Here is a 112,544-nt window from a genome sequence, read left to right on the forward strand (position 1 = left end):
CTACGGCACCTCCGGCAGCGCCTCGTACGTGATCAGCGCCCCCGACTTCACCGCCCGCAACCTCACCTTCGAGAACGCCTACGACGAGGCCGCGAACGGCAACAGCCAGGCCGTCGCGGTCAGGACGACGGGCGACCGGCAGGTGTACGACAACGTCAGGTTCCTCGGCAACCAGGACACCGTGTACGCCAACACCTCCTCGGCGACCACCACGGCCCGGCAGTACTTCCACAACTGCTACGTCGAGGGCGACGTCGACTTCATCTTCGGCCGCGCCACCGCCGTGTTCGACCGCTGCGTGATCAAGGCCCTGAACCGGGGCAGCACGGACAACAACGGCTACGTCACCGCCGCCAGCACCGAGCTGGGCAACCCGTACGGCTTCCTGATCCACCGCAGCCACCTGACCAGCGACGCGCCCGCCCGCACCTACCACCTGGGCCGCCCCTGGCCGGCCGGCGGGTCGGCCACGGCGCGCGGCCAGGTGCTGGTCCGCGAGTCCTGGCTGGGCCAGCAGTTCAAGGACGCCCCCTGGACCGACATGTCGGGCCTGAGCTGGCGCGACGCCCGCCTGTCCGAATACCGCAACCACGGCCCGGGCGCCACCGTCGGCGACGACCGCCCGCAGCTCACCACCGAGCAGGCCAGGGCGTTCACGCCGGAGAGGTATCTTGCGGGCACGGACGGCTGGAACCCGATGCGCCGCCCCACCCCCGCCCCCAGGAACGAGCCGGGCCGCGAGGTGCTGCCGCGCGACGACGGCTGGGCGGCGGCCACCACGGGCACCACGGGCGGCTCGGCCGCCCGCCCCGAGGACGTCCACGTCGTGCGGACCCGGGCCGAGCTGCTGGCCGCGCTGGGCGACCCCGCCGACAACACCCCGAGGATCGTCTACGTCAAGGGCGCCGTCGACGCCGACACCGACGCCTCGGGCGCCCCGCTGACCTGCGACGACTACGCCGTGAACGGCTACAGCCTGCCCGCCTACCTGGCGGCGTACGACCCGGCCGTCTGGGGCCGGGACACCGTCCCGTCAGGCCCGCTGGAGGAGGCCCGCAAGGCGTCGTACGCCAGGATGGCCGAGCACGTCACGATCACCGTCGGCTCCAACGTCACGCTGATCGGCGTGGGCCGGGACGCCGCGCTGAAGAGCTTCGGCGTGCGCGTCAGCAACGCCGACAACGTCATCGTGCGCAACCTCACCATCACCGACACCTCCGACTGCTTCCCCCAGTGGGACCCGACCGACGGCGCCGAGGGCAACTGGAACGCCTCCTTCGACAACGTCGAGGTCTCCGGCTCCACCCACGTCTGGCTGGACCACAACACGCTCAACGACGGCGACAACCCGGACTCCGGCCAGCCGCTCCACTTCGGCCGCCCCTTCCAGGTGCACGACGGCCTGCTCGACGTCGTACGCGGCTCGAACTACGTCACCCTCTCCTGGAACCACCTCAGCGGCCACGACAAGGTGACCCTGATCGGCAACACGGACAACCCGGCCAGGTACGGCGAGGAGGACAAGCTCAAGGTCACGCTGCACCACAACCACTTCGAGGCGCTCGGCCAGCGCACCCCCCGGGTGCGCTTCGGCCAGGTGCACGTCTACAACAACTACTACGAGGGCGGCCCCGGGGACGGCTACAGCATCGGCGTGGGCTTCGGCTCCAAGGTCTACGCCGAGGCCAACGCGTTCGACGGCATCGCGGCGGAGAAGGTGCTGACGGTGTTCAACGGCACGGCGATCACCGCGAAGGACAACCTGGTGGACGGCGCGCCGGCCGACGTGGTGGCCGCGTACAACGCCGCCAACGGCACCTCGCTCGGCACCGACGCCGGCTGGACGCCGGCCCTGGTCGGCCGGAGACACCCGCCCCAGGCCCTGCGGTACGTGGTCCCGGCCGGCGCCGGCCGCCTGCGCTGAAAGCCCAGATGCCCGCTCGCCCGCGCCGGGCCCGAGGGCGGCCCTCTCCCTCCGGGGCCGCCCTCACCCTGGGAGTAGCGCGACCACCCTCGGCCCTCCTACCAGCCCCGATCCTGGCCTAGCCTCGGAAGCATGGAGACGGACAACCTGCTCGGGCAGTTCCTGCGAGCCCGCCGCGAACTGCTCCGGCCGGAGGACGTCGGCCTGCCGGCCGGCGCCCGCCGCCGCGTGGCGGGCCTGCGCCGCGAGGAGGTCGCCCAGCTCGCCGGCGTGAGCACCGACTACTACGTACGGCTGGAGCAGGGCCGCGAGCGGCACCCGTCGGCCCAGGTGGTCGACGCGCTCGCCCGCGTGCTGGAGCTGGAGGAGGACGCGGTCGCGTACCTGCACCGGCTGGCCCGCGCGGCCACCGGCAGGCGGCGCCCGGCCGGTGGCAGGGCGGGCCGCCGCGAGCAGGTCAGCCCCAACCTGCTGCGCATGATGGCGTCCTGGCCGCACACCCCGGCCGTAGTCCTGGGCCGCCGCCTGACCGTGCTGGCGGCCAACACGCTCGGCGAGGCGCTGTTCGCCGGGCACGCCCACAGCGGGGACCTGGTGCGGCTGGTGTTCCTCGACCCGGACGCCCGCGAGTTCTATCCCGACTGGGACCGGGTGGCGGTCAACACCGTCGCCGGGCTGCGCGCGGCGGCCGGCGTCGACCACGACGACCCGCAGCTCATCGAGGTGGTCGGGGAGCTGTCGATCAAGAGCCGTGCCTTCCGCGAGCTGTGGGCGCGGCACGACATCCGCCAGAAGACCCACGAGACCAAGCGGTTCCGCCACCCGCTGGTGGGCGAGCTGACGCTGCACTACGAGTCGCTGACCGTGAACAGCGCGCCGGGCCAGCAGCTCGTCGTCTACCAGGCCGACCCGGGCAGCCCGTCGGAGGAGGCGCTGTCCCTGCTGGGCAGCCTCGTCACCGAGCCCGGCCCGCGCCGCCCGCCGAGCCCCGCCGCACCCGACCCGCGCCGCCCGCCGGGGCCCGCCGCGACCAGGCGGCCACCGCAGGAGTCCTGACCCCCGCGTTCCCGCGGGCCGGCGACCCCGCCGGCGCGCCATCCCGCCATGCCCTGTAACCGCAGGGTAATGACATGACCGTCTGGCTGCCCGACCGGCCGGGCACGCGCAAGACCGCGTCCGAAACCTGGCGCGAGCCCACGCTCGGCGCCGACCATCCCGTAACTGAGGAGACAGCATGAGCAAGGTCGTATTGATCACGGGTGCGAGCAGCGGCATCGGCGAGGCCACCGCGCTGCGGCTGGCCGCGGAGGGGCACCGGGTCGTGCTCGGCGCCCGCCGGGAGGACCGGCTCGCGGCCACCGCGAAGGCGATCGAGGCCGCCGGCGGCCAGGCCGACGTGCGCCGCCTCGACGTGACCGACCGCGCGGACGTCGTCGCCTTCGCCGACGCCGCGGCCGAGCGGCACGGCCGGATCGACGTGATCGTGAACAACGCCGGGGTGATGCCGCTGTCCCGGCTGGACGCGCTGCTCGTCGAGGAGTGGGACCGGATGATCGACGTGAACGTGCGCGGCCTGCTGTACGGGATCGCCGCCGCGCTGCCGCACTTCCAGCGGCAGGGCGAGGGCCACTTCGTGACCGTCGCCTCCATCGGGGCCCACCAGGTGGTGCCGACGGGTGCCGTCTACTGCGCCACGAAGTACGCCGCCTGGGCGATCACCGAGGGGCTGCGCCAGGAGCTCGACCCGAGCATCCGCGTCACCACCGTCTCCCCCGGCGTCGTGGAGTCCGAGCTGGCCGAGTCGATCAGCGACGCGGGAGCGCGCGAGGCGATGCGGACGTACCGGGCGGAGTCCATCCCGGCCGACACCATCGCCGGCGCCATCTCGTACGCGATCGGGCAGCCGGCCGGCGTGGACGTCAACGAGCTCGTCATCCGCCCGGCCCGGCAGCGCTGAGCCGCCTCAGCCGAGCGGGCCGCCGTTGTGCAGGCCCTCGCCCTCGGGTTCGAGCGCGTACGCGATGCCCGCGTCGATGTCGCTGTCGAACCCCGTCCGGTACGCCACCTGGTAGGCGTTGTCGCCGAGCACGTCGCGGGCCTGCGCCTCGCACGCCTGCCTGGCGGCCACCCACGCGGGGACACTGGCCTGCGCCTGGCCGTGGGTGCTCCAGATCCGCTGCGCCAGCCCGAGCAGCCGGGCCGCGCGCTGGGCCCGCCCGGCCGCGCCGGCCGCCAGGGCCAGCAGGTCCACGGTCAGGCCGATGCCGAAGCTGTCGTGCAGCCGCCGCTTGGTCCGCAGGGCCGCCTGCCCGTGGGCGACGGCCGCGTCCAGCCGGCCGCCGGCCAGCTCGGCCTGGCCGCGCAGGAGGTCGCCGTGGGAGCGCATCGACTGCTCGCCGCGCTGGTCGCACAGCGAGCGCAGGTCCTCCAGCACGGCGATGGCGTCGTCGATCCGGTCGCTCACGGTGAGGGCGTGCGCCCGGCACAGCAGCGCCAGCAGGTTGGCGATGGTGAGCGGCTCGTCGCTCCACCGGGTGCGGTAGGCGGTCTCCGACTCGTCCATCGCCTGGAGCAGGTCGCCTCGGATGACCCCGGCAGACGACCTGAGCGCCCGGACGCACATGGCCGCGTAGGCGTCGTCCTCCTCGGCGGCGAGCTCGCACTGCGCGGCCCTGATCTCGGCGCCGTCCGCGTCACCCTGGGTGGCCGCCAGCAGGCCGTCGGCCCACAGGGCCTGCACGAGCGCCGGGCTGGGCCGGGTGTCCAGGTCGAGGGCCTGCTGCAGGTAGTGGCGGCCCTCCTTGGCGTAGCCGCAGCCGTACCAGAAGAAGGCCAGCGTCCCGGCCAGCTCCAGCGCCGGGAGGCCGTCCTTCGCGGCGAGCGCGACGTCGAGGGCGGCACGCAGGTTGTCGTGCTCGCCGATCATGCGGTCGTACCAGGAGATCTGGCCGGGGCCGAGCCAGCCGGTGGCGCCGCGGGTGGCCAGCGACAGGTAGTGCTCGCGGTGGCGCTGCTTGAAGCGCTCCTCCTCACCGAGGGTGCGCAGCCAGCCGGCGCCGTATTCGCGCAGCGTGTCCAGCATCCGGTAGCGCTCTCCCGCGCCGGTCGGCAGCCAGGTCAGGATCGACTCGTCGGCCAGCGCGTCGAGCAGCAGCCCGATGTCGGCCTCCGGCAGCCGCTCGTCGGCGCACACCCGGCGCACGGCCTCGGCGTCGAAGTCGCCCGCGAACACCGACAGGCGCGCCCACAGCAGCCGCTCGGCGGGCTCGCACAGCTCGTGGCTCCATCCGATGGCGGTGCGCAGGGCCTGGTGCCACGGCGGGCCGGTCTCGTGCGCCGCGGCGGGGTCGTCGCCGAGCGCGGCGAACCGGTCGTCGAGCCGGTCGGCCAGGTGCCCGACGGGCAGCTCGCGCAGGCGGGCCGCGGCCAGCTCGATGGCCAGCGGGATGCCCTCCAGCCGCCGGCACAGGCGTACGACGGCCTCCTGGTCCTCGCCGGCGAGGTCGAAGCCGGGCACGGTCTCGGCGGCGCGCACGGCCAGCAGCTCCACCGCGTCGCCACCGGCCAGGGCCGCCGCGCCGCCGAGGGGCGGGACCGGCAGCGGCTCGACGACGAGCACCCGCTCCCCGGGCACCTCCAGGGGGCGGCGGCTGGTGGCCAGCACGCGCAGGCCGGGCACGGCTTCCAGCAGCGTCCCCACCGTCCTGGCGCAGGAGCCGACCAGGTGCTCGCAGGTGTCGAGGACGAGCAGGACCTCGCGGCCGAACAGGTGCTCGGCCAGCACCTCGACCATGGGACGGGTGGTCTGGTCGGTGAGCCGGAGCGACTCGGCGATCGCGTGCGGCAGCAGGGTGCCGTCGTCCAGCGGGGACAACTCCACCAGCCAGGCCCCGCCGCCGAACTCGGCCCGCAGGTCGGCGGCGGCACGCAACGCGAGGCGGGACTTGCCGACGCCGCCCACGCCGGTGAGGGTCACCAGGCGCGAGCGCCGGCAGGCCCGGCGGACCTGGTCGAGCTCCGTGCGGCGCCCGATCAGGCTCGTCAGTTCCGCGGGGAGGTTACCCGCCTGCCACTTTCCTGCCATCGTGATCGCCACCCATCGGATGAAGTTGTGACTGAAGCTTGCCTGATTTTCCGGCACTCCGTCACTACAAGTGAGAAACTGGCTACTCCTTCGCAAGGAGCCAGGCACTCGTGAGGGGGCGCACCCGTTGACCCGGGCACGCCCCCTCACGGTGATGTCAGGGCCCGTAGGCCTTGGCCTCCAGCAGCCCGACGGAGCTGGTGCCGTTCCCGGTGAGCAGCACGCGCAGGCGGGTGGTGGCGGTGGCGGTGAAGGTGACGGTGTTGTAGGCGTTCTTGGTCAGCGTGTACGCCGAGGCGCCGGGCACGTCCACGTACGCGCTGCCGTTCCAGTACTGCAACTTCCACGACGCCGGCATGTCGATGCCCTGCTCGTCGTCGAAGAAGTACACCTCGGCCCGGTTCAGGTTGCGCGCCGAGGACCAGGTCAGGTCCACCCACTGCTGCCCGGTCTCGGGCCAGCAGCCCCAGCGCGGGTTGACCGTGTCGTTGGAGGAGGGCGGGTCGATGCCGTCGTTGACCGCCGCGACGCTCTCCCAGGAGGAGGTGTACGACGCCGCCGCCGTGGCCGACGTGGCCAGGTTGGACGGCGGCTGCACGCCGCCCCGGTTGTGGACCTTGATCTCGGTGAGCCCGGTCCTGGCCCCGGAGGCGGCCGTGGCCAGCACCCGCACGCGCTGGGCGGTGACGGCGGGGAACTGCACCACGTTGTAGTTGCCCCGTGGCGCGGCCGGGGACTTGGCCTGGGACGGCACGCTGACCCAGGCGGTGCCGTTGTGGTATTGGACGTCGTAGGACGCCGGTGCCCGGTAGGTCGTGCCGGCCGGGCGGCTGTCCTTGAAGTGCAGCCGGACCTCGTTGAAGGTGCGGGCGGCGCCGAAGTTGAGCTCGTACCAGTCCTGCCCGGCGGTGGTGCCGCCCCAGAACGGCTCGTTGATCGGGTAGCCGTCCACGGCGCCCGCGGTGGAGCTGCCGGAGGCGGTGGTGGAGGCCGTGGCGGTGGCGCCGGCGGCCAGGTTGGTGAGGTTGGCGGTCAGGTCCACGCCGGCCTTGGCCAGCAGGTCGACCATGCGGGCGCTGGTGTGGCTCACCTGCGCGGGCGACTGGAGGCCGGGGACGGCGGCGTTGTGCGTGACGGTGCCGCCGGTGGTCACCGCGCCGGTGGCCGGGTCCCAGGTGAACGGCACCAGCGTCGACACCGTGGCGGCGCGGCTGCCGTTGACGTAGATCGAGTAGCCCTCGGGCACGCCGGGGTAGCGGACGACGCCGTCGGCCGGGTCGTCCCAGACGATGGTCAGGTCGGCGTTGCGGTAGCGCAGGTTGTTGACGGTGAAGTGGGTCCAGCCGATGTTGATCGGCGAGAGCTCCACCTTGGCGTCGTTGCGCGGCCGCAGCCCGGCGACGTCCTCGATGACGGTCCAGTTGCCGCTGCCCAGGATGTTGTGGTGGATCCAGGAGCGGTAGGCGATCGAGGAGCCGTTCCAGTCGGCCCAGAACTCGTTGGCGTCCGGCCACTGGGTGTTGCCGTTGACGTACTGGGCCCAGGCGTTCCAGTAGAGCAGCTTCTTGTACCAGGTGGCGTCGATCCACTCGTTGGGGTAGTTCCGCAGCACCGAGGAGAGCAGGCGGAACTGCACGGTGGAGTTGATCGTGGAGAAGTTGTTGCTGCCGGTGCCGGAGGCCGCCTTGTCGGCCTGGTTGGCGGTGTAGAAGGGGAAGATCGGATACTGCGCCGGGTCGTCGAAGAGGCGCAGGGCCTGCTTGTAGGTGGCGGTGTTGGGGATGGCGCCGACGGCGAACGGGTAATAGTTGTTGATCTCCTTCCACGGCACCCATTCGTTGGTGGACTTCAGCCGGTGCTCGAAGAGCTGCCTGCCCGGGTTCCACAGCACGCTGACGATGGCGTTCTGGATCTGGGTGGCGAGCGTGCGCATCTCGGTGGCCTTGGCGGTGTTGCCGATGGCCTCGTACGCCTGGGCGGCGGCCAGCGCGCCGCTGTACTGGTAGGCGGCCTCGGCGCGGTCCATCCGGCCGGGCTTCCAGTGGAAGGAGACGGCGTCGGCGTCGTTGCCGGTCAGGGCGCCCCAGTCGTACTCGATGAGCTTGTTGTTGTCGGTGTCGTAGAAGGCGAGCTGCCCCTTGACGTCCTGCTCGGCGTAGCGGGCCAGGTTGGCGGCGATGCCGGGCTGGCCGCCGTGGATCTGGTAGCTCTTCCAGGCTGCCTCGCCGATGTACTGGGTGTAGCTGTTCGACCAGTTCTCCGGGTCGCCGGGGTTGTCGACGAAGCGCCCGTTCTTGGAGGTCTGGCCGACGCTGAGCCAGTCGCCGTAGGAGTAGATCGGGTTGCGCAGGTATTTAAGGTCGTCGATGTGCATGGGCTGGGTCAGCGCGATCGCGTTGTTGTAGCCCAGCACGCCCTCGATCGAGGTGGGGAACTGGAAGGTCTGCCCGGGGATGTCGGCGTCAAGGTGGTTGAAGCGCATCAGCCACCAGCGGTAGTAGATGTTCTTCTTGATGCCGGGCTCGGGCACGTCGATGTAGGGCACGTTCTCCGCCCACCAGCGGTTGTACGCGCGGACGTGGGTGGCGAACGCGGTGGCGGCCGAGTAGCCGGCGTAGGCGTCGTACTCGGTGCGGGAGGCCGCGATCTCGTTGGTGACGAAGCCCATGACGACCTTGACCGTCACCGTGGCCCCGGCGGCGATCGTGACCGAGCGGTTGAGGCCGCCGCTGGAGACCGTGAAGCCGTCGCCGGTGAGCCTGGGGTAGATCGTGGTCAGGTTGTTGTAGGCGTTCACCTGGCCGGTCAGCTCGCTGCCGCTGCCGCTCGTGGCGTACGGGGAGGTGGCCCTGAGCTGCAGCGTCGTCGAGGCGGAGCCGCCGTTGGTGAGGGCCAGGTTGGCCACGGCGACGTTGTTCTCGGTGATGAACTTCGTCTGGTTGACCGTGATCGAGCCGCTGGTGTGCCGGCTCTTCCAGTGGCTGGGCGCCTGCCAGCGGGAGCTCACCTGCTCGGTGAACGTGCCGGGCGTGACCGCGACGGTGAAGGCGTTGTTGTTGCTGATGCTCTCCCAGTACGCCGCCTGCCCGGCGAACCCGAGCGTGCCCGGCGTGTGGGTCTTCATGAACAGCGCCCGGCCGCGCGACATGAGCCACGTGCCCGCCGGGTCGTTGCCCGGCCGGGCCAGCAGCCGGTCCATCCAGAAGTCGGTGCCCGAGCTCTCCGCGTCGTAGATGGCCTGCATCATGTTGCCGGTCGTGTACGACCCCGGCGGCGCGGGCACGGCCGGGCCGCCGAAGGTCGGGTAGCCGATCGTCTGGTCGGCGTGGGCCGGGGCGCCGGCCACGACCAGGCTCGCGATCAGCAGCAGGACGGTCAGAACGCGCCTCATGAGAAGGCCCTCCATTCGAGCACGCCGGTCGAGTAGCCGGATCGGGAGGTGATGTTCAGCCGCAGCCGGGTCGTGCTGACGGGGCTGAACGTCGTGGTGTTGAAGGTGCCGGCGGCCACGCCGCAGCCCGACGCGCCGGGCACGTTGACGTAGGCGCTGCCGTTCCAGTACTGGACCTGGCACGAGGCCGGCAGGTCGATGCCCAGGTCGTCGTCGAACCAGTAGACCTCTGACCTGGAGACGGTCTGGGCCGTGGGCCAGCGGTACTCGAGCCACTCGGTGCCCTGGTGGTTCCAGTTGCCGTAGGCGCCGTGGCTGTGGTCGGCCGAGTTCGCCGGGGTGTAGCCGTCGTTGATCGCGCCGAGGGTCTCCCAGGGCGAGACGTAGGAGGTGGAGGGGGTGGCCGTGGCCGCCAGGTTGCCGGGGTTGGTGGGGCCGCCGGTCTGCACGACCTTCTGCATGGTGCCGTCGGCGTTGAAGGAGAGCTTGTCGATGGTCACCGAGCGGCGGAAGTTGCCCCCGCCCGGGCTGGAGGCGTTGTGGTAGACCATGTACCACTGGCCCTTGAACTCGATGATCGCCGGATGGTTCGTGGTCGAGGTCACCTGGTCGAGCACGACCCCGCGGTGCGTCCACGGGCCCAGCGGGTTGCTCGCGGTGGCGTAGCGGACACACGCGTAGCCGGGGGCCGAGCAGGCCGAGTCGTTGGCGGCGTACGCGAGGTAGTAGACGCCGTTGCGCTTGAACATCCAGGGGGCCTCCCAGAAGTTCGAGACGCCGCTCGGGGTGATGACCGAGCCGTTGATCGAGGTCATGTTGGCGTTCAGGCGGGCGGCGCGCAGGCCGTAGTAGGAGCCCCAGTACATGTAGACCTGGCCGTCGTCGTCGGTGAAGACGGTCGGGTCGATGTTGAGTGGGGAGGAGTTGGGCGTGCTGTCGCTGATCAGCGGGCCGCCGATGGCGTCGGTGAACGGGCCGGTGGGGCTGTTGCCGACGGCCACGCCGATGTTCATCCAGCCGGGGCCGTTGCCGTTGACGGAGGTGTACCAGTAGTAGCGGCCGTCGGCTCCGCGCTCGACCTCGCTGGCCCAGGCGTCGGCGCCGGCCCACGAGAAGTTCGAGATCGCGAGCTTGGCGCCCTGGTCGGTGAACGTGGTGGCGTCGGTGGAGGAGAAGACGTGCCAGTCCCGCATGACGAAGTTGGTGCCGCCCGTGGGGGCCTCGTCGTGGCCGGTGTAGAGGTACAGGGTGTCTCCCACGACCAGAGCGGCCGGGTCGGCCGTGTAGATCGCGGTGGTGATCGGCGCGCCCGCGAGCGCGGGCCGCACGTCACCGAGGAGGAGCAGGAGTGCCGCGGCGAGGGCCGCCGCCCATCGTCGTCTCATGAGTGTGCCCCTTGGGAATGTGAGCGCTAACAACGTGGACTCGGGCTTACCTAAAAGGTTTTCGGGAAAGTAGAACGCCAACCAGGGCCTGTCAATCGGCCACTGCAACCAGCTGCATAGCGGTTCACCTGGGCAGATCTCCTCGCATGGCCGCTGATCAGCTAGCGAGCGCTTGGTTACATTTTCGTATCGACCGAAAAGGCTTTCGGGGCTGATCGGCTCGAGGCTTTAGCCGCGCATGCCGCCAGTTGGCGGGATTCCGACCAACCGGTGCAGATAATCGCCTTCTGGAACCGGCGAAGCGGGCGATGGACACCGATGAACGGCCCTCACGAACTCGAACACCTGATGACCGGCCTGCTGGAGGCCAGCCATCAGGTCACCCTCGAACAGCTGCCCGACGTGGTGGCCAGGTTCGCCCCCGGGGCGGGGATGGAGGAGGTGGTCATCTACCTCACCGATCTGCAGCAGAACACGCTGCGGCGGCTGGTGGCGCCGGGCACGCCGCCCCGGCCCGGCGACCCGCCGGACGAGCTGCGGGTCGACTCCACGTACGGCGGGCGCGCCTTCCAGGAGGTGCGCATCCTGTACACGCCCCGCGACGCCGAGACCGGCTGCTGGTGGGTGCCCCTGATGAACGGCACCGAGCGCCTCGGCGTGCTGCGCGTCCACGCCGCCTGCCGGAAGGCGGAGAGCGAGACCGCCATCCGCCGGTTCGCCGCGCTGCTGGCGCTGATCGTGGTCAGCCGGCGCCCCTACAGCGACTGCTACCCCCGCCTCGTGCGCACGCGCCCCATGAACGTGGCCGCCGAGATGCTCTGGCACCTGATGCCGCCGCTGACCTTCGCCAACACCGAGGTGACGATCAGCGGCGTGCTGGAGCCCGCGTACGAGATCGGCGGGGACGCCTTCGACTACGCCATGGCCGAGCACGTCGTGCACCTGGCGATCTTCGACGCCATGGGACACGACCTGGCCGCCGGGCTGGCGGCCAACCTGGCGCTGACGGCCTGCCGCAACCACCGCCGCCAGGGCCTGGACCTGGCCGTCAACAGCGAGGCGATCGAGACGCTGCTGCTGGCCGAGTTCGGCGACAGCGCGCGGTTCCTGACCGCCATCATGGCCGACTTCGACCTGCGCACCGGAGTGCTGTCCTGGGTCAACCGCGGCCACCACCCGCCGGTGCTGATCCGCGGCGGGCGCTGGGTGACCACGCTGGAGTGCCCGCCCGCCCATCCGCTGGGTATCGGGCTGGACCTGCCGGTCACCACGTGCCGCGAGCAGCTCGAACCCGGCGACCGCCTGCTGCTCTACACCGACGGCATCATCGAGGCCGGCGGCCACGAGGGCAAGGAGTTCGGCATCGCCCGGTTCGTGGACTTCATCATCCGCCACTGCGCCGCCCGGCTGCCCGTCCCCGAGACGCTGCGCCGGCTGATCAAGGACGTGCTGGCCTACCACGACGGAAAGCTGCAGGACGACGCGACCGTGCTGCTCTTCGAGTGGCACGGGCCGCGCCTCCGTGGAAAGTGCCCCGGCTCGTGAGAGGTTCGGGAGGAGCATCCTGACCTCGAAGGAAACTCCAGTGGGACACGATCACGAAGGCCAGCGGGTCAGCCGGCGGCGGCTGATCGCCGGCATCAGCTCGCTCGGGCTCGGCAGCCTCATCGCCTCCTCAGGACCGGGGGTCAGGGCCACCGCCCTGGCGGACTCCCGCTTCGCCGGGGCCCGCACGTGCGCGCTGACGCCGACCGCGACGCAGGGCCCCTTCTACTTCGACGCCGACAAGATCCGCAGCGACATCCGCGAGGACCGGCCGGGCACCCGGCTGCGCCTGGCCATCAAGGTCCAGGACACCGAGTCGTGCGAGCCGGTGAACGACGCGGTGGTGGAGATCTGGCACTGCGACGCGGCCGGGCTCTACTCGGGCGCGGAGAAGGAGTCGAAGAACGACGTCGGCGCTCCGCCGAGCCTCGATGACATCGCCTCGGACGGCAAGTCCGACATGGCCGACATGAAGCCCACCGACGGCAAGCGGTACCTGCGCGGCGCGCAGGTCACCAACGCCGAGGGCATCGTCGAGTTCACCACGATCTGGCCGGGCTGGTACCCGGGCCGGACGGTCCACATCCACGTCATGGTGCACGTGAGCGAGCGGCGGGTGCTGAGCACGCAGCTCATGTTCGACGAGCGGCTCAACGCCGAGGTCCTGTCGAAGCCGCCGTACACGCGGCGGGAGGGCAGGCGCGAGACGTTCAACTCCGGTGACGTCCTCTTCCGGGACGGCATGCTGCTGAAGGTCACCGAGGAGGACGACGGCTATCTCGGCACCATCGTCCTGGCCACCGACTCCGACAAGGACGGCGGCTAGACCCTGCGCACGACGTGCAGCAGATACTCCTTCCGGTTGAGCGGGTTGTGGTCGGTACGCGGGCGCCGCGGGACCGGGCCGCGCACGGGCCGGTAGCGGTCGAAGTCGCACTCCAGCACGCCCTCGCCGCGGGTCAGCGAAGGGAGCTGCTGCTCCAGCTCGTGCACCCGGGCCGCCGGGATCTCCCCCTCCACCAGCGACGAGAGCTGCGTACGCGGGATCGCGCCGAGCCGGGCCAGCACGGGCAGCACCGGGCCCAGCGTGTCGGGCGGCAGCTCCAGCCGGAAGCGGTGCATCGGCTCGTACACCGTGGTCCCGGCCCGTTTCAGCGCACTCATCAGCACCAGCGGGACCAGGTTGCGGAAGTCGCCCGCGGTGCTCGACATGCTCTTGTCGAAGACGCCGCCGGAGTGGCTCTGCCGGGCCCAGTAGCCGGAGTGCGTCAGCGTGACCAGGCAGTCCACCACCTCCCAGCCGTGCAGGCCCTGCCGCAGCGTCTCGCGTACCGTCTCCTCGATCGTCTTCATGAACGCGTACGGCAGCGACCCCAGCTCCACCTCCAGCCCGAACGCGACCCCGCTGCCGATCGCGCCCGGCTCGACGCGCAGGCCCACGGTGGCGAGGAACGGGTTCGGGGCCTTGGCGATCAGCTCGAACGCGGCGCCGGTGCCGGCGGGCCGCTCGACGCAGATCGTGGTGGTCTCGCGGAAGGTGACGTCGAGGCCGAAGTCGTTCATGAGCGTGGCCTGGACGACCTCCTTCTGCACCTCGCCGTAGAGCGAGACGGACACCTCCTGCCGCAGGTCGTCCTGGCGCAGGCCGATGAGCGGGTCCTGCTCGGCGAGCTGGGCCAGCGCGAGGTGCAGCGCGCCCCTGTCGGCGGGGCGGCCGGGGACGACGACCGTCTCCAGGGTCGGCGGCGCGAAGTGGCCCCGCCCGCCGTGCTTGCCCGGCCGGCCGATGGCGTCGCCGATCCGGACGTCGGCCAGCCCCCAGAGGCGGGCGATCCTGCCCGCGGCCACCTCCGGCCGGCGCACCGCCGTGCCGCCGTCGAACACGCTGATCGCGGTGACCTTCCCCGCCCGCCCCTCGCCGAAGCTCAGCCGGTCGCGGGTGCGCAGCGTGCCGCCGAACATCCGCGCGTACGCCACCTTCTCCCCCGCCGGGCCGCGCTCGACCTTGAAGACGGTCCCCGACAGCGGCCCCGCGGGATCGCCCTGGGCGGCGGGCAGCAGCTCCCGGATGCCCGCCATCAGCGCGTCCACGCCGGCGCCGGTGATGGCCGAGCCGAAGAACACCGGGTGCGCCAGCCCCTGCCCGGTCTGGGTCACGAGCTCGGCGCGCAGCCGGGCGTAGGAGAGCGACCCCTCGTCCGCCACGTACGCGGCCAGCAGCGCGTCGGCCTGCTCGGTGAGCACGTCGGCCAGGCTCGCGGCGAAGGCGGGCCCGTCGTCGAAGGGCGCGAAGGCCGCATCGCCGGAGCCCAGGCCGGTGGCGGCTCCCATGGCGACGACGGCCGGGGAGAGCTTGGCGGCGAGCTCGCCCAGCACGCCGTCGTACCGGGCGCCGCGCCGGTCGATCTTGTTGACGAAGACGAGCGTGGGGATGCCGAGGCGGCGCAGCGTACGCATGAGCACGCGGGTCTGCGCCTGCACGCCCTCCACGGCGGAGACGACCAGGACGGCGCCGTCGAGCACGTTCAGGACCCGCTCCACCTCCGCGATGAAGTCGGGGTGGCCCGGCGTGTCGATCAGGTTGACCGTGGTGTCGCCGATGGCGAAGGAGACGACCGCGGACTTGATCGTGATGCCGCGCTGGCGCTCCAGGGCCAAGGAGTCGGTCTGGGTGTTTCCGTCATCGACGCTGCCGACCTCGTCGATGGCACCGGCGGCGTGGAGCAGCCGCTCGGTCAGGCTGGTCTTACCGGCGTCCACATGGGCCAGGATTCCCAAGTTGAGCATTCGCACCGAACGTCATGTCCTCTGGGTCGACGACTCCTTCTGTCTCGGGGGACATGAACGTTGCTCGCATTGCCTGCTCCTCGCGATCGACCGGCCGGGGGTCCAGGACACCAGAGCGGGTCTGCATGGGGCAACGGATTTACGCCTCGCTAAGGTGGGCACCGTTCACGATGAGAGGAAGATCAGGTGGACGGTAGAGGTGGGCTCGTCATCCCCGAAGTGGTCGAGAGCCCGACCCGCAAGGCGGCGCCGTCCGGCGGCCTGACGCGGTGGCTGCTGCGGCACCAGGTGCAGCCGGTCGGCCCCGAGACCGCCGAGGGGCACGCCAAGCCGCAGGCCTGGTGGAAGGTCATGTGCCTGACCGGCGTCGACTACTTCTCCACCCTGGCCTACCTGCCCGCCATCGCCGCGCTGGCCGCCGGGGCGCTGTCGCCGCTGGCCACGCTGCTCATCGTGGCGCTGACGCTGCTGGGCATGCTGCCGATGTACCGGCGGGTGGCCAAGGAGAGCCCGCACGGGCAGGGGTCGGTGGCGATGCTGGAGCGGCTGCTGCCGTTCTGGCAGGGCAAGCTCTTCGTGCTGGTACTGCTGGGGTTCGTGGCCACGTCGTGGATCATCACGATCACGCTGTCGGCGGCCGACGCGTCGGTGCACGTCGTGGAGAACCCGTTCTTCCCGAGTTTCCTGCACGGCCACGAGGTCGCGCTGACCGTGGCGCTGCTGCTCGTGCTCGGCGGGGTGTTCCTGCTCGGCTTCACCGAGGCGGTCGGCGTGGCCATCCCGCTGGTGGCGCTCTTCCTGGGCCTGAACGCCGTGGTCGTCGTCGTGGGGATCACCGAGGTGCTGGCCTCCCCCGACGCGCTGTCGCGCTGGACCGACGCGCTGACCAGCGGGGGCGGCGGCCTGGGCGGGGTCATCGGGCCGGCGGTGCTGGCCTTCCCGCTGCTGGTGCTGGGCCTGTCGGGGTTCGAGACGGGCGTCAGCATGATGCCGCTGGTCGAGGCCAAGGGCGAGACCGCCGAGGCGCGGCTGAGCTCGCGCATCGGCAACACCCGCAAGCTGCTGACCGTCGCCGCGCTCATCATGAGCGTCTACCTCATCGCCACCAGCTTCGTGACGACCGTGCTCATCCCGGCCGAGGAGTTCCGGCCCGGCGGGGCGGCCAACGGCAGGGCGCTGGCGTACCTGGCCCACGAGCGGATGGGCGAGATGTTCGGCACGGTGTACGACATCAGCACCATCCTCATCCTGTGGTTCGCCGGCGCCTCCGCCATGGCCGGGCTGATCAACATCGTGCCGCGCTACCTGCCCTCCTACGGCATGGCACCCGACTGGGGCCGGGCCGTGCGGCCCGTGGTGCTGGTCTACACGGGCATCTGCGTGGCGCTCACGATCGCGTTCGACGCCGACGTGGACGCCCAGGCGGGCGCGTACGCCACCGGCATCCTGGCCATGATGGTCTCCGGCGCGGTCGCGGTGACGATCTCCGCCGTCCGCCGCCGGCAGCGCAGGGCCGTCGCCGGGTTCACCGTGCTGACCCTCGTCCTGCTGTACGCGCTGGTGGAGAACATCCGGGAGAAGCCCGACGGCATCGCCATCTCCGCGCTGTTCATCCTGGGCATCATCGTCATCTCGCTGGTCTCGCGCGTCTCCCGTACGACCGAGCTGCGGGCCGACCGGATCGAGTTCGACGAGGCGGCCCGGCGGCTCGTGACCGAGTCGATCGCCTTCGACGGGCAGCTCAACATCATCGCCAACCGGCGCGGCTCCGGCGACAAGGCCGAGTACGACGCCAAGGAGGCCGAGCAGCGCGGCATGAACCCGGTCCCGGGCCGGGCGGACGTGCTGTTCCTGGAGATCGACGTCATCGACCCGTCCACCTTCAGCGACGTGCTGCGGGTGCACGGGGTGGAGGTGGCGGGACACCGCGTGCTGCGGGCGGAGAGCCCGGCCGCGCCGAACGCCATCGCCGCCATCCTGCTCGCCCTGCGCGACGCGACCGGCGTGCGGCCCCACTGCTACTTCGAGTGGGCGGAGGGGGCGCCGCTGATGCACCTGCTGCGCTATCTCATCCTGGGGCGGGGTGACACGGCTCCGGTCGTACGGGAGATCATCCGGGCCGGCGAGCCCGATCGGGCGCGGCGGCCGGGCATCCACGTCGGCGGTTAGAGCGCGTCCAGTGCGGCCCGGTCCTCGCCCGTCAGGACGAGGTCGGCGGCGGCGACGTTCTCCTCCAGGTGGGCGAGCGAGGTGGTGCCGGGGATGGCGAGCACGGCCGGGGAGCGGCCCAGCAGCCAGGCCAGCGCCACCTGCGCGCGCGTGGCGCCGTGCCGGGCGCTCACCTCGTCGAGCGTGCGCTCCTGCGCGGCCGACGGCGCCATGCCGGGCGGCAGCTGCGAGGTGTCCAGGCCCGGCCTGAGCAGCCCGGCGGCCAGCGGGAAGTAGGGCACGAACGCCACGCCCTGCTCCTCGCAGGCCCGCAGCACGTCCTCGCCGCCCCGGTCGAGCAGGTGGTAGCGGTTCTGCACGGCGACCACGGGCGCGATCTCGCGGGCCTCCTTGAGCTGCTCGACGGTGACCCCGCTGAGCCCCAGGTGCCGGATGAGCCCGCGCTCGCGCAGCCCGGCCAGCGTGGCGAACGACTCCGCGAACGGCGTCTCGTCCGGGTGGAGCAGGCCGTCGCCACCCACCCGCAGGTAGACCAGGTCGAGCCGGGCCCGGCCGAGGCGGGCGAGGTTCTCCTCCACCTGCTCGCGCAGCTCGGCGGGCTTGGCGGCGGCGTTGAAGGAGCGCCACTCGTCCCTGGCGACGCCGACCTTGGTGGCGATGACGAGATCGTCGGGGTAGGGGTGCAGGGCCTGCCTGATCAGGTCGTTCGCCACGTGAGGGCCGTACGCGTCGCTGGTGTCGATGTGGGTGACGCCCAGCTCGACGGCCCGGCGGAGCACCGCCAGGGCGTTGTCCGGGTCGGCCGGCGGGCCCCACACCTGGGGGCCCGGCAGCTGCATCGCGCCGTAGCCGAGCCTGCCGACGGCAAGGTCGCCGGCGAGTCGGAGCATGGTCATGTGAATCCCCTTCGTCAGGTGCGGGTGGCGAGGCGGGCACGTACGGAGTCGACGGTGACGCCGCCACCGGGATCGCGCTGGAGCTTGCCGCGTACGGTCAGGTCGTGGACGCCCTGGCGGGTGATGCCGAGCACGGCCGCCGCCACCGGGAACGGCACCGCCGACGCGGCGGGATGGCCGGCCCGGCGGAAGACGGCCCGCCCGAACGGAGTGGCCCACCAGGCGACCGGCGGATCGAACGCCGCGTCGCCCGGGCAGAGCGCGCTCACCAGGCGGATCGCGGTGTACGCGGCCGCCCGGTCGTCCTCGCCGAGCAACGTCCGCGCCCACTCCTCCGCCTGCTGCCCGAGCCGCTCGTGCAGCTCCTCACCCGCTCCGAACAGGATGTCGAGCGGGTCGAGCAGCCGGGCGGCGACGATGCGCTTCAGATCCTCGGCAAGATCCGCGTGCGTCTGTGTCCTGGTCTCCATGGCGTCCCTCCAGCTCACTGCTGCTTGACGTCAATCATCAAGTACTTGCTCTTTATCGTCAAGTAGCCGTCACAGACTTCCACGTGTACTATTTGGACAAATGCCCAAGTCATTTGCCCAAGAGGTATCCATGGCACCGAAGTCCGCGGACCGCGGCAAGGCCACCCGCCGGCAGCTGCTCGACGCGGCCGTCGCCCTCGTGCCCGAGGTCGGCTGGGGTGGCGTCACGACCAGGCTCGTCGCCGAGCGGGCCGGGGTGGCGCCCGGCGTCGTGCACTACCACTTCGCCTCGGTCACGGACCTGCTGGTGGCGGCCGGGCTCGGCTTCACCGGGAGCCTGCTCGACTCGATGGCCGCGGAGCTGTCCGGGCAGCCGGGCATCGGCGAGGGGGTGGACTGGCTGCTGGGCGAGCTGTCGCGCTACAGCGGCACGGACCCGGCCTCGCTGGTGGTGGTGGAGATGTTCCTGGCCGCCACCCGGCTGCCGGACCTGCGCGGGCGGCTCGGCGACCAGATCGGCCGGTTCCGCTCCGCCGTGGCGTCCTGGCTGGCCGAGCGCGGCTACCAGGGCGACGCGGTCGCGGCGGCCGCGATGCTGGCGGCCTCGATCGACGGGATCATGATGCACCGCGCCCTCGACCCGGGCCTCGACCCCGCCTCCCTGGCCGCCCCCCTGCGCGCCATGTTCGGCCTGGGCCCGGCCGAGCCCGCGCCGCCCTCGGCGCCACCGGCGGAGGACATCAGGAGGAGGAGAGAATCATGAAGGCTCTGATCTGCGGCGCCGGCATCGCCGGGCTGACGCTGGCCTGGCATCTCGAGCGGGCCGGCTGGGAGGTGGAGCTGGTGGAGCGGGCGCCGGCGTTCCGCGACGGCGGCTACATGATCGACTTCTACGGTCCCGGCCACGAGGTGGCCGAGCGGATGGGGCTGCGGTCCCGGCTGCTACGGTCCCGCTACCCGGTCAACGAGCTCAGCTACGTCGACCGCGACGGAAGGCAGACCAGCCGCCTGTCCCTGACCACCGGCATGGAAGGGGTGATCAGCCTGCTCCGCGCCGACCTGGCGCGGGCCGTCGCCGAGGACGTACGCGCCCCGACCACGTACGGCACCACCGTCGAGGCCGCCGAACAGGACACCGCCGGGGTGTCGGTCCGGCTCACCGACGGCACCACCCGCCGGGTCGACCTGCTCGTGGGCGCGGACGGCGCCCGCTCCCGGGTGCGCGATCTGGCGTTCGGCGACGTGACGCCGCGCTACCTCGGTCACCAGGTGGCGGCGTACATCCTGGCGGACGCGGAGCTGAGCCGCCGCGTCGGCACCCGCTACCAGATGCTCACCGAGCCCGGCCTGATGGCCGGCGCGTACGCCCTGCGCGACGACCGCCTCGCCCTGCTGTTCCTGCGCCGCGAGCCCGACCCGGCCCTGCCCGCCGACCCCGCGGCCGACCTGCGCCGCCACTTCGGCGGGCGCGGCTGGATCCTGCCCGAGGTGCTGGCGCGCTGCCCCGGCCCGCCCGAGCTCTACCACGACCTGGTGACGCAGGTGGAGATGGAGCGCTGGCACCGGGGCCGGATCGTGCTGGTGGGCGACGCGTGCCAGGCGGTGTCGCTGTTCGCCGGCCACGGGGCGTCCATGGCCATGGCCGGGGCGTGGGTGCTGGCCGACGAGCTCTCCGCGGGCGGCGACCTGCCCGGCGCCCTGGCCCGCTACCAGGGGCGGATGGCGCCGGCGATCGCCGAGGTGCAGCAGTTCGGGCGGCGCTTCGTACGGTGGATGGCCCCCTCCAACCGCTGGCGCATCGTCGCCCGCGACCTCATCTTCCGGCTGGCCGCCCTGCCCGGTGGCGGCCGCCTGTTCGTCAACTCGCTCAGCCCGGGCGGCCACCACCTCATCAGCCCTCGACGCGCTTCCCCAACGCCTCGTTGAGGCGGTTACGCCGCAGGCTCCTGGTCATCTGGTCGCCGGCCGTCCGGGTCCTGCTCGCCGTCCCTGCGGTCCAGTGCCGCGACGGCGTTCCTGAACCGGGCGCAGCGTGCCTCCAGCTCGCGTTCGTCTTCGAGAATCCACTGTTCGATCATGGTCATCAGAGTGATCACACACCGGCCGGCGGGAGGGCCGACTTGGCGCAGACTTTTCACGCCAGCAACTCGACCGTGCCCCGCTCGCCGTCCACCCTGATCCGGTCGCCGTCGCGCAGCCGCATGGTGGCGTTGCCGGTGCCGACCACGGCGGGGATGCCCAGCTCGCGGGCCACGATCGAGGCGTGCGACAGGGGCGCGCCCATGTCGGTCACCACGGCGGCCGCGCGCGGGAACATCGGCGTCCAGCCCACGTTCGTCAGCGTCGTCACGAGGATCTCGCCGGGCTTGAGCCGATCGCCGTCCTCGGGCCCCGAGATGACCCGGGCGATGCCCTCCACCACGCCGGGCGCGCCGGGGAAGCCGGTCACGGTCTCGCTCACCGGCACGGAGGCGCCGCGCGCGTCATAGACGTCGGCCCGCCGCGCGGGGTCGGCCGCCCAGCGCACAGGGTCGAAGTGGCCCACGATCAGCACCGGGTAGGGCGGCAGGGCGGCGTACCGCTCGTAGGTGGCGCGCCGGGCCGGCACCCGCTCCAGCACGGACCGGTCGCCGCGCAGCAGGGCGAGCAGCTCGTCCAGGTAGAGGGAGAACACGTCGTCGCCGATCCCGGTCAGCTCCCCCGCGCGTACGGTGAAGGCCCGCAGCACCCAGAACGCCCGCATGTTCTCCGACCGCGCGGACTCCCGGTCGCGCACGACCGCGTTCCAGCGCTGGACCCGGGCCCGCATCTTGGCCTCCTTGCCCGGGTAACGCTGCGCGAAGCGGGCCCAGGCCCGCTCCCTGGCCTCGCGCTGCCGCTCCAGCAGCGCCTCGGTGTCGTCCTTCATGCCGCGCAGGCCCTCGATCAGGGCCTCGATCCGCGCGGGGTCCTCGCCGGGCCGGGGGATCGACACCTCGAACTCGTGGGGGCCGCGATGCCCGTACGTGCGGGCGAACTCGTCCCTGGTGATCTCCCCGCGCACCAGCCTGGACAGGCCCATCACCGGCCCCATGCTGGCCAGCTCGCCGTCGATGTTGACGCCGGTGAGCATGGCCTCGGCGTCCACCTCGCCCATCATCTTGCGCAGCCGGTCACGCGTGTAGACCAGCGTGGAGCCGCCCTGGCGCCCGGCGGCCTCCAGCATGCGGCAGGAGGTGACCATGTGCGGGCGGATCTCCCGCTCCCAGAGGCCGGCCAGCTCGGGGCCCGATCCGGTGGCGGCCACGCGCTCGCGCAGCTCCTCGCACCGCTGCTGGGAGGTGGCCAGGAAGGCGGGCATGGCCTTGAGGTTCGCCCGCACGCGGCGCTGGAGGTGCACGGCCATGGGCAGCACGCGCTTCATGATGCCCCAGCGCGACACCCGTACCATCGGCACGTCCAGGCTGGCCGGCACCTTGCCGAAGACCTGCTCGACCGCGCCGAGCCGGCCGCTCATGCCCAGGGCGCGGGCGACGGAGTGGACGACGCTCAGGTTCATGTAGAAGCGGCCGCCGATGTTGCCCACCAGGTCGAAGCCCGGCAGCGCCGAGGAGGACATGGCCTCCCTGATGAACAGGCGCACGAACGACCACGTGATCGGCGTCATCACGTCGGGGATGGCCTCGCCCAGGTTGCCGGCGGTCCACAGGTAGTCGCCCTTGAGGCTGTCGTTCCACTCCTCCAGCGGCGCCTTGAGCCCGGTGATCGGGCGGGCCTGCACGATGGCGAACGTGCCGCCGCGCCGGGTCCACTCCACGTCCATCGGGGTGCCGTACAGGTCCTGGATGCGCGCGCCGAGCCCGGCCAGCTCCAGTGCCTGGGCGTCGTCGAGCACGGGCGCGCCGCGCAGCTCCTCGGGGACCGGGCGCTCCTCGGTGCCCGCGGCGGTGCGCACGGTCATGACCTTCTTGTCGCCGGTGCGCGACTCGGTGACCGCGCCACCGGTCACGACGATCGCGTCCGGGGTGACCTGCCCGCCGACGACCGCCTCGCCGAGCCCCCAGGAGGCGTTGATGACGGTGGCGTCGCGGGCGCCGGTGACCGGGTCGGCGGTGAACATGACGCCGGCCGCGTCGGCGTCCACCAGCTCCTGGACCACCACGGCCAGCGCCACGTCCTCGTGCGGCACGCCGTTCTGGTCGCGGTAGGCGATCGCGCGCGCGTTCCACAACGAGGCCCAGCAGCGCCTCACCGCGTCGAGCAGGGCGTCGCCGCGGATGTTGAGGTAGGTGTCCTGCTGCCCGGCGAACGACATGCCGGGCAGGTCCTCGGCGGTGGCGGAGGAGCGTACGGCCACGGGCACGTCGTCGCCGAGCCCCTCGTACGCCCGCAGGATCTCCGCGGCGATCTCGCCCGGCATGTCATGGGCGGCGAACAGCGCCGGGATCGCCCCGGGATCGGCGGCGGCCGCCCGCAGGATCTCCTCCCGGAACCCGGCCACGAACGCCCGGTACGCCTCCGTCGTGACGTGGAAGCCACCGGGAACGGGCAGCCCGGCCCTGGTCAGCCGGGCCAGGGACGCACCCTTGCCGCCGGCGGTGGCGAGGTCGGCCGCGGCGTCGTCGAGAGGAAGAACGGCCCTCATTTGCCCTCCAACGAGAGCGCCAGCTTCCGCTGGGCGATCTCCACTGTGGTGTCGAGAAAGTCGAGAGTCGCCCGCGCGACGGCCTCGGCGTCGGCGGCGGGCAGCGGGCGGCCGGTGCTCAGGGTCCGCTCGATGGTGACGGCCACCAGCTCCGCGATCCGGTCGTCGGACGGCTTGGCTCCCGAGGGCAGGCCGTCCGGCAGGAACAGGTACCCGTAGACGATCGAGCTGACCACCATCAGGTAGTCGTCCGGATCGTCCCGCACCGCGCCGTGCTTGACCAGCTCGGCCACGTACGTGTCGAAGGACTCGCCGAGCTGGAACTGGCTCGTGCTCTCCTTCTTGCGGCGGCTGAGCTTGCCGAGGATCTCGGAGTCCGCGGACAGCACGGCCCGGAGCAGGGGCCGCCCCAGCAGCGCCCGGGCGTATTCCCCGAACAGCTCGCTCAGCGTGGCGGGCTCGCGCTCGCGCACCGCGGCCATCATGAGCACCCGCTCGCGGCGCAGCAGCGCGGCGAACATCTCGTCGCGCGTCTTCCAGTGCAGGTAGATGGTGCCCTTGGCGACGCCGGCCCGTCTGGCCACGTCGTCGATCGTGGTCTTGTCGTAGCCCCAGCGCAGCACCAGCTCGGCGACGGCGTCGAGGATCCGGTGCGCCCGCTCGAGCTGGCGCGCCGGATCCTGCGGCGGGCGTCCTGCCCTGGCCATAGTCCCACCCCATTTGTTTGACTGGATGAGACTATTTGGTCATTTAATTAATGGCAAGTTCACCGGAGCTTGCCCAGCAACGCCTCCGCCTCGGGAGCGAACGAGGGGTCCGCGGTCTCGACGGCCGTGACCAGCAGGCGGCGGGCCAGCTCCAGGTCGCCGCGCTCGTACCGGATCTCGCCGAGCCGGCAGGCGGCCTCGGCCACCAGCTCCGGCTGCTCGCTCAGCCCCAGCGTCAGCTCGTAGTAGCGCAGCGCCCCGTCGCGGTCCCCCAGCCAGTAGCAGAGCTCGCCGAGGTGCGCCGCCGCCATCCCCGACTCGGAGTCGCCCGCGTCGATGACCCGCTGGTACCAGGTGAGCGCCTCCGGGTAGTCCCGCCGCCGCTTGGCCAGCGCGCCCAGGTACATCGCGGCCAGCGCGCCGGCATGCCCCGCGCCCTCCTCGACGGCCCGGCGGTACCACCCGCTCGCCCGCTCCTCGTCCTCGTCGTGGTACGTCTGCCCGATCGCGATCATGGCCCGGACCGCGAGGTCGTCGTCACCCGCGTCCAGCACCCGCAGGTAGACCTGCCGCCCTTCCTCCACCTCGCCCGCGCCCACCAGCGCCTGCGCGAACACGCTCAGCGCGGTCGGCTCCCCGCTCCCGGCCGCCGCCCGCAGCGTGCGCAGCGACGCCTCGGTGTCGCCCTGGCGGCCCTGCAGCATGCCGAGCAGGCTGCCGAAGACGCCCTGCACGGGGCTGTCGGCGTCCCCGGCCTGCCGCTCCGCCAGGTTGTAGAAGGCCTCGGAGTCGCCCTCGGCGTCGAGCAGCGACAGCAGCCTGCCGCCGACCACGAACCGTACGTCGGCGTTCTCGTGCTCGTTCAGCCGCTCGTAGATCGCGCGGGCCTGCGCCGTCTCGCCCAGGCTCTCCAGCCGCTCGGCCACCCGCAGGTCGGTGAACGGGCCGGGACCGGCCAGCTCGTGGTAGCGCCGCACGGCCGCCGGGTCCTCGCACAGGTCGCCCAGCTCCCGGGCCTGCTCGGCGGCCCGCGGGCCCATCAGCTCCAGCACCTCGACGGCCACGTCGTGCTCGCCGCGCCGGCACGCCTGGTAGGCGAGGGCTTCGAGGTTGCTCAGAGCGGTTCGCGCGAGGTCGGTGCCGGTGCCGGCCGCCGCGGCGAACGCCCGGGCGGCGCCGAGCTGGTCGCCCTCCTCGTGCAGCCAGACGCCGAGCTGTACGCCGCCCCTGGCCACGCCGTCGCGGTCGCCGGACTCGACGGCCAGCCGCACCTCCCGACCGGCCTCCTCCGTGTCGCCCCGCTCCCGCAGGGCCCTGGCCAGGTCCACCCGCATGCTGGGCGTGGTGCCGGGGAAGCCGGTGTCGACGCCCCGGCCGTACAGCAGGGCCGCCTGCTCCAGGTCGCCCCTGGCCTTGCAGGCGTCGCCCCACGTCCAGTACGCCATGGCCACGGTCTCGGGGTCGCCGGTCGCCGCGGCGCGCTCGGCCTCCGCCGCCACGGCGTCGTGGTCCTCCTCCTGGAGCAGGTGGACCAGCAGGCGGCGGACGCATTCGAGGTCGCCGGCCGCGGCGCCCCCGGCCAGCACCCGCCGTACCCCGGCGGTGTCGCCGCGCTCCGCCAGAAGCTCGGCGGCGAGGGCCGCGGTGGCGGGCAGGGCGGCGGTGGCCGCCTCGATCGCGCCGTCGAGGTCGCCGCGGCGGTGGCGTACGACGGCGAGGTAGTGCCAGGCCGTCCCGGCCGTCCCCGGCACCTCGGTGGCGGGGAGGAGACACAGCTCGGCGCGGGAGTGGTCGCCCTCGTTGGACAGGACCGCGCCCAGCTCGACCCGGGCCTCGGCCGCGATCCCGGGCTCGCCCAGCTCGGCGACGATCCGGAGGAGCGGCTCGGCCGCGCCGCCCTCCAGCTGCCGCGCCCTGACCACCACCTCCCGCAACGCCCGCTCCCTGTCCTCGGGCGCGGATGCGGATGCGGGTGCGGATGCGGGTGCGGATGCGGGTGCGGACAGGGCGCGGCGCAGGCCCGGCAGGTCGTCGGCGTCGAGGGCGAGCAGCACGGCGGCCACCAGCGCCGACCCCGTGCGCCCGGTCAGCGCGGCCAGCGCGCCCTCCCGGTCGCCCTCCGCCGCCAGCACCCAGGGCAGCTCCTCCTCGGTGGCCCGGCCGAGCAGGTGGCGGGCCACGGCGGAGGAGTGCGCGTCGCCCTCCCCCGCCGCGGCCCGTTCCAGCGCGAAGCGGGCGGCCTCGGCGTCACCGGCCACCGTCAGGCATCGTCCCGCGGCCAGCATGGTCTCCGGCTCCGAGGCGGGATCGATGGCCGCCGCCCGCTCGAACGCCGCCTTCGCCGCCTCCAGCTCCCCGGTCCCGGCCAGCAGCGTGCCGAGCAGGCGCTCGGACTCCCCCGTCACCGCGGGCGGCGCCGCCGTCATGGCCGCGAGCGCGCCCTCGGTGTCACCGTGCTCGTGCAGCCAACCGGCAAGCCGCAACGTCACCTCGTCCGCCCCGAACGTCGCGGAGGCGGCCAGCCACTCCCGGGCCTCCTCGGCCCGCCCGCAGGCGACCAGCGACTCGCCGAGCATCGTCAGCAGCTCGTCATCGGCGTCCGGCACTCGGGCGAGCACCTCGGAGTTCTCCGGGGAGCGCGCCTGAGAGTGCGTCTGGGAGAGCGCCCGGGAGAGCACCTCCACCGCCTCGGCATGCTCCCCGAGCTCGCGCAGGATCTGGCCGGCGGAGCGGAGCGCCACGCCGTTCAGGTGGCCGTCCTCCCCCAGCGCCCCAATGAACGCCGCCACGGCCCCGCGCCGGTCGCCCGCGTCACCGCGCAGGGCACCGAGGAAACAGCCGGCCCGCTGCCGGTCCTCCGGCCGCCCGGCCGCGGCGACCAGCGAGAGCGCCGCGTCGGCGGCGGCCGTCTCGCGGGTGCGCTGCCAGGCGTGCGCGCACTCCATGGCCAGCGCGACGGCCATCGCGTACGCGTCCCCCTCGGGCAACGCCCGCGCCGCCGCCGCGAAGTCCCGGTCGAGCAGCAGCCTGCCGAACGCCCCGACCTCGTCGTCGGCCAGGGCGAACGTGGCCCGCGCGCCCTCCATGTCGTCGAGCCTGACCCTGGTGAACCCCAGCGGCAGCGCGGCCCGCGCCCGCTCCCCCTCGGCGATCAGCCGCTCGTGCAGGCGGCACGCCGCCAGCAGGTCGCCCTGCCTCTCGTACAGCGCCACCAGGTCCGCGGCGGCCTCGATCCGCAGCCCCTTGTGCCCGGTCCCGAGCACCGACTCGTACGCGGCCCGCGCCTCCCCCGGCGCGCTCTCCGCGACGAGCCCGCCCAGCAGGTACGCCACCCACGGCGCCAGCGCCGGATGCCCGTCCGCGCTGGCCCGGCGCAGCAGCTCGACCGCCTCGTCCGTGCCCGTCAGCACGTCCCTGCAGATCACCGCCGTGTACGACAGCGCCAGCGGATCCCCGGACTCCGCGGCCGTGCGGAACATCCCGGCCGCGTCCGACAGGTCGTACCCGATCGAGGCCAGCACCTGCGCGAACACGGCGGTGCCGATGGCCGAGACGGCCGGGTCGGGGTGGTCCATGGCATCGCGGTACCGGAGCAGGCCCTCCTCCCTGCCCAGCCGCTGGTGGTCGAGCATCGCGCCCAGCACGGGGTGCGGCTCCGCGCCCGACTCGCGCAGCAGGTGCAGCAGGAAGGCCGCGTTGAACCCCTGGAGCACGTCGTCGCCCTCGGCCACGTACGCCAGCAGCTCGTCGGCCTGCTCCCGGTCCCCCTCGCCCAGCTCCAGCTCCGCCAGCGCCACCATGGCGCGCGGCGACTGCTCGGCGGCCCCGGAGTCGGCGGCCCGGCGCAGCAGCCGCCTGGCCTCGGCCAGCTCTCCGGCCCTCAGGCGGGCCAGGCCGTCGTCGGTGTCCTGGAGCGCCTGCTCCTCGACGGGGTCGGCCAGCGGCTGCTGCCTGGCGGCGTGCTCCAGGAGCAGCGCGGCCTTGAACGCGGCGTCGGGATCCTCGTGCCGGGACGCCAGCGCGGCCAGCTCCATGATCTCGTCGTGGACCTCGGGGTGCTGTTCGAGGAGCAGGCCGAGCAGGGTGACGCAGACGGAGGCCCACTCGTCCTCGCCCGCCTCCAGCACGGCGCGCAGCGCGGCCAGCGCCGCGGCGGTCTCGCCGGCCTCGGTGTGCATCTGGGCCAGGCATGCCTGGGCCTGCACGACGTACTCGCGCTGGCCGCTGGCGATCACCCGGCGGAAGATCGCCTTGGTCTCCTCCTCGTCGCCGAGCTGCGCGGTCACCTTGGCCAGCTCGACGAGCGAGGGCAGCCGGATGTCGGGCCTGGGGTCCTCGGCGGCCACCCGGTAGGCGGCGGCGGACTCGGCGTACTCGCCCAGGTCCACCAGCACCGCGCCGAGCAGCTTGTGCGCCAGGGCGTGGTGGTCGGGGTGGCCGACGGCGATCGCGTGCTCGCACATCTCGCGGGCCGAGCCGAACTCCTCGGCCTCGGCGTACATCTGGTAGAGCCGGAACGCCGACTGCGCCACCACCTCCGGGTCCCCGCAGGTCAGCAGCTCCCGGAAGTCGTCCTCGTCCTGCGCCGCGTCGTACAGGTCACGCGCCGAGGCCGGGTCCTGGTGGAACTCGGGCAGCTCCAGCCGCGCGGCCAGCTCGGCCACGGCGGGGCTGTTACACCTGCGGGCCCGCTCCAGCGCCGCCTGAGCGCCCGGCGCGTCCCCCATCTGCGTGAACACCAGCACCAGCGCCGTGTCCGCGAGCGCGGCCACCTCGAAGTCGGCCCCGTCGGAGGCGATCATCAGCACCCGGTGCGCCGCCGCCCACTCCTCGGCGTTGACCAGCATCATCCCCATGGCGATGGCCGAGCGCTGGCCGAACACCGGGTCACCCGACTGGATCACCGATCTGTGCGCCGCCTCGGCGCCGTCCAGGTCCCCCTGCTCCTGGAGTAACCCGGCCAGCAGGTGGGACGCTTCCGGGTCTCCCGTGGCCGCGATCTGCCTGAACAGCGCCGCGGCCTCATCGAGATCTCCCGCTTTCCAATGGTTCATGGCCGCGTCGAGCTGTTCTGACGCCATCGCTCACTCCAAGGTCATCCAACAATGTGAAAAAGCTACACATGTGTCACTCTCGTCACACCGCATTCCGAGATCTCCTGTCCTCCCGCCGGGAACTACGGGAGCGCCGTAGCGTAGTGGTCATGGCGAAGGCGTTCTGGATCGATCAGGAGTTCGACAGGGACCGTGACGGGCGCTATGCCGTACACGTGCGCAAGAACCTGGACGAGTTCGAATGGGGCGACATCGCACCCGTACGCTTCGCCTGCACGGCCTGGCGCCTGGCCACGCCGCCGTCACTGACCCCCGGCTACGTCCGGTGGGACCGGCGCATCCTGGAGGCGACCTGCCACCGCAACACCTGGGACGGCACGCTCTACGCGCGCATCCGGGTCGTCTCGCCGCTGCCGGAGGAGCTGCGGCGCTCGCGGACGTGGTGGCGCGACCGCGGCTGGCTGGGCTGGCAGGAGACCTTCGGCCAGTACGTCGATCCGACCCAGCAGGACCTGGCCCGGATCCCGTTCCTGCGGGCCACCCTGCTCGTCGAGGCGCCGGTCCCGCTCGACGACCTGCCCCCGGAGCCGGAGGGCCCGCACGAGGAGGTCGAGCAGAGCGCCCACCGGGCGGTGACGGTCCTGGCCCGCGAGCTCAACGCCCTCGTCTCGCCCGTCCTCGACCAACTCACCTGACTCCCTCCCCACCCGAGCCCCCGAGCACCTGACCGCCCGAGCCCCCGAGCCCCTGAGCACCCGACCGCCGTTCCCCTCCGCTGGATCCGGCCGCCCATCTCCTTCCCGAAGGACCCCGGCCGAAGTGCGGCGGGAAAGGGCCGGGCGGCGGGCGACGCGCTACGCGCCGGTCGCCCCGTCGATCAACTCCCGCAGGATGTCCAGGTGCCCGTTGTGCCGGGAGGTCTCCTCGGTCATGTGCCCGATCACCCACCTGAGCGTCAGATGGCCCTCGCGGCTGTCGACCCCCTTCGACCGCTCATCCAGGGAAACCCCCTCGATCAGCCCCCGCACCTTCTGACACTGCGCCTCGTACTCGGCGACGACCTCCGCCAGCGGCCTCCCCAACGCCACCGTGAACTCGGCATCCGGATCCTCGTCGGTCCACGGCCCCCGGTCCTCACCACCGAGGAACATCACCTCGAACCAGTAGTGCTCGTTCCACCGCAGGTGGTTCACCAGCCCCGAGATGGTCATCAGCGGTGACGTCGCCAGCGGCGCCCGCCTGGCGTCCTCGTCGCTCAACCCCTTGCACTTCTCCACCACCGTGGCCCGCGCGTAGTCGTGAAAAGTGAGCAGTGTGGCGCGCTCGTCCCATGTGTCGGGAGTGTCAGTCCTATCCATCGCACCAGCATGCCTGATCCTTCCGTGGGTAGCAGAGGTCCATGAGAACGCCGCTCGTCGTGCTGGTGACGGCCCTGGTCGTCAGCGCTTGCGCCGTGGACACGGCCTCGCCCGCGCGGGCGGCCGAGCGTTTCCACGCCGCCCTCTCCGCCCATCAGGAGGAGGCCGCGTGCGGGATGCTCGCCCGCAAGACCGCCGACAAGCTGCCCGACCCCGGCCAGACCTGCGCGGACGCGCTCCGGGAGCTGCGGCTCGGCCCGGGCGGGCGGGTCACGGAGGTGAGCGTGTGGGGCCAGGAGGCGCAGGTACGGCTGGCCGGCGACACGCTCTTCCTGCACCGCTTCACCGACGGCTGGCGGGTCAAGGCCGCGGGGTGCGAGCCGGTTCGCGACCTCCCGTACGACTGCGAGGTGGATGACTGATGCGCGTGATGTTCACGCTGACCATGCTGGTGATCGTGGTCGGCCTGGCGGGGTTCTACACGCTGGGGTGGTCGAAGCTGTGAGGTGGCTCAAGGAGAACTCCCTGGCGCTGGCCTTCCTGATCATGTTCCTGCTGGCCGTGGGCGGGCAGGCGGTGGCCGGGATGATGGAGTACAACGACCGGCAGCTGGCCGAGGGGGCCGAGCCCGTCTCACTCCTGCAGTACGTGGCCTCCTCCGCGTACGCGGTGAACGTGGCGGAGAACTGGCAGTCGGAGTACCTGCAGTTCTTCCTGTTCATCATGCTCACCGTCTGGCTCGTCCAGAAGGGCTCACCGGAGTCCAAGCAGCCGCACATGGCCGGGGCGGAGTCGGACAAGGACCAGCAGATCGGCCGCTACGCCGGCGACCACTCCCCGCGCTGGGCCAGGGCCAGGGGGTTCAGGCTGTGGCTGTTCAGCAACTCGCTCGGGCTGGTGATGGGGACCATCTTCCTGCTGTCGTGGCTGGCGCAGTCGGTGGCGGGGCAGGCGGCGTACAACGCCGAGCGGCTCGGTGACCTGCGCGACCCGGTCTCGTGGGGTTCGTACGTCACCTCGCCCGAGTTCTGGGACCGCAGCCTGCAGAACTGGCAGTCGGAGCTGCTGGCCGTGCTGTCGATGGTGGTGCTGTCGATCTATCTGCGCCAGCGGGGCTCACCGGAGTCGAAACCGGTCGGGGCGGCTCACACGGCGACCGGGGTGGAGGGCTGACCGGTGACCACGGCGACGACGCGGGTGCCGGGCGCGAAGGCTCCCTGCCGGGCGAGGTCGACGATCCCGTAGAGCATCTTCGCCACGTAGACCGGCTCGACCCGATATTTCGCGATAAATCCGTCCAAGGCGGGGGTCGACCTGGCGTACCCGCCGAAGTGATAGTCCAGGTTGATCGACCAGTTCGACCACGTACGCCGGTACGCCTCCCTCTGCAACCTGGCCACCTCCCCCTCCAGGAACCCACCCCCCTTCAGCACCGCGAACCCGAGCGCCCGCTTCCCCTCCGGCAGCCCCGCCGAGATCCCCGCCAGCGTCCCCCCGGTCCCGACCGGACAGCAGATGACGTCGTACGGGTCCGCGTCGATCTCTCCCGGCAGCTCCGCGCAGCCCCGCACGGCCGCCGCGTTGCTCCCGCCCTCCGGCAGGATCGTCACGTCCTCACCCCAGCGCGCCCGCAGCCCGGCCAGCACCTCCTCGGTGTGCTTGCGCCGGTAGGAGGCCCGGTCGAGGTAGGTGATCGTCATGCCGCAGGCCACCGCGCGGGCCAGCATCGGGTTCAGCGGCAGGTGCTCCTCGCCCCTGATGACCCCGATGGTCTCGATCCCGTGCCGCGCCCCGGCCTCGGCCACCGCCCTGATGTGATTGGAGTAGGCGCCGCCGAAGGTCAGCAGCCGGGAATGGCCCAGGTTGTACTTGAGCTTGCGCGGTTTGTTGTCGTCGTTCTTCAGGAACACCCGGACCTGACCGAGCCCTGGAACCAGGAGCTCCTCCATGGCGCTAGTCTACGGTCGGGCCTTTGTTGAGGAGTGTTCGATTATGCGCGTTGTTGAAGCTTTTCGTGCCGCCTTCGGCGCGTCCCCCCAGACCGTCTGGCATGCGCCGGGCCGGGTCAACCTGATCGGTGAGCACACCGACTACAACGACGGCTTCGTGCTCCCGTTCGCGGTGCCGTGGGGCGTGACGGCGGCCCTCACGCCGCGCACCGACGGGACCGTCCGCCTGCTGTCCCTCCAGTCCTCCTCCGGCGAGCCGGTCACCATGGCCACCCACGAGGAGTCCAAGGGCTGGACCCGCTACGTGGTCGGCGTCCTCGAGATGCTCGGCGACCGCGTCTCGGGCGCCGACATCGCGATCGACGGCGACGTCCCGCAGGGCGCCGGGCTGAGCTCCAGCGCGGCCCTGGAGGTGTCCGTCGCCTCGGCCCTCAACGACGTGCACGACCTGGGCATGACGCCCATGGAGCTCGCCCTGCTCAGCCAGAAGGCGGAGAACGACTTCGTCGGCATGCCCTGCGGCATCATGGACCAGGCCGCCTCGGCGCTGTCCAAGGAGGGGCACGCGCTCTTCCTCGACTGCCGCTCGCTCGGCTCCCGCAACATCCCGCTCGACCTGGCCGCCCACGGCCTGAGCATGCTCATCATCGACACGCAGGTGCACCACGAGCACGCGGGCGGCGAATACGCCAAGCGCCGCGCCGAGTGCGAGTCGGCGGCCCGCAAGCTCGGCGTCGCCGCCCTGCGCGACGTCACGGACCTGGCGGGCGCGCTGGCGCAGCTCAAGGGCGACGAGCGCAAGCGCACGGAGCACGTCGTCACGGAGAACCACCGCGTGGAGGCCCTCGTCGGCCTGCTGCGCGCGGGTGCCGTCACGGAGATCGGCGCCCTGCTCAACGCCTCCCACCTGTCACTGAGGGACCTGTACGAGGTGTCGTCGCCCGAGCTGGACGTGGCCGTGGAGGCGTCGATCAGGGGCGGGGCGCGCGGCGCGCGGATGACGGGCGGCGGGTTCGGCGGCTCGGCGATCGCGCTGGTGCCGGTGGAGCGCCTGGACAGCGTCCAGGAGTCGGTCTCCGCCGCGTACGCCGAGCGCGGCTTCCAGGCCCCCCGCTTCCTCCCGGCCACCCCGGCCCCCGGCGCCCGCCGCCTGGCCTGACCCGCACGTGCCGGGCCGGAGGAGTCACCTCCGGCCGGCGCGAGGTCAGAGGGGCGGGAAGTTCGGCGGGCGGCGCTCCAGGAAGCTGGCGACGCCCTCCGCGAAGTCCGGCCGCCCGAACGAGGCGATCATCTCCTGGGTGGCCGTCTTGGCCGACTCCTCCAGCGTGGCGTCCCAGTCGTGCCACACCTGCCGCTTGATCACCGCCATCGAGGCCGGCGAGCTGTGCAACGCAACGTCCCGGGCGTACTCGCGCACCTCGTCGAGCAGCCGCTCTCCCGGCACCGCCCGGTTGGCCAGCCCCAGCTCGTACGCCTCCCGCCCGGTGAACACCCGCCCCGACAGCAGGATGTCCATCGCCCGCTGCTGCCCCATGACGCGCGGCAGCACCCAGGAGAGCCCGTACTCGGCGACCAGCCCCCGGCGCGGGAACGCCGTCGTCCACTTGGCCTCCTCGGCCGTGAAGACGAGGTCACAGACGAGCGCGTGCACCATGCCGAGCCCCGCGCAGGCCCCGTTGACGGCCGCGATGATCGGCTTGCGGATCGTCGTGGGGAAGGTGTTGGGGCGCGGATCGGGCACCTCGTCGTACGAACCGCCCTGGATGGCGGTCAGCGTCTTGAAGTCGGCCCCGGAGCAGAACCCCTTGCCCGCGCCGGTGACCACCACGACGCGCACCCTCGGATCCTGCTCGGCCTCCGCCAGCAGGTCGAAGTAGCGCCGTCCCATGGCATCGGTCCAGGCATTGAGCGTGTCGGGCCGGTTGAAGGTCAGGGTGAGCACACCCTGGTCGTCGAGCGTCGAGAGCACGAGTTCCGCCATGCCCTAACAGAAGCATGTTCTAGGCAGGGAAGGCAAGGATACGGTGATCGGGTGAATCGAGATCTGGTGTGGGACGGGTGCCACAACGTACGCGATCTGGGCGGCCTGCCGGCCGGGGACGGGCGGCGTACGCGCTGGGGGGCGGTGGTGCGCTCCGACACGCCCGACCGGCTCACCCCTGCCGGATGGGCGGCGGCAGCGGCCCACGGCGTACGCACGATCATCGACCTGCGCACCCCCGGCGAGCACCACGCCGCCCCCGGCCACCGGCCGCCCGGCATGACCGTCGTCAGCGTGCCCCTGGACCGCCCCGACGATCCCGGCCGCGAGATGTACGGGACCCCGCTCTACCTGCGCCCGTTCCTGGAACGCTGGCCGGACCGCTGCGCCCGCGCCCTGCGCGCCATCGCGCAGGCGCCGCCCGGCGGGGTGCTGGTGCACTGCGTGGCGGGCCGCGACCGTACCGGCCTGATCGCCATCCTGCTGCTCACGCTGGCCGGCGTCGCGCCGTCCACCATCCTCGCCGACTACGAGCGCTCGGCCGCCCGCCTGCGCACGCTCTACGCCCTGCTCGGCCAGCCCGACAACGCCCTCCGCGTCGAATCCCGCCTGACCACCGCCGGAACCACCACCTCCGAGGTCGTCCTGGCCCTGCTGTCAACCCTGGACATCGAAACCACCCTGACCGCCGCCGGCCTGACCCCCTCCGACCTCACCACCCTCCGCACCCGCCTCACCACCCCCGCCCCCTGACCACCCCCCCCCACCCAGCAGCCCACCTGATCGCTCTCCCCGCGCTGCCGCCAGCCACCCCAGGGGGACCTTGGAGGCGGAGGCGGCTCAGCACCAGCCCGGTCCACCGCCCTACCCACGCACCTGATCATCCCTGCCCGCACGGCCGCCGGCCGCCTCAACGGGCCCCACCAAACCAGGAGCGGCTTCCCCGGGACGGGACGGAACGGGACGGGACGGTCAGCGGTGGTGGACGAAGGCGGGGGTGAGGACGCGGGTGTCGTAGTAGCGGTGGAAGACAGGCGTGGCGCCACCCGACAGCGGCGGCACGATCCACGACCAGTCGGCCGGGCAGACCCGCCCCGCCTTCTCCTCCCGCTCCAGGTGCGTCAGAAAGCGACGCGACTCCGTGTGGTGATCGGTCATCGTCACCCCCGCCAGCTCGAACGAGTGCAGCACCGCCACGTTCAGCTCCACCAGCGCGTGGTCCCGCCACAGGGACCGCTCGGTGGAGGTGTTCAGCCCGAGCCGCTCCGCCACCACCTTGAGCTGGTCGTACCGATCCTCGTCGGCCAGGTTGCGGGCGCCGATCTCGGTGCCCATGTACCAGCCGTTGAAGGGCGCGCAGGGATAGCAGATGCCGCCGATCTCCAGGCACATGTCCGAGATGGCCGGTACGGCGTGCCAGCGCAGCCCCAGCTCCGCGAACCACGAATAGTCGGGGTGCACCAGCGGCACCTCCAGCACGGCGTCTCCAGGCAGGTTGCACAGGAGCGGGTCGCCGAGCGGCGGCTGGATGACGAGCGGCAGCACGTCGAACCGGCCGCCCCGGCCGCGCCACCCCAGGGCGGAGGCGGTCTCCGTGAGCGCCACGTTGCGCGGATCGCCCACGACGCCGTCGGGGGTGCGGTACCCGGCGTAGCGGATGAGCTGGTCGTTCATGATCCAGGGACCGCGCAGGGCGGGGGTGTCGGGGGGCAGGACGGTGATGACAGGCCTGATCTTGCCGCTGCCCGTGGCCTCGCGCAGGTGGGCCACGCATTCGAGGGCCACCCCCTCGGCCGAGCCCACCTCCCGGCGGTCGCGCACCTTCAGCGAGCGCCAGTACAACCGCCCGATGCACCGGTTGCTGTTGCGCCAGGCCACCCTGGCCCCGAACTCCAGCTCCTCGTACGTGTGCGTGTAGGTCCCGTAACGGGCCACGTCCCTGGCGATGTCGCGCAGGCGGGCGTACAGGCCTCCGGCGGAAGGGTTCTCGGCGTGGAAGAGTTTGATGAAGCGCTCCGCCTCGCGGAGGTCGGTGGTGCGCTCGATCACCGCCTGGGCGGCGAGCGCGTCGAAGGGACGAAGGGACCTGATCCAGGTAGGCACGCGGCAACCAGCACTTCTCCGTCACGGATCGTCCCGCCGATTCCGGGTCGGCGACACGTCCTGGTGGTGGCGCCCTCTCCTCGCCACCGTCACGACTTCCCGCGGCTCCGGCCACGCGAGCGACCGGAGCTCCCATTTTTCCGTGCCCCGGCCTGTCTTGTCCCGCGAATCGAAAAACGTGTGATCATCACATTACATAGCGTGAAATGGCGGACGCCCCCGAGATTCCCGGAGACGCCCGCCCCGGAAAGGTCACCTCTTGACGACGTCGTCCCACACGCAGGTGAGGTGGATGACGCGCTTGTGGTGCCAGCGCTTGCCCGCCACCTTGCCCCGCACCTTCGCCGGCAGCTCTCCGGCTGGAACGCTGATCGCCAGCCGGTCGGCGGGCACGACCATGACGCCGTCCTCGACGACGGTCTCGGCGAGCTCGGGCTCGATGAACTGTTCGTCGACGAGCTCGGCGACCTTGGCCTTGGAGAACCTCACGGCCTCGCCGTCACTCGTCCAGCACGTGAGCCTGCCGCTGTACAGCACCGGCTTGTCCGGCTTGTGAACCTTGACCTTCTCGCCGTGCCCGCCGTGCACCCTGACCGGCCCGTCGTCCGCCAGCGCTGACCCGGCCATACCGCCCAGCCCGAGCACGACCGCCGTGGCGACGATCGCGAGGCGTCGCTTCACCATTGGGATCTCCTCCCCGAGACGATTTCGACGCTCCCGAGAGTGCCGCGCCGCGCCTGAACCGAGCCTTAAGACAGCCGAAGAGATCTTCAGGTTGGAACGGCTCCCATCCGGCCTCTTCACCGATCACGGCCCGAGCACACCGTCCACCGGCCGGCCATGGACCCGGGCCTCGGGAACGCCGACCAGGCCGGGCAGTGGCTCCCGGAACGCCTCAGGCCCCACCCCTTGAGCAGGGAATGGGGCCTGAACGGTGCTCCACTCGGACGAATCTGGCGGTAGCGCAGGCTACGCCGGTTCAGCGCTCAGCAGCTCTTGGTCTTCTGGTACGGCTTCCGGTCCTGGGTCGCCACGATGGACTCGTAGACCTTTCGTCCCGAAGTGATCCGGCGGCAGTTCGAGTCACGGGCCCACGACCACGCCACCTTGACGCTCACGGAATCCTTGCAGTTGTTGGTAACCCTGGCGGTGGTCTTGACCATCACCTCGTTGAGGCTGTTCCGCTTGCCCGTGTACTCCCTGTACACGTAGGTGTCGACGCAGGACGGGACACCGGCAGCCTGGGTGGAGCCGGTTGCCTGGGCGATACCGGCAGCCTGGGCCGGGGCGGCGAACCCGGTCGCCAGGGCGGCGCCCACGAGGGCCACGCTCAGAAGACGCATTGGACGCATGGGAAGTCTCCAGTTCCTGTGGTGCAGAGATAGGTGCTGTTGTTCTTCGGACGGCCACGGGTCTGGTCCCACCGCTCTCCCTGTCCAGGAAGCCGCTCGACCCGCCGTCTGGCAAAGGACGTTAGAGAAGGCGGGTATAGCAGCGGTATGTTCCCATCGGCCGGGACCCCGCCTGCCGCGCAAGCTTCTCCGGGGAGCCGTGGACCCGAGGGGAAACCCCCGTCCATCTCGGCCACGGATGCGATCGGATCGGCGGAGACACCGGCACCAGGAAGTCGCCTCGGGCGCTCGCCCTGCCGGCCCTCACGGTCGCGGAGCGCAAGCGGCACCGACCCGCCAGAACGCTCAAGGCTGGTGGCCGGTGGGACATGCGGGTTCTGCGCGCGATCACCAGGTCTGCGGAGCTGAGTTCGCCGGCGGCCATCGGGCTCTCCGCGGTATCGGCTCTCATGCCGACCTCAACACCGACCAGGCCGGGCAGGAGCCCCGTTCGACCCCCGGAACGACTCAGGCCCCCTGTCCTTGATTTAGGAAGGGGGCCTGAGCTCTGTCGTCTTCAGCTCTGCCGAAGCTCCCGCGATAGGACTCGAACCTATAACCTGCCGGTTAACAGCCGGCTGCTCTGCCGTTGAGCTACGCGGGATTGAGTTGTTTGCCCACTTCGCCGGGGCCGTCGGGCCCCTTCGCTGTGCGCAGGAATAGATTAGCGCACTCCGGGAGTGCGTGTCGCATCGCGAGCGGGGTAGGCCCGGAGACAGCGGAGGTGGAAAATGCGTTATCGGATGACATTCGCTGTTGGTCTGGCCATCGGCTACGTGCTGGGCAGCCGGGCCGGCCGCGAACGGTATGAACAGATCAAGCGGACGGCCCAGCGCGTCGCCGACAACCCCCGGGTGCAGGAAGTGGCCGGGGTGGTCGGGGCGCAGGCGTCGAAGTTCGCCGGGATGGCCAGGACGAAGATGGGGGACACGCTGCAGCAGCGGATCCCGTTCCTCCACTCCGACGGGCACCAGCCCGAGACCGGCACCGGCTGGCCCGACGAGGACGCCGTGGACCAGAAGGCCCGCGAGAGCGGCATCCCCTACTGACGACGGGGCATGGGCGTGCGGAGGCCGAAGTCGCGTTCGACAAGTAACGTGCGCAGGCCGGAAGAGTCACACGCCCATGCTGCGCCGCACGCCCTCCAGGGCCTGCTCGGCCTGCGCGCGCAGGCCGGGGTCCTCGGGGTCGAGCCCGTCGTCGAAGACGAACGTCCACCCGAGCATCTCGCCGCCCGGCCGGCGCCGGGCCACCAGCCGCACCCCGCCCCTTCCGGGCAGGCTGACGTGCTTGTTCACCACGATCGTGGAGTTGACGCGCTCCCGCACGGTCTCGGGCAACATGCGCGGCTCGGAGATCCGCTCGAAGTGCCGGACGCCGTCCATGGTCAGCACGCGCACCCCCTCCTCGTCCCACGACGCCTTGTCGATGTGCTCGTACGGCACCCGCGTCCCGTCCGACAGGTGGAGCGCGAGGTTCGTGGCCACCACGAAACCGTCATTCGCCGCGGCGAAGGTCAGCACCCGCTCCCCCTGCTCGATGGTCAGGGACTTGCGCACGTCGGCGGGCAGGCGGTGGAAAAGGCTCATTCCACCACCGTATCGGCGAGCAGGTCGAGGGTGAGCGCCGCGCTCCACGAGAAGTCCCGGCAGCCGCGCCCGCTGCCGTCGAAGGGGTCGAAGCACTCGCGGAAACCGGCCTGCCGGACCAGCCGCAGGGTGCCGTTGGTGAGCTGCTGGCCGAGCTGGTCGAGCGAGTGCACGGCGGCGGCCCTGCGCAGCAGCCAGTTGGTGTTCACCCAGGAGGGGCCGCGCCAGTAGCGCGTACGGTCGAACTGGGCGGCGCGGATCTCGCAGCTCGGCACGGGATAGCCGGTGGCCCCCATGAACCTGGCCGACTCCAGCACCTCCACGGCGGCGTGCAGGCGGTCGGTGGGCAGCCCCGGGTCCAGCAGCGGCCCGAACGCGCCGACGGTGCACACCCGGATGAGCCGCCCCGCGCGCAGGTCCCTGGCGTAGAAGCAGCCGTCCCACAGGCGGTCGAGGAGGGCCTGCCGGATGCGCTCGGCGTGCTCGGCGATGGGCACGGGATCGGCGCCGGCCAGCGGCGCCAGCTCCGCCAGGGCCAGGCAGGAGGCCAGCCAGATCCCGTTGAACATGGGGTCCTCGATGGCGAACGGGTGCTCGTCGCGCAGGTATTCGGGGCTGTAGCCGGCGTCGCGGTAGCGCATGGCCAGCCAGACGTAGCGGTCGTGGTCGCTGTCGGGGTGGCGCTCCTCCATCTCGACGTTGCGGTAGCCGTACCGGATGACCGGCAGCGCGTTCAGCGGCTCGTCCCAGGCCGGGCTGTCGTCCATGCCCGACTCCCAGGGATGCACGATCGCGGCCAGTCCGGCGCCGCCCAGGTCGCGGGCCGAGGCGAGGTAGGCGTGCTGGGCGGCCAGCGCCGGGTACGCCTCCCTGACGAACGCGGCGTCGCCGGTGTGCCGGTAGAGCCACCACAGCGCCAGCGCGTGCAGCGGCGGCGCGGTGAGCCCGGATGTGAGCACGTGCGGCGCGGCGGCGTGCTCCTGCGATCGCCACACGGAGGGCCCCGGGAAGTACGCCTCGCGCGTGTGGAAGACGATGTGCGGCACCATCCCGGTCGCCCACTGCCCGCGCAGCAGGCTGAGCAGCTCGTCGCGGGCCCGGTCCGGCCGGTGCCTGGCCAGGCCGATGACGACGAACGCGGAGTCCCAGCTCCATTGGTGCGGATAGAGACCTGGTGCGGGCACGGTGCCAGTGCCTGTCCAGTTCGCCTCGAGCACGGCCAGCGCCTCACGCCCGAGCGCGGCATCGTCAACCGCCGGCCGCGCCTCCATCACCCAACTATGACTGGGGATGCCTCAGGAAGCTATGTCCTCTTGGCCCACTTCGACAGGAGCATGCCGCCCAGCGCCACGGCGCCGATGATGAGACCCCACTTGAGCAGCGTGAGGGCGAAGCCCACGAGGGGGCCGAGGAGTACGAGCGCGGCGACGACGGCCGCGATGATCAGAAGTATGCGTCCCATGCCTGCAACGCTAAGAGATCGTTAAGCCGTTTGCAGGCGAGGCGGGGTTGAATCAGGGACAAGTCAGGGGAACCCCCGAGCCAAAGGAACTAAAGCCCTCAGACCCGCCGTTGAGGCGGTATAACGGGGGCATCGGGGGGCCTCTTCACGGGGAGCGTGATGAGCCTGGGACCACCAATGAGCAGGGAAGGCGCGGAGCATGCGCTGCGCGCTCGAGCCGACGAACGCGATCGCATCTCCGGCGACCTGCTCGATCTCGAATCCCACACGACCTACCAGTTGTTGAAGGGAGCCTCCTTACGCGGGGCGACCGAACGGCGCTGGGCCGCGGCGCAGGAGTCCCTGGCCGGGCTGTGGTCGCTGTACGACGCCTACCGCGCGGTGCTGCGCGACGCCGAGCAGGTCAGGGCGGCCCGCACCCGGATGGGCGCCGACCAGCTCGCCCGGCTCACCGAGCTGCTGGTGGGCACGTCCGTGGTGGTGCGGGCGGCCACCAAGCCGGTCGAGCAGCGCTCGCTGATCCCCCAGGCCGACCAGCGGCTGACGCTCGACGAGACCGTGGCCCGGATGGACGCCGCCTTCCGCGAGGTCACGGCGACGCTCAACGACATCGACGCGGTGTGGAACGCCGTGCTGCCCCGCCTCGACGGCACCGACGCCGACCTGCGCCGGATCCGTGAGCTGGAGCGCGAGCTGGGCGAGGCCGCCGACCTGGGCGGCCAGGAGGCGGAGCTGAAGCGGCTGCGCGCGACGGTGGTCGAGGACCCGCTCGGCGCGGCCGTCGAGCAGGACCTCGACCGGCTGGCCCGCCTGCTGGCCGGCGCCCGCGCGGAGGCCGAGCTGGCGGTGGTGGTCAAGGGCGAGTACGCCAGGCGCCGCGAGGACCTGGTGGCCGCGCTGGACCGGGTGCGCGCGGCCGAGAGCGAGGCCAGGCTGGCCCACGGCGCGGTCGTGGTCAAGATCGCCCTGCCGCCCCAGGCCCAGCCGCGCAGCCGGGTCGACGCGCTGGCCGCCGGGCTGGACGCGCTCGACGCCTCGGCCGACGCCTGGGTGCTGCGGGCCAAGCGGCTGTCGGCGCTGGAGGGCGAGGCCCGCCAGGCGGCCGAGCAGGCCCAGGCCATCGCGAAGGCGCTGTACGGGCTGGTCGGCCGCCGTGACGAGCTGCGCGGGCGGCTCGGCGCCTGCCAGGTGATGGCGGTACGCAAGGGCCTGGCCGAGGACCCGGCCACATCGGAGCTGTACGAACGGGCGCGCGTGCTGTTGTGGAGCGCGCCCTGCGATCTGACGACGGCGGCCGCGGCCGTCGAGAACTACCAGCGCGCGATCCACGGAGGTAAGCGATGACCCGCTGCGCGCAGCCGGGCTGCACCGGGACGATCGAGGACGGCTACTGCGACCTCTGCGGCCACGCCGAGGTCTCACCACCCGTGCCCGCCCAGGTCCCCGCCCAGACGTCCACCCAGGCGTCCGGCCCGTCCTCGGAGCCCTTCCGGACCCAACCGGCGGGCAGGTCGATGAGCTCCCCGGCGAGCAGCGGCAGGTCGCGGGCGGGTGTGCTGGCCACCATCGCCGACCTGCCGTCGGTGCCCTACCGCGACCCGTCCACCGCCGTGATGGCCAACCCCGAGGTGCCCGAGGAGAAGAGGTACTGCGCCAACCCGGCGTGCGGGCAGCCGGTGGGGCGCTCCCGCGAAGGGCGGCCGGGGCTGACGGACGGGTTCTGCCCGCACTGCCGTACCCAGTTCTCCTTCACCCCCAAGCTGGGCAAGGACGACCTGGTGGCGGGCCAGTACCGGGTGCTGGGCTGCCTGGCGCACGGCGGTCTCGGCTGGATCTACCTGGCCTCCGACGAGAACCTCGACGGCCGGTGGGTGGTGCTCAAGGGCCTGCTCAACACCATGGACGCCGAGGCGCTGGCGGCGGCGGAGGCCGAGCGGAAGTTCCTGACCACGGTCGACCACCCCAACATCGTCAAGATCTTCAACTTCCAGCGCTCGGCCGGGCTCGGCTACATCGTCATGGAGTACGTCGGCGGCCAGTCGCTGCACGAGCTGCGCCGTCAGGGCCCGCTGCCGCTGCGCGAGGTCCTGCTGTACGGCCGGGAGATCCTCCAGGCGTTCGGCTACCTGCACGAGAACGGCCTGGTCTACTGCGACCTCAAGCCGGCGAACGTGATCAGGGTCGGCAGGCGGCTCAAGCTCATCGACCTGGGGGCCGTACAGCCTTTCGGCTCGCCGGTGGGCTCGTCGTGGGTCACGACCGGCTACCACGCGCCCGAGCTGAGCAGCCAGCCGTCGTCGGTGGCCTCCGACCTCTACACCGTGGCCAGGACGCTGGCGGTGCTGGCGACCTCGGGGTTCAGCCCGGCGTCGGGCGGGAAGGCCAACCCGCTGCCGGTGGACTGCGGGCACCCGTCGTTCACCCGGCTGCTGCGCAAGGCGACCGCGGCGAACCCGGCCGACAGGTTCCAGAGCGCGTGGGAGATGGAGGAGCAGCTCATCGGCGTGCTGCGCGAGGTCAGCGCGCTGGAGGACGGGGTGCCGTACCCGGCGCTCTCGACGCTGTTCGGACCGGAGCGCGGGGCGGTCGGGACCGCGCTGTCGGAGGACGGCGGCCAGGTGTTCGGGCCGCTCGACCCGGTGGCGGTGGCGGCCGCGCTGCCGGTGCCGCTGGTGGATCCGGCCGACCCGGCCGCCGGCTCGCTGGCCGGGCTGCTCGGCCGCGACGGCAGGGGGCTGATCGACCAGCTCGCCGCGCTGCCGCAGACTCCCGAGACGAAGCTGATGCGGGTCAGGCTGCTGGCCGAGGCGGGCGCGGCGGAGACGCCGGCCGCGCTGAACGAGCTGGACGGGGTGCTGCCGGGCGACTGGCGGGTCACCTGGTACCGCGGGGTGCACGCGCTGGCCACCGGGCAGGCTGACCAGGCGGTGTCGATGTTCGACGCCTGCCTGTCGCAGGTGCCCGGCGAGGCTGCGCCCAAGCTGGCGCTGGCGTTCGCGCTGGAATGCGCGGGCAAGCCGGCGACCTCCTGGTACGAGCTCGTCTGGCGCACCGACCGCTCCTACGTCAGCGCGGCGTTCGGGCTGGCCAGGCTGGGCCGGATGAGCGTGCTGGACGAGGTGCCCGCCTCGTCGGTCTACCGGGTGGCGGCGCAGGTGGCGCTGGCGGCCTCGGTGGCGCGGCGGCCCGACCCGGCCACGGCGACCCCCGACGACCTGATCCGCGCGGTCGACCGCGTGACCGGCCAGGGCGACCTCGACGCGCGCCGCCGCGACCTGCTCATCGCCGAGCTGCTGGAGTCGGCGGTGACGCACATCGGCGGGAGCCCGGTGCGGGCGAACCTGACGGTGGCCGGGGTGCCGTTCACCGAGCCGGCCCTGCGCCGGCGGCTGGAGGGCATCTACCGGAAGCTGGCCTCCGGCGCGCATTCACGCCAGGAGCGCCACGCGCTCATCGACCAGGCGAACGCCGTACGACCGAGGACGTGGTTGTGATGGACGGCCAGGACCTCACCCCCCGGGCGGCCTGCCCCGTGTGCGAGGCGCCCGTGCTGGCGGGCGACGTCTACTGCGAGGCGTGCGGCCACACCCTGGGCGCCCCGGCGTGCGCCTCCTGCGGCGCGGCGGCCGTCGACGCGGAGGGCTACTGCGAGCGGTGCGGCGCGCGCCAGCCCACCGGCCGGGACCATGCCGAGACGGTGCTGCCCGGCGGCGCGGCGGCGGTGACCGACAAGGGCCTGCGGCGCAGCCGCAACGAGGACGCGATGGCGTTGGTCGATGCGGACGGCTCGGTCGTGACCGTGGTGTGCGACGGCGTGGGCAGCTCGCCCAGGGCCGACGAGGCGTCCGCGGTGGCCGTCGAGACCGCGGTCGCGGCACTGGCCAGGGGGGTGCCGCAGCAGGAGGCGTTCGAGCTGGCGGGCCGGGCCGTGGCCAAGCTGGCGACCTCGGTGGACGACGCCCCGGCCTGCACGTACGTCTCCGCCGTGGTCGGCCGGGACGGCCGGGTCACGCTCGGCTGGGCCGGCGACACGCGTGCGTACCTGCTGCCCGGCGGCACCCTGCTGACCGAGGACGACGTGGTGGAGACCGGCGAGATCACCGCCTGGCTGGGCGCCGACGCCGGCGACGTCGGCCTGCACGTGCGCACCCTCGACCCGCAGGGCGCCGGGCTGCTGCTCGTCTGCAGCGACGGCCTGTGGCGCTATCTGGACGGCTACGCCTTCCCCGCCTCCGGCACCCCCATCGAGATGGCCCGCGAGATGCTGCGCCACGCGCTGGACTCCGGCGGCCAGGACAACGTGACGATTGCTTTGATCCCCCTAGGAGAGTCGCATGGGTGACCAGCCCGCTTTCACGCTGAACATCGACCAGAACAAGTACCTCCCCCTTGACGGCCGCGAGGTGCACGCGATCCTCACCGTCGGCTCGACCGGCGGCGCGACCGTCCAGGCGGCCCCCGCGGAGGCGGCCGAGGTGATCATCATTGACACGTCGGGCTCGATGAGCGGCAGCAAGATCCGCGAGGCCAGGCAGGCGGCCGCGACCGCCGTGCAGACCCTGCGCGACGGCGTCCACTTCGCGGTGATCGCCGGCACGGAGTCGGCCAGGGTCGTCTACCCCGGCGGCCATGCCAACCTGGTCAAGGCGAGCCCGGCCACCAGGGCCGAGGCCGAGCGGGCCATCAGCCGGCTGAGCGCGCACGGCGGCACCGCCATGGGCGAGTGGATCAAGCTGGCGGGCCACCTGCTGACCGCGCATCCCTCGGCGATCAGGCACGCGCTGCTCATGACCGACGGCCAGAACAACGAGCGCCCCGAGGTGTTCGCCTCGGTGCTGTCGGGGTGGAACGGCAAGTTCGTGGCCGACTGCCTGGGCGTCGGCGACGACTGGGTGCCGGCCGAGCTACGGAAGGTGGCCGAGGCGATGCTCGGCACGTTCGACTTCGTCCGTAACCAGGGGGATCTGCCGGAGTTCTTCCGCCGGCTCACGCAGACGTCGATGAGCAAGACCGTGGCCGAGCTGTCGCTGCGGGTGTGGGTGCCGCAGACCGCGACGCTGAAGTTCGTCAAGCAGGTCTCCCCCACGCTGCTCGACCTGACCGGCAAGCGTACCGACGTCAACCCGCTGACCGGCGACTACCCGACCGGGTCCTGGGGCGCGGAGGAGCGCGAATACCACGTCTGCGTGGAGGTGCCGCCGGGGCAGGTCGGGCAGGAGATCCGGGCCGGGTGGGTCAAGCTCGTACGCCCCGACACCCAGGAGGTCGTGGCCAGCGGCAACGTGCTGGCCCAGTGGACCGACGACCTGGCGGCGTCCACCCGCATCAACGGGAAGGTCGCCCACTACACCGGCCAGGCCGAGCTGCACGAGCTGATCCAGGACGGGCTCAGCGCCCGGGCCATGGGCGACGTCGACACCGCGACCGCCCGCCTGGCCAAGGCGCGGCGGATCGCCGCCGACTCGGGGCGCGAGGACACCGCCCGGTTGCTGGAGAAGGTGGTGGAGGTGGATCCGGCCACCGGCACGGCCCGGCTGCGCCGGAACGTGGACAAGGCCGACGAGATCGAGCTCGACACCGGCTCCGTGCGGACGAGCCGGTTGCGCAAGGAAGGAAGCTGATGGCGACCTGCCCGCAGGGGCATCCGTCGGGCGCCGACGACTACTGCGATGTCTGCGGCACCCAGATGGCCGGGACGCCCCAGCCCCACCCCCAGCCCTCGTCCCAGCCCCAGCCCCAGCCCCAGGCCCAGGCACAGGCCCACGCTCAGCCGCAGGCGGGCGCCGAGAGCTGCCCGATCTGCCAGACGCCGCGCGCCGGGCAGTTCTGCGAGGTGTGCGGCCACGACTACAGCGGCGCCGCCCCCGTCCAGATCCCCGTGACGGGCGCCCGGTGGGAGGCGGTCACCGCGGCCGACCGTACGTACTACGAGAAGGTCATCGCCGAGGGCGGGCCGGACGCCGACGCGGTGGCCTTCCCGCCGTACTGCCCGGAGCGGTCGTTCGCGCTGCACGGCGAGCAGGTGCGCATCGGGCGGCGCAGCCGGGCCAGGAACCTGGCGCCGGAGATCGACCTGACCGGGCCGCCGGAGGACCCGGGCGTCTCGCACCTGCACGCCGTGCTGCTGTCCCAGCCGGACGGCTCGTGGCTGGTGGTGGACCCCGGCTCGTCCAACGGCACCCAGGTGAACGGCCGGCCCCTCAAGGTGAACGTGCCCGTCCGGGTCGGCCCCGGCGACCGCATCCACCTGGGCGCGTGGACCGTCATCACCATCAGGGAGGGCACCCCGTGACCGTGGTGCAGACCCGGCCCGCCCCCGTGGCGGTGCGCCGGAGCGTGCCCGGCAGGATCCGCGTCATCTCCGGCGTCACGGTCGCCTCGCTGGCCCTGCTCTTCGCCGCGCTCGCCGTGGGCAGCGCGAGCGCCCGCGACGGGCTGCGGGTCATCGGCCGCGACGCCGGCCCGCAGGTGGTCGCCACCGCCGGGCTCTACCTCGCGCTGAGCGACATGGACGCGCAGGTGGCCAACGTGCTCGTGATGGGCCAGGCCTACCCGGAGCAACGCCGGGCCGCGCTCGCCCAGTACGCGGCGCAGCGGCGCGAGGCCAACCGGGCGCTGCTGAAGGCGTTCGAGCTGTCGGGCGACAACCAGGCGGAGCGCACGACCGTGCAGTCCGTGCTCGACGGGCTCGGCGAGTACGAGCGGCTGGCCGGGCAGGCGCTGCTGCTGGACGAGCGGTCGGGGCATGCGCCCGGGCCGCCGCCGCAGGAGGTGGTGCGGACCTACCGGCAGGCCACCGACCTGATGCGGCTGGTGCTGCTGCCGCAGGCGTACAACCTGACCCTGGAGAGCGGCACGATCGTGCGCGCCACCTACGACGAGAAGGCGGTGATCGTACCGCTCGTCCGGGTCGCGGTGCTGCTGGCCGGGCTGCTCGCCCTGGGGTGCCTGATCTGGCTGCAGGTCTTCCTGGCGCGGCGCTTCCGCCGGGTGTTCGGGCCCGCGCTGCTGGTCGCCACGGTGACGACCGCGGTGGCGCTGTTCTTCGGGCTGACCGTGCTCGCACAGGACGAGGACGCCCTGCGTACGGCCAAGGCGGCCGGGTTCGACTCGGTGCTGACCCTGGCCAAGGCCCGGGCGATCAGCAACAGCATGCAGGGCGACCAGAGCCGTTACCTGCTGGACAAGGAGCGGGCCGACACCTACGAGCACACGTTCCTGGACAAGTCGATGTCGGTCATCTACTACGACGCGGGCAACCTGCGGACCTACCACGAGGCGGTGGCCAAGGGGTCGAAGGACTTCCTCGGCATGCTGGGGCCGGAGATCGTCGGCAGGCAGGGAGAGGCGGTGTTCCAGGCGTACCGGGACTTCCAGAACGCCGACACCGCCTTCCGCGAGCTCGCCACGAGCGGCCGGACCGGCGAGGCGGTCGAGGCGCGGCTCAAGACGGTCACGACGGCGTTCGCCTCCTACGACCGGGCGCTGGTGGCGCTGGCGGACACGCACCAGAACGTGTTCCGGCGGGCGATCGAGACCGGCGAGGGCGCGCTGGACAACCTGTGGCGGCTGCTCCCCTACGCCATCGGCGCGATCGGGGTGCTGGTGATCGCCGGGGTGTGGCCACGACTCAAGGAGTACCGGTGAAGCGGGTGCTGGCGGTGGTGCTGGCCCTGGCCGCGATGGCGGTCACGGGCTGCGGGATGGGCGGGGACGAGTCGATCCTCGACAAGGACCGGCTCGTCATCGGGGTCCGCTCCGACCTGCCCTCGGTCGGGTTCCGCAAGTCCGACGGCACGTTCGAGGGCTTCGACGTGGACGTGGCCCGCTACGTCGCGGACAAGCTCGGCAAGGAGGCGACGTTCCTGGGCGTGCTGGCCGCCGACCGGGAGAAGGTGCTCGGCAACGGGCGGGCCGACCTGGTGGTGGCCACGTTCACGATCGACCAGGAACGCAAGCGGAGGGTGTTGTTCGCCGGGCCGTACCACATCTCCTACCAGGACATCCTGACCCGGCCCGGCGAGACGATCGCGAACGTGCGCGACCTCGAGGGCCGCAGGATCTGCGAGGTCAAGGGCTCGAACGCGGCCCAGCGGGTCGTGGCGGAGCGGGGGGTGGCGGCGCAGGTCGTGCCGTTCCCCGACTACAAGCAGTGCCTGGCGGCGCTGAAGGGCCGCCAGGTGGACGCGGTCACCACCAACGACGTCATCCTGGCCGGCCTGGCCGAGCAGGACGGCTCGGGGCTGCGGCTGGCCAACGCGCAGTTCAACGAGCAGCGCAGCGGGATCGGGATGGCCAGGGGCGACGTGCCCGGGTGCGAGGCGGTGAACCGGGCGATCACCGACATGTACCAGGACGGGACGGCGGAGAAGCTGCTGCGCAAGTGGTTCACCAGGTCGGGGCTGAAGTTCACCACGATCGCGGTGCCGCAGTTCGAGGGCTGCTCCTGAGAACGACGCCGACCCGGGCGGCTAGGTGCCACCCGGGCCGGCGTCCACGTGCTTCGCGGGGTCAGTCCAGGTAGTCCCGCAACATCTGCGCGCGCGTCGGGTGGCGGAGCTTGGCCAGCGTCTTCGACTCGATCTGGCGGATGCGCTCCCGCGTGACGCCGAACTCCCTGCCCACCTCCTCCAGCGTGCGCGGATGCCCGTCGGCCAGGCCGAAGCGGAGCTGGATGATGCGCTGCTCGCGGTCGGACAGCGTGGCGAGGATGTCGTCGAGCTGGTCCTGCAGCATGATGAAGGCCGCGGCCTCCATGGGCACGACAGCGTCGGCATCCTCGATGAAGTCTCCGAGGTCGGAGTCCTCCTCGCCGATCGGCGACTGCAGCGACACGGGCTCCTGGGCGATGCGCTGGATCTCCACCACGCGATCGACAGGGAGATCCATCTCCTTGGCGATCTCCTCGGGGATCGGCTCGCGGCCGAGGTCCTGGTGGAGCTGGCGCTGCACCCTGACGAGCTTGTTGATGGTCTCCACCATGTGCACCGGGATGCGGATCGTACGAGCCTGGTCGGCGATCGCCCGGGTGATCGCCTGTCTGATCCACCAGGTGGCGTAGGTGGAGAACTTGTAGCCCTTCGTGTAGTCGAACTTCTCGACCGCCCGGATGAGCCCGAGGTTGCCCTCCTGGATCAGGTCCAGGAACAACATTCCGCGGCCCACGTACCGCTTGGCGATCGACACCACGAGCCTGAGGTTGGCTTCGATGAGCCGCTGTTTGGCTCGGGTGCCCTGCCAGACGAGCTCCCTGAACTCCGGGAAGGCCAGACGCGAGACCCCGTTGGCCAGCTTGTCCTCGGCGAACAGGCCGGCTTCGATCGACTTGGCGAGCTCCACCTCCTCCTCGGCGGTCAGCAGTGGCACACGGCCGATCTCCCGCAGATAAATACGGACAAGATCGCTGGTCGGCGCCCGCTTGCCTACGTCTTCCTCATCGGCGCGGGTGGACTCCTCGTCGCCCTGGGGCTCGAGGACCTCCACGCCGTTCTCGGCGAGCATCCGCACGACGCGTTCCAGCGCGTCGGACGGCAACTCTGATCGGTCAAGCGCGGCTGCGACGTCATCGACGGTTACGCTTCCGCGCTCCCTTCCCTTCGCGACGAGGTCCGCCACCTGATCTACCGATGGCGGCCCGCTTGGCAGCACCGATGCACCCACGGGAGACAGTCTGCAGTATTGGTTCCATCAAATGGCAGACCCATTTTTGTCACCGAAGGTAAGACGATCGTCCTTACCGAATTGAGATCGCTATAAGGTTTAGCCCGAGTTTGATCAGGAAAGTAAAGTCAATTACGCGGTCTGGATTCACGCGCCCGGCGACGCTCTCAGGTCGGACGCAACTCTTTCGCTGCCCGGATGGCGTTGTCCTCCCGCTTTGTCGCATGTTGGACCGCACCAAATTTCCTGGTCAACCACCCTGGTTTGCCGCTTGCGATCGCCGCCGAACTGTTACCAACGGGCGGCGGGATGCACCCCGCGGGCGGGGTGCCGCGCTCCGCCACGTCGCGGCCCACGCGCTCACCGTGACCGGGCGCGGGGCCGATGTGCCGGGGGCAGGCGCCGCCCTCGCCCCGGCGGGAGGTCAGCTTCCGGCGGCGCGGTCGCGCAGGACCCGGCGCTGCTGCTCCAGCGCCACCAGCTCCCCGAACAGCTTGTTGTACTCCTGCTGCTCCTCCACCGGATTCAGCCGCTGGATCCGCGACTTCACCTGCGCGATGGCCCGATCCACCGCGATGGCCTCGATGGCCGCCAGCATCGCCCCGGCATAGCGCTCCTCGGCGTGGGCGTCGGCCTGGATCGGCTCCACCGCGAACCGGGTCACCAGCCCCCGCGCCCCCTCCTCGTGCGCGTGCTCCAGCAGCCGGTCCACCCACTCGCGCCCGCCGTGCCCGGCCGCCGTGAGGCCGCCGGCCGCGGTGATCACCTTGTGCAGGGCGACGTGGTCGGGAGCCGTGAAGGCCTGCGGGTCGAGCGCGTCGAAGCGGGGCCCGAGCAGAGCCGGGCGCTGCACGGCCAGTTTGAGCAGCTCACCCTCCACGCGCACGCTCGGGTCGAGCGGCGCCGCCTGGGGGGCGCGCTGGCGGCGGCCCTGCTGGGCGCCGGACACCTCGGAGATGCGCTGCATGACGAACCGCTCGTCCATGAACCCCAGCCACCGGTCCAGGTCGATGGCGTAGCGCTTACGCAGCCCCACGTCCTTGATCCCGGCCACGATCGGCGCGGCGGCGTCGAGGGCGGCGATCTTGCCTTCGTTGCTGCGCAGGTCGTAGCGGGAGATCGTGCTCCTGATCGCGAACTGGAACAGCGGCTCCCGGCTCGCGATCAGATCCCGCACGGCCGCGTCGCCCTGCTTGATGCGCAGATCGCACGGGTCGAGCCCGTCGCTCTGCACCGCCACGTAGGTCTGCGTGACGAACTTCTGCTCGTCGGCGAACGCCCGCAGCGCCGCCTTCTGCCCCGCCGCGTCGCCGTCGAAGGTGAAGATGACCTCCCCCCGGAACTCGGCCTGGTCGAGCAGGAACCGCCGCAGGATCTTGATGTGCTCCTCGCCGAACGAGGTGCCGCAGGTGGCCACGGCGGTCGGCACCCCGGCGAGATGGCAGGCCATCACGTCGGTGTATCCCTCGACGATCACCGCCTGCGCCCGCTTGGAGATCTCCCGTTTCGCAAGATCAATGCCATAAAGCACCTGGCTCTTCTTGTAAAGCGGCGAGTCAGGCGTATTCAGATATTTCGGGCCATCATCGGAATCAAGCAACTTCCGTGCACCAAAGCCGATCACATCGCCCGTAGCATCCCGGATAGGCCAGATCAGCCGCCCCCGGAACCGGTCGATCGGCCCCCGCCGCCCCTCCTTGACCAGCCCGCCCTTCACCAGTTCGTCGGCGCTGAAGCCGCGCCCCAGGAGATGGCGGCTGAGCGCCTCCCACTCGGCGGGCGCGTAGCCGACCCCGAACATCTCCGCGTCGGCCCGCTCGAACCCGCGCTCCGACAGGAACCGCCGCCCGGGCGCCGCGTCGGGCGCCATCAGCTTGTCGGCGTAGAACTCGGCCGCCACCCGGTGCGCCTCGATCAGCCTGGCCCGCTCGCCGTGGTCGCGCCTGGGAACGTAGCCGCCCTGCTCGTACTGGAGTTGGATCCCGGCCCGCTGCGCCAGCCGCTCGACGGCCTCGCCGAACGACAGGTGCTCGATCTTCTCGACGAACGTGATCACGTCGCCGCCTTCGGAACAGCCGAAGCAGAAGAACATCCCGCGCTCGGGGGTGACGTTGAACGACGGGCTCTTCTCGTCGTGGAACGGGCACAACCCCTTGAGGTTGCCGCCTCCGGCGTTGCGCAACTGGATGTGCTCGCCGATCACGTCGGCGATGGGTGAACGCTCGCGTACGAGCGCGATGTCGACATCACGGATCCGGCCAGCCACGCCGGTGAGTCTATTCGGCCCCACCGACGGTTCCCGCCTCCTCGGGTGTCCCCGGCATGGGAAGCGGGGAGGAAGGCGAGGGTTACCTCTGGGCTGCTAAAGGGGGAAAGCGGTTATGCGAGGTCCGCCGGTCGGCTACAAAGGTAAAGGTTGTCGGTGGAAACGGTGACACGGGTGGAGATCATGCGATCGGGGCATATCGGACGATGGGCGGCCGTCACGGGCGCCGTGCTGCTGACCGCTGCCTGCACCCAGACGACAGGACTGGCGGGGGTCAGCGCCGGCTCGCCCACCACGGCCCCGATCACGGGCACCCCGGCGGTCACCGCCACGATCCCCAGCCCGACCCCCGAGCACCAGGCGGCCGAGCAGCCGCCCGCGGGCGAGGACCCGGTCAAGGTGCCGCCGCCGAAGCTGTCGAAACACACCTACACGTTCCCCGTGAAGGACTGCAAGACGACCTACCAGCGCAAGCTGCTCGTGCTGCCCAAGACGACGATCTGGGCCGGTCAGGGGTGCGCGTTCGTGGCGCCCGTCGACGGGGTCGTGGACGAGGTGAACCTGCAGAACCGGTGGAGCCCCGCCACGGACGCGGGGGCCGACCGCGAGGGCAGGTTCGTCACCATCATCGGTGACGACGGCGTCCGCTACCTCGGCGGCCACCTCGACTCGGTGGCCGACGGCATCAGGCCGGGCGTCCGGGTCAAGGGGGGCCAGCTGCTCGGCCGGGTGGGCACGACGGGCAACGCCCGCGACACCGGGCCGAACCTCTACTTCGCGATCTCGTGGAAGACCGGCCCGGCCTTCTGGTGGGTACGCCGGGGCATGGTCAAGCCGTGGGACTACCTCGACGCCTGGCAGAAGGGCAACCGTACGCTCTCCCCCAGGGAGGAGACGCTGGAGCTGCGCGGCAAGCTCGGCGAGACACCGAGGTGCACGGTGCAGTGCACGTCGAAGAAGGTGCCGCAGGCCAGCAAGACCCCGCGGCCCCAGACCACCAAGAAGCAGGACGACGACGGTGTCGTCACCGTCACCCCGTCGATAGCTCCTTTTGGTCAACGATGACGCCCGACTTGATGAGCTCCTGGATCTCGTCGACGACGTCCCAGACGTTGACGTTCATGCCGGCGACCACCCGGCCGCCGCGCAGCCAGTAGGCGATGAACTCCAGGCTCTCGGGGTCACCCCGGTAGACGATCTCGTCGTGGCCCTCGATGTCGCCGGAGAACTCCATGCCCAGGTCGTACTGGTCGGTGAAGAAGTACGGGAGCATGTCGTGGGCCACGTCCTGGCCGAGCATGGACCTGGCGGCGACCGGGCCGCCGTGCAGGGCGTTGGCCCAGTGCTCCACCCGGATGCGGCGGTCGTACGACGGGTGGAAGAACTCCGCGACGTCGCCCGCCGCGAACACGTCGGGGTGCGAGGTGCGCAGGGCGGCGTCCGTGAGGATGCCCTGGCCGACGTCGAGCCCGGCGTCGCGGGCGAGCCAGACCTCCGGCGCGGCGCCGATGCCGACCACGACGAGGTCGGCGGTCAGCCGCTCGCCGGAGCTGAGCCGCACGCCGGTCTCGGTGATCTCCGCGGCGGCCGTGCCGAAGCGCAGCTCCACGCCCTTGCTCGCGTGCAGGCGGGCGAACAGGCCGCCCAGCTCGGGGCCGAGCGCCCGGTTGAGCGCCGTGGGCTCGGGCTCGACGACGGTGACCTCGCAGCCGGCCGTACGCGCCGCCGCGGCCGTCTCCAGCCCGATCCAGGACGCGCCGACGACGAGCACCGAGGAGCCCTCGGTGAAGCGGGCCTTGAGCGCCTCGCTGTCCTCGACGGTACGCAGGTAGTACGCGGGCCCGGGCAGGCGTCTGGGCACCGCGCCGGTCGCGACGAGCAACTTGTCGTACGGCTGGCGCGACCCGTCCCCGAGCCGGACCAGGTGATGATCTAGCTCGATCCGCGTGACCCGCAGGCCGAGCCGCAGATCCACGCCGTTGTCCGCGTACCAGTCGGGGGCGTGGACGAAGATGCCGTCCCGCTCGCTCCTGCCCTGGAGATAGTCCTTGGACAGGGGAGGTCTCTCGTAGGGCCGTTCGGTCTCCGCGCCGATGAGCACGATCTCTCCGTCGAAGCCCTCCTCGCGCAGCGTCTGCGCTGCCTTGGCTCCGGCCAGCCCGGCTCCGACGATCACAAATGTGGCCATGGGCGCAGTATCCGCCCACTGAGGTCGTCGGGAAAGCCGGTTGTGTCAGGCGACCTGGCTCGTTGACGAACCTTTGGTCAGCGGGAGAGCCTCCGGTGCCAGGCCACCGCCGAGGTGTCGGTGAGCGAGGCGATCTGGTCGATCACCACGCGTACGCGGGCGGCGTCGTCCCTGGCCTCCAGGAAGGCCGGCCGGAAGGCGGGCTCCAGCGTGCCGGGGGCGCCGAGGGTGATCAGGGAGGCCAGCTCGGTGATGAGGTCGCGCTGCCTGGCCTGGTTGGCGTTGTGGTCCTTGGTGGTCATGACGTAGTGGGCGGTGACGCCCTTGAGCAGCGCGCACTCCAGCCTGGTGGCGTGCGGGACGACCAGGTCGGCGCGGTGGCGGGAGCCGTACACCTCCTTGGTGGCGGTCTGCGCGGACTGGCAGAAGCGGCCGATGAGGCCGCTGGTGAGCGCCTTGAGGCCGGCCAGGTCGGCGAGCGTGGCCTCGAAGCGGCGGGGCCAGAGCGGGTCGGCGATCAGCTTGGCGAAGACCTCCTCCAGCTCGTTCGGGTCGGCGCCGGGGGCGTACCAGGTGCGGGTGATCTCGCACACCTGGGTGCGCTCGACGGGCGACTGGAGCGCCTCCGGGGTGACGTGGCCGGAGTGCAGGGCGTCCTCGAGGTCGTGTACGGAGTAGGCGACGTCGTCGGCCCAGTCCATGATCTGCGCCTCGAAGCTCACCCGTCCTTCCGGCGCCCCTTCCCTGATCCACTCGAACACCGGCAGGTCGTCGTCGTACACGCCGAACTTGGCCGCCTTGTCGCACGTCCACGGGTACTTGATGGAGGCGTCGAGCGCGGCGCGCGTCAGGTTGAGGCCCGCGCTGCGGCCGTCCTCGGTGAGCACCTTGGCCTCGAGCCGGGTGAGCAGGCGCAGGCTCTGCGCGTTGCCCTCGAAGCCGCCGCACGACGACGACAGCGCGTTGAGCGCCACCTCCCCGTTGTGCCCGAACGGCGGATGCCCCAGGTCGTGGGCCAGGCAGGCGGTCTCCACCAGGTCGGGGTCGACACCGAGGGTGGCGCCCATCTCACGGCCCACCTGGGCGCATTCGAGAGAGTGGGTCAGCCGGGTGCGGGGGATGTGCTGGCCGCCGCCGAGCGTCTCTCCGGGGCCCACGACCTGCGTCTTCGCCGCCAGTCTGCGGAGTGCGGCGCTGTGCAGGACACGGGCGCGGTCGCGTTCGAACGCGGCGCGTTCCGGATTGCCGGGAAGTTCCGGAACCCAACGCTCTTGGTCATGCTCGTCGTAATACGGCATCTGTGAAGTGATTTTATCCAGTTTCATGTCTCCGCTAGTGTCAAGCCTCGCGAGAACCCCTTCCCCGGGAGCCCTCCCCCATGACGACAGCGTTCCGAGCAGTGCTGGCTTTTACCCTGCTCGCCGGCTTCTACGTGCTGGTCGGCCTCATCCTGGCCACCGCGATCTTCATCGACGTCATGCTCCTCGTCGACTTCCACGCCAACACGATCAAGTTCGCCATCGTGCTCACGCTGGCGGCTGGCGCGCTGGTCCGGGCCCTGATCATGGTCAGCCGCCGCCGGAACGGCGAGCAGCCCGGCGTGCCGGTCGGGCGCGAGCACGAGCCGGTGCTGTGGCAGACGGTCGAGGAGCTCGCCCACCGCGTGCGCACGGCCCCGCCGGACGAGATCCGCCTGGTCGCGGAGGTGAACGCGGCCGTGTCGGAGGACACGCGGTGGCTGGGGCTGAGGGCGACGCGGCGGCGGATGTTCATCGGGCTGCCGCTGCTGCAGACGCTCACGGTGGACGAGATGCGCGCGGTGCTCGGGCACGAGCTGGGGCACTACAGCGGCGCGCACACCCGCCTGGGGGCGCCGGTCTACCGGGGCCGCGTCTCGCTCATCGCCACCGTCCGGAGCCTGGGCAACCACCCGTTCATCCAGCGCCTGTTCACCTGGTACGCCAAGCTCTACCTCCGGGTCTCGCAGGCCGTCTCCCGCAAGCAGGAGCTGGAGGCCGACCAGCTCGCCGTCGCGATCGGCGGCCGGCAGGCCATGGCCGGCGCCCTGCGCAAGATCCACTCCACCGCGGTGGGCTGGGACCTGTACGTCAACAACTACCTGGCCTTGACGGGCGCGGGCGGGACCAGGCCGGCGGCGGTGTTCGGGGGCTTCCACGCGCTCATGAGCGACCCCGACCGCCAGGCCGAGCTCGCCAGGCTGAGCGAGCAGCCGGAGGAGGTCTCCCCGTACGACTCCCACCCGAGCCTGCTCGAGCGCCTCACGGCGATCGAGCACCTGCCGGAGCCGCAGCACGTGCCGGACCCGCGCTCGGCCCTGACGCTGCTGCTCGACGCGAACGTGGCCGTGCAGGCGGTCGAGCAGTCGATGTGGTCGCCGGAGGCGCTGGCGACGCTGCGGCCGGTGCCGTGGGAGGAGCTGATCGCGCACGGCATGTACGCCGGCCGCAACGCCGACGCCCTGCACGACCTGGCGGTGGCCGGGCAGCAGGTGATGGGGGCCTCGCGGCCGTACCTGGACGCGGCGTTCGAGGCCATCGCACGGGGGCGCCAGGCCGAGCTGGAGGCGCAGCTGCTGGAGCACGGCTGGAGCCCGTCGGAGACGCTGCTGGCCGGGGTGCTGGGGCAGGCGCTGGAGGCGGTGCTCATCCAGCTCGGCGAGGCCAGGTGGACGCTGTCCTGGTCGGGGCCGGCGCGGCTGCTGTTCGACGACGGGGAGGAGGTGGCGCTGTCGGAGTACGCGGCCCAGGTGGCGGCCAACCCGGCGGCGGTGGGCGGGCTGCGGCGATGGCTGGGCGACCACGGGATGCGCCACGACTACGTCCCGATCGAGCAGGCCGCCCCCGCGGCGGTGCCCGCGCTGCAGGCCGGCCCGGCGGTGGCACACTAGGCAAGCGCGCGTCCCAGGGCGGCAGGGGCGCAGTGGGGGGCGAGCGCGCGTCCCAGGGCGGCGGTGGCGCACTAGGCGAGGGCGCGTTCGAGGTCGGCGCGGTGCTGGGTGACCCAGTCGTGGGCGGCCCGGACCTGCGCGACCACGCCGTCCGCGCGCAGCCTGACCGCGTGCGGCAGGCCGGCCGCCGCGTCGGCCTCGATGCCGCGCCGGCACCGGTCCTGCCACCACAGGACCGTCTCCACCACCTCGCCCCGCTCCGCCAGGCCGTAGGCGTCGCAGATCACCCGCACCCTCCGGGCCGCCGCGCCCGGCTCCGCGCCGGGCCGCAGGGCGGCGTACTGCCAGCAGACGTGCGCCACGTCGTGGATCCGCCGCCCCGGGCCCGCGATGTCCCAGTCGATGAACGCGACCGGGCGCAGCCCTGACCCTTCGTCCCGGTAGACGGTGTTCTTCGGGGAGAGGTCGTTGTGGCAGACGACCTCTCCGTCGCCGGCCGGCGGCGTGCCGGCGGTCAGGTCGTGGAACTCGCGCACCAGCTCGGCGACCCGCGCCAGGCTCTCGTCGGAGGCGACGGCGTCCGGCTGGACCTCCTCCCAGGCCACGTGGCCGTCCACGTAGCTCAGGATCTCCCGCCCCCGCTCGTCGGAGCCGAGGAAGCGCGGCGCGCCCGGCCAGCCCGCCCGCTCGAACAGGCCGAGCAGGTCATGCACGAACGCGGCCCGTCGCGCGGGCGGGCGGCGGACGGTGTCACCGACGCGGACGACGGCGTTCACGAACCCGCCGGGGAGGTGCGTTTCGGTCATGTGCACCAGCTTGCCCGATCCGCGAGGCCCCCTGATGACGCAATGTTCACGGAAAGTGACTCTATGACATCCGAGCCGAACGGGCATCCGAGTTCGCGCACGGCGAGCGAGCTCCAACGGGTTTTCCCGAGCGCCTTGCCAGGCTGCGATCGGTGGCCATACGGTCACCCTTAGCATTCGCCCGCATAAAGGAGGCGCTGTGAGCAGGCATGACGGCGGAACCCGGCGAGGCTCAGCGATGCTGCCGCACATCGCCTGGCGGCTCGAGTCGATGATCGCGGGAATCGCCGAGCGCCGCCAGCCCGCCACCGGCGCGATCGCGCAGGCGCTGCGGAAGGTGCCCCGCCACTGGTTCGTGCCCTCTCTCGGCCTGGCGCTCGACGACGACGGCGACGCCGTGCCGATCGACCGCGACACCGATCCGCCCGGCTGGTGGGACGCCGTCTACTCCGGGATGCCCATCGCCACCCCGCTGCACCAGGGCGCCGGCGGCGCCGCGTACAGGTGCGTGAACCCCGCCCCCAGCGCCGTCGTCGACCTGCTCGAACGCCTCGACCTCCGCCCCGGGCAGCGGGTGCTCGAAGTGGGGACGGGCAGCGGGTGGATCACCGCGCTGCTCTGCCGGCTGGCGGGCGAGTCGGGGAGCGTGACGTCGATCGAGGAGGACACCGGGGTGGCGGAGGCGGCCGGCCGGAACCTGGCCGCCGCCGGGATCCGCCCGCACCTGGTCGTCGGCGACTGCTCGCGCGGATGCCCGGAGCGCGGGCCGTACGACCGGGTGCTCGCGCTGTCCACCGTGCCGGACCGCTGGGTGGAGCAGACCCGGCCCGGGGCGGTGATCGTCGGCGGGTGCGACGGGGCCGCGCGGCTCGTCGTGACGGCGGGCAACATGGATGGCCACCTCAGGTGAGGAACACCTACTTCCAGCTGCGTGGGAGGTCGGAGCGAATCCGGTAAGTCCTCTTACCGCAAAGGCGACGGACGTGGTCCGCGACGAGCGGGCCGTCCCGGACGGCACGGGTCTCATCGGCGGCCGGTGAGGCGGGGTCCGGCGCGTGCAGGCCGGGGCGGCGCGGGACGCGGTGGTCGCGGTGGGCCTGTCGGGCGCCTCCGTTCGCCGCGCACGCCTGGATCGAGGCCGAGGGCCCCCGATCGCGAGCCACCGGCCCGGTATGGGCCCACCAGCACCGAGATTAGTGTGGACTCCCTGATTATCGAGGGCCTACGCCCGTTCCCCCGGGCTCGTCCGCTGCCAGGTCTTGACTTAATTCACATGGACTCCATGATTAGTCGCAAGTGATCCGCCGGCTTGCCTAGGAGCCCCATGCCCAAGCTCGCACGCAGCCTCACCCTCCTCCTCTTCCTGTGCGCGTCGGTCCTCGTCGCGCCGTCAGCCGCACTGGCCGCCATCACCGGCCAGTCGGCCACCAACACGGCCACCACCGTGACGTACCAGTTCGGCTACACCGGCAGCCCCGCCTACGCACGCACCTACATCGACACCGACCGCAACCCCGCGACCGGCTTCGCCCAGGGCGGCGTGGGCGCCGACTACTTACTGGAGAACGCCTCCCTCTACCGCCACAACGGCGGCGGCTGGAGCTGGACGCTCGTGGGCGCGGCCACGTACTCCGCCTCCGGCGGGACGGCCAGGTGGACGATCCCCCGGGCGGACATCGGCGAGAGCACCACGCCGAACGACGCCGACCTCGTCTTCCAGGTCGAGTCGCCGCTGGAGACCTCCGCCAAGTACACGCATGTTTACAGTGGGGGCGGCGGTGGCGGCACCGTGACGTACACGTCCACCAACGCCGACTTCGCCAACCCCGAGCGCGGCCTCTACCACCACACCGGCGACTGCGACAAGAACGACTTCGCCCTCGCCACCCTCCAGGGCTACCGCACCAGCCAGAACATCTCGCTGGTCATGTGCGTGTTCTACCTCGCCGAGTTCAGGACCACCCCGATCAGCCAGGCCGCGCTGGACCAGCTGCGGCAGCAGCTCGACACCGTACGGGCGGCGGGGCTGAAGATGGTCCTGCGCTTCGCGTACACCACCTCCACGGACGGCGCCGACGCGGCCAAGGACCGGGTGCTCGCCCACCTCGACCAGCTCGCGCCGTACCTGAGCGCCAACAGGGACGTCATCTACCTCATGCAGGCCGGGTTCATCGGGGCCTGGGGCGAGTGGTACTACACCCAGAACTTCGGCAACGCCGGCACGGTGACCGCGACGGACTGGGCCAACCGGAAGGCCGTGGTCGACAAGCTGCTCAGCGTCCTGCCCTCCACGCGGATGGTGCAGCTGCGCACGCCGAAGTTCAAGCGCACGATGTACTCCACCAGCCCCGTGACCTCCGGCCAGGCCCACAACGGCTCGGCCCTGGCGCGGCTCGGGCACCACAACGACTGCTTCCTGGCCAGCCCCGACGACTACGGCACCTACGAGAACACCGCCGTCGAGTATCCCTACCTGGCCTCCGACACCGCGTACGTCGCCATGGGCGGCGAGACCTGCAACCCCAACCCGCCCCGCTCCGACTGCCCGACGGCCAAGGACGAGCTGTCCCGCTTCCACTACTCCTACCTGAACACCGACTACCACACCGGCGTGCTCGGCTCCTGGAGCACCGGCGGCTGCCTGGCCGAGATCACCCGCAGCCTCGGCTACCGGTTCGCCCTGCAGAGCGGCACGTACCCGGCCACGGCCTCCCGGGGCGGCGGCCTGCCGGTCAGCATCACCCTCAAGAACGACGGGTACGCCTCCCCCTTCAACCCGCGCGGCCTGGAGCTGGTGCTGCGCAACACCGCCACCTCGGCGGTCCACCGCTTCCCGCTCACCGCCGACCCGCGCAAGTGGGCGGCGGGCGCCACCAGCACCATCACGCAGACGGTCACCCTGCCCGCGTCGATGGCCGCCGGCACCTACGCGCTGTTCCTCAACCTGCCCGACCCGCAGCTCTCGTCCCGGCCCGAATACTCCATCCGGCTCGCCAACCAGGGCACCTGGGAGGCCGCCACCGGCCTGAACAACCTCCTGCACACCGTGACCGTGAGCTGACCCGCTCCGGCCCGGTACATCCCCGGTGACCGGCCCCGCCCGCGCATCCCGGGCGGGGCCGCACCACCGGGCCGCTCACGCCTGGGCGGTGGGTCGTATGACCGGGGTCGCTCACGCCTGCGCGGTGGGCCGCACGACGACCTCACTCACGTCCACCTCGGCCGGCTGCTCGATCGCGTACGCGATGGCGCGGGCGACGGCGTCGGGCGAGATGGCGAACGTGTCCCGGGAGACGGCGAGCTCGGCTCGCACCTCCGGGTTCGGCACCCCGTCGATGAACTCCGTACGGATGAAGCCCGGCGACACGATCGTCACCCGCAGCTTGTCGCCGGCCTCCTGCCGCAGCCCCTCGGAGATGACCCGGACGGCCGTCTTCGTCCCGGCATAGACGACCTGATTCGGGACGATCCGGAGCCCCGCCGTGGACGCCACGTTGACGAAGTGCCCGAACCCCTGGCCGCGGAACACCGGCAGCGCGGCCGCGATCCCGTACAGGACGCCCTTGAGGTTGACGTCGATCATCTCGTCCCAGTCATCGACGCGCAGGTCGTCGAGCGGCGAGATCGGCCCGATCCCGGCGTTGCTCACGAGCACGTCGAGCCGGCCGTACCGCTCGCGGGCCAGCCCGACGAGCGCGGCCAGGTCCTCGCGCCGCTTGACGTCCGTACGCACGCAGACGGCCTCGCCGCCCGCCTTCTCGACCCGGCGGACCAGCTCCTCCAGCCGTTCCACCCGGCGCGCCCCGAGCACCAGCCGGGCACCCCGCTCGGCCAGCAGCAGCGCCGTGGCCTCGCCGATCCCGCTGCTCGCGCCCGTGATCGCGACGACCTTGCCGTCGATTCCCATGGTGAGATCCTCTTTCGCATAGACTGAAGAAGCGGAGGCGCCGCCGCTTAGCTTCCACCATAAATGGGCGCGCCTCCACTTAGCAACCGAGGGAGAGACCGGTTGATGACCGAGGAGATGCAGTGACGCCCGAGGAGACGCAGTGAGCGGGGAAGACGCAGTGAGCGGGGAGAGCGAGCGGCCACTGCGCGCTGACGCGCGGCGCAACCGGGACAAGATCCTCACCGCCGCGGTCCGCGTGTTCGCGGAAGAGGGCCTGAACGCCCATCTGGAGCGCATCGCCAAGGAGGCGGGGGTGGGCACCGGCACCCTCTACCGCAACTTCCCCACCCGCGAGCTCCTCATCGAGGCCGCCTACCGCAACGAGCTGGCCCGGCTGTGCGAGGCCGCCCCCGACCTGCTGGCCGCGCTGCCGCCGCAGGAGGCGCTGCGCGCGTGGATGGGCCGCTTCATCGACTACGCCTCGGCCAAGCTGGGCATGGCGGAGGCCCTGCGGGCCGTCGTCGAGTCGGGCGTCAACCCGTACGCGCAGAGCCGGGAGATGCTGCTGTCCACCCTGAAGCTCCTGCTGGACGCCGGGGTGGCGGCCGGGGTGATCCGGTCGGACCTCGGACCGGACGACCTGTACGCCGCCCTGGCCGGCGTCGCACTGTCCACGGGCCGGCCGGAGCAGCGGAAACAGGCCGAACGCCTCCTCGACCTCACGATGGACGGCCTGACCACCATCCGACCGTGAGATAAATGGCTGGACGGCGGGCGCCGGCCATCAGGATGATCGGGTGCGTGCACATCGAGTTCCCGAGATTCTCGGCCCGCGACGACACCGAGGCGCTGGTGGATTTCCTGACCGGCGAGGAATGGCCCTTCCACGCGAGCGTCCAGGAGGCGGAGGCGATCAGGCGCCGGGCCGCCGAGGGGCTCTACGACGACGGGGAGAGCCGGACTTTCTGGCTGCTCGCGAACGGGGAGCGGGCCGGGCTGGTGCGCCTGCAGGACCTCACCGACGACACGCCCATGTTCGACCTGCGGGTACGGAAGGCGTGGCGGGGGCAAGGGCTCGGGACGGCGGCGGTCGCCTGGCTGACCTCCTACCTCTTCAGGGAGTTCCCCGAGGTCACGCGCATCGAGGGGAACACCCGGCAGGACAACCACGCCATGCGGACCGTGTTCCGGCGGAGCGGCTATGTGAAGGAGTCGCACTATCGCGAGGCCTGGCCGAGCCCGGACGGGAAACGGTACGACTCGATCGGCTACGCGATCCTGCGCCGGGACTGGCTCTCCGGCACGGTCACCCCCGCCGACTGGAACGACGAGCCTCCGCTTTCCTGAGCCCTTCGCGATCGGCTTTCCGCGCTCCCACTCGCCATGACTCTTTCGAGAGTCGCTGGTCAGAACCCGGTCGTTCCGGGCCGGGGCGGCGGTCTACGCTGATCACATGGCCCACGCGAAGACGTCCTTCGTCTGCCTGCCCTGCCGGTCCTCGTACAAGCAGCCCTACCCGGCCGGCCCCCGCCACCGGGACCGGCGATGCCCGCGCTGCGCCGAGCCGCTGATCCACGTCGGCTCCGCCTTCGCCGCCCCGCCTCGGCGGGACGCGGCGGCCTGGCGCGTGCTCACTCCCCTGCTGCACGCGGGCGTCCGCTTCCACAAGAGCTGCTGCGGCGGCCCCGGCTACCGCCCGCGCACGCTCGGCGAAGTGCGGGCGCGAATGGCCTACGCCCGCAGGACCGGCGAGCCGTTCGCCAAGGTCCTGGTGCGCCACGACCTGCCCTGACCGGGCCTCGCCTCCGGCACCTCTGCACTTGGTCCCTGATCAGACAGTGAGCCAACGCGGCATGAGGGGCACTATGCGACCGGCAAACATCCTGCGGACGGCGGCGACCGTCGGACCCGCGAGCCTTGCGGCGCCGTTCGTCGGAACGACGGGCACGTCCGGCTTGACTGTGGACGGTCAGGCACTTCTCCAAGGGGCGGCCAGCCTGAGCCAGGCCGGCCACCATGAGATTCTCAGTAAGACGGCCATGTGAAGGTCGATGACGGGCGATCAGGTGAGGGGAACGGCGCCCTTTCCGGCGAGGGTTTCAGCTGAGGCCGTGGGATTCGCCGTCGAGCGCCTTCCTGGCTGCTGCCGGGGTCATCGGCTCAGCCCGGTGGCGGCCGGAGCGTGGACGCCGGCCCGAACAGGCGGTCCAGGTAGTAGTCGATGATCGCGGCGGCGGCCTCGTGGCTGCGCTGCCGGCTGAGGACGCTGGAGGTCAGGCCGTTGGCGAGAGCCAGAAGGGCAACAACTTCGGTACGCGGGTCACGATCGGAGTCGATCTCCCCGGCCTGCTGCGCGGCGGCAAGCCGTGCGGTGAGAAAGTTCTCCAGTGCGTTGGGTAGCGTCAGCCCGGCCGCAGCGAGCGCCGGATCGGTGAGGGCAGCGGTGTAGTAGGCGGTCCAAGCCAGCGAGTCCAGGCGGCTCTGCTCGTCGGAGGGACGAATAGCGCCGGTCGTATCCTAACATCGGGGTTTGGCGAATTGCGGCTTTCGACCACGCCGTGCGCATGGATATCCGTCTGGACGGATCGCAGCCGACCTGAAGCTTCAGATGATCGCTTACACCGGCCATGGGCGTGGAACGGTCCGCCACCGGACCGGTCAGGAATGGAGAAGCAAGGCCAGGGTGCCGCCGCCTAACGTTGGCGACATGGCCGTCGCTCTCCCCTGACGCCAGATCACCGACCAGGGCCGGCGTTCCCGTCGGGTCGCCGCTGACGGCGCGACCCAGCCGTGTGGCCGGCCGGGAACCGGCGTCCGGTACGGCAGGGGCCAGGCGCGGTACGCGGTCGTGCGAGCGCCTCCCGACGGCGTTCGGTGTCGCGAGACGGATGGACTCACCGGAGGTAACCCATGGCCCAGAACCAGCAGGCAAGCAGTCCCGCAGGACGCAAGCCCGGTACGCCCGGGGCGTTCTCACGGTGGATGCAGAACAGAGCGAACGCCCGCATGAACCGCAAGATCCGCCGCGGCAACGGCACGTTCATGGGCATGAACGTGCTGATCCTCAACACGGTGGGCCGCCGGAGCGGGCAGCCGCGGGAAACGCCCGTGGCGTGGTTCGCCGACGGCGAGGACTCCTGGCTGATCGTCGCATCGGGCGGCGGAAGCCGGCACCCGGACTGGCACGCCAACCTCATGGCGCACCCCGACCGGACCTCGATCGAACTGCCCGGCCGCGAGGCCATGCCGGTGACGCCGCACCGGCTCGACGGCGCCGACCGCGAGGAAGCCTGGCAGCTCATCGCCGCCGCCCAGCCCCGCATCGCGAAGTACCAGAGCAAGTCCGAGCGTCAATACCCGGTGATCCGGCTCACCCCGCGGTGACCGCACCCCATTGACCGCCATCTTGGCCCGGCTATTCCGAAATCCGCACCGCCCCCACGACCTTCTCGATTACCCAGGGAGACGAATTGCTCCGTGTCTTCTCGTCGGTACGGGTTCTCTTGTTCAGGCTTTGACGGCCGACATCGCCTGAAGATCCCGGGAACAACTACCTCTCGGTGTCACGCTGACTGCCCGTAAAGATGGACCTGCTGGTGCCGGTAGGTGATGTCGTGTAGATGCCGGTGACCGATGCGTTCGGCGACCGAGATGGAGCGTTCGTTTCCGGGCAGGATGAGGGAGATCACTTCGCCGGCTCCGAGTTCCTCGAAACAGTACTGGAGCGCGGCCCGCGCGGCCTCCGTGGCATAACCCTTGCCCCAGTGCTTACGCGCCAGGCACCAGCCGACGCCCAGCCCGGGGAATCCGTACGGCTGCCAAGGTCCGGCGCGGCCGACGAACTCGCCGGTTGCCTTCTCCACCAGCGCCCAGTGTGAGTAGCCACGGATCTCCCGGTGGCCGATGAAGGTGGCCAGGCTCCGCCAGGCATCCGCCGGCGCGGTGCCAACCGACTCTGCGAGCCCTCCGGCTACCTCGGGGTCGGACAGCATGGCTGCGTAGTCGTCGAAGTCCGCTCCGGTGAGAGGGCGCATGATGAGGCGTTCGGTTTCCAGGCGGGTCATGGGTGCCAGTTTGCCGGGGGATGCCGTGGTGGGGGTGTCAATGGTGATCATTGGTGCTGGGTGTGCGGCTTGGCTGTGCCCACGGTTGAGGCTCTCGGGCAGGCGGGCTGTTTGATCGTGCTTGGCGCACGATCCGACCGCTCCCGGGGCTCATGGCGGAGCCGCGAGGCCCGGAGCGGACGGAGCCCGAGCGAAGCGAGGTCCACTCGGGGCGGGCATAGGCGGCCCAGCCGGTAACCACCCCACGGGTGGGGACCGGCGAGCGTAGCGAGCGGGCCTTCCCGGGCGGGCATAGGCGGCCCAGCCGGTAACCACCCCACGGGTGGGGACTGGCGAGCGTAGCGAGCGGGCTTTTCCGGGCGGGCGTAGGGGGCCAAGCCGGTAACCAGCCCACGTGTGGGGGCATGAAGAAACGCCCGAGCCGAAGGCGAGGACCGCGCAGTTGCGGGGTCGAAGGGGCGGAGCCCCTGGGAGGCAGGGCCCGAGCCATCGCAAGGCGCGCAGCGCCCCCGATGCGAGGTCCTCGCAGTTGGGGCCGGACCCCAGAGGGGCCCGGAGGGTCTCCTAGCGGGTGTCGGAGTCGGTCTCGGCGAGGGCGGCTCGGCCGGCTTCCAGGCGGGCCACCGGGATGCGGAACGGCGAGCAGGACACGTAGTCCAGGCCCACCTCGTGGCAGAAGTGGACCGAGTCCGGGTCGCCGCCGTGTTCGCCGCAGATCCCCAGGTGCAGGTCGGGTCGGGCCGCGCGGCCCTCGGCCACCGCGATCTCCATCAGGCGGCCGACGCCCTCCCGGTCCAGGGTCTCGAAGGGGGAGACGCCGAAGATGCCCAGGTCGAGGTAGCGGGAGAAGAAGGCGGCTTCCACGTCGTCCCGCGAGAAGCCCCAGGCCATCTGGGTCATGTCGTTGGTGCCGAAGGAGAAGAACTCGGCGGCCTCCGCGATCTGGCCTGCCGTCAGGGCTGCTCTGGGGACTTCGATCATGGTGCCGATCAGGGCCTCGACGCCCACGTCCGCGAGGATCTTGACGGCCTCCTCGCGTACCGCCTCCAGCTCCTGTACGGCCGCCACCAGCGGGATCATGATCTCCGCCTTCGAGCCGGGAACCTTCTTGGCCGCCTGGGCGATGGCCCGCACCTGCATGGTGAACAGGCCGGGGATCACCAGGCCGAGGCGTACGCCGCGCAGGCCCAGCATCGGGTTCTGCTCGTGCAGGCGCTTGACCGCCGTCAGGAGCTTGTGGTCCTTCTCCGTGGCCTCGTCCTTGGCGGCCTTGATCGACAAATCCACGATGTCGGGGAGGAACTCGTGCAGGGGCGGGTCGATCAGGCGGATGGTGACGGGGTCGCCGTTCATGGCCTGGAAGATGCCGGTGAAGTCGGACTTCTGCAGGGGCTCCAGGGCGTCCAGGGCGGCCTGGCGGTCCTCGTCCGTCGCGGCCAGGACCAGGTCCTCCACGAGCTGGCGGCGCTCGCCCAGGAACATGTGCTCCGTACGGCACAGGCCGATCCCCTCCGCCCCGAAGCGGCGGGCCCGGGCGGCGTCCTCCGGGGTGTCCGCGTTGGCCCGTACGCCGAGCCTGCGGGCCCCGTCCGCGTGCCGCATGACGCGGTCGACCGCGCGTACGAGCTCGTCGTCCGGCTCGGCGCCCTCGAAGTACTCGACCACGGCCGAGTCCACGACCGCGACCTCGCCGAGGAAGACCTCGCCGGTCGTCCCGTCGATGGAGATGACGTCCCCTTCGGAGACCACGACGTCGCCGGGGGCGATGAAGCGCTGCTCGGCCGTCCTGACCTCCAGTTCCTCGGCCCCGCACACGCATGTCTTGCCCATCCCGCGGGCCACCACGGCGGCGTGCGAGGTCTTGCCGCCGCGGCTGGTCAGGATGCCCTTGGCGGCGATCATGCCGGCCAGGTCGTCGGGGTTGGTCTCGCGGCGGACGAGGATGACGTCCTCGCCCTGCTCCGAAAGCTCCACGGCCCGTTCGGAGGAGAAGACGGCCTTGCCCACGGCGGCGCCGGGCGAGGCGTTCATGCCCTTGGCGATCTTCTTCTTGGGCGCTCCGCCGTCGAAGCGGGGGAACATGAGCTGGGCGAGCTGGTCGCCGGTGACCCGGGTGACGGCCTCGTCCATGGTGATCAGGCCCTGGTCCACGAGCTGGGTGGCGATGCTGAAGGCGGCCGCCGCCGTGCGCTTGCCGACCCGCGTCTGCAACATCCACAGCTTGCCGCGCTCGATCGTGAACTCGATGTCGCACAGGTCCCGGTAGTGGTTCTCCAGGGTCCGCATGATCCCGAGCAGCTCGTCGTACGAGTCCTTGTCGAGGCGCTCCAGGTCTTCCAGGGGGATGGTGTTGCGGATGCCCGCCACCACGTCCTCGCCCTGGGCGTTCTGCAGGTAGTCGCCGTAGATGCCCTGCCGGCCGGAGCCGGGGTCGCGGGTGAAGGCCACGCCGGTGCCGGAGTCGTCGCCGTAGTTGCCGAAGACCATGGCCATGATGTTCACGGCGGTGCCGAGGTCGGCGGGGATGCGTTCCTGGCGGCGGTAGAGGATGGCGCGCGGGGCGTTCCAGGAGTCGAAGACGGCCATGACGGCCAGGCGCATCTGCTCGCGCGGGTCGGCCGGGAAGTCCTTGCCGGTCTGCTCGCGGACGATCCCCTTGTACGTCTCCACGAGCCCCTGCAGCTCGCCCGTGTCCAGGTCGGTGTCCTGGCGCTTGCCCTTGAGCGCGTCGAGCGCCCGCTCGAAGAGGTCGCCGTCGATGCCGAGGACGGTCTTGCCGAACATCTGGATGAGCCTGCGGTAGGAGTCCCAGGCGAAGCGCTCGTTGCCGCCCGCCTGCTTGGCCAGGCCGTGCACGGACTCGTCGTTGAGCCCGATGTTGAGGACGGTCTCCATCATGCCCGGCATGGAGAACTTCGCCCCGGAGCGCACGCTCACGAGCAGCGGGTCGTCGGCCTGGCCGAGACTCCTGCCGATCTGCGACTCCAACGCCTCCAGATGCCCGGCGACCTCCTGGTCCAATCCGTCCGGTACGGAGCCTTCCGCCAGGTAGTGGCGGCACGCCTCGGTGGTGATCGTGAATCCAGGGGGAACGGGCAGCCCGAGGTTGGTCATTTCGGCGAGGTTCGCACCCTTACCGCCGAGAAGATCTTTGAGATTCCTGTTGCCCTCGGTGAAGTCGTAAACGTACTTGGCCACCACAGCTCCAATCCAACGCCTCTGTCCCGGACTCTACCGGTGAAATTGATGATGAAACTGCACTCCTCGCTTAGGTAGCTGTTTGTACTGGTAAACCTCACTCCAGAGGTCTAATCCAATTATACGACCGGGAGATGAAAAATTGGATTAGACCAATTGGTTTACACCAATTCTTGAGAAAGGCGGGCAGGGGGTGCAGAATCGGATCACACCCCCATCAGGAGGCCCCCATGGCCACTCCTACCCAGCCCAAGCGGCGGGCTCGGATAGTCGCCGGTTCCGCGAAGACGGCCCGCGATTCGGCGATCTACCTCGACGAGCGGCTGCCGTTCGGGCGCTGGCTGCGACCACAGCTGCGCAAGCTGTTCCCGAGCCACTGGTCGTTCCTGCTGGGCGAGCTGGCGCTCTACTCGTTCGTGCTGCTGGTGCTCACCGGGACGTTCCTGACGCTGTTCTACAAACCGAACCCCGACGTGGCCTACACGTCGGTCGTGGAGATCAGCCTGGAGGTGCGCGGCGGGCTCCTGATGCGGCAGCTGCACCACTGGTCGGCGACCGTGTTCGTGCTGGCGATCGTGGCCCACATGTGCCGGGTGTTCTTCACCGGGGCGTTCCGGAAGCCGCGCGAGCTGACGTGGATGCTGGGGGTGCTGCTGTTCGGGCTGGCGTTGTTCGAGTCGTTCCTGGGCGTCTCGCTGACCGGTGACCAGCTCGCGATGACGGGGCTGCGGCAGGGCCAGGGGTTGCTGCTGTCGGTGCCGCTGGTGGGGACGTACCTGTCGGCGTTCGTGTTCGACGGCGCGTTCCCCGGCCAGGTCATCCCGCGCCTGTTCGTCACGCACGTGCTGCTCGTGCCCGGCATCCTGCTGGCGGTGGTGCCGCTGCACGCGCTCATCCTCACGTGGCGGCAGAAGCACACCGAGCGCCGCGCCACCGCCGCCGACGAGCGCAAGGTCACCGGCGGGCCGTTCTTCCCGTACTTCGCGGTCAAGAACGGGGCCACGGCGCTGTTCACGATCGGGTTCATCGCGCTGCTGGCCACGCTGGTGAAGGTCAACCCGGTGTGGGAGCACGGGGCGTACCGGCAGGAGGCGCACCCGCCGTCGGCGCAGCCGTTCTGGTACGCGGGGGTGCTGGACGGCGCGCAGCGGATCGTGCCGGGGTGGGAGATCCCGGTCGGCGGGTACGTGCTGCAGGTCGGGCTCTGGATCCCGCCGCTGGTCCTGCTGGCCTTCTTCGGCGTGCTGCTGTTCTATCCGTTCATCGAGCGCCGCTACACCGGCGACGGCGACCACCACCACCTGCTGGACCGGCCCTCGCAGGCCCCCGTGCGCACGGCGCTGGGCGTGGCGGTCATCACGTTCTTCACCACGTTGTGGGCGGGGATGTGGGTGTCGGCGGCTCCGCCCGCGATGCACTCGGCCCCCGGGCTGCCGCCGCCCCCGCCGGCGCCGGCCGCGCTGCTGACCGTCCCGCAGGACACCTACGAGCTGGTCATCGCCGGGCTGCGGGTCGCCGTGTTCGTGCTGCCGGTGCTGGCCTTCCTCATCACCCGCGCGGTCTGCCGCAGGCGGTCAGCCTAGGGGGTTGTCCTCGGGCGGCGTGCCGGGCACGCCGTCGCGGGGCGGCAGCCAGAGCACGAACGTCGCCCCCTGGCCGAGCCGCGAGAACACCGCCACCCGGCCCCCGTGGGACTCCACGATCTGGCGGACGATGGCCAGGCCCAGGCCCGTGTGGCGGTCGCGGCGGCTGGACTCGCCGCGCCAGAAGCGGTCGAACACGCGGGCCTGGTCGGAGTCGTCCAGGCCGGGCCCGTCGTCGCGGACCGCGACCCACAGCCAGCCCTCCCAGCGGCCCGCCGCGACCCGGATCGTGCCGCCCGGCGGCGAGAGGCGGACGGCGTTGGAGAGCAGGTTCGCCACCGAGCGGCGCAGGGCGTCGGCGTCGCCGGTCATCTCCAGCCCGGCGCCCAGGTCACGGGTGATCGTCACCTGGCGGGCGGCGGCCGGGGTGGCGTACTCCTCGCACGCCTCCCCCACCACCCTGGCCAGGTCGAGGTCGGTGTCGGCGAACGCGGTGCCCTGCCGCCTGGCCGTGGCCAGCAGGTCCTCCACGAGCCTGGTCATGCGGGTGGTCGCGCGGTCCACGATGGCCACGGCCCTGGTGCGCTCCTCCTCGCTGGCGTCGGGGGCGGCCAGGACGGCGTCCACGTTGGCCCGGATGATGGTCAGCGGGCTGCGCAGCTCGTGCGAGGCGTCGTCGATGAGCTGGCGCTGCGCGCTGAACGCCTCCTCCAGGCGGTCCAGCATGGTGTCGATCGTGTCGGCCAGGTCCTTCAGCTCGTCGCGCGGGCCGGCCAGCTTGATGCGCCGCTTCAGGTCCGTGGCCTGGATCTCCTCCGTCGTACGGGTGATCGACCGGACCGGCCGCAGCACCCGGCCCGACAGCACCCAGCCGATGCCCAGGCTGGCGACGTACAGGCCGGCCAGGGTGAGCAGGGAGTAGTTGCGCAGCGTGGCCATCGTCTCGACGTTGACCGCGTTCTCCACCTCCTCCACGAAGACCACCTCGCGCTTGCCCAGGTACTGGTTGCCGCTGTAGGTCTTCGCGAACTCGGTGGTGACCGGGCGCTGGTCGGTGGTCTTGGAGACGGCGAAGTAGATGCCCCCGAGCACGAGCGTGGCCAGCACGAACAGCAGGCCCGAGTAGAGCACGGTGATCCGGAAGCGGATGGTGTGGATCACGTCGGCTCCTTGAGCCGGTAGCCCCGGCTGATCACGGTCTCGATCAGGCCGTCCTCCTGCAGCTTGCGGCGCAGGTTGCCGACCGTGACGCGTACGGTGCTGGTGAACGGGTCGGTGTGCTCGTCCCACACGTGTTCGAGCAGTTCCTCGGCGGACACGACGTGGCCGGGCCTGGTCATGAGGTAGTGCAGCACGCCGTACTCCTTGGGGGTCAGCGCCAGCGACCGGCCGTCGAGCGACACCTCCAGCCTGGCCGTGTCGATCCGCAGACCGCCCACTTCCAGCACCGAGGTGCCGCCTCCGGCCTCCCTGCGCAGGAGCGCCCGCACCCGGGCCAGCAGCTCGGGGAAGGCGAACGGCTTGACCAGGTAGTCGTCGGCGCCCTCGTCGAGGCCGCGGACGCGGTCGTCCAGCCGGTCGCGGGCGGTGACCATGATGATCCGCACTCCCTGCCCCGTCGAGCGCACGGTCCGGCAGAGCTGGAAGCCGTCGCCGCCGGGCAGGTTCAGGTCGAGCAGGACCAGGTCGTAGGTGTTGACCTGCAACTTCTCGTGCGCGGAGGGCGCGTCGTAGGCCGTGTCCACGGCGTAGCCGGCCCGGACGAGGCCCACGCGCAGCGCGTCGACCAGATCCTCCTCGTCCTCAACCACAAGCAGTCGCATGCCCTGCACCCTAATTTCGGATGATTCGTTCTGCGATGGGGGCCGCCCGGTCGATGGGGATGGCGAAGCCGATGCCGATGTTCCCACCTCCGCGGGAGGCCGCTATCGCGGTGTTCACCCCCACGACCTCGCCCCGGGCGTTCACCAGCGGGCCGCCCGAGTTGCCGGGGTTGATGGAGGCGTCGGTCTGCACGGCCGTGCGGCCGGAGCCGCCCAGGCGTACCTCCCGGTCCAGCGCGCTGACGATGCCGGCGGTGACCGTGCCCGACAGGCCCAGCGGCGAGCCGATGGCGAGCACCTGGTCCCCCACGGACAGGTCCGAGGACCTGCCCAGCGTGGCGGGCGTCAGCTCCCTGGGGTAGTCCACCTCCAGCACGGCCAGGTCCTCGTCGTCGTCCACGCCGATCACGGCGGCCGACAGCCGGCTGCCGTCGCCGGTCACGACGGTCACCTGGCTGTTGCCGCTGACCACGTGGGCGTTGGTGAGGATGTGGCCGCGACCGTCCAGGACGAAGCCGGAGCCGCCCGAGCGGCGCGTCTCCACGGAGACGACGCTGGGCAGCACGCGGGCCGCCGTGGCGCTCAGCCCGGACAGGCTGGTGGACGGCGCGGCGGCCACCCTCGGCAGGGCCGTGGGGGGGGCCGGCTCGGACCCTTCGAGGAGCCGGGCCCCCCCCACGCCCGCCGCCGCCCCGGTGAGCGCCGCGACGAGCGCGGCGGTCACCAGGAGACGCGCCTTGGGCGGCGACGCGGGGGAAGGTCTCGCCGCGCTCCCGGCGGCCGGCGGCAGGGTCAGGGGCGGTACGCCTCCCGGGGCCTCCGGGTGGGCCCCGAGCGGCACCGTGCGGAACTCCGGCCCACGGGGGCTGCCCAGGCCCATCATGGGAGCCTCGAGAACCACAGCATCGACGTCATCGCCGCGATCAGCGCGAAGACCAGCCCCGCTCCCACGAACCACTGCCAGACCTCCTGCTGCTCGGTGCGGTAGCCGACCGACGTGCCGATGTCCTCGTAGACCGCCTGCAGCTCGTCGCCGCTGGCCGCCTCGTAGAACCCGCCGCCGGCCGCCTCGGCCAGGCCGCGCAGCGCGGGCCCGTCCACCGGCACCGGGACCTCCCGGCCGGACAGGCTGATGGTGCCGTCCGGGGTGCCGTAGGCGATGGTGGTGACCGGGATGCCGCGGTTCGACGCCTCCGCCGCCGCGTCGCTCAGCGTGCGGCCGGTGGTGTTGGAGCCGTCCGACAGCAGCACGATGTGCGCGGGCGGCGCCTCCTCCTCGGAGTCGAGGGAGGCGACGGCCTCCAGCGAGGAGTAGACGGCCTCGCCGATGGCCGTGCCCGAGGCGGTGCTGAGCCGGTCGAGCGCGGTCAGCACCGTCTGGCGGTCCAGCGTGGGCGGCACGGCGACCGAGGCCGCCGACGAGAACGACACCAGGCCCAGGTTGAACCGCTCGGGCAGCCCCTGGACGAACTGCCTGGCCGCCTGCTTGGCCGCCTCGAACCGGTTCGGCGCGACGTCGGTGGCGCCCATGGACGCCGACACGTCGAACGCCACCATGATCGTCGCCCGATCCCTCGGCACCTGCACCTCGGCCGTCGGCCGGGCGAAGCCCACCACGAGCAGCGCGAACATGAGCAGCAGCGCCGCCGCGGGCACGTGCCTGCGCCAGCCCGGCCGCCGGGGCGCCACCTTGTCGAGCAGGTCGAGGTTGGTGAAGCGGACGGCGTAGGCGGTCCTGCTGCGCAGCGCCATGACCACGTACATCAGGGCGATCAGGGCCACGGGGACGAGCAGCAGCAGCCAGAGGGGTGCGATGAGCGTCATGCGGCGTCACCTCCTCCCCCGGGCACGCCGCCCGGCCGGGCCGGGCCGGCGGCCAGCATGGCCAGGCGGCGCTGGCCCATGACGTGTTTGACCAGGTCACGCACCCAGTCCCGGTCGGTACGCAGCCGCAGGTGGGTGGCCCCGGCCCGGCGCAGCGCCTGCGCCACGGCGTCGCGCTGCACGGCCGCCGCCTCGGCGTACCTGCGGCGCAGCCGCGCGTTGCCCGTGGCGACCTCGCGCCGCCGGCCCGTCTCCGGGTCGATCAGCGTGAGGATCCCCACGTCGGGCAGGGTCAGCTCGCGCGGGTCGAGCACCTCCACCGCCAGCAGCTGGTGCCGGGCGGTGAGCCGGCGCAGCGGCAGCTCCCAGGTCTCCGGGGCGTCCAGGAAGTCGGACACGACGACGACCAGGCCGCGGCGCCGTACCACCCGGCCGAGCTGGTCGGCCGCCACGCCTATCAGCGGCTCGGCCACCCCCGGCGAGGTGCGCGGCAGCGCGAACGCCGCCTGCAGCAGCGCCATCAGGTGCGGCCGGCCCGTCCGGGCGGGCAGCGTCCGGACGCCGCCGCCGTGCAGCAGGTGGGTGCCGATCCGGTTGCCGGTCCGCTGGGTGAGGAAGCCGACCGCGGCCAGGGCGGACAGTGCCAGCTCCCGCTTCTCCATCGCCGCGGTGCCGAAGTCCATGCTGGCGGTGGCGTCGAGCAGCGCCCAGATCTCCAGCTCCCGGTCGGCGACCAGGTCCCGGATGTGCGGCTCGTTCGTGCGGGCGGTGACGTTCCAGTCCATCCGCCGTACGTCGTCGCCCGGCTGGTACGGCCGGGACTCCGCCGGTTCGCTGCCGGGACCCGGTACCAGGCCGAGGTGTTCGCCCTGGAGCAGTCCATCCAGCCTCCTGGTGATCGTCAGCTCGAGCCGGCGCAGCGCCGGCTCTGCCATCAGGTACGGCTTCATGCCACGGCGTCCTGCTGCTGGGGCGCGATGACCGGCATCGGCACGGCCGCCAGCACGCGGTCCACGATCTGCCGGGGCATGACCCCGTCGGCCAGCGCGTCGAAGGAGAGCACCAGCCGGTGGGCCATGACGTCGTGCGCCAGGTCCCGTACGTCCTCGGGCAGCACGTAGTCGCGCCCCCGCATGAGCGCCAGCGCCCGGCCGGCCGCGAGCAGGCCGAGCGTGGCCCTGGGGCTGGCCCCGAACGCCAGCAGCCGGCGCACGTCCTGCACCCCGAACCGGTCGGGGTCGCGGGTGGCGTAGACCAGGCGGACGGCGTACTCGGCGACGGCGTGGTGCACGAAGACCTCCTCGGTCCGGCGCTGCAACGCGACGACCTGCGCCGGGCCGAGGATGCTCTGGGGCGTGGGCGGGTTCACGCTCATGCGGTAAACGATCGCCAGCTCCTCCGATTCGCTGGGATAGTCCACGTCGATCTTCATCAGGAAGCGGTCGCGCTGCGCCTCGGGCAGGTGGTAGACGCCCTCCGACTCGATCGGGTTCTGGGTGGCCAGCACCAGGAACGGCGTGGGCACCTCGTGGGTGACGCCGCCGATGCTGACCTGGTGCTCGGCCATGATCTCCAGCAGGGCGGACTGCACCTTCGCGGGCGCCCGGTTGATCTCGTCGGCGAGCAGCAGGTTGACCATGACCGGCCCGAGCTCGATGTCGAACGACTCGGTCGACGGCCGGTAGATCCGGGTGCCGATGATGTCGGCGGGCACCAGGTCGGGCGTGAACTGGATGCGGGCGAACGTCCCCCCGACCACCGTGGCCATGGTCTCGGCGGCCAGCGTCTTGGCGATGCCGGGGACGCCTTCGAGCAGGCAGTGCCCCTTGGCGAGCACCGCCACGAGCAGCCGCTCGACCATGTGGTCCTGCCCGACGATCACCCGCTTGACCTCGAACAGGGCCCTTTCGAGCAGTGCCGGATCGGTCATGGCTGCACGCTGCCGTGGTAGCAGTCGTCCACGACCACGCGCAGTTCCAGAGCGCTCGGCTCCGGATCGGCGAACGCCGCGCTGCCCGTCATGAGGACCGCGCCGGCGGCGAGCAACACAAGAGCGAAACGTGATGTACGCATTGATTCCTCGTCCCTCGTATCGGCTTAGGACGAATGTCATCAAGAGACCGCGAAAACCCGCGTAACCGCCGCCTTTACACGATTTTTCGGTCGACGGGGTTAGACCTCCGACATGACGCCCATCCAGCGCTATCTCGCAGAAGAGGTCGCCCACGACCATGTGGACGGCCTGATCCCCCGCCGCGAAGCGCTGCGGCGGCTCGCGCTGCTCGGCCTGGGCCTGCCCGCGGCCACGGCGCTCCTCACCGCCTGCGGCGCACCCCCGGAGCCCGCGGCCCCGACCACCGCCGCGCCCTCCGCTCCCCCGCCCAGCCCCTCGCCTACGGGCAGCCCGGCCGGGCCCTCGCCGCTGCCGACGGAGGCGATCACGTTCGCCGGGCCCGAGGGCACGACGCTGCAGGCCGCCTGGGCCGCCGCCGAGGACCCCAAGGGCGCGGTGCTGGTGATCCACGAGAACCGCGGCCTCACCGACCACATCCGCTCGGTCGCCGGCCGCCTGGCCGCCAGCGGCTACTCCGCCCTCGCCCTCGACCTGCTGTCCCGCGAGGGCGGGACGGCCACGTTCACCGACACCGCGGCGGCCACGGCCAAGCTCGGGGAGATCACGGACGAGCGGTTCGTGGCCGACATGAAGGCGGCGGTGGGCGAGCTGGCCGAGCGCGCCGACGGGGCGAAGCTCGGCATGACGGGCTTCTGCTTCGGCGGCGGCATGACCTGGCTGCTGCTGTCCTCCGCCGAGCCACGCCTGGCCGCCGCCGTGCCCTTCTACGGGCCGCTGCCGGAGAACGCCGACATGACCGGGACGAAGGCCGCCGTGCTCGGGGTGTACGCCGAGCAGGACGACCGGGTGAACGCCACCAAGGACGCCGCCGAGGCCGCCCTGACCAAGGCGGGCCTGACGCACGAGCTGGTGACCTTCCCCGGGGTGGGGCACGCGTTCTTCAACGACACCGGGCAGCGGTACAACGCGCCCGCGGCGGCGCAGGCGTACGAACGCGTCCTGGACTGGTTCGGCCGCCACCTCGCCTGAGCCCGCGCGAACGGAAGGACGGCCACCCCCGCGGCGGAGGTGGCCGTCCCGGTCGGCGGTCAGCCGATCAGATACCTCAGCATCTTCCGCAGTGCCGCGCTCCGCTGGGCGTCACTGCCCAGCTGCTCCAGCCCGAAGCCCAGCAGCACCGTGTCCCTGGTGGTCACGGCCGCCGTCTTGTCGGCCTGGGCCCGGACGAAGTCGCCGCCGCCCGTCGGGCTGCCCGCCGGCGGACCGGGGATGGCCCACGGCCCGAGCCCGGCCTCGAAGCCCTCGGCGTTCAGCGTGCCGCCGGTCGTGGTGACCCGGGTGTCGTCCACGAACGCGCCGACCCCGCCGGTGCTCGGGTCGGTCACGTAGCTGATCGACACCTCCACCTGCTGCCCCGCGTACGCGGACAGGTCGAAGGCCACCTGCTGCCAGCCGCCCGAGTTCTCGGTGAACCGGTTCCACGAGCCCGTGGTGCCGGTCGGCGTGCAGGGGTTGCCCGGGGTCAGGTAGTGCCGCAGCCACGGGTGCTCCTCCAGGTAGAACCCGGCCTCGCACTCCGTCGGGACGCCGCTGTCCGTGCCGCCGTTCAGGTCGGGCAGCGTGGTCCAGTTGTCCTGGCCGGCCGTGTGAGCCTCGACGATGACGTTGTCGTAGCCGGGCTCGGTGTCGAAGGACAGCTGGAACGCCAGTCGCGGCTGCTGCGCCGCCATCACGGAGCCCAGGTCGATCGTCCTGGTCAGCCGCATGTAGGAGTCGTCGGCGTGCGCGCCCCTGACGTACCACTGGCCCTCGATCGGGTCGAACGGCCCGGGGGTGCCGAGCTGGTAGTCGGCCGCCGGCGTGCCGGTGAACCTGGGGAAGTCCGTGCCCATGGGGAGCAGGACCCCGGCCTCGTCCAGGGGGTTGTCCGCCGTGGCGGGTCCGCCGAACGTGCCGCTCACCCCGGCCAGCGGACCGGTGCCGGTGAAGCCGCCGGGGTCGGCCCTCGGGATGCGCCCGCCGACGCCCATGTAGTACTGGGTGAAGTCGTCGGCCAGCAGCAGGCACTCGTCGAACAGGCCCTGGACGGTGGTGACCACGCAGTCGCCGTCCGGGTTGCCGTCGATGCCGTAGTAGATGCCGCCGACGATGGTGTCGAGAATGCCGTAGTACGCGGCCGTCTCGCCCGTGTAGAGGAGCTTTCCTCCCTCGTTGAGGTAGTCGCGGATGGAGATCGTCAGGTCCTGCTGCGACCGCTTGACGTCGGCGTCGGGCAGGTTGCCGAGCGGGGTCACCGTGACCACGTCCTGCTGGTCCATGGACAGCCGGTTGTCGCCCAGCTCCCAGACGACGCCCTTGAAGTGGGACAGCACGCCGAGGTGGTGCGGCACTCCCTGGGCGTCCACGTCCCACGTCTCGGAGGCGTACCCGGCGGCCTGGATGGCCTGCCGGTAGGTGGCGGCGTACTTGGGCGCGGTCACCGAGGCCGGGTAGTCCGGGTTGAAGCCGGTGTAGTCCTCGTTGGCGAGCACCAGCACCTTGGCCGCGGAGTCCTTGGCCAGCGTGTAGGTGAAGTGCGGGCTGGAGACGACGCCGGTGCCGGGCTTGAGGCCCTGGAACCAGACCTCGACCCTGTCACCCGGTTTCGCGCCGCTGACCGTGCCCCGGTACTCGGCGAAGTACAGGTCGTTCTCGTCGCCGTACCGCTCGCCGCCGTTCCACTCGCTCAGCGGCCTGATCTGCGCCGGGCCGCCGTTGATCCGGTAGCGCAGCACCTTGCCGAGCAGCGACCGGCGGGCAGTGACCGCCACCGGCTGCGGGTCGCCGTACGAGACGGTGAAGGAGTCGGGCACGAAGTCGGGCACCGTGCGCCCGACCACGGAGACCGGCCGGTCCGGCGTGTGCACGGTCTTGGCGGCGGCGACGGCCAGGGGGATGTTCATCTCGAACTCCTCCCGGATCAGCCGCTCGTCGTCGGGGAAGGTGAAGCCGAGCCCTCCGGCGCAGCCCTCGACCGTCCACTCGTCGTCGGGGTACTTCTGGGCCGCCGCCTCGCACGTGGACATCTCCGGCGTGATCGACATGATCTTCCGGAGGTTCGTCATGTGCCCGTCGGTCTCGCCGTTGGTGGTGTAGAGCTCGGCGCCGATGTCCGGGTCGTACGTCGGGACTGCGGGGGTGGCGTCGTCGCCCAGCATGGCCTCGAAGACGAGGTCGTCCGGCGACGGGGTGGCCTGCTGCCAGCCGATCCCGTACAGGAGCAGCATGGCCGCGGAGTGGTAGTTCAGCAGGTACTTGAACTGCACCCGCTTGGTCAGGTTGTCCAGCGCCACGGTCTCCGGCTCGGACTGGGCCGCCGCGCCGCGGTAGGTCTGGCTGGACAGGAGGCTGGAGGAGCCCTCGTCGTCGTAGCGCCACTTGTAGGCGAAGTTGCGGTTGAGGTCCACGCCGTCGGCGCTGGTGATCTGCCCGTCGCCGTCGTTGTCGCGCAGGTTCTTGCGCCACAGGCGGTTGTCGGGGGTGAAGGTGTGGTCGTAGCCGTCGGGGTTGGCGACCGGCAGGAACCACAGCTCGGTGGTGTTGACCAGCTTGGTCAGCTGGGCGTCGGTCCCGTAGCCGCTGAGGAAGTGGTGCAGCAGCCGCCGCACCATCTCGGGGGTGATCCACTCGCGGGCGTGCTGGGCGGCCAGGTACAGCATGGCCGGGCGCCGGCCGTCGGACAGGCTGCGGGCGTCCTTGGTCACCTTGATCGCGGTGATGGGCGTGCCGTTGAGGCTGTTGCCCAGGTTGACGACCTTGGCGATGCCGGGCTTGGCGTTCGCCGCGGCGATGATCTCCTCGCGGATCCCGCCGGCGCCCGCGTACCGCTTGAAGACACCGTCGCCCTGCGCCGCGACCCGGGCGGCCGCTCGCTGGGCCTGAAGGGTGATGCCCTGCTCGGCGAGCGTGTCGGCGAGCGCGGAGGCGAGGATCACCTCGACGGTGACCTTGCCGTCCGCCCGCTTGACGATGCGCATCTCGTCGCGGTCGACTCCGGCGGCGACGAGCCTGGCCATCTGGTCCGCGGTGAGCTCGCCGGTATAGACGAAGACCCCGTCGGGCCCGGCCACGGGCTTCGGCACCGCCGAGGCGGGCGGGATCGTGAATGAGCCGAGTAACAGGAACGTGCAGGCGAACATGATTAACGTGCGCTTCATCGCGCCTCCGAGAAATCAGCCCCCGAATACCGCTAGGGATGCCCGCAATGTCCGCGTATGCCGGAGCCTTGTCAATCACGACGACCGCATCCGGCCACATTTCAACGACCCAACGCGAACGGGCCGCCCACCGTGGTCACGGCGAGCGGCCCGTCCGGGGCGTCGAGCGGAGATCAGTCGTTGAGGTGCTGGCGGAGGTAGGACTCCACGCCCTCGATGGCGATGCGCTCCTGGCGCATCGAGTCGCGCTCGCGGATCGTCACCGCCTGGTCCTCGAGCGTGTCGAAGTCGACCGTGATGCAGAACGGCGTGCCGATCTCGTCCTGGCGGCGGTAGCGGCGGCCGATCGCGCCCGCGTCGTCGAACTCGACGTTCCACCGGCGGCGGAGCTGGGCGGCCAGGTCGCGGGCCTTCGGCGACAGGTCGGCGTTGCGCGAGAGCGGCAGCACCGCGGCCTTGACCGGCGCGAGCCGGTGGTCGAGCCGCATGACCGTGCGCTTCTCCATGACGCCCTTGGCGTTGGGCGCCTCGTCCTCGCTGTAGGCGTCGAGCAGGAACGTCAGCGTGGCGCGGTCGACACCGGCCGCCGGCTCGATGACGTAGGGGACGTAGCGCTCCCCGGTGTCCTGCTCGAAGAAGCTGAGGTCGACGCCGGACGCCTTGGAGTGGGACGACAGGTCGAAGTCGGTGCGGTTGGCGATGCCCTCCAGCTCACCCCACTCGGAGCCGACGAAGTTGAAGCGGTATTCGACGTCGACGGTGCGCTTGGAGTAGTGGGACAGCTTGTCCTTGGGGTGCTCGTAGAGCCGCAGGTTGTCCTTGTTGATGCCCAGATCGGAATACCAGCGGAAGCGCTCGTCGATCCAGTATTGGTGCCACTCCTCGTCCGTGCCCGGCTTGACGAAGAACTCCATCTCCATCTGCTCGAACTCGCGGGTGCGGAAGATGAAGTTGCCCGGGGTGATCTCGTTGCGGAACGACTTGCCGACCTGGCCGATGCCGAACGGGATCTTCCTGCGGGCCGACTGCTGCACGTTGAGGTAGTTGATGAAGATGCCCTGCGCGGTCTCGGGACGCAGGTAGGCCAGGCCCGACTCGTCCTCGACCGGGCCGAGGTAGGTCTTCAGCAGGCCGCTGAACTGCCGGGGCTCGGTGAAGGTGCCCTTGTTGCCGCAGTTGGGGCAGGTGATGTCGGCCAGGCCGTTTTCGGGCTGCTTGGCGTTCTTCTCCTCGTACGCCTCGATCAGGTGATCGGCGCGGAAGCGCTTGTGGCAGGACAGGCACTCGGTCAGCGGGTCGGTGAAGGTCTCGACGTGGCCGCTGGCGCGCCACACCTCGGGCGCCAGGATGACGCAGGAGTCGAGGCCCACGACGTCGTCGCGCGACTGGACCATCGACAGCCACCACTGCCGCTTGACGTTGTTCTTCAGCTCGACGCCCAGAGGACCGTAGTCCCACGACGCGCGCAGTCCGCCGTAGATCTCGCTCGACGGGTAGACGAGCCCGCGGCGTTTGGCGAGGCTGACGATGGTGTCCATGACGTCGGTGCGTCGTGCCATTTTGGTTGGTTCTCTTTCCGGCTGGAGGTCGGCGAGTGAAATTGGTGAGATCCCAGCTTAGGGGACGGCCGCCCGCTCTCGCGCGCGAGTAATGCTACGCCTCGTCCCGCGTGTAGACGTCCTCGAACGCACTGGGCTCATTGACCATCAGGATCATCAGGGGATACATCACCATCCGGGCGGAGGAGAGCGCTCTTCGGTAGAAGCCGGCACCCTCCCACTCCGTGACCAGCGCCCACAGGTTGGGCTCGTCGACCGAGCGGGCCAGCCGGCCCCGCTGGTAGCCGGGCTGGGTCGCGAACGTGTCGAGTATCGTGTGGCCCTGCTTGACGAAGTCTTGGGACTGGGACTCTGGAACGGTGTATCGGATCACGGCGAGCACCCGACCAGCCTAGAGGCGATCACCGCACGTGAGGTGCGAACTCCCGTAGGCTCTGTGCCGTGGCCCCCAACAACAAGCGCGGCGGCAAGCGCCCGCTGCCCCAGGGCGAGCAGTTCTTCACGCCGGGCGCGACCGGCCTGCGCAAGGCGGTCGAGGAGCGCAGCGCGGTGCCGATGACGTTCCTGTTCACGCAGGTGCCCCGGTGGCTGGCGCCCGCGGTGCTGGTGATCCTGCTGCTGGCGGGGTTCGCCGTGGCCAACCCGCTGGGTGGCGTGGCGGTGCTGCCGGTGATCGCGTTCATCGGGTGGCTGGCCTACCTGTCGTGGCCGTCCCTGGGAGCGGGCGCGAAGCTGCTGCGGGTCGCCATGCTGACCTTCCTGGTGCTCCTCGTGGCGACCCGCTTCGGGGCCTTCTGAGCCCACCCCTCCTCACCTGCGCGGTGGTCGGGAGCGGGCCGCACGGCTCTCCTCCCCTCGGAGGACCTCACCGGATCGCGGCGGGGAAGGGAGGAGAAGGACGGGTCAGGCGTGGTGACGCGCGGAACCGGGGTTCGGGGCGGTCAGGGCAGCAGCGTGTAGCTCGGGAAGTTGCCGGGCAGGCGTTCGGGCTCCTGGCCGGTGGTGGTGGCGCGGACGAGCAGCTCGCCGCCGACGAACGCGCCGCGCCACGACGCGCCCAGCCCGCCGAAGAGCTCCTCGCGGTCCCCGCGCGAGCGCGGCCTGTTGTGGCCCACCTTGAACGCCCGCACCTCGGGCGCCAGCCGGTGGAAGGTCTCCTCCTCGTCGCAGGACAGGGTCGCCACCAGGGCGCCGTTGCTGGCGTTCATGGCGGCCAGCAGCTCCGCCTCCGTGTCCACCAGCACGATCGTGTCCACCGGGCCGAACGGCTCGGCGTGGTGGAGGGGTGAGGAGGGCGGCGGGTTGAGGAGCGCGGTCGGGGCGAAGTACGCGGAAATATCCTGACCGGGCAGGAAATGTCCGGTGTCGAGGGACGCCCGGTGGACCGGCACGCCGCCCCTGGCCACGGCCTCGTCCACCTGGTCGGCCAGTTCCTTGGCCTTCGAGGCGTTGATCAGCGGGCCGAAGTCCAGCTCCGGCAGCGGGTCGTCCGGGTCCGCCACCGCCAGCGGGTGACCGAAGCGCAACGAGCCGACGGCTTCCAGGTAGGTCGCCAGGAACTCGTGGAACAGCGAGCGCTGCACGACGAAGCGCGGGTAGGCGGTGCAGCGCTGCTTGGCGTAGTCGAACGACGCACGGATCTGCCGGGCGAGCAGGTCCCAGTCCCCGTACTCCCACACGCCCCAGCAGTTGAGCCCCTCCTGCTCCAGCACGTGCCGGCGCCCGAGGTCGGCCACCGACGTCGCGACCTTCGCCCCGGCGCCCCGGCCGCCCACGAACGACACGCAGCCCAGCGACCGGCCGGCCACCAGCACCGGCGACAGCTCCGCCCCTCCCCCGCTGACCAGCGTGAACGGCAACCCTTCGCGGACCGCCAGCGCGCAGGCCAGGGTCAGGCAGGACAGCCCGCCGTCGGTGGGCGTCTTGGCGATCACCGCGTTGCCCGCCAGCGCCTGCACGAGCATGGCGTGCATGAGCACGCTCATCGGATAGTTCCAGCTCGCGATGTTGCTGACCGGGCCGGGCAGGGGCGTGCGCCCGGCCACCATGCGGTCGATCTCCTGGACGTACCAGCGCACGCCGTCCAGGCAGCGGTCCACGTCGGCGCAGGCCGTCTTCCACGGCTTGCCGATCTCCCAGACCAGCAGCAGGGCCAGCAGGTCCCGGTGGGCGGCCATGGACTCCACGGCCGCCGACACCATGGCCTTGCGCTCGGCCAGGGGCAGGTAGCGCCAGCGGTTGTGCTCCTCCACCGCGCCCGCCAGCGCCCGGCCGGCGCCGGCCCGGTCGAGCCGGGGCGGCCCCGCGATGGCGGTGCCGTCCAGCGGCGAGAAGCCGGGCACCGGACGCCCGTCGCGGTGCCAGATGCCGCCCCAGTGGTTCAGCACCCGGTCTTCGTGGAAGGCTTCGGGGGCCGCCGAGCAGCACTGCTCGTAGGCGTCCCGCCAGGACGTGCCCGGCTTGAGCCGCATGTCCATCCTCCTCAGTCCGACCAGTCGGCGGTGATGAGCTCGGGCAGCGGCTCGAACTCCTTGATCGATTCCAGCGAGGGCCCCATGGCGGCGTTCGCCTCGCGCTCCACCATCACCTCGACCAGCACCGGCAGCCGCTCGCGCGCCGCCTCGGCGCTCGCCCAGGCCAGCGCGTCGCGGATGTCGCCGGGCACCTCCACCCGGCGCGCCGGGCAGCCGAACGCCTCCATGGCCTTGACATGGTCGATGCCGCCCTCCCCGTAGTGCAGGTCGACGGCGTAGTTCATGCCGTACGGGAGCTCCGCCTGCCTGATGAGGCCCAGGTACTCGTTGTTGATCATGACGATGACGAACGGCACCCGGTACTGCGCCGCCACCGCCACCTCCTCCATCAGGAACTGGAAGGAGTAGTCGCCGACCACCGCCACGACCTGCCGCTCGGGATGGGCGAGCTTGACGCCCATGGCCGCCGGCACCTCCCAGCCCAGCGGCCCGGCCTGGCCGCAGACCAGGTAGCGGCGCGGCAGGTACGTCGTCTGGAACTGACCGGACCAGATCTGGTAGAGCCCGATGGCGGTGACGAACGTGGTGTCCCTGGGGAAATACTCGTTGATCTCCCTGAACACCCTGGGCGGCTTGATCGGCACGTCGTCGAAGTCGTCCCGGCGCACCAGGGTGCTGCGCAGCTCGCCGACCTTGCGCACCCACTTGCCCGGCTCGCGCGGCCCGCCCCGGCGGCGCGCCTCGTCGCGTAGCTCGGCGAGCACCGGCCGGGCGTGCCCGACGACCCCGAGGTCGGGCTCGAAGACCCGGCCGAGCTGCATGGGGTCGATGTCCACGTGCACGAACTTGCGCCCCCGGCGGTAGACGTCGAGGTCGCCGGTGTGCCGGTCGCCGAACCTGGCCCCCACGGCCAGCACCAGGTCGCTCTCCAGGAACGCGGCGTTGCCCCACCGCGTCTGCGTCTGGATCCCGGCCATCCCGGCGAACAGCGGGTGGTCCTCGGGGAAGGCGCCCTTGCCCATGAGCGTCACCTGCACCGGCACCTGGAGGTGCTCGGCCAGCGCGCGCAGCTCGTCGTACGCCTCCCCGATGATGACGCCGCCGCCGGCCAGGATGATCGGCCGCCTGGCCTCCTCCAGCAGGTCCATGGCCGCGCCCACGACCTTGGGCAGCGGCTTCGGCACCTCGACGGGCAGCGGCGCGTCCAGGTCGCGGTCGTACAGGCAGGTGCCGCGCTGGACGTCGACCGGCAGGTCGATGAGCACCGGACCCGGCCGCCCCGAGCGGGCGATCCGGAACGCCTCCCTGAACACCCACGGCGCCTGGGCGGGCTCCTTGAGCTGCACCGCCCACTTGGTCACCGGCTTGGCGATCTCCACGATGTCGACCGCCTGGAACGCCTCCTGGTGCAGCTTGGAGCTCACGGCCTGGCCGGTGACGCAGATCATCGGGATCGAGTCGGCCAGCGCGGTGTAGAGGCCGGTGATCATGTTCGTGCCGGCCGGGCCGGAGGTGCCGATGCAGACGCCGACGTTCCCGGTCACCCGGGCCCAGCCGTCGGCCGCGTGGGTGCCGCCCTCCTCGTGGCGCACGGTGATGTGCCGGATCGAGCTGTGCTGGAGCGCGGCGTAGAGCGGCAGGATGGCCGCGCCGGGGATGCCGAAGACCGTGTCCACGCCCTCCGACTCCAGCACCGCGACCACGGCCTCCATGCAAGGCACTCTTTTCATGCGTTCAGCCTTTCGATCACCTTCAGCAGGGCGGAGTGGTCGAGCGAGCCGTGGCCCTGCGCCCGGGCCGCGGCCACGAGCTGGGCGACCTGCCCGGTGAGCGGCAGGCTGACGCCGGCCTCGCGGGCGGCGGAGACGGCGATGCCCATGTCCTTGTGGTGCAGGTCGATGCGGAACCCGGGGGCGAACTCCCGCTTGACCATGGTGTGCCGCTTGAGCTCCAGGATCCGGGAGCCCGCCAGGCCGCCGGCGAGCACGTCGAGCCCGGCCACCGGGTCCACGCCCGACGCCTCCAGCAGCACGATCGCCTCCGACACCAGCCCGTAGATGCCGCCGACGACGAGCTGGTTGGCCGCCTTGACGGTCTGTCCGGAGCCCGCGGGGCCGACGTGCACGACGGTCGTGCCGAGCCGGCCGAGTACGGGTGCCGCCGCCTCGACGTCCTCGGCCGCCCCGCCCACCATGATCGACAGGGTGCCGTCGATCGCGCCGCGCTCGCCGCCGCTGACGGGGGCGTCCAGGGCGCGTACGCCGACGGCCGCCGCCTGCCGGGCCACCCAGCGGGAGGTCTCGGGCTTGATGGTGCTCATGTCGATGTAGAGCAGGTTCGGCTTGCCGTACTCGATGACGAGCGGCGCCACCTCCTCCACCTGCGGCGAGTCCGGCAGCATCGTGATGACGACGTCCGCGCCGGCGACCGCGTCCACCACGCTCGGGGCGCCCTTGCCGCCCAGTCCGGCGAGCTGCTCGACCCGCGCGGCGCTCACGTCATATCCGGTCACGACATGTCCGGACTTGAGGAGATTGGCCGCCATCGGGCTGCCCATGATCCCCAAGCCGACGAACCCGATGTTCATCCCTGCCTCCAGTCGAACGCGCCCGGCCCCTCGTGCCGGTACTCCAGGCCGACGTGGCCGCGGTAGCCCGCCGCCTCCAGCCGCGCGAAGATCTCGGGGTACGGCATCCGCCCGCTCCCCGGCCCGCCCCTCCCGGGGTCGTCGGCGACCTGCACGTGCCCGAAGCGGGCCGTGTGCCGGTCGATGAGCGCGAGGACGTCCTCGCCCATCCGGTGCAGGTGGTACAGGTCGGCCAGGAAGGCCACGTTGTCCCGCTCCACCTGGTCGATCAGCTCGAACGCCGCCCCCGCCGACGTGATCGGATATTTCGGGTTCTCGTGGGAGTTGAGGGCTTCGACCACCACGGTCGCGCCGATGCCGGCCGCCGCGTCGGCCGCCCTGCGCAGGTTCGCCACGGCCAGGTCCCGGACGGTGCCGGGGCCGTTGCCGTACAGGGCGTTGAGCACCGTGCAGCCCAGCTCGCCCGCCAGCCGCACCGCGGGCTCGATGTTGGCCTGGAACCGGGCCGAGCCGTCCGGCCTGGCCAGCAGGCCGCGCTCGCCCGCCGCCATGTCGCCGGCGTCGAAGTTGAGCCCGACCAGGCGCACCCCGGCCTCCTCGATGGCCTGCCGCAGGTCCGCGAGCTGCGCGCTCGTGGGCTCCGGCGTGTCGAACGGCCACCACAGCTCGACGGCGTCGAACCCGGCCTTCGCCGCCGCGGCCGGGCGCTCCAGCAGCGGCAGGTCGGTCAGCAGAATGGACAGGTTGACGTCGAATTTCACCGCGTCAGCTCCGAACGCATGAGGCGGGCCGTCTCCGAGGGAGTGCGCCCGACGCGGACCCCGACCGCCTCCAGGGCCTCCTTCTTGGCCTGGGCGGTCCCGGACGAGCCGGACACGATCGCGCCCGCGTGCCCCATCGTCTTGCCCTCCGGCGCGGTGAACCCGGCCACGTACGCGACCACGGGCTTGGTGACGTTCGCGGCGATGTAGGCCGCGGCCCGCTCCTCCGCGTCGCCGCCGATCTCGCCGATCATCACGATGGCGTCGGTGCCCGGGTCGTCCTGGAAGGCCCGCAGGCAGTCGATGTGCGTGGTCCCGACGACGGGGTCGCCGCCGATGCCGACGGCGGTGGAGAAGCCGAGGTCGCGCAGCTCGTACATGAGCTGGTACGTCAGCGTCCCCGACTTCGAGACCAGCCCGATGCGCCCGGCCGAGGTGATGTCGGCGGGGATGATCCCGGCCGAGGACTGGCCGGGGCTGATCAGGCCGGGGCAGTTCGGGCCGATGATCCGGGTCCGGCCGTTCGCCAGGGCGCGGAAGCGTACGGCGTCGTGCACGGGGACGCCCTCGGTGATCACCACGCACAGCGGCACCCCGGCCTCGACGGCCTCCTCCACCGCCGAGGCGGTGAACCGCGGCGGCACGAAGATCACCGACACGTCGGCCCCGGTCCCGGACACCGCGTCGGCCACCGAGCCGAACACCGGCACCGAGCGCTCCCCGAAGTCCACCGACCGGCCGCCCTTGCCGGGCGTCACCCCGGCCACGACGTCGGTCCCGGCGGCGAGCATGCGGGCCGTGTGCCGGGTGCCCTCCGCGCCCGTCATGCCCTGGACGAGAACCCGGCTGTCCTTGGTCAGAAAGATCGCCATTTACGCACCTGCCGCGAGTCTGGCCGCCATCTCGGCGGCGCCGTCCATGGTGGAGACCTGGCGGACCGCCGGGTGCCTGGCGTCGCTGAGGATGCGCCGGCCCACCTCGGCGTTGTTGCCGTCCAGCCGCACGACGATGGGCCTGCCGTGGCCCCGCTCGCCGAGGAGTTCGAGTGCCGTGACGATGCCGTTCGCCACCGCGTCGCAGGCCGTGATGCCGCCGAAGACGTTGACCAGCACCGACCGTACGTCGGGGTCGGCCAGGATGATCTCCAGCCCGTCGGCCATGACCTGGGCGGAGGCCCCGCCGCCGATGTCCAGGAAGTTGGCGGGGTCGGCGCCGGCCCCCGCGACCACGTCGAGCGTGCTCATGACCAGCCCCGCGCCGTTGCCGATCACGCCGACCTTGCCGTCCAGCTTGACGTAGTTCAAACCCTTGGCCCTGGCCCTGGCCTCCAGGCTCTCGGACCGTTCCCCGTAGTCCTCCCAGGAGTGGCGGAAGGCGGAGTTGTCGTCGAGGGTCACCTTGCCGTCGAGCGCCATGATCCGCTGGTCGGTGGTGCAGATCAGCGGGTTCACCTCGACCAGCAGGGCGTCCTCCGCGACCAGCACCTTCCACAGTCGCTCCAGCACCTCGGCCGCCTGCTCGGGCAGCCCGGCCTTGGCGGCCAGCAGCCGGGCGGTGTCGGCGTCCACGCCCGCCACGGGGTCGATCGGCAGTTTCACGAGGGCGTCGGGGTCGGTGGCCGCGAGCTCCTCGATCTCCATGCCGCCCTGGGCCGACACCATCGCCAGGAACCCACCCTCGGCCCGGTCCACCAGGAAGGCCGCGTAGTACTCCTCGAACGGCACCGTCGCGGCCTCCACCAGCACGCGGTGCGCGATGTGCCCCTTGATGTCCATCCCGATGACGCGATCGGCCTCCGCCTCGGCCGCGACCGGTCCCGCCGCCGGTCTGATCCCGCCTGCCTTGCCCCGTCCACCGGTCTTCACCTGGGCCTTGATGACTACGGGCGCGTTCAGCTCGGCCGCGATCGCGCGGGCCTCGGCCGGCGTGGCCGCGACCCCGCCTGCGGGAACCGGGATCCCGTGACGCCCGAAGAGCTCCTTCGCCTGGTACTCGTACAGGTCCATTCGAGCCTCCTTTGTAGACGGTATACCGTATGGAGTATCCTTCGTAAAGGGTCTCGACAGCGGACTGTCTTCTGGATATTCCATACAGTATGGAGAATGCAGTTAAGGATTGGCGCGGGCGCTCGTACCGTCCCGGCCCCGTTCCCGCAGACCGCACCCGGATGTTCTGGCTGGCCCTGGCCGCGATGGCGGCGATCGGCCCGCTCCAGTACGGCTACGCCGCGCTGCTCGCCAAGGAGGCGGCCGGCCTGACACTGCTCGCCGTCTGGATCGCCTGCCAGGCCGCGGGCGCCCTGCCCGCCCTCCACCTCGTCCGCCGCGGGCGGCTGACCGTGCGCGCCTGCCTGGCCGCCGGCGCCGCGCTGAGCGGCCTCGGCCTCGCCACGGCGGCCCTCGCCGGTCCCGCCCTCGCGGCGACCGCCCTCACCGGCCCCGGCCTGGCCGCGCTCGCCGGCTACGCGCTGCTCGGCGGGCTGGGGGCGGGGCTGGTCTACGGGGTGTGCGGCGAGGTCGTCGCCTCCTGGTATCCGGAACGGCCCGCCGCCCGGGTCGGGCTGATCACCGGCGCCTTCGGGTACGGCGCGGTGCCCCTGCTGGTCTGGACCGGGATCGCCCCGGGCGCCACGACCGCCGCCTTCCTGGTCGCCGCCGTCCTGGCGGTGGCCGTCATCGGCACGGCGGCCCGGTGGCTGCGCCTGCCCCCGGCCCTGTGGTGGCCCGGCGACGTGGACCCGCGCACGCACGCCCTGGACGCGGCCCGGCTGCGGACGAGCCCGGAGGCGGTCAAGCAGTTCGGGCTCGCCCAGGCCATGCGCACGCGCACGCTGCCGGCACTCGCCCTGCTGCTGACCTGCGCGGGCGCCGTGTCGGTCTTCGACGTGATCGTGGTGGCGGGCACGGGGACGTGGGGCGCGCTGGCCCTGCTGGTGGCGCTGAACGGGGCCGGCCGGTCGGTGGCCATGCGGGCGGCGGAGCTGTTCGGCCGCAGGCGGGTGCTGGCCACCGTCTTCGGCGCGCTCGCCCTGGGGCAGATCCTGCTGGCCGTGGCCGTCCAGAACGCCGGCGCGCTCGCCCGGACGGCTCCCGGCACGGCGGCCGGGGACGCCCTGGCGGCGGCGGGCGGGAGCGCGCTGGGGGCCTCCGCGCAAGGAGCGGTGGTCGGGAGTGCGCTGCTGTGGCTGGGGGTCGTCGCGGCCGGGCTGGGCGGGGGCGCGTTCTACCCCCTGCTCGCCAGCCTCGTACGCGAGCTCTTCGGCACCGAGCGGGCCACCGAAATCCACGCGGTCGTCTACAGCGCCAAGGCCGTCGCCGGAGTGGTCGCCGTCGCCCTGGCCCTCACGGCCCTGACCGCGCCCGGCGCCGCCCTCCTCGCGGCCGCCGCGCTGGCGGCCCTGCCCGCCCTGGCCACCCCGCGCCTGCGCATCCCCGGCCTGCCCGCCACCATCCCCCTATGACGCCCCCTATGACGCCTGCGACCAGGCGACGCGCTGTGATGAGACTCACGGGCGTGGCTAACCCCTACACGGTATGCTGTAGGCAGTCGACCAAAAACTTTAACGCACTCCTGGAGACGTGACCATGCTGGTGTCGGATCAGGCCGGTCAGGCGGCGGCCGCCAAGATTCCCCGCCCTGCCACGCTCAGGGAGAGCGTGATCGAGGCTATCCAAGAGCTCATCGTCTCCGGTCAGCTCAAGCCCGGCCAGCACCTCGTGGAGAGCGAGCTGGCCGAGCTGCTCGGGGTCTCCCGGCAGCCGGTCCGCGAGGCGCTGCAGCAGCTCAGCGGCGAGGGCTGGGTCGACCTCCACCCGGGGCAGGGCGCGTTCGTGCACGTCCCGACGCTGGAGGAGGCCGACCAGCTGCTCGCCGTCCGCACGCTGCTGGAGACCGAGTCCGCCCGGCTCGCCGCGCAGCACGCGGGCGAGGACGGCGTGAAGCGGCTGCGCGCCCTGTGCGCCCGCGGGATCGCCTCGGTGCAGTCCGACGACGTCGACGGCGCCGTGGCGACCAACTCGGAGCTGCACGCCCTGGTGACCGCCCTGTCGGGCAACAGGGTCCTGGCCGAGCTGGCCGCCCAGGTGGCCAGGCGGGTGCGGTGGTACCACACGCCGGTGGCCCGCCAGCGCGGCATGGCCTCGTGGGACGAGCACACGTCGCTGATCGACGCCATCGAGGCCGGCGACGAGCGGCGGGCGGCGAAGATCATGCGGGAGCACACCGAGCACACCCGTGCCTCCTACATGGAGCAGCGGGAGAGCGAGCCGGTGGAGCCGGCGCCCAAGCCCGTCCGCCGGCGCCGCCCCCGCCAGCTGGGTTGACCTGGCGTTCACAGAAGACCACATGCTCCGAAACACCTCGGGTAGAGGCTGGGAGCAGTACGGATTGGAGGTGCATGACAATGAAGGCGTTCATCCGCTTTCTCCTTGGTGATCCCATGGGCCAGGCAGCAGACGGCCGAGCCATCGGGATCGGCCTGAGCGCAGCGCTCAGAAAGCACTACTCCGCCGATGAGGTGGACAGCTACCTGCGCCGCTGGAGCGCGGAGCACGACGTGCGCAAGAGCCCTCGCCACTGAGCCAGGGCATGCCGCTGAGCCGCGGCAGGGGGGCGGCCACCCGTAAGCAGCCTCCGCCCCCGCGCGCGGCCCGATTCAGCGGTCCACGGGTTCCGGCTCCACCACCTTCGACTTGGCGTCGCGAGCCGACTTGATCAGGCTGAGCACCGTGGTGACGGCGAGAGTGCCGAGGATGACCCCGAGAGACACCATGATCGGGATCTCCGGCGCCCACGACACCCCGTCATGGTGCAGGGCCTCGAGAATCAGCTTCACGCCGATGAAGGCGAGCACCACCGACAGGCCCTTGCTGAGATAGACGAGCCGGTCGAGCAGCCCGCCGATCAGGAAGAAGAGCTGCCGCAGCCCCATGAGGGCGAAGGCGTTGGCGGTGAAGACCAGGTAGGGCTCCTTGGTGAGGCCGAAGATGGCCGGGATGGAGTCCAGCGCGAACAGCAGGTCGGTGGTCCCGATCGCGACCATCACGATCAGCATCGGGGTGACCATCCTGCGCCCGTGATGCACGGTGAGCCGGGCGCCGTGATAGGTGTCCGTCGTGGGGAGCACCCGGCGAACCGTGCGCAGGGCGAGGTTCTCGGAGAACTCCGCCTCCTCGTCCTCGTGCCCGATCAGCTTCCACGCGGTGTAGACGAGGAAGGCGCCGAACACGTAGAAGAGCCAGTCGAACCTGGCCACGGCCTCCGCGCCGGCCGCGATGAAGCCGCCGCGCATGATCAGCGCCAGGATGATGCCGATGAGCAGGACCTTCTGGCGGTACTGCCGCGGCACCTGGAACCTGCTCATGATCAGCAGGAAGACGAAGAGGTTGTCCACGCTGAGCGAGTACTCGGTGATCCACCCGGCGAAGAACTCCCCTCCGTGCGCGGGGCCGGAGAACACGAGCAGGCCGACGCCGAAGGCCACGGCCAGGCTCACGTAGAACGACACCCAGCCCACGCACTCCTTGAAGGAGGGCTCGTGGGGGTTGCGGGCGACGAGCCAGAAGTCGAAAGCGAGCACGAGACAGAAGCCGCCGATCGTGGCCAGCCAGATCCACAAGGGCAGATTCACTTACGTGCTCCCTTCCTCGTCTGCACCATCTGTGCGTACCGGATGTACTGGGCGAGCAGGTCCTTGGCGATCGGGTTGTCGCCGGCCCGGCGGACCAGCCAGTGCGGCATGAGCCGCTCGTGCAGCCAGACGAAGCCGATCGCGAAGCCGAGGCTGACCATCGCCTGGTACGCCAGGAACAGCGGGATGCCGTCGGCCATGCCGACCCCGGCCACGCTCTCCTGCATGAGCCGGGAGACCGGGAAGGCCGCCATCCAGTACAGGCCGACGGGCCCGAACGTGCCGGGCCGGAACACGCCGTGGCCGAGGAGCACGCCGTACAGGCCGCCGAAGAGGGCGAGCGGTGCGGCGAGCGCCAGGGCCGACAGCGCGGCCATCCCGGTGGGCTGCCCCGCGAGCAGGGTCAACCCACCGGCCATGGCACCGGCGACGGCTCCGATCGACGCCCCGGGCAGGGCGAGTTCGAGGCTGTGCCGTCCTCCCATCAGCCCACGACCACGCCGTAGGCGAACAGGCTGTAGAAGAGCATTCCGAGGTAGAACACCGCACCGAACCCGATGATCACGTTGGTCCACCACTTGGGCCTGATCGGTTTGGGCAGCATGCGGTTGTTCACCAGGAGCAGCGTCACGCAGTACGCGCCCATGGCGAACGTGGACAGGAACGCCAGCGTGTCCAGGATCCCGCTGGGACCGTCGGCCGGGCCGAACAGCAGGATCAGGATCCCGAAGAGGATCACGCCCCAGAGGAAGATCCCGTACAGGCGCGACATGCCCAGCTTCTTCGCCCCGCGGACGAAGTTGAAGGTCATGTCAGCCTGACCCCGGGAGAAGGAGTCGAACAGGCCCAGCGTCGCGTTCAGGCCGATCAGCGCGATGAACCCGAGGAACACGACCCCGAGAACCGAGCTGCCCGCCGAGGAGACGGCGTCGGCCATCGCGGACAGCGCCACCTCCCGGTCGTCGCCCTGAATGGCCGTCCGGACGTCCGGGTTCTGCCGCACCGCCGACTGGGCGATCACCGTGAAGGAGATCGTGACCAGCATGGTGATGCCCCAGAACAGCAGCAGCGCGTCGAAAGTGACCCAGCGCCGCCACCCTCTCCACTTGGCCATCTCCGCCGGGTCCTCGGTGTCGAACATGAACCCGCGGGAGGGCATCTCCTCTTCCTCGCCCGCGTGCCGCAGCCCGCGCACCTTCGGGATGTGCACGCCCATGCCGGCCCCGGAGTCGCGCAGGTGCAGCGTGTACCACATCTGCTGCATGCCCGACGGTCCGGCGAACGCGCACGCCCCCACGATGACGGGGAACCAGGCGGCCGACATGGCCTCCGCCGGCAGGTAGCCGAAGGAGAACATGCCGCTGATCGTGGTGACCACGTCTCCCCAGGAGCCCACCATGGCCGCGACCACGGCCGTGCCGAGCACGAGCGCGCCGATGAGCAGCGACAGCACGTTCTCGAGCAGGTTGTAGATCACCTTGGCCAGGGTGAAGACCACGCCGACGAGGATCAACCCGGCGACCGCGGTCACCACCCAGGGTATTCCGGTGATCTCCTCGAACGCCGCCGCTCCCGCCGACAGGTGTCCCGGCCAGATGTAGACGGCGATCGCCACGATGAAGAAGAACCACATCAGTGGCTTGAACACCCTGGCCGCGCCGGAGAAGATGCTCTCCCCCGTGGCCATGGCGTACCGGGCCATCTCCAGCATCACCACGGCCTGCAGGGTGACGCCGATCAGGAACAGCCATCTGATCTCGGGCCCGAACAGCAGCACCAGCCTGGGCCACATGTACGACTCGCCCATGCCCACGCCCAGCGCGACGAGGAAGACCGTCGGCCCGAGAATGTGCACCGAGGGAGGTGCGTCGGGGAGCTTCCTGATGGGCATCGGCTCAAGCCGGCCCGCTTTCCATACTCGTTCATCCTCGACCGGCGGCGTGGCCGTCGCCGGTGGTGTGTTCGATGTGTCCACCTACGGACCTCCTGGGGGGTTGTTGCCTTCCTCGTGCGCCCCGAATTAAGCCCCCTCGCCTGGCGCTGCTGTGGCTCGGCTCTTAGCCCAGCAGCCCGGCCGCCCTGGCCCAGCGGTACTTCGCACCGAGGACCGCCACGGGCTTCTCTGTCGTGTACGGGTACGCGACCACGCCGTGCTCGAACAGGTACTCGCTGGCCTCCTCAACCTCGGTGTCGCCGGCGAGCGATGCCACCACCGGCTTGACGTTGCCCTTCGCCCGCTCCTCCGCCACCACACGCGCGATGAGCTCGGCGAATACCATCGGCGGCGTCACGATCGTGTGCCAGTAGCCCAGGACCAGCGCGTGGATGCGCTCGTCGGCCAGGCCGAGGCGGACCGTGTTCTCGTAGGTCGAGGGGGGTTCGCCGCCGGTGATGTCGATGGGATTGCCCGCCGCGCCGAACGGCGGGATGTAGGCGCGGAATGCCGCGTCCAGGTCGTCCGGGATGTCCATGAGGGTCAGCCCGGCGTCCACGATGGCGTCGGAGAGCAGCACGCCCGAGCCGCCGGCACCGGTGATGATGACGACGTTCTCGCCCTTGGGCGCGGGCAGGATCGGCAGCGCGCGGGCGTACTCGAGCATGTCGTTGAGCCCCGGCGCGCGCACGACGCCCGCCTGGCGCAGGATGTCGTCGTACACCTTGTCGTCGCCGGCCAGCGCCCCGGTGTGCGAGCCGGCGGCCCGCGCGCCCATGGCGGTGCGCCCGGCCTTGAGCACGATGACCGGCTTCTCCTTGACCACCCGGCGGGCGGCCTCGACGAAGCCGCGCCCGTCCTTGAGATCCTCCAGGTGCATGGCCACGGCCTTGGTGTTGTCGTCCTGCTCGAAGAAGGTGAGCAGGTCGTCCTCGTCCACGTCGGCCTTGTTGCCGACGCCGACGATGGCCGAGACGCCCATCTTGGTCGTGCGGCTGAAGCCCAGGATGGCCATGCCGATGCCGCCGCTCTGCGAGGTCAGCGCCACGCTGCCCTTGACGTCGTACGGCGTGCAGAACGTCGCGCAGAGGTTCTCCGGCGTGTAGTAGTAGCCGTAGATGTTCGGGCCGAGCATGCGCACGCCGTGCCTGCGGGCGATCTCGACGATCTCCTTCTGGCCCTCGACGTTCCCGGTCTCGGCGAACCCGGACGGGATCATGACCGCGCCCGCCACGCCCTTCTCGCCGACCTCCTCCAGCGCCGGCGCCACGAACTTGGCCGGGATCGCGAACACGGCCACGTCCACGTCGCCGGGCACGTCCCCGATGCTCTTGTACGCCGTCAGCCCCATGATCTCGTCGGCCTTCGGGTTGATCGGGAAGATCTGCCCCCGGTAGCCGCCGTTGATGAGGTTCTTCATGACCGAGTTGCCGATCTTGCCGGACTCGGCCGAGGCGCCGATCACGGCGACCGAGCGCGGCTTGAAGATCCGCGTCATCTGCCGCAGGATCTCCTCGCGCGACAGCCGGACGACCTCGGGCTGCGGCTCGCCGATGAGGATGCGCACGTCGGCGGCGACCGCCCCGTTCGCGTCGGCGAAGACCGGGTTGAGGTCGATCTCGACGATCTCGGGGATGTCGGTGACGAGCCGGCCTACGCGCTCGATCAGGGCCGCGAGCGCGTCCCTGTTGGCGGGCTCGGCGCCCCGTACACCGCGCAGAATCTCGGCCGCTTTGATGTCGTCCAGCATCCCAAGCGCATCATCACCCGAAACCGGGGCAAGCCGGAAGGTCACGTCCTTAAGTACTTCAACTAGGACACCGCCCAGACCGAAGGCGATGATCTTGCCGAAGGTGGGGTCGGTGACCGCGCCCACGATAACCTCGTGGCCGCCGCCGACGAGCTGCTGCACCTGGATGCCGTCGATCTTCGCGTCGGGGTTGTAGGCGCGGGCGTTGGCCAGGATCGTGTCGTACCCCTCCCGCACCTCTTCGACGGTCTTCAGGCCGACCAGCACGCCGCCGGCGTCCGTCTTGTGCAGGATGTCGGGCGAGACGATCTTCAGCACGACCGGGAGCCCGATCTCCCCGGCCAGCCGCGCGGCCTCGTCGGCCGAGGTGGCCAGGCCCTCGCCCGGGGTGGCGATGCCGTACGCCTGGCACAGCTCGCGGCCCTCGGGAGCCGTCAGGGCGGTGCGCCCTTCGGCGAGCGCCTTCTCGATGACTTCCCTGGCGGCCACTAGATGACTCCGTTCGTCTTGAGTTCGTTCAGCTCGTCCGCGCTCACGCCGAGCTCGCCGTAGATCTCCTGGTTGTGCTCGCCGAGCAGCGGCGGGGTGCGGACGTCCACCGGCGAGTCGGACAGATGCAGCGGGCTGCCGACGGTCACGAACTCGCCGCGCTCCGGGTGCTCCACCGAGACGACGATGCCCTCCTCGCGCAGGCTCTCGTCCTCCACCAGCTCCTTGGTGGACAGGATCGGCCCGCACGGGATGTTCTCGGCGTTCAGCCGGTCGAGCACCGACCACTTGTCGTGCCGGATCGTCCACTCCTCGATGAGCTGGAACATCTTGTCCAGCTTGGACAGCCGGGCCTCCGGCGTCGCCCACTCGGGGTCCTCGGCCAGCTCGGGCCGGCCGATGATGTTCGCGATCGGCTTCCAGCCGACCGGCTGGACGATGACGTAGATGTAGTCGTTCGGCCCGCCGGGGGCGCAGCGCACCGCCCAGCCGGGCTGGCCGCCGCCGCTGGCGTTGCCCGAGCGCGGCACCTCGTCGTTGAACGTCTTGTTGGGGTATTCACGCAGCGGCCCGTGCGCCAGGCGCTGCTGGTCGCGCAGCTTGACGCGGCACAGGTTCAGCACGGCGTGCTGCATGGCCACCTGTACGCGCTGCCCGCGGCCGGTCTGGTTGCGCTGGAAGAGGGCCGCCAGGATGCCGGCCACCGCGTGGATGCCGGTGCCCGAGTCGCCGATCTGGGCGCCGGTCGCCAGCGGCGGTCCCTCCTCGAAGCCCGTGGTGCTCATCGAGCCGCCCATGGCCTGGGCGATCACCTCGTATGCCTTGAACTTGGCGTACCGGCCCTGGCCGAAGCCCTTGATCGAGGCGTAGACGAGGCGGGGGTTGAGCTCCTGGAGGCGTTCCCAGGGGAAGCCCATGCGGTCGACCGCGCCGGGGCCGAAGTTCTCCACGAGGACGTCTGCGCTCTTCACCAGCTCGGTGAAGATCTCCTTGCCGCGCTCGCTCTTCATGTTGAGGGTGATGCTGCGCTTGTTGCAGTTGAGCATCGTGAAGTAGAGGCTGTCGACATCGGGCACGTCGCGGAGCTGTTGCCGGGTGATGTCGCCGGTGGGGGCCTCAAGCTTGACCACGTCGGCGCCCAGCCAGGCGAGCAGCTGGGTGGCCGACGGGCCGGACTGGACATGGGTCATGTCGAGGACGCGGACACCTTCGAGAGCCTTCATGTCGGAGTTCCCCTACTTGTACATGGTCTGGTTCATGGTTCCGGGGGCGTAGACCTCTGGGTCGACCCAGACGTTGATCAGCGAGGGTTTGCCGGACTGCCGGGCTCGCTCCAGCGCGGGGCGGATCTCGGCCGGGTCGCGCACCTCCTCGCCGTAGCCGCCGAGGAGCTTGGCGAACTCCCCGTAGCGGATGTCGCCGAGGGTGTTGCCGACGCGGGCGCGCTCCTCGCCGTACTTGGCGGCCTGGCCGTACCTGATCTGGTTCATCGAGGAGTTGTTGCCGATGACGCCGATGAACGGCAGGTCGAAGCGGACCATCGTCTCGAAGTCCCAGCCGGTGAGGCTGAAGGCGCCGTCACCGAACAGGCACAGCACCTCCTTGTCGCGCCGGGCCTGCTTGGCGGCCATCGCGAAGGCCATGCCGACGCCGAGCGTGCCGAGCGGCCCGGGGTCCATCCAGTGGCCGGGGGACTTGGGCTGCACGACCTGCCCGGAGAAGGTGACGATGTCGCCGCCGTCGCCGATGTAGATGGTGTCCTCGGTGAGGAACTCGTTGATCTCGTGGACCAGGCGGTAGGGGTCGATGGGCTGGGCGCCGGAGAGCTGGCGGGGCAGGCGCTTCTCGTACGCCTGGGTCTCGACGGCGCGCAGCTCCTCCAGCCACTCCTTGCGCCGGGCCGCGCCGTTCTCGATGCGGCCGCTCGCGGCCTGGGCCACCGCCGAGAGGATGAGGCCGGCGTCGCCCACGATCCCCAGGTCGATGTCCCGGTTCTTCCCGACAGTGCGGTAGTCGAGGTCGATCTGGACGACCTTGGCGGTCGGCGACAGGCGCTTGCCGTAGCCCATCCGGAAGTCGAACGGGGTGCCGACGATGATGATGAGGTCGGCCTCGGTGAAGGCGTACCTGCGGCTGAGCTGGAAGTGGTGCGGGTCGGCGGGCGGGAGCGTGCCGCGGCCCGAGCCGTTCATGTACGCCGGCACGTTCAGGGACCTGACGAAGTCGATGGCCGCGTCGGTCGCCCGGCACGTCCAGACCTGGCTGCCGAGCAGGATGCACGGCTTCTCGGCGTGCGCCAGCAGGTCCGCCAGCCGCTCGATGGCCTCGGGGTCGCCCTGCTGGCGGGTCGAAGCGCGGTAGTGGCCCGGCGCGGGGATGCGGGCCTTCTCCACCGGCACCTTCGCGTCGAGCACGTCACGCGGGATCTCCAGGAACGCCGGCCCGGGTGCCCCGTGGTAGCACTCCCGGAAGGCCATCGACACGATGTCGGCCACCCGTTCCGTGCTGGGCACCGTCGCGGCGAACTTGGTGATCGGGGTCATCATGTCCACGTGCGGCAGGTCCTGCAGCGAGCCCATCTTGTGCTGGCTCAGCGCGCCCTGGCCGCCGATGAGCAACATCGGGCTCTCCGCGCGGAAGGCGTTGGCCACGCCGGTTACCGCGTCGGTCGTGCCCGGCCCGGCGGTGACCACGGCGCAGCCGGGCTTGCCGGTGATGCGCGCGTAGCCGTCCGCGGCGTGCGCGGCCACCTGCTCGTGGCGTACGTCGATGACCTCGATGCCCTCATCGACGCAGCCGTCGTAGATATCGATGATGTGGCCACCGCAGAGCGTGTAGATCACGTCCACGCCCTCGGCCTTCAGTGCCTTGGCTACGAGATGACCACCCGAGATCGTTTCGGACATCATGCCACCCTTTCCCGGCGACGAAGCTCTCTGTCTTCCGCATACTGCATACCGTATGAACGCAATGGTTACTCCCTCTCGTTGGGCCTGTCTAGCCCCCCGGCGCTATCTCGATCAGCTCAGTGGGAAGTCGATCAGCTCGATCCGCTCCCCGGCCCACCCCCGGCGGCACGACCGCCGGCGCGTCCACCTCCACCGGGATGGCCCGCGCGGAGCCCCATGGCATCGCTTCCATCTCCGGCACAAGCCGCAAAACGGTCACAAGGACACTCCTTGACCCGCGTTTTTCCATACTGTATACCGAATGCACCGGCGGGTCTCGTCCAGCGACTCGCCGCAAGCACCGGGGCCCCGTATTTACGGCGGTTCGCATCACGCGGCCGCCGCAGCTACGGGGCCCCGTGCTTACAACCCGACGCGAGAACGGAGCGCGAGCATGAAGGTCGCTGTTCTTGGCGCCGGCGCCATCGGCGCATACGTGGGGGCCGCCCTCCACAGGGCGGGAGCCGAGGTGCACCTCATCGCGAGAGGCCAGCATCTCCAGGCGATACGCAGTGCCGGTGTGCGGGTGCTCACCCCCAGGGGCGATTTCACCGCCCATCCCCATGCCACCGACGACCCCACCCAGGTCGGACCGGTGGACCACATCTTCCTGGGCCTCAAGGCGAACAGCTACGCCTCCGCGGGCCCCATGATCAAGCCGCTCCTGCACGAGACCACGAGCATCATCGCCGCGCAGAACGGCATTCCGTGGTGGTACTTCCACGGACTCAAGGGCCCGTACGAGGGCTACCGCATCGAGAGCGTCGACCCGGAGGGCGCGGTGACGTCCGCACTGCCCCTGCACCGCGCGATCGGATGCGTCGTCTACGCCGCCACCGAGATCGAGGAACCGGGCGTGATCCGCCACCTCGAAGGCACCCGCTTCTCCATCGGCGAGCCCAACGGCGAGCTGACCGAGCGGTGCGCCGAGTTCAGCCAGGCCGCCGTCGCGGGCGGGCTGAAGTGCCCGGTGGAGCGCGACCTCCGCCGGGACGTCTGGATCAAACTCATGGGAAACATCGCCTTCAACCCGATCAGCGCGCTGGCCAGGGCGACGATGGCCGGGATCTGCCGCCACGACGGCACCAGGGAACTGGTCGTGGCCATGATGAGAGAGACGGTGGACGTGGCCAGGCGGGTGGGCTGCGATCCGGGGATCTCCATCGAGCGCCGCCTGCGGGGCGCGGAGAAGGCGGGCGAGCACAAGACGTCCACACTCCAGGACCTGGAGAAGGGCAAACCGCTGGAGCTCGACGTGCTGCTGGCCGCGGTCGTCGAGCTGGCCGACCTCACCGGCGCCGAGGTGCCGACGCTGCGCGCGATCCACGCGGTGAGCGACCTGCTGAGCGAGAACGTTGTCCGGGCGGGCTAGCTGGAATACCGTATACCGAATGGAGGGATCATGAGCCACGACCGCCTGGATCTGAGATGCCGCGGCGCCGAGCCGCCAGAAGAGCAGCGCGCGGCCGTCGACGACCTGCGCGGGAACCCCGCACCTTCTCCACCACCTCCTCCCGCGGCGTCTGCGGCAAGGCGTCGCCGCAGGCCATACGCACGGTGGCTCACCGGAGCGGGGGTGACGGCGACTCGATGAGCGTCCACACCGGCGGACGGCGGCTGCGCTCATGGGAAACCGCGGGCGAGAGCGCGGGTGAAAGCGTCACCTCGGGCGTCGGCAACGGCTCTGCCGGCGCACGATCACCGGGGTGATGACGGGATGCCGCACGGCGCGCCTGGCCCCCAGCCGCCGTCGGCATCCCACTGCGCGCCCTTGGTGCGTTTTGACAACCATTTTCATTTTGGCGCATACTGACTCACATGATGTCAGGATTTTCCCGGTCGTGTGCTGTCGGTCTACTGGCCACAGCGTCCCTGCTCACCGCCACTGCTTGCGGCTCCGGCACCGCGCAGACCGCCACTCCGGCTGCGGGCGCGAAGCCCGAGGTGGTCGCGGCCTTCTACCCGCTGCAGTGGCTGAGCGAGCAGGTCGGGGGATCCGACGCGCAGGTGAAGGTGCTGACCGCGCCCGGCGTCGAGCCGCACGACCTGGAGCTGGGCATCCAGCAGGTGACGGAGATCAAGAACGCCGCGCTCACCGTCTACATCAAGGGCGTCCAGCCGGCCGTGGACGACGCCGTGGACCCGGAGAAGAGCTTCGACGCCGCCACCGCCGTCACCACCCTGCCCGCCGGCGAGCCCGCCGAGGAGGAACACGCGGAAGGTGAGGAGGAGCACGGCCACGAGGAGGTCTCGTACGACCCGCACCTCTGGCTCGACCCCTCACGCCTGGCCACCGTCGCCACCAAGCTCGGCGAGCGCCTGGCCACGGCCGACCCCGCGCACGCCCAGGGCTACAAGGACCGCGCCGCCAAGACGGCCGCCACGCTCGGCACGCTCGACCAGGAGCTCACCCAGGGCCTGACCACCTGCAAGACGAAGACGCTGGTCACGGCACATGAGGCGTTCGGCTACCTGGCCGACCGTTACAAGCTCAAGCAGGTCGGCATCACGCTCGACCCGGAGACCGAGCCGTCCCCCGCCCGCCTGTCGGAGGTCGCCAAGCTGGCCAAGGCCGAGGGCGTCACTACGATCTTCACCGAGTCCCTGGTCAGCCCGAAGGTGGCCGAGGTGCTCGCGAGCCAGGTCGGCGCCAAGACCGCCGTGCTGGACCCGCTGGAAAGCAAGCCCTCGGGCGATTACCTGTCCGCCATGCGCGATAACCTCAAAACCCTACAAACAGCACTGGGGTGTACGGCATGAACGAAACGGCCTTCGCGATGACCGACGGCCGGGTCTCCTTCGACGGCAAGCCCGTCCTTCGAGGGATCGACCTGACCGTCTGTCCCGGGGAGGTCGTCGCCCTCCTGGGCGCCAACGGGTCGGGCAAGTCGACGCTGGTCCGCACGTTGCTCGGTCTCACGCCGCTGACCAGCGGCAAGACCCTGGTGTACGGCACCCCGCCGGGCAGGTTCCGCGACTGGTGGCGCATCGGCTACGTGCCGCAGCGGCTCCAGGTCGGCGGCGGCGTGCCCGCGACCGTGCGCGAGGTCGTCGCCTCGGGCCGGATCGCCCGGCAGAGCAGGCTGCGCAGGACCAGCGCGGCCGACAAGGCGGCCGTGGCCGCCGCGCTGGAGGCCGTCAAGCTGGCCGACCGCGCCAACGACCCCGTCCAGTCGCTGTCAGGGGGGCAGCAGCAGCGGGTGCTCATCGCCCGCGCGCTGGCCGGGGAGCCGGACACGTACGTGATGGACGAGCCCACCGCGGGCGTCGACGCCGAGACCCAGCGGCTGCTGGCCGACACAATGGCCGGGCTCGTCCTCGCCGGCAAGACCGTGGTGCTCGTGGCACACGAGCTGGGTCCGCTGGAGCCGATCATCACGCGCGGCGTGGTGATCCGCGAGGGTCGCGTCGCCCACGACGGCCGGCCGCCGCGCCCCGAGGGCGACTGCGCCCGGCCGGGACACGAGCACCAGCACCCGCACGCCCCGGAGCATGTCGCCGGGCCCGTCGTGGGCCCGCTCACCGGGTGGCAGGGGGAACCAAGGTGATCTTCGAACTTCTGCAGGAAGAGCTCTTCCAGCTCGCGCTGATCGCGGCGCTGCTGGTGGGCCTGTGCGCGCCCGCGGTCGGCACGTTCATCGTGCAGCGCCGGCTGGCGCTCCTGGGCGACGGCATCGGGCACGTGGCGCTGACCGGCGTGGCCCTGGGCTTCCTGACCGGCACCACGCCCGTGCTGACCGCCGTCCTCGTGTCCATCGCCGGCGCGGTGGCCATCGAGCTGGTCAGGGCACGCGGGCGCACCAGCGGCGACGTGGCCCTGGCGCTGCTGTTCTACGGGGGGATCGCGGGCGGCGTCATGCTCATGGGCATCGCGCCCGGCGGGAGCAACGCCAAGCTGAACTCCTACCTGTTCGGCGCCATCGCCAGCGTCACGCCCCAGGACATCTGGGTCATCGCCGCGCTGGCCGTCCTCGTGATCGCGGTCGTCGTGATCTTCGGCAGGGAGCTGTTCGTGCTCTGCCAGGACGAGGAGATGGCCAGGGCCAGCGGCCTGCCGGTGCGCTTCCTGAGCCTGCTCATCGCCGTCACGGCGGCGCTCACCGTGGTCATCGCCATGCGGGTGGTGGGCCTGCTGCTGGTCAGCGCGCTGATGGTGATCCCGGTGGCCACCAGCCAGCAGCTCACGCGCGGGTTCCGTACCACGATGGGGCTGGCCATGCTGTTCGGCGTGCTCGCCTCCGTGGGCGGGCTGCTCGCCTCCACGTACTCCGCCAAGGTCCCGCCGGGGGCCGCGATCGTGCTTCTTGCGCTCGCCGGCTTCGTCCTGGCGCTCGGTGTCGGTAAATTCGTACGGCGAGGCCGTACCCAGGAGTCGACAATGAGCGAGCGACCAACGCTGCGCGTCGAGGAGGTCGCATGACGACAAGGCGCGATGCCGTGCACGACACCCTGCGCAGGAGCGAGGGTTTCCGCAGCGCGCAGGACGTCTATGCCGAGATGCGCCTGCACGGGGCGAAGATCGGTCTGACGACCGTCTACCGCGCGTTGCAGGCGCTGGCCGACGGGGGCCAGGTCGACGTCCTGCGCACCGACGACGGCGAGTCCGTCTACCGGGCGTGCGCGACCGACACCCACCACCACCACCTGGTGTGCCGCCGCTGCGGCCGCACCGTGGAGGTGGCCGGCCCGGCCGTCGAGCGGTGGGCCGAGATGGTGGGCAGCGAGCACGGCTTCACCGAGATCACCCACACGGTCGAGGTCTTCGGCACCTGCTCATCCTGCTCGACCTCGGCCAAGACCGGCTGAGACCGGCCAAGGGCCGCCCAGCGGGCACGCCGGGGACGGGGAGGGCGCCTCACATCGCTCGCAGACCGAGGCGACCTGTGGACGGCGGGGCCGCCCGCCCCCGCCCTCTCCCCCATCCAAACCCCACCGCCACCTCCACCTCCTACTGCCGCGGCCGCATGCCCTCCGCGGAGACCGCGGGGAGACCCGCCGGGGCGACGTCCACCGGAGGCTGGGCGCGCCGGGAACCGTACAGGACACCCAGCACGATCACCGCGCACCCGGCGAACTGCAACACCGACGGACGCTCCCCGAGCCCCAACGCGGAGATCGCCACCGTCGTCATGGGCTGGATCAGCAGCAGCAGCGCGGTGAGCGCGGCCGGCTGGCGCGGCAGCGTGAACGTGATCAACGACCACCCCAGCACCTGCGGCCCGAGCGCGAGCACCACCAGCCACCCGTGCTCCGGCCGGCTCGGTACGAAGTCCGCGCCCCCGAACAGCGGGCTGAGCAGCGCGATGGCCAGCGTGGCCACCACGGTCGCGTGCGCCAGCGGCCCCGCGGCCCGGTCGGACCCGCCCTTCATCAGCAGCAGGAACGCCGCGTAGGAGATGGACGTCGCCACCCCCGCCAGCACCCCCATCATGGGATCGCTGCCGTAGGCGGCGCTGTCGAACACTCCGGAGATCAGCACGACCCCGGCGAACACGACCGGCGTACTGATCATCAACCGGTTGGACGGCCGCTCCCTGAACAGCCCCCAGGCGGCGAACGCCACGATGAACACCTGCAGGTTGCCCAGCACGGTCGCCAGCCCGGCGCCGACGTAGTCGATGGCGTGGTGCCAGAACAGCAGGTCGAGGGCGAACACCACGCCCGCCGCCCAGGCCGTCAGAAGCCCCTTGCGCGGCAGCGGCCCGAGCCTGCGCCGCTCCAGCCAGGCGAGGAGCAGCATCGGCGGCACCGCGTACGCACAGCGGAACAACGCCGACGTCGCAGGCGATACATCTGAAAGCCTGACCAATGGAGCGGAGGTGGAGATGATGAGCGCACCGATGATCGCGATCAGCACGATACGGCGATGTGCGCTCACGGAAACCCCCCGACCCCCATGCAAGAGATACGCTGCGACCACGCTAGAACCCGGCCCGGACAGGAGTCAACATGCCGTTTGGCCATGACATGGTGCATTCATTGGCCACCGTTGTCGAGCTGGTCAACACCTCGCCGTCAACCGGCGGCGAAGAGGGCCTGCCGGGCCTGTCCGACTTGCAGGCTTTCGTGGAATCCCGCCAGGTCAGCGGCATCGGCACGCTCACGGCCCGCGACCTGGGGCAGGTGCGGATGGTGCGGGAGGCGTTCCACCGCGTCTTCACGGCCCCGGACCAGCCGACGGCCGTACGCACCTTGAACGCGCTGCTGGCGGAGACACGGATCACGCCCCGCCTGACGGAACACGACGGACACCCGCTGCATGTGCACTATTTCGCGACGGACGCGACGCTGGCGGAGCACCTGGCGGCGGATTGCGGGGTGGCCCTGGCCCACCTGCTGGTGGAGGGGGAGGCGGAGCGCCTGCGCACCTGCTCGGCCCCCGACTGCGACCGGGTGTTCGTGGACGAGTCCCGCAACCGCTCCCGGGTTTACTGCGACAGCCGTACGTGTGGGAACCGCATGCACGTAGCCGCCTACCGCGCCCGCCGCCGCGCCTGACCAGACCTCCACCCCGGGAGCCACAAGCAAGGACCAACGCCGGGGGCCGGCCGAACTCCTGGGACGACGCAAGCCCCGATTCGAACATGGTCACTAGTCCCGCCTTGCGATTTTCGCAAGTGGCTCGTAGGCTTTTCCCATGGCCGGGGACACAGCAGCACGAGTTCGTCATCTGATAGCGGAAAGCGGCCTCACCCAAGCGGAATTCGCCGTCAAGGCGGGCCTTGATGCCCCGAAGATGTCCAAGTCCCTGTCGGGCGTTCGAAGATTCACCTCACTGGACCTGGCCAGGATCGCCGACCTGTGTGGTGTGTCCGTCGACTGGTTGCTCGGCGTCGACCCGCTCACACCCTCAATGGCAGCACGAGCAGCCACCGTATCCCCCACTTCAGCGGACGCGGCCATCCGCGAAGCGGAACGCCTCGCACAGATGCGGACCGACCTGTCCTTTCTCGGATATCGGCAGGACGTGGCGCGCTTCGAGGTGCCCAGGGCCTCCACCTCATCCCTCCGTCAGGGCCGTGAGCTCGCCGCTCTCGCAACGGCGCATGCCGCCGAAAAGGGGATCGAGCTGTGGCGGTGCAAGGACCTGGCCGGTGCCGTGGAAGCCGCCTTCGGCGTGGATGTCCGAGTCCATCGCCTGGCCGACGGCTTCGACGGACTGTCGTGGTCCGACGAACACAGCTCGCTGATCGTGGTGGCGACCTCGGAGGTGCCCGCGCGTCAGAGGTTCACGATCGCGCATGAGCTCGGCCACCTCCTCGCCGGCGACGATCAAGGGCTCCACCTCGACGCGGACCTCCACGACGCCGACCACAGACGAAAGCCCTCCGAGAAACGCGCGAACGCCTTCGCCGCGGAGCTGCTCCTGCCGGCCGAGATGCTGCGCGAGAAGGCCGGGCACATCACCTGGGGGTTGGAGGAGTTCGCCAGGCTGGCGTGCGAGCTGTGGGTCTCGCCCAGCACGCTGGCGTGGCAACTGTTCAATCTCCAGCTGATCGACAAGGGCCAGTGCGAATCCTTCAGGGCTTTGACCGCCTGGGATGCGGCCTGGAAAGCGAATGCCGTCGAATCGCTCGGTGAGTGGATCCAGCACACCTCCCGGCCCCGAGTCCCCCTCCCGCTGGTGCGTACGACGTTCCAGGCGTACGCCGACGGAAAGGCGACGCTACGCCCGTTCGCGAACCTGATCGGCGTCGACACCGACACGATGCGGCAGGCCATCACCGGCATGAGAGAGGACCCCCCACTCGAGCCATGACCTGGTACTGGTTCCCCGACAACACGGTGCTGTGCAACTTCGCAGCGGTGGACAATCTCTCGCTCTTGCAGGAGATCCTGCGCGAGCGGGGTCGCTGGACGGAAGCGATCGCGTATGAGGCGACCCGGTCAGCCCGCTTCTACCCCGATCTCGGCAAGGTGGCGAGTGATGGCTGGCTCGGTGACCCCATCGAGATCGATGATCCGGTGGAGGCGACATGGTCGAGCGGACCCGCCGCGCCGTATTCGGCGGCTCGAGACTCGAACCGCTGAAACATCTTGGAGAGGCTCAGACCTGCCACGTCATCCGCAACTGGGAGGCCTACGCCGGCTCCTACTGGATCAGCGATGACCGTGACGCGCTCGACTATGCGCGACGCATCGGGATCACGGCGCGCGACACGGCCGATCTGATCAGCGAGGGCATCAACGACGGCTGCTGCACTCGCATCGAGGGCTACCAACTCCTCCAGCTCATGCGTGCGAGGGGACGAAAACTCCGCGTACCACCAAACCAAATGCATCTATGAGGGCCCGTGAGATGCGAGCCGCGAATCCACCCCTTTGCCATGGAATGAAGCGCCGCCCTCATCCGGCACATGTCCAGCCGTGACCCGTCTGATGGCCGACCACGTGCTCGACGACGACGAACGCCTTCTGGGAGTCCCCTCGGTTTCGTCCAGGTCGATACGGACGATCCGTTGCCGGGATGGCAGCCGGGCAATCCGGGCGCCATCCACATCGAGGCCGTGAAGCGGACTAGACCGCCCGTCTGATCGCCCCGCTCCCAGGCGGCCCGGCTGAAGGAGGGCATCCCGTCGCCTCCTCATCGGAACGGGTCCCGGCTAGCAGCCGAAGTCGCGGCGGCGCAGGGCCAGAAGGCCGCCGGAGGCGAGGAGTGCCGTGATCGCGACCAGTCCCGCCGTGGGCAGGAGCGCGAACGGTGGCTCGGTCATCGCGTTCCCGACGTAGTGGAACGGCTCCAGCGGGCTCCCGCCCCACATCCCGTACAGGGGACCGGCTACCTGGCCCAGGAGGGCGGTCAGGGTCCACACGAGCCACGAGATCGCCACGCTCGCCCGCGGCAGCAGACCGTACGCGAGCACGCACACCGCCCCCACGCACCAGGCCGCGGGTACGGTGCTCAGCGCGCCCGCCAGGAAGCGCGGCAGGTCGGTGGTCAGGTCGCCGACGAGCAGCGAGTAGACGAGGCCGAAGGCGAGGCCGGCGACGGCCATCAGGGCCGCCGTCCCGAGGGCGGTCACGACCAGGTGGCCGGCCGCCCAGCGCAGGCGGGTCATCGGAGTGGCCTGCAGGGCCTCCGCCCGCCCCGAGCCCTCCTCCGAACGCAGCCGCAGCGTCATGAGCACCGGATAGAGCGCGACGGCGTACGCGATGATCAGGATCAGGTACCACGAGTACCCGGCGAGCTGCGTCGCGCCCATCGGGACGCCGAGGAACCGCGTGATGTTGTCGACCACGATGCTGGGCCGGGACAGCAGGTCCCGCGTCAGCGGCCCCAGCGAGCCTCCCGCCACGGCGAACACCGCCACCCCCGCCGCCCACTTCGCCAGCAGCCCGCGATGCAGCCGCCAGGCCAGGCTGACCGGGCCGCGCAGCTCGGGTGCCGACTCCCGCCCCAGGCGCTCCGGCAGCAGGCCGGAGCCGAGGTCGCGGTGGTCGAGCAGCCGGTACGCGACCGCGTACAGGATCGCGGCGGCCAGCGCCGAGACCCCGAGCATCCACCACCGCTCGTCCTGGTACGGCTGCACCAGGTGGCTCCAGCCCACCGGCGACAGGTACTTCATCCACAGTTGCCCGCTCGCGTCCGCGGCGAAGCGCAGCATGTAGGCGGCGCCGAGGACGGTGAGGGCGATCGCGGTGGCCGTGCGGGCGCTGCGCGCGAGCTGGGCGGCGACCGCGGCGACACCGCCGAACACCCAGCCGGCGACCGTGATGGCGGCGCCGTACGCGAGCGACCCGGTCGGCTCCAGGCCGATCCCGATCAGCACGGCGGCCGTCAGGGCACCGCCGGTCAGGCTGATCCCGCCCGCGACCAGCAGCGCCGCGGTCAGGGGAGCGGGACGGCCGGCCGTGCCCGACAGGACCAGCTCGCTCCGGCCCGCGTCCTCCTCCCTGCGGGTGTGCCGGATGACGGACATCAGCGCGGCGAAAGCGCTGGCCACGTAGAGGAAGCCGCCGCTGCGCCAGGTGGCGAGCACCTCGAGCCGCGGCTCGACGACGCCGCCGCCGAGCGCGTGCAGGAAGGGGCTGGCGTCGATGACCTCCAGGTAGGAGAGCTTCAGCTGGTACGTGCCCATGTTCGTGTTGATGTAGGAGACCATCACGAGGGCCAGGGCCACGATCAGCAGCAGCCACCAGGGCGCGATGGCCCGCTCTCGGCGCAGCGCCAGGCGGGCCAGGGTGGCAGTGCCCGGGAAGGCGCTCATCGGGCCTCCCGGCGGTCGAGCGGTACGTTTCTCACCGCGACCAGCTCCTATTCGTCGGTATAGCTGACTGTTCGTCAGAATAGGAGGCTATACCCGCGTATAGCGGCCGGGCAAGCGAGGGCCCGGCCGGACCTGTCCCCCGCCGGCAGCCGGTGACGGCCGGCGGTTCGCCGTCAGGGCTACGCCAGGCCCTCCTACGGTGGCACCTGCCAGGTGACGCCCTGGGAGGTGAGGTGGTCGAGGAAATCGGCGGGGTCGAAAGCCTGGGCGGGGGTCCGGGGGCCCGGGGGTCCCCGCCGGTGTCCCGTCGGCAGCCCGGGCGGGGGTCAGGGTCCCGGCCGGGCCCCGTCGGTCACGAGGCGGCGTGCGTCCTCGACGGCGAGCAGAGAGCCGGCCCGGCGACCTGGCCACCGGCTGGGGCGCGGCGCTGCGCGGCCCGGCGGTCTCGGCGGTGCTGCGGGGCATCCACCGGCACCCGGCCCACCCGTGGACGGTCCGGTCGCCGGCCGACCGCGCGGGGCTGTCGCCGGCCGACCGCGCTGGGCTGTCGCGGGCGGCGTTCGCGCAGCGGTTCGCGGGGAAGGTGGACACGCCGCCGCCGGCGTAACGGAGTGGGGCGCATGACGGCGGCGGCCCGGCTGCTGTGCGTGACACCGGCCTGCCGTTGCGCTCGGTCCGCGGAGCGGACGGGGTACGCCGCCGAGTTCGCCTTCGCCAAGGCGTTCAGGCGGGAGGTCGGCACGGCCCCGGACGTTGTCGGAGCGGGGCCGACGGCGTCCGGGAAGCGGGCCGAACGACGGCGCTAGACCTGGTTGGGGACGGCTCCGCCGTAGCGCCTGTCGCGCTTGGCGTAGATCT

General features: G+C 71.3%; 99 protein-coding genes and 1 tRNA gene (2 of these 100 only partly in view). 46 read left to right on the forward strand and 54 right to left on the reverse strand.

The window, feature by feature from the left end; translation table 11 throughout:
- From ACBJ59_RS20460 to ACBJ59_RS20470, 3 genes are all read left to right on the forward strand, one after another.
- A protein-coding gene (locus ACBJ59_RS20460; RefSeq protein ID WP_375111802.1) for a pectinesterase family protein crosses the window boundary here: on the forward strand, positions 1-1,924 show its 3' portion. It extends 350 nt beyond the left edge of the window; the window shows 1,924 of its 2,274 coding nt (coding positions 351-2,274); its start codon lies beyond the left edge, outside the window; the stop codon is at positions 1,922-1,924.
- A gap of 132 nt (positions 1,925-2,056) precedes the next feature.
- The gene (locus tag ACBJ59_RS20465) at positions 2,057-2,980 is read left to right on the forward strand and encodes a helix-turn-helix transcriptional regulator (protein WP_375111803.1); all 924 of its coding nucleotides are present in this window, start codon (positions 2,057-2,059) and stop codon (positions 2,978-2,980) included.
- Positions 2,981-3,158: 178 nt separating this feature from the next.
- Positions 3,159-3,881 (forward strand): SDR family oxidoreductase, encoded by a 723-nt coding sequence (locus tag ACBJ59_RS20470; RefSeq protein WP_375111804.1) that lies wholly within the window; start codon positions 3,159-3,161, stop codon positions 3,879-3,881.
- 6 nt (positions 3,882-3,887) lie between these two features.
- On the opposite strand, the gene ACBJ59_RS20475 is transcribed toward ACBJ59_RS20470, so the two are convergent.
- From ACBJ59_RS20475 to ACBJ59_RS20485, 3 genes are all read right to left on the reverse strand, one after another.
- A complete protein-coding gene (locus ACBJ59_RS20475) occupies positions 3,888-6,020 on the reverse strand; it encodes an ATPase (protein ID WP_375111805.1) in 2,133 nt (710 codons plus the stop codon).
- 145 nt (positions 6,021-6,165) lie between these two features.
- Positions 6,166-9,399, reverse strand: coding sequence for a hypothetical protein (locus ACBJ59_RS20480; RefSeq protein WP_375111806.1), 3,234 nt, complete (start codon positions 9,397-9,399; stop codon positions 6,166-6,168).
- The gene (locus ACBJ59_RS20485) at positions 9,396-10,784 is read right to left on the reverse strand and encodes a glycoside hydrolase family 43 protein (RefSeq protein WP_375111807.1); all 1,389 of its coding nucleotides are present in this window, start codon (positions 10,782-10,784) and stop codon (positions 9,396-9,398) included. The genes ACBJ59_RS20480 and ACBJ59_RS20485 overlap by 4 nt, the downstream gene beginning before the upstream one ends.
- Before the next feature lie 318 nt (positions 10,785-11,102).
- Between ACBJ59_RS20485 and ACBJ59_RS20490 the strand changes: the two genes are divergently transcribed.
- Positions 11,103-12,329 (forward strand): PP2C family protein-serine/threonine phosphatase, encoded by a 1,227-nt coding sequence (locus ACBJ59_RS20490; RefSeq protein WP_375111808.1) that lies wholly within the window; start codon positions 11,103-11,105, stop codon positions 12,327-12,329.
- A 40-nt stretch (positions 12,330-12,369) separates the two neighbouring features.
- Complete coding sequence (locus ACBJ59_RS20495) at positions 12,370-13,155, forward strand: intradiol ring-cleavage dioxygenase (protein ID WP_375111809.1); 786 nt, start codon at positions 12,370-12,372, stop codon at positions 13,153-13,155.
- On the opposite strand, the gene ACBJ59_RS20500 is transcribed toward ACBJ59_RS20495, so the two are convergent.
- Positions 13,152-15,116: a GTP-binding protein gene (locus ACBJ59_RS20500; RefSeq protein ID WP_375111810.1), complete on the reverse strand. Its 1,965-nt coding sequence runs from the start codon at positions 15,114-15,116 to the stop codon at positions 13,152-13,154. The genes ACBJ59_RS20495 and ACBJ59_RS20500 overlap by 4 nt on opposite strands.
- A 186-nt stretch (positions 15,117-15,302) precedes the next feature.
- Here ACBJ59_RS20500 and ACBJ59_RS20505 point away from each other — a divergent pair, with 186 nt between their 5' ends.
- Positions 15,303-17,285: an amino acid transporter gene (locus ACBJ59_RS20505; protein WP_375111811.1), complete on the forward strand. Its 1,983-nt coding sequence runs from the start codon at positions 15,303-15,305 to the stop codon at positions 17,283-17,285.
- On the opposite strand, the gene ACBJ59_RS20510 is transcribed toward ACBJ59_RS20505, so the two are convergent.
- Together ACBJ59_RS20510 and ACBJ59_RS20515 are read right to left on the reverse strand one after the other, a co-directional pair.
- Entirely contained in the window at positions 17,282-18,181 is a 900-nt protein-coding gene (locus tag ACBJ59_RS20510; RefSeq protein ID WP_375111812.1) for an oxidoreductase, read from the reverse strand. The two genes, ACBJ59_RS20505 and ACBJ59_RS20510, sit on opposite strands and share 4 nt — an antisense overlap.
- A 14-nt stretch (positions 18,182-18,195) precedes the next feature.
- Complete coding sequence (locus ACBJ59_RS20515; protein ID WP_375111813.1) at positions 18,196-18,651, reverse strand: hypothetical protein; 456 nt, start codon at positions 18,649-18,651, stop codon at positions 18,196-18,198.
- 130 nt (positions 18,652-18,781) lie between these two features.
- Here ACBJ59_RS20515 and ACBJ59_RS20520 point away from each other — a divergent pair, with 130 nt between their 5' ends.
- Both ACBJ59_RS20520 and ACBJ59_RS20525 read left to right on the forward strand, forming a co-directional pair.
- On the forward strand, positions 18,782-19,414 hold the full coding sequence (locus tag ACBJ59_RS20520; RefSeq protein ID WP_375111814.1) for a TetR/AcrR family transcriptional regulator: 633 nt from the start codon (positions 18,782-18,784) through the stop codon (positions 19,412-19,414).
- Positions 19,411-20,577, forward strand: a complete 1,167-nt coding sequence (locus ACBJ59_RS20525; protein ID WP_375111815.1) for an FAD-dependent oxidoreductase — start codon at positions 19,411-19,413, stop codon at positions 20,575-20,577. Before ACBJ59_RS20520 ends, ACBJ59_RS20525 begins: the two co-directional genes overlap by 4 nt.
- Before the next feature lie 5 nt (positions 20,578-20,582).
- Here ACBJ59_RS20525 and ACBJ59_RS20530 read toward each other — a convergent pair whose 3' ends face one another.
- The 4 genes from ACBJ59_RS20530 to ACBJ59_RS20545 are packed head-to-tail and all read right to left on the reverse strand — an operon-like array spanning position 20,583 to position 29,063.
- The gene (locus tag ACBJ59_RS20530; protein WP_375111816.1) at positions 20,583-20,735 is read right to left on the reverse strand and encodes a hypothetical protein; all 153 of its coding nucleotides are present in this window, start codon (positions 20,733-20,735) and stop codon (positions 20,583-20,585) included.
- Positions 20,736-20,785: 50 nt separating this feature from the next.
- Positions 20,786-23,275 (reverse strand): PEP/pyruvate-binding domain-containing protein, encoded by a 2,490-nt coding sequence (locus ACBJ59_RS20535; RefSeq protein ID WP_375111817.1) that lies wholly within the window; start codon positions 23,273-23,275, stop codon positions 20,786-20,788.
- A complete protein-coding gene (locus ACBJ59_RS20540) occupies positions 23,272-23,982 on the reverse strand; it encodes a TetR/AcrR family transcriptional regulator (RefSeq protein ID WP_375111818.1) in 711 nt (236 codons plus the stop codon). The genes ACBJ59_RS20535 and ACBJ59_RS20540 overlap by 4 nt, the downstream gene beginning before the upstream one ends.
- A 59-nt stretch (positions 23,983-24,041) precedes the next feature.
- The gene (locus tag ACBJ59_RS20545) at positions 24,042-29,063 is read right to left on the reverse strand and encodes a hypothetical protein (protein ID WP_375111819.1); all 5,022 of its coding nucleotides are present in this window, start codon (positions 29,061-29,063) and stop codon (positions 24,042-24,044) included.
- 122 nt (positions 29,064-29,185) lie between these two features.
- On the opposite strand from ACBJ59_RS20545, the gene ACBJ59_RS20550 reads away from it, so the two are divergent.
- Entirely contained in the window at positions 29,186-29,731 is a 546-nt protein-coding gene (locus ACBJ59_RS20550) for a hypothetical protein (RefSeq protein WP_375111820.1), read from the forward strand.
- Between the two features lie 159 nt (positions 29,732-29,890).
- Here the strand turns inward: ACBJ59_RS20550 and ACBJ59_RS20555 are convergent, their stop codons facing one another.
- Entirely contained in the window at positions 29,891-30,394 is a 504-nt protein-coding gene (locus tag ACBJ59_RS20555) for a DinB family protein (protein ID WP_375111821.1), read from the reverse strand.
- A 41-nt stretch (positions 30,395-30,435) separates the two neighbouring features.
- Here ACBJ59_RS20555 and ACBJ59_RS20560 point away from each other — a divergent pair, with 41 nt between their 5' ends.
- Entirely contained in the window at positions 30,436-30,816 is a 381-nt protein-coding gene (locus tag ACBJ59_RS20560) for a hypothetical protein (RefSeq protein WP_375111822.1), read from the forward strand.
- Between the two features lie 79 nt (positions 30,817-30,895).
- Entirely contained in the window at positions 30,896-31,567 is a 672-nt protein-coding gene (locus ACBJ59_RS20565; RefSeq protein ID WP_375111823.1) for a DUF6766 family protein, read from the forward strand.
- Here the strand turns inward: ACBJ59_RS20565 and ACBJ59_RS20570 are convergent.
- Entirely contained in the window at positions 31,540-32,343 is an 804-nt protein-coding gene (locus ACBJ59_RS20570; protein ID WP_375111824.1) for a 1-aminocyclopropane-1-carboxylate deaminase/D-cysteine desulfhydrase, read from the reverse strand. The genes ACBJ59_RS20565 and ACBJ59_RS20570 overlap by 28 nt on opposite strands.
- A 43-nt stretch (positions 32,344-32,386) precedes the next feature.
- Here ACBJ59_RS20570 and galK point away from each other — a divergent pair, with 43 nt between their 5' ends.
- Entirely contained in the window at positions 32,387-33,502 is a 1,116-nt protein-coding gene (gene galK, locus ACBJ59_RS20575; RefSeq protein ID WP_375111825.1) for a galactokinase, read from the forward strand.
- 45 nt (positions 33,503-33,547) lie between these two features.
- Here galK and ACBJ59_RS20580 read toward each other — a convergent pair whose 3' ends face one another.
- Positions 33,548-34,324, reverse strand: a complete 777-nt coding sequence (locus ACBJ59_RS20580; RefSeq protein WP_375111826.1) for an enoyl-CoA hydratase-related protein — start codon at positions 34,322-34,324, stop codon at positions 33,548-33,550.
- Between the two features lie 51 nt (positions 34,325-34,375).
- On the opposite strand from ACBJ59_RS20580, the gene ACBJ59_RS20585 reads away from it, so the two are divergent.
- Positions 34,376-35,077, forward strand: coding sequence for a tyrosine-protein phosphatase (locus ACBJ59_RS20585; protein ID WP_375111827.1), 702 nt, complete (start codon positions 34,376-34,378; stop codon positions 35,075-35,077).
- A 219-nt stretch (positions 35,078-35,296) separates the two neighbouring features.
- Here ACBJ59_RS20585 and ACBJ59_RS20590 read toward each other — a convergent pair whose 3' ends face one another.
- From ACBJ59_RS20590 to ACBJ59_RS20605, 4 genes are all read right to left on the reverse strand, one after another.
- On the reverse strand, positions 35,297-36,427 hold the full coding sequence (locus ACBJ59_RS20590; RefSeq protein WP_375111828.1) for a nitric oxide synthase oxygenase: 1,131 nt from the start codon (positions 36,425-36,427) through the stop codon (positions 35,297-35,299).
- A 252-nt stretch (positions 36,428-36,679) separates the two neighbouring features.
- Positions 36,680-37,111, reverse strand: a complete 432-nt coding sequence (locus ACBJ59_RS20595) for a hypothetical protein (protein WP_375111829.1) — start codon at positions 37,109-37,111, stop codon at positions 36,680-36,682.
- A gap of 302 nt (positions 37,112-37,413) precedes the next feature.
- Positions 37,414-37,770 (reverse strand): hypothetical protein, encoded by a 357-nt coding sequence (locus tag ACBJ59_RS20600; RefSeq protein ID WP_375111830.1) that lies wholly within the window; start codon positions 37,768-37,770, stop codon positions 37,414-37,416.
- A 580-nt stretch (positions 37,771-38,350) separates the two neighbouring features.
- Positions 38,351-38,422, reverse strand: a tRNA-Asn gene (locus ACBJ59_RS20605).
- Between the two features lie 127 nt (positions 38,423-38,549).
- On the opposite strand from ACBJ59_RS20605, the gene ACBJ59_RS20610 reads away from it, so the two are divergent.
- Positions 38,550-38,867 carry a YtxH domain-containing protein gene (locus ACBJ59_RS20610; RefSeq protein ID WP_364134243.1) on the forward strand — a complete coding sequence of 106 codons (318 nt, stop codon included), beginning with the start codon at positions 38,550-38,552 and terminating at the stop codon, positions 38,865-38,867.
- Positions 38,868-38,933: 66 nt separating this feature from the next.
- On the opposite strand, the gene ACBJ59_RS20615 is transcribed toward ACBJ59_RS20610, so the two are convergent.
- The 3 genes from ACBJ59_RS20615 to ACBJ59_RS20625 are packed head-to-tail and all read right to left on the reverse strand — an operon-like array spanning position 38,934 to position 40,869.
- A complete protein-coding gene (locus tag ACBJ59_RS20615) occupies positions 38,934-39,407 on the reverse strand; it encodes a hypothetical protein (protein ID WP_375111831.1) in 474 nt (157 codons plus the stop codon).
- Positions 39,404-40,678 (reverse strand): amylo-alpha-1,6-glucosidase, encoded by a 1,275-nt coding sequence (locus tag ACBJ59_RS20620; RefSeq protein ID WP_375111832.1) that lies wholly within the window; start codon positions 40,676-40,678, stop codon positions 39,404-39,406. Before ACBJ59_RS20620 ends, ACBJ59_RS20615 begins: the two co-directional genes overlap by 4 nt.
- Before the next feature lie 32 nt (positions 40,679-40,710).
- On the reverse strand, positions 40,711-40,869 hold the full coding sequence (locus tag ACBJ59_RS20625; RefSeq protein WP_375111833.1) for a hypothetical protein: 159 nt from the start codon (positions 40,867-40,869) through the stop codon (positions 40,711-40,713).
- Between the two features lie 177 nt (positions 40,870-41,046).
- On the opposite strand from ACBJ59_RS20625, the gene ACBJ59_RS20630 reads away from it, so the two are divergent.
- From ACBJ59_RS20630 to ACBJ59_RS20660, 7 genes are read left to right on the forward strand one after another with little or no spacing between them, the layout of a single operon-like run.
- Positions 41,047-42,213, forward strand: a complete 1,167-nt coding sequence (locus ACBJ59_RS20630; protein ID WP_375111834.1) for a hypothetical protein — start codon at positions 41,047-41,049, stop codon at positions 42,211-42,213.
- Complete coding sequence (locus ACBJ59_RS20635) at positions 42,210-44,363, forward strand: tetratricopeptide repeat protein (RefSeq protein ID WP_375111835.1); 2,154 nt, start codon at positions 42,210-42,212, stop codon at positions 44,361-44,363. The genes ACBJ59_RS20630 and ACBJ59_RS20635 overlap by 4 nt, the downstream gene beginning before the upstream one ends.
- Positions 44,363-45,211 (forward strand): PP2C family serine/threonine-protein phosphatase, encoded by an 849-nt coding sequence (locus tag ACBJ59_RS20640; protein WP_375111986.1) that lies wholly within the window; start codon positions 44,363-44,365, stop codon positions 45,209-45,211. The genes ACBJ59_RS20635 and ACBJ59_RS20640 overlap by 1 nt, the downstream gene beginning before the upstream one ends.
- Entirely contained in the window at positions 45,204-46,490 is a 1,287-nt protein-coding gene (locus ACBJ59_RS20645; protein WP_375111836.1) for a VWA domain-containing protein, read from the forward strand. Before ACBJ59_RS20640 ends, ACBJ59_RS20645 begins: the two co-directional genes overlap by 8 nt.
- Positions 46,490-47,161: an FHA domain-containing protein gene (locus tag ACBJ59_RS20650; protein ID WP_375111837.1), complete on the forward strand. Its 672-nt coding sequence runs from the start codon at positions 46,490-46,492 to the stop codon at positions 47,159-47,161. The genes ACBJ59_RS20645 and ACBJ59_RS20650 overlap by 1 nt, the downstream gene beginning before the upstream one ends.
- Entirely contained in the window at positions 47,158-48,516 is a 1,359-nt protein-coding gene (locus tag ACBJ59_RS20655) for a hypothetical protein (protein WP_375111838.1), read from the forward strand. The genes ACBJ59_RS20650 and ACBJ59_RS20655 overlap by 4 nt, the downstream gene beginning before the upstream one ends.
- A complete protein-coding gene (locus ACBJ59_RS20660) occupies positions 48,513-49,319 on the forward strand; it encodes a transporter substrate-binding domain-containing protein (RefSeq protein ID WP_375111839.1) in 807 nt (268 codons plus the stop codon). Before ACBJ59_RS20655 ends, ACBJ59_RS20660 begins: the two co-directional genes overlap by 4 nt.
- Before the next feature lie 61 nt (positions 49,320-49,380).
- On the opposite strand, the gene rpoD is transcribed toward ACBJ59_RS20660, so the two are convergent.
- Positions 49,381-50,484: an RNA polymerase sigma factor RpoD gene (gene rpoD, locus ACBJ59_RS20665; protein ID WP_241563834.1), complete on the reverse strand. Its 1,104-nt coding sequence runs from the start codon at positions 50,482-50,484 to the stop codon at positions 49,381-49,383.
- Between the two features lie 469 nt (positions 50,485-50,953).
- Positions 50,954-52,795 (reverse strand): DNA primase, encoded by a 1,842-nt coding sequence (gene dnaG, locus ACBJ59_RS20670; RefSeq protein WP_375111840.1) that lies wholly within the window; start codon positions 52,793-52,795, stop codon positions 50,954-50,956.
- A gap of 183 nt (positions 52,796-52,978) precedes the next feature.
- Between dnaG and ACBJ59_RS20675 the strand changes: the two genes are divergently transcribed.
- The gene (locus ACBJ59_RS20675) at positions 52,979-53,860 is read left to right on the forward strand and encodes a M23 family metallopeptidase (RefSeq protein WP_375111841.1); all 882 of its coding nucleotides are present in this window, start codon (positions 52,979-52,981) and stop codon (positions 53,858-53,860) included.
- On the opposite strand, the gene ACBJ59_RS20680 is transcribed toward ACBJ59_RS20675, so the two are convergent.
- Both ACBJ59_RS20680 and ACBJ59_RS20685 read right to left on the reverse strand, forming a co-directional pair.
- Complete coding sequence (locus tag ACBJ59_RS20680; RefSeq protein ID WP_375111842.1) at positions 53,826-54,983, reverse strand: NAD(P)/FAD-dependent oxidoreductase; 1,158 nt, start codon at positions 54,981-54,983, stop codon at positions 53,826-53,828. The two genes, ACBJ59_RS20675 and ACBJ59_RS20680, sit on opposite strands and share 35 nt — an antisense overlap.
- Positions 54,984-55,060: 77 nt before the next feature.
- Entirely contained in the window at positions 55,061-56,281 is a 1,221-nt protein-coding gene (locus tag ACBJ59_RS20685) for a deoxyguanosinetriphosphate triphosphohydrolase (protein ID WP_375111843.1), read from the reverse strand.
- Between the two features lie 80 nt (positions 56,282-56,361).
- On the opposite strand from ACBJ59_RS20685, the gene ACBJ59_RS20690 reads away from it, so the two are divergent.
- The gene (locus ACBJ59_RS20690; RefSeq protein ID WP_375111844.1) at positions 56,362-57,891 is read left to right on the forward strand and encodes a M48 family metallopeptidase; all 1,530 of its coding nucleotides are present in this window, start codon (positions 56,362-56,364) and stop codon (positions 57,889-57,891) included.
- A gap of 71 nt (positions 57,892-57,962) precedes the next feature.
- Here the strand turns inward: ACBJ59_RS20690 and ACBJ59_RS20695 are convergent, their stop codons facing one another.
- The gene (locus tag ACBJ59_RS20695) at positions 57,963-58,697 is read right to left on the reverse strand and encodes a phosphotransferase (RefSeq protein WP_375111845.1); all 735 of its coding nucleotides are present in this window, start codon (positions 58,695-58,697) and stop codon (positions 57,963-57,965) included.
- Between the two features lie 199 nt (positions 58,698-58,896).
- Here ACBJ59_RS20695 and ACBJ59_RS20700 point away from each other — a divergent pair, with 199 nt between their 5' ends.
- Together ACBJ59_RS20700 and ACBJ59_RS20705 are read left to right on the forward strand one after the other, a co-directional pair.
- Positions 58,897-59,607, forward strand: a complete 711-nt coding sequence (locus ACBJ59_RS20700) for a protein-L-isoaspartate O-methyltransferase (protein ID WP_375111846.1) — start codon at positions 58,897-58,899, stop codon at positions 59,605-59,607.
- Between the two features lie 414 nt (positions 59,608-60,021).
- The gene (locus tag ACBJ59_RS20705) at positions 60,022-61,758 is read left to right on the forward strand and encodes a DUF4832 domain-containing protein (protein ID WP_375111847.1); all 1,737 of its coding nucleotides are present in this window, start codon (positions 60,022-60,024) and stop codon (positions 61,756-61,758) included.
- Between the two features lie 111 nt (positions 61,759-61,869).
- On the opposite strand, the gene ACBJ59_RS20710 is transcribed toward ACBJ59_RS20705, so the two are convergent.
- Positions 61,870-62,604: an SDR family oxidoreductase gene (locus tag ACBJ59_RS20710; protein ID WP_375111848.1), complete on the reverse strand. Its 735-nt coding sequence runs from the start codon at positions 62,602-62,604 to the stop codon at positions 61,870-61,872.
- Positions 62,605-62,746: 142 nt separating this feature from the next.
- Here ACBJ59_RS20710 and ACBJ59_RS20715 point away from each other — a divergent pair, with 142 nt between their 5' ends.
- The 3 genes from ACBJ59_RS20715 (at position 62,747) to ACBJ59_RS20725 (ending at position 64,378) form a co-directional block, all read left to right on the forward strand.
- A complete protein-coding gene (locus ACBJ59_RS20715) occupies positions 62,747-63,340 on the forward strand; it encodes a TetR/AcrR family transcriptional regulator (protein WP_375111849.1) in 594 nt (197 codons plus the stop codon).
- A gap of 5 nt (positions 63,341-63,345) precedes the next feature.
- On the forward strand, positions 63,346-63,933 hold the full coding sequence (locus ACBJ59_RS20720; RefSeq protein ID WP_375111850.1) for a GNAT family N-acetyltransferase: 588 nt from the start codon (positions 63,346-63,348) through the stop codon (positions 63,931-63,933).
- Between the two features lie 106 nt (positions 63,934-64,039).
- A complete protein-coding gene (locus ACBJ59_RS20725; protein ID WP_375111851.1) occupies positions 64,040-64,378 on the forward strand; it encodes a hypothetical protein in 339 nt (112 codons plus the stop codon).
- 368 nt (positions 64,379-64,746) lie between these two features.
- Here the strand turns inward: ACBJ59_RS20725 and ACBJ59_RS20730 are convergent, their stop codons facing one another.
- A complete protein-coding gene (locus ACBJ59_RS20730; RefSeq protein ID WP_375111987.1) occupies positions 64,747-65,088 on the reverse strand; it encodes a TetR family transcriptional regulator C-terminal domain-containing protein in 342 nt (113 codons plus the stop codon).
- Positions 65,089-65,568: 480 nt separating this feature from the next.
- On the opposite strand from ACBJ59_RS20730, the gene ACBJ59_RS20735 reads away from it, so the two are divergent.
- A complete protein-coding gene (locus ACBJ59_RS20735) occupies positions 65,569-65,970 on the forward strand; it encodes a nitroreductase family deazaflavin-dependent oxidoreductase (protein WP_375111852.1) in 402 nt (133 codons plus the stop codon).
- 179 nt (positions 65,971-66,149) lie between these two features.
- Here ACBJ59_RS20735 and ACBJ59_RS20740 read toward each other — a convergent pair whose 3' ends face one another.
- Both ACBJ59_RS20740 and ppdK read right to left on the reverse strand, forming a co-directional pair.
- Positions 66,150-66,701, reverse strand: a complete 552-nt coding sequence (locus ACBJ59_RS20740; RefSeq protein ID WP_375111853.1) for a GNAT family N-acetyltransferase — start codon at positions 66,699-66,701, stop codon at positions 66,150-66,152.
- A 513-nt stretch (positions 66,702-67,214) separates the two neighbouring features.
- Positions 67,215-69,848, reverse strand: coding sequence for a pyruvate, phosphate dikinase (gene ppdK / locus ACBJ59_RS20745; protein WP_375111854.1), 2,634 nt, complete (start codon positions 69,846-69,848; stop codon positions 67,215-67,217).
- Positions 69,849-70,078: 230 nt separating this feature from the next.
- Between ppdK and ACBJ59_RS20750 the strand changes: the two genes are divergently transcribed.
- Positions 70,079-71,431, forward strand: coding sequence for a cytochrome bc complex cytochrome b subunit (locus tag ACBJ59_RS20750; RefSeq protein WP_375111855.1), 1,353 nt, complete (start codon positions 70,079-70,081; stop codon positions 71,429-71,431).
- Here the strand turns inward: ACBJ59_RS20750 and ACBJ59_RS20755 are convergent.
- From ACBJ59_RS20755 to ACBJ59_RS20785, 7 genes are read right to left on the reverse strand one after another with little or no spacing between them, the layout of a single operon-like run.
- Entirely contained in the window at positions 71,423-72,592 is a 1,170-nt protein-coding gene (locus tag ACBJ59_RS20755) for a sensor histidine kinase (protein ID WP_375111856.1), read from the reverse strand. The two genes, ACBJ59_RS20750 and ACBJ59_RS20755, sit on opposite strands and share 9 nt — an antisense overlap.
- Positions 72,589-73,254, reverse strand: a complete 666-nt coding sequence (locus ACBJ59_RS20760; RefSeq protein WP_364134313.1) for a response regulator transcription factor — start codon at positions 73,252-73,254, stop codon at positions 72,589-72,591. Before ACBJ59_RS20760 ends, ACBJ59_RS20755 begins: the two co-directional genes overlap by 4 nt.
- Before the next feature lie 10 nt (positions 73,255-73,264).
- Positions 73,265-74,155 (reverse strand): S1C family serine protease, encoded by an 891-nt coding sequence (locus ACBJ59_RS20765; protein ID WP_375111857.1) that lies wholly within the window; start codon positions 74,153-74,155, stop codon positions 73,265-73,267.
- Positions 74,134-75,078 (reverse strand): VWA domain-containing protein, encoded by a 945-nt coding sequence (locus tag ACBJ59_RS20770; RefSeq protein ID WP_375111858.1) that lies wholly within the window; start codon positions 75,076-75,078, stop codon positions 74,134-74,136. The genes ACBJ59_RS20765 and ACBJ59_RS20770 overlap by 22 nt, the downstream gene beginning before the upstream one ends.
- Entirely contained in the window at positions 75,075-76,028 is a 954-nt protein-coding gene (locus ACBJ59_RS20775) for a DUF58 domain-containing protein (RefSeq protein WP_375111859.1), read from the reverse strand. The genes ACBJ59_RS20770 and ACBJ59_RS20775 overlap by 4 nt, the downstream gene beginning before the upstream one ends.
- On the reverse strand, positions 76,025-77,008 hold the full coding sequence (locus ACBJ59_RS20780) for an AAA family ATPase (RefSeq protein WP_375111860.1): 984 nt from the start codon (positions 77,006-77,008) through the stop codon (positions 76,025-76,027). The genes ACBJ59_RS20775 and ACBJ59_RS20780 overlap by 4 nt, the downstream gene beginning before the upstream one ends.
- Positions 77,005-77,151, reverse strand: coding sequence for a hypothetical protein (locus ACBJ59_RS20785; RefSeq protein WP_364123623.1), 147 nt, complete (start codon positions 77,149-77,151; stop codon positions 77,005-77,007). Before ACBJ59_RS20785 ends, ACBJ59_RS20780 begins: the two co-directional genes overlap by 4 nt.
- A gap of 112 nt (positions 77,152-77,263) precedes the next feature.
- Between ACBJ59_RS20785 and ACBJ59_RS20790 the strand changes: the two genes are divergently transcribed.
- Positions 77,264-78,181 carry a dienelactone hydrolase family protein gene (locus ACBJ59_RS20790; RefSeq protein ID WP_375111861.1) on the forward strand — a complete coding sequence of 306 codons (918 nt, stop codon included), beginning with the start codon at positions 77,264-77,266 and terminating at the stop codon, positions 78,179-78,181.
- 59 nt (positions 78,182-78,240) lie between these two features.
- Here the strand turns inward: ACBJ59_RS20790 and ACBJ59_RS20795 are convergent, their stop codons facing one another.
- From ACBJ59_RS20795 to ACBJ59_RS20805, 3 genes are all read right to left on the reverse strand, one after another.
- Positions 78,241-81,348, reverse strand: a complete 3,108-nt coding sequence (locus ACBJ59_RS20795) for a M14 family zinc carboxypeptidase (RefSeq protein WP_375111862.1) — start codon at positions 81,346-81,348, stop codon at positions 78,241-78,243.
- 173 nt (positions 81,349-81,521) lie between these two features.
- On the reverse strand, positions 81,522-82,907 hold the full coding sequence (locus tag ACBJ59_RS20800) for a glycine--tRNA ligase (RefSeq protein WP_375111863.1): 1,386 nt from the start codon (positions 82,905-82,907) through the stop codon (positions 81,522-81,524).
- 94 nt (positions 82,908-83,001) lie between these two features.
- The gene (locus ACBJ59_RS20805) at positions 83,002-83,289 is read right to left on the reverse strand and encodes an antibiotic biosynthesis monooxygenase family protein (protein WP_375111864.1); all 288 of its coding nucleotides are present in this window, start codon (positions 83,287-83,289) and stop codon (positions 83,002-83,004) included.
- 59 nt (positions 83,290-83,348) lie between these two features.
- Here ACBJ59_RS20805 and ACBJ59_RS20810 point away from each other — a divergent pair, with 59 nt between their 5' ends.
- Entirely contained in the window at positions 83,349-83,705 is a 357-nt protein-coding gene (locus tag ACBJ59_RS20810) for a DUF6703 family protein (RefSeq protein ID WP_375111865.1), read from the forward strand.
- Positions 83,706-83,848: 143 nt separating this feature from the next.
- Here the strand turns inward: ACBJ59_RS20810 and ACBJ59_RS20815 are convergent, their stop codons facing one another.
- From ACBJ59_RS20815 to sucC, 6 genes are read right to left on the reverse strand one after another with little or no spacing between them, the layout of a single operon-like run.
- Positions 83,849-85,384 (reverse strand): aldehyde dehydrogenase family protein, encoded by a 1,536-nt coding sequence (locus ACBJ59_RS20815; RefSeq protein WP_375111866.1) that lies wholly within the window; start codon positions 85,382-85,384, stop codon positions 83,849-83,851.
- A gap of 5 nt (positions 85,385-85,389) precedes the next feature.
- A complete protein-coding gene (gene gcl / locus ACBJ59_RS20820) occupies positions 85,390-87,111 on the reverse strand; it encodes a glyoxylate carboligase (protein ID WP_375111867.1) in 1,722 nt (573 codons plus the stop codon).
- On the reverse strand, positions 87,108-87,968 hold the full coding sequence (locus tag ACBJ59_RS20825) for an NAD(P)-dependent oxidoreductase (protein WP_375111868.1): 861 nt from the start codon (positions 87,966-87,968) through the stop codon (positions 87,108-87,110). The genes gcl and ACBJ59_RS20825 overlap by 4 nt, the downstream gene beginning before the upstream one ends.
- Entirely contained in the window at positions 87,965-88,729 is a 765-nt protein-coding gene (locus ACBJ59_RS20830) for a hydroxypyruvate isomerase family protein (protein ID WP_375111869.1), read from the reverse strand. Before ACBJ59_RS20830 ends, ACBJ59_RS20825 begins: the two co-directional genes overlap by 4 nt.
- Entirely contained in the window at positions 88,726-89,601 is an 876-nt protein-coding gene (gene sucD / locus ACBJ59_RS20835) for a succinate--CoA ligase subunit alpha (protein ID WP_375111870.1), read from the reverse strand. Before sucD ends, ACBJ59_RS20830 begins: the two co-directional genes overlap by 4 nt.
- A complete protein-coding gene (gene sucC, locus ACBJ59_RS20840; protein WP_364123601.1) occupies positions 89,602-90,735 on the reverse strand; it encodes an ADP-forming succinate--CoA ligase subunit beta in 1,134 nt (377 codons plus the stop codon).
- 89 nt (positions 90,736-90,824) lie between these two features.
- Here sucC and ACBJ59_RS20845 point away from each other — a divergent pair, with 89 nt between their 5' ends.
- From ACBJ59_RS20845 to ACBJ59_RS20855, 3 genes are all read left to right on the forward strand, one after another.
- A complete protein-coding gene (locus ACBJ59_RS20845) occupies positions 90,825-92,189 on the forward strand; it encodes a hypothetical protein (RefSeq protein ID WP_375111871.1) in 1,365 nt (454 codons plus the stop codon).
- 124 nt (positions 92,190-92,313) lie between these two features.
- Positions 92,314-93,051, forward strand: coding sequence for a GntR family transcriptional regulator (locus ACBJ59_RS20850; RefSeq protein WP_375111872.1), 738 nt, complete (start codon positions 92,314-92,316; stop codon positions 93,049-93,051).
- An 80-nt stretch (positions 93,052-93,131) separates the two neighbouring features.
- A complete protein-coding gene (locus ACBJ59_RS20855; protein ID WP_375111873.1) occupies positions 93,132-93,308 on the forward strand; it encodes a hypothetical protein in 177 nt (58 codons plus the stop codon).
- A 75-nt stretch (positions 93,309-93,383) separates the two neighbouring features.
- Here ACBJ59_RS20855 and ACBJ59_RS20860 read toward each other — a convergent pair whose 3' ends face one another.
- The 6 genes from ACBJ59_RS20860 to ACBJ59_RS20885 all read right to left on the reverse strand — a co-directional run bounded on the left by ACBJ59_RS20860 (position 93,384) and on the right by ACBJ59_RS20885 (position 101,439).
- Positions 93,384-94,358 (reverse strand): TerC family protein, encoded by a 975-nt coding sequence (locus ACBJ59_RS20860; RefSeq protein WP_375111874.1) that lies wholly within the window; start codon positions 94,356-94,358, stop codon positions 93,384-93,386.
- Positions 94,355-94,843: a hypothetical protein gene (locus ACBJ59_RS20865; protein ID WP_364123591.1), complete on the reverse strand. Its 489-nt coding sequence runs from the start codon at positions 94,841-94,843 to the stop codon at positions 94,355-94,357. Before ACBJ59_RS20865 ends, ACBJ59_RS20860 begins: the two co-directional genes overlap by 4 nt.
- Positions 94,843-96,249: an Nramp family divalent metal transporter gene (locus ACBJ59_RS20870; protein ID WP_364123589.1), complete on the reverse strand. Its 1,407-nt coding sequence runs from the start codon at positions 96,247-96,249 to the stop codon at positions 94,843-94,845. Before ACBJ59_RS20870 ends, ACBJ59_RS20865 begins: the two co-directional genes overlap by 1 nt.
- A gap of 166 nt (positions 96,250-96,415) precedes the next feature.
- Entirely contained in the window at positions 96,416-98,530 is a 2,115-nt protein-coding gene (locus ACBJ59_RS20875) for an acetate--CoA ligase family protein (RefSeq protein ID WP_375111875.1), read from the reverse strand.
- Positions 98,530-99,753: a formyl-CoA transferase gene (gene frc, locus ACBJ59_RS20880; protein ID WP_375111876.1), complete on the reverse strand. Its 1,224-nt coding sequence runs from the start codon at positions 99,751-99,753 to the stop codon at positions 98,530-98,532. The genes ACBJ59_RS20875 and frc overlap by 1 nt, the downstream gene beginning before the upstream one ends.
- Before the next feature lie 12 nt (positions 99,754-99,765).
- Positions 99,766-101,439 carry a thiamine pyrophosphate-binding protein gene (locus tag ACBJ59_RS20885; RefSeq protein ID WP_375111877.1) on the reverse strand — a complete coding sequence of 558 codons (1,674 nt, stop codon included), beginning with the start codon at positions 101,437-101,439 and terminating at the stop codon, positions 99,766-99,768.
- 433 nt (positions 101,440-101,872) lie between these two features.
- On the opposite strand from ACBJ59_RS20885, the gene ACBJ59_RS20890 reads away from it, so the two are divergent.
- From ACBJ59_RS20890 to ACBJ59_RS20910, 5 genes are all read left to right on the forward strand, one after another.
- Entirely contained in the window at positions 101,873-102,850 is a 978-nt protein-coding gene (locus ACBJ59_RS20890; protein WP_375111878.1) for a 2-dehydropantoate 2-reductase, read from the forward strand.
- Between the two features lie 446 nt (positions 102,851-103,296).
- Positions 103,297-104,238, forward strand: a complete 942-nt coding sequence (locus ACBJ59_RS20895) for a metal ABC transporter substrate-binding protein (RefSeq protein ID WP_375111879.1) — start codon at positions 103,297-103,299, stop codon at positions 104,236-104,238.
- Positions 104,235-105,026, forward strand: a complete 792-nt coding sequence (locus tag ACBJ59_RS20900; RefSeq protein WP_375111880.1) for a metal ABC transporter ATP-binding protein — start codon at positions 104,235-104,237, stop codon at positions 105,024-105,026. Before ACBJ59_RS20895 ends, ACBJ59_RS20900 begins: the two co-directional genes overlap by 4 nt.
- A complete protein-coding gene (locus tag ACBJ59_RS20905; RefSeq protein WP_375111988.1) occupies positions 105,026-105,898 on the forward strand; it encodes a metal ABC transporter permease in 873 nt (290 codons plus the stop codon). The genes ACBJ59_RS20900 and ACBJ59_RS20905 overlap by 1 nt, the downstream gene beginning before the upstream one ends.
- Positions 105,895-106,284, forward strand: coding sequence for a Fur family transcriptional regulator (locus ACBJ59_RS20910; RefSeq protein WP_375111881.1), 390 nt, complete (start codon positions 105,895-105,897; stop codon positions 106,282-106,284). The genes ACBJ59_RS20905 and ACBJ59_RS20910 overlap by 4 nt, the downstream gene beginning before the upstream one ends.
- Before the next feature lie 142 nt (positions 106,285-106,426).
- Here ACBJ59_RS20910 and ACBJ59_RS20915 read toward each other — a convergent pair whose 3' ends face one another.
- Positions 106,427-107,398, reverse strand: coding sequence for a DMT family transporter (locus ACBJ59_RS20915; protein WP_375111882.1), 972 nt, complete (start codon positions 107,396-107,398; stop codon positions 106,427-106,429).
- 50 nt (positions 107,399-107,448) lie between these two features.
- Here ACBJ59_RS20915 and ACBJ59_RS20920 point away from each other — a divergent pair, with 50 nt between their 5' ends.
- The 4 genes from ACBJ59_RS20920 to ACBJ59_RS20935 all read left to right on the forward strand — a co-directional run bounded on the left by ACBJ59_RS20920 (position 107,449) and on the right by ACBJ59_RS20935 (position 109,766).
- A complete protein-coding gene (locus tag ACBJ59_RS20920; RefSeq protein ID WP_375111989.1) occupies positions 107,449-107,976 on the forward strand; it encodes a CGNR zinc finger domain-containing protein in 528 nt (175 codons plus the stop codon).
- A gap of 139 nt (positions 107,977-108,115) precedes the next feature.
- The gene (locus tag ACBJ59_RS20925) at positions 108,116-109,237 is read left to right on the forward strand and encodes a helix-turn-helix domain-containing protein (protein WP_375111883.1); all 1,122 of its coding nucleotides are present in this window, start codon (positions 108,116-108,118) and stop codon (positions 109,235-109,237) included.
- The gene (locus ACBJ59_RS20930; RefSeq protein ID WP_375111884.1) at positions 109,234-109,509 is read left to right on the forward strand and encodes a hypothetical protein; all 276 of its coding nucleotides are present in this window, start codon (positions 109,234-109,236) and stop codon (positions 109,507-109,509) included. The genes ACBJ59_RS20925 and ACBJ59_RS20930 overlap by 4 nt, the downstream gene beginning before the upstream one ends.
- Positions 109,455-109,766, forward strand: coding sequence for a hypothetical protein (locus tag ACBJ59_RS20935; RefSeq protein WP_375111885.1), 312 nt, complete (start codon positions 109,455-109,457; stop codon positions 109,764-109,766). Before ACBJ59_RS20930 ends, ACBJ59_RS20935 begins: the two co-directional genes overlap by 55 nt.
- A 315-nt stretch (positions 109,767-110,081) precedes the next feature.
- Here the strand turns inward: ACBJ59_RS20935 and ACBJ59_RS20940 are convergent, their stop codons facing one another.
- Entirely contained in the window at positions 110,082-111,686 is a 1,605-nt protein-coding gene (locus tag ACBJ59_RS20940) for an ABC transporter permease (protein WP_375111886.1), read from the reverse strand.
- A 364-nt stretch (positions 111,687-112,050) separates the two neighbouring features.
- Here ACBJ59_RS20940 and ACBJ59_RS20945 point away from each other — a divergent pair, with 364 nt between their 5' ends.
- On the forward strand, positions 112,051-112,293 hold the full coding sequence (locus ACBJ59_RS20945; protein ID WP_375111887.1) for a hypothetical protein: 243 nt from the start codon (positions 112,051-112,053) through the stop codon (positions 112,291-112,293).
- 13 nt (positions 112,294-112,306) lie between these two features.
- Complete coding sequence (locus tag ACBJ59_RS20950) at positions 112,307-112,492, forward strand: hypothetical protein (protein WP_375111888.1); 186 nt, start codon at positions 112,307-112,309, stop codon at positions 112,490-112,492.
- Here the strand turns inward: ACBJ59_RS20950 and ACBJ59_RS20955 are convergent.
- Positions 112,489-112,544, reverse strand: partial view of an isoprenyl transferase gene (locus tag ACBJ59_RS20955; protein ID WP_364123567.1) — the final stretch only. The gene runs 718 nt beyond the window's last position; 56 of the gene's 774 nt are visible here — the last part of the coding sequence; its start codon lies off the right edge, out of view; it ends in the stop codon at positions 112,489-112,491. The genes ACBJ59_RS20950 and ACBJ59_RS20955 overlap by 4 nt on opposite strands.

This window comes from Nonomuraea sp. MTCD27 (genome assembly GCF_041950495.1).
In the GTDB taxonomy this organism is placed as follows: domain Bacteria; phylum Actinomycetota; class Actinomycetes; order Streptosporangiales; family Streptosporangiaceae; genus Nonomuraea.

Bases quoted from the DNA above. Each gene is read 5' to 3' on its own strand.
- ACBJ59_RS20465 (WP_375111803.1), top strand. From the start codon at position 2,057: ATGGAGACGGACAACCTGCTCGGGCAGTTCCTGCGAGCCCGCCGCGAA.
- ACBJ59_RS20470 (WP_375111804.1), top strand. From the start codon at position 3,159: ATGAGCAAGGTCGTATTGATCACGGGTGCGAGCAGCGGCATCGGCGAG.
- ACBJ59_RS20480 (WP_375111806.1), bottom strand. From the start codon at position 9,399: ATGAGGCGCGTTCTGACCGTCCTGCTGCTGATCGCGAGCCTGGTCGTG.
- ACBJ59_RS20485 (WP_375111807.1), bottom strand. From the start codon at position 10,784: ATGAGACGACGATGGGCGGCGGCCCTCGCCGCGGCACTCCTGCTCCTC.
- ACBJ59_RS20490 (WP_375111808.1), top strand. From the start codon at position 11,103: ATGAACGGCCCTCACGAACTCGAACACCTGATGACCGGCCTGCTGGAG.
- ACBJ59_RS20500 (WP_375111810.1), bottom strand. From the start codon at position 15,116: ATGCTCAACTTGGGAATCCTGGCCCATGTGGACGCCGGTAAGACCAGC.
- ACBJ59_RS20510 (WP_375111812.1), bottom strand. From the start codon at position 18,181: ATGACCATGCTCCGACTCGCCGGCGACCTTGCCGTCGGCAGGCTCGGC.
- ACBJ59_RS20515 (WP_375111813.1), bottom strand. From the start codon at position 18,651: ATGGAGACCAGGACACAGACGCACGCGGATCTTGCCGAGGATCTGAAG.
- ACBJ59_RS20520 (WP_375111814.1), top strand. From the start codon at position 18,782: ATGGCACCGAAGTCCGCGGACCGCGGCAAGGCCACCCGCCGGCAGCTG.
- ACBJ59_RS20525 (WP_375111815.1), top strand. From the start codon at position 19,411: ATGAAGGCTCTGATCTGCGGCGCCGGCATCGCCGGGCTGACGCTGGCC.
- ACBJ59_RS20530 (WP_375111816.1), bottom strand. From the start codon at position 20,735: ATGACCATGATCGAACAGTGGATTCTCGAAGACGAACGCGAGCTGGAG.
- ACBJ59_RS20535 (WP_375111817.1), bottom strand. From the start codon at position 23,275: ATGAGGGCCGTTCTTCCTCTCGACGACGCCGCGGCCGACCTCGCCACC.
- ACBJ59_RS20540 (WP_375111818.1), bottom strand. From the start codon at position 23,982: ATGGCCAGGGCAGGACGCCCGCCGCAGGATCCGGCGCGCCAGCTCGAG.
- ACBJ59_RS20545 (WP_375111819.1), bottom strand. From the start codon at position 29,063: ATGGCGTCAGAACAGCTCGACGCGGCCATGAACCATTGGAAAGCGGGA.
- ACBJ59_RS20550 (WP_375111820.1), top strand. From the start codon at position 29,186: ATGGCGAAGGCGTTCTGGATCGATCAGGAGTTCGACAGGGACCGTGAC.
- ACBJ59_RS20555 (WP_375111821.1), bottom strand. From the start codon at position 30,394: ATGGATAGGACTGACACTCCCGACACATGGGACGAGCGCGCCACACTG.
- ACBJ59_RS20560 (WP_375111822.1), top strand. From the start codon at position 30,436: ATGAGAACGCCGCTCGTCGTGCTGGTGACGGCCCTGGTCGTCAGCGCT.
- ACBJ59_RS20570 (WP_375111824.1), bottom strand. From the start codon at position 32,343: ATGGAGGAGCTCCTGGTTCCAGGGCTCGGTCAGGTCCGGGTGTTCCTG.
- galK (WP_375111825.1), top strand. From the start codon at position 32,387: ATGCGCGTTGTTGAAGCTTTTCGTGCCGCCTTCGGCGCGTCCCCCCAG.
- ACBJ59_RS20580 (WP_375111826.1), bottom strand. From the start codon at position 34,324: ATGGCGGAACTCGTGCTCTCGACGCTCGACGACCAGGGTGTGCTCACC.
- ACBJ59_RS20595 (WP_375111829.1), bottom strand. From the start codon at position 37,111: ATGGTGAAGCGACGCCTCGCGATCGTCGCCACGGCGGTCGTGCTCGGG.
- ACBJ59_RS20600 (WP_375111830.1), bottom strand. From the start codon at position 37,770: ATGCGTCTTCTGAGCGTGGCCCTCGTGGGCGCCGCCCTGGCGACCGGG.
- ACBJ59_RS20610 (WP_364134243.1), top strand. From the start codon at position 38,550: ATGCGTTATCGGATGACATTCGCTGTTGGTCTGGCCATCGGCTACGTG.
- ACBJ59_RS20615 (WP_375111831.1), bottom strand. From the start codon at position 39,407: ATGAGCCTTTTCCACCGCCTGCCCGCCGACGTGCGCAAGTCCCTGACC.
- ACBJ59_RS20620 (WP_375111832.1), bottom strand. From the start codon at position 40,678: ATGGAGGCGCGGCCGGCGGTTGACGATGCCGCGCTCGGGCGTGAGGCG.
- ACBJ59_RS20625 (WP_375111833.1), bottom strand. From the start codon at position 40,869: ATGGGACGCATACTTCTGATCATCGCGGCCGTCGTCGCCGCGCTCGTA.
- ACBJ59_RS20630 (WP_375111834.1), top strand. From the start codon at position 41,047: ATGAGCAGGGAAGGCGCGGAGCATGCGCTGCGCGCTCGAGCCGACGAA.
- ACBJ59_RS20635 (WP_375111835.1), top strand. From the start codon at position 42,210: ATGACCCGCTGCGCGCAGCCGGGCTGCACCGGGACGATCGAGGACGGC.
- ACBJ59_RS20640 (WP_375111986.1), top strand. From the start codon at position 44,363: ATGGACGGCCAGGACCTCACCCCCCGGGCGGCCTGCCCCGTGTGCGAG.
- ACBJ59_RS20645 (WP_375111836.1), top strand. From the start codon at position 45,204: ATGGGTGACCAGCCCGCTTTCACGCTGAACATCGACCAGAACAAGTAC.
- ACBJ59_RS20650 (WP_375111837.1), top strand. From the start codon at position 46,490: ATGGCGACCTGCCCGCAGGGGCATCCGTCGGGCGCCGACGACTACTGC.
- ACBJ59_RS20675 (WP_375111841.1), top strand. From the start codon at position 52,979: ATGCGATCGGGGCATATCGGACGATGGGCGGCCGTCACGGGCGCCGTG.
- ACBJ59_RS20680 (WP_375111842.1), bottom strand. From the start codon at position 54,983: ATGGCCACATTTGTGATCGTCGGAGCCGGGCTGGCCGGAGCCAAGGCA.
- ACBJ59_RS20685 (WP_375111843.1), bottom strand. From the start codon at position 56,281: ATGCCGTATTACGACGAGCATGACCAAGAGCGTTGGGTTCCGGAACTT.
- ACBJ59_RS20690 (WP_375111844.1), top strand. From the start codon at position 56,362: ATGACGACAGCGTTCCGAGCAGTGCTGGCTTTTACCCTGCTCGCCGGC.
- ACBJ59_RS20695 (WP_375111845.1), bottom strand. From the start codon at position 58,697: ATGACCGAAACGCACCTCCCCGGCGGGTTCGTGAACGCCGTCGTCCGC.
- ACBJ59_RS20705 (WP_375111847.1), top strand. From the start codon at position 60,022: ATGCCCAAGCTCGCACGCAGCCTCACCCTCCTCCTCTTCCTGTGCGCG.
- ACBJ59_RS20710 (WP_375111848.1), bottom strand. From the start codon at position 62,604: ATGGGAATCGACGGCAAGGTCGTCGCGATCACGGGCGCGAGCAGCGGG.
- ACBJ59_RS20720 (WP_375111850.1), top strand. From the start codon at position 63,346: ATGGCTGGACGGCGGGCGCCGGCCATCAGGATGATCGGGTGCGTGCAC.
- ACBJ59_RS20725 (WP_375111851.1), top strand. From the start codon at position 64,040: ATGGCCCACGCGAAGACGTCCTTCGTCTGCCTGCCCTGCCGGTCCTCG.
- ACBJ59_RS20735 (WP_375111852.1), top strand. From the start codon at position 65,569: ATGCAGAACAGAGCGAACGCCCGCATGAACCGCAAGATCCGCCGCGGC.
- ACBJ59_RS20740 (WP_375111853.1), bottom strand. From the start codon at position 66,701: ATGATCACCATTGACACCCCCACCACGGCATCCCCCGGCAAACTGGCA.
- ACBJ59_RS20750 (WP_375111855.1), top strand. From the start codon at position 70,079: ATGGCCACTCCTACCCAGCCCAAGCGGCGGGCTCGGATAGTCGCCGGT.
- ACBJ59_RS20760 (WP_364134313.1), bottom strand. From the start codon at position 73,254: ATGCGACTGCTTGTGGTTGAGGACGAGGAGGATCTGGTCGACGCGCTG.
- ACBJ59_RS20770 (WP_375111858.1), bottom strand. From the start codon at position 75,078: ATGACGCTCATCGCACCCCTCTGGCTGCTGCTGCTCGTCCCCGTGGCC.
- ACBJ59_RS20775 (WP_375111859.1), bottom strand. From the start codon at position 76,028: ATGAAGCCGTACCTGATGGCAGAGCCGGCGCTGCGCCGGCTCGAGCTG.
- ACBJ59_RS20780 (WP_375111860.1), bottom strand. From the start codon at position 77,008: ATGACCGATCCGGCACTGCTCGAAAGGGCCCTGTTCGAGGTCAAGCGG.
- ACBJ59_RS20785 (WP_364123623.1), bottom strand. From the start codon at position 77,151: ATGCGTACATCACGTTTCGCTCTTGTGTTGCTCGCCGCCGGCGCGGTC.
- ACBJ59_RS20790 (WP_375111861.1), top strand. From the start codon at position 77,264: ATGACGCCCATCCAGCGCTATCTCGCAGAAGAGGTCGCCCACGACCAT.
- ACBJ59_RS20795 (WP_375111862.1), bottom strand. From the start codon at position 81,348: ATGAAGCGCACGTTAATCATGTTCGCCTGCACGTTCCTGTTACTCGGC.
- ACBJ59_RS20800 (WP_375111863.1), bottom strand. From the start codon at position 82,907: ATGGCACGACGCACCGACGTCATGGACACCATCGTCAGCCTCGCCAAA.
- ACBJ59_RS20815 (WP_375111866.1), bottom strand. From the start codon at position 85,384: ATGGACATGCGGCTCAAGCCGGGCACGTCCTGGCGGGACGCCTACGAG.
- gcl (WP_375111867.1), bottom strand. From the start codon at position 87,111: ATGAAAAGAGTGCCTTGCATGGAGGCCGTGGTCGCGGTGCTGGAGTCG.
- ACBJ59_RS20825 (WP_375111868.1), bottom strand. From the start codon at position 87,968: ATGAACATCGGGTTCGTCGGCTTGGGGATCATGGGCAGCCCGATGGCG.
- sucD (WP_375111870.1), bottom strand. From the start codon at position 89,601: ATGGCGATCTTTCTGACCAAGGACAGCCGGGTTCTCGTCCAGGGCATG.
- sucC (WP_364123601.1), bottom strand. From the start codon at position 90,735: ATGGACCTGTACGAGTACCAGGCGAAGGAGCTCTTCGGGCGTCACGGG.
- ACBJ59_RS20845 (WP_375111871.1), top strand. From the start codon at position 90,825: ATGGAGAATGCAGTTAAGGATTGGCGCGGGCGCTCGTACCGTCCCGGC.
- ACBJ59_RS20850 (WP_375111872.1), top strand. From the start codon at position 92,314: ATGCTGGTGTCGGATCAGGCCGGTCAGGCGGCGGCCGCCAAGATTCCC.
- ACBJ59_RS20855 (WP_375111873.1), top strand. From the start codon at position 93,132: ATGAAGGCGTTCATCCGCTTTCTCCTTGGTGATCCCATGGGCCAGGCA.
- ACBJ59_RS20865 (WP_364123591.1), bottom strand. From the start codon at position 94,843: ATGGGAGGACGGCACAGCCTCGAACTCGCCCTGCCCGGGGCGTCGATC.
- ACBJ59_RS20870 (WP_364123589.1), bottom strand. From the start codon at position 96,249: ATGCCCATCAGGAAGCTCCCCGACGCACCTCCCTCGGTGCACATTCTC.
- frc (WP_375111876.1), bottom strand. From the start codon at position 99,753: ATGAAGGCTCTCGAAGGTGTCCGCGTCCTCGACATGACCCATGTCCAG.
- ACBJ59_RS20885 (WP_375111877.1), bottom strand. From the start codon at position 101,439: ATGATGTCCGAAACGATCTCGGGTGGTCATCTCGTAGCCAAGGCACTG.
- ACBJ59_RS20890 (WP_375111878.1), top strand. From the start codon at position 101,873: ATGAAGGTCGCTGTTCTTGGCGCCGGCGCCATCGGCGCATACGTGGGG.
- ACBJ59_RS20895 (WP_375111879.1), top strand. From the start codon at position 103,297: ATGATGTCAGGATTTTCCCGGTCGTGTGCTGTCGGTCTACTGGCCACA.
- ACBJ59_RS20900 (WP_375111880.1), top strand. From the start codon at position 104,235: ATGAACGAAACGGCCTTCGCGATGACCGACGGCCGGGTCTCCTTCGAC.
- ACBJ59_RS20910 (WP_375111881.1), top strand. From the start codon at position 105,895: ATGACGACAAGGCGCGATGCCGTGCACGACACCCTGCGCAGGAGCGAG.
- ACBJ59_RS20925 (WP_375111883.1), top strand. From the start codon at position 108,116: ATGGCCGGGGACACAGCAGCACGAGTTCGTCATCTGATAGCGGAAAGC.
- ACBJ59_RS20930 (WP_375111884.1), top strand. From the start codon at position 109,234: ATGACCTGGTACTGGTTCCCCGACAACACGGTGCTGTGCAACTTCGCA.
- ACBJ59_RS20935 (WP_375111885.1), top strand. From the start codon at position 109,455: ATGGTCGAGCGGACCCGCCGCGCCGTATTCGGCGGCTCGAGACTCGAA.
- ACBJ59_RS20940 (WP_375111886.1), bottom strand. From the start codon at position 111,686: ATGAGCGCCTTCCCGGGCACTGCCACCCTGGCCCGCCTGGCGCTGCGC.
- ACBJ59_RS20950 (WP_375111888.1), top strand. From the start codon at position 112,307: ATGACGGCGGCGGCCCGGCTGCTGTGCGTGACACCGGCCTGCCGTTGC.